At 72.7% G+C, this 111,944-nt stretch carries 112 protein-coding genes and 3 pseudogenes (1 of these 115 cut by a window edge); 27 read left to right on the plus strand and 88 right to left on the minus strand.

Features of this window, described 5'->3' with window-relative positions; all coding sequences use genetic code 11:
- The 3 genes from ABZ321_RS09920 to ABZ321_RS09930 all read right to left on the minus strand — a co-directional run.
- On the minus strand, positions 1 to 2,242 hold a 2,242-nt coding region (locus ABZ321_RS09920; RefSeq protein ID WP_354890668.1), incomplete at its 3' end, for a hypothetical protein.
- Between the two features lie 115 nt (positions 2,243 to 2,357).
- Positions 2,358 to 4,460, minus strand: coding sequence for a 3-hydroxyacyl-CoA dehydrogenase NAD-binding domain-containing protein (locus tag ABZ321_RS09925; RefSeq protein WP_354890670.1), 2,103 nt, complete (start codon positions 4,458 to 4,460; stop codon positions 2,358 to 2,360).
- A 14-nt stretch (positions 4,461 to 4,474) separates the two neighbouring features.
- Positions 4,475 to 5,686, minus strand: coding sequence for an acetyl-CoA C-acetyltransferase (locus ABZ321_RS09930; RefSeq protein ID WP_344504879.1), 1,212 nt, complete (start codon positions 5,684 to 5,686; stop codon positions 4,475 to 4,477).
- Between the two features lie 72 nt (positions 5,687 to 5,758).
- Here ABZ321_RS09930 and ABZ321_RS09935 point away from each other — a divergent pair, with 72 nt between their 5' ends.
- On the plus strand, positions 5,759 to 6,376 hold the full coding sequence (locus tag ABZ321_RS09935; RefSeq protein WP_354890672.1) for a hypothetical protein: 618 nt from the start codon (positions 5,759 to 5,761) through the stop codon (positions 6,374 to 6,376).
- On the opposite strand, the gene ABZ321_RS09940 is transcribed toward ABZ321_RS09935, so the two are convergent.
- Positions 6,364 to 7,464: a CaiB/BaiF CoA-transferase family protein gene (locus ABZ321_RS09940; protein WP_354890674.1), complete on the minus strand. Its 1,101-nt coding sequence runs from the start codon at positions 7,462 to 7,464 to the stop codon at positions 6,364 to 6,366. The genes ABZ321_RS09935 and ABZ321_RS09940 overlap by 13 nt on opposite strands.
- A 60-nt stretch (positions 7,465 to 7,524) precedes the next feature.
- Between ABZ321_RS09940 and ABZ321_RS09945 the strand changes: the two genes are divergently transcribed.
- Positions 7,525 to 8,685 carry a serine hydrolase domain-containing protein gene (locus tag ABZ321_RS09945; protein ID WP_354890676.1) on the plus strand — a complete coding sequence of 387 codons (1,161 nt, stop codon included), beginning with the start codon at positions 7,525 to 7,527 and terminating at the stop codon, positions 8,683 to 8,685.
- A gap of 12 nt (positions 8,686 to 8,697) precedes the next feature.
- On the opposite strand, the gene ABZ321_RS09950 is transcribed toward ABZ321_RS09945, so the two are convergent.
- A complete protein-coding gene (locus tag ABZ321_RS09950) occupies positions 8,698 to 9,237 on the minus strand; it encodes a helix-turn-helix domain-containing protein (RefSeq protein WP_354890678.1) in 540 nt (179 codons plus the stop codon).
- A gap of 69 nt (positions 9,238 to 9,306) precedes the next feature.
- Between ABZ321_RS09950 and ABZ321_RS09955 the strand changes: the two genes are divergently transcribed.
- Complete coding sequence (locus ABZ321_RS09955) at positions 9,307 to 9,744, plus strand: nuclear transport factor 2 family protein (protein ID WP_354890680.1); 438 nt, start codon at positions 9,307 to 9,309, stop codon at positions 9,742 to 9,744.
- A 64-nt stretch (positions 9,745 to 9,808) separates the two neighbouring features.
- Here ABZ321_RS09955 and ABZ321_RS09960 read toward each other — a convergent pair whose 3' ends face one another.
- Positions 9,809 to 10,300: a nuclear transport factor 2 family protein gene (locus ABZ321_RS09960; protein ID WP_354890682.1), complete on the minus strand. Its 492-nt coding sequence runs from the start codon at positions 10,298 to 10,300 to the stop codon at positions 9,809 to 9,811.
- A gap of 106 nt (positions 10,301 to 10,406) precedes the next feature.
- Here ABZ321_RS09960 and ABZ321_RS09965 point away from each other — a divergent pair, with 106 nt between their 5' ends.
- Positions 10,407 to 10,964 carry a hypothetical protein gene (locus ABZ321_RS09965; RefSeq protein WP_354890684.1) on the plus strand — a complete coding sequence of 186 codons (558 nt, stop codon included), beginning with the start codon at positions 10,407 to 10,409 and terminating at the stop codon, positions 10,962 to 10,964.
- 35 nt (positions 10,965 to 10,999) lie between these two features.
- Here the strand turns inward: ABZ321_RS09965 and ABZ321_RS09970 are convergent, their stop codons facing one another.
- From ABZ321_RS09970 to ABZ321_RS09980, 3 genes are read right to left on the minus strand one after another with little or no spacing between them, the layout of a single operon-like run.
- On the minus strand, positions 11,000 to 11,518 hold the full coding sequence (locus ABZ321_RS09970; RefSeq protein WP_354890686.1) for a DUF6882 domain-containing protein: 519 nt from the start codon (positions 11,516 to 11,518) through the stop codon (positions 11,000 to 11,002).
- A 48-nt stretch (positions 11,519 to 11,566) separates the two neighbouring features.
- Entirely contained in the window at positions 11,567 to 12,502 is a 936-nt protein-coding gene (locus tag ABZ321_RS09975) for a 2-dehydropantoate 2-reductase (RefSeq protein ID WP_354890688.1), read from the minus strand.
- A gap of 54 nt (positions 12,503 to 12,556) precedes the next feature.
- Complete coding sequence (locus ABZ321_RS09980; RefSeq protein ID WP_354890690.1) at positions 12,557 to 14,080, minus strand: sodium:proton antiporter; 1,524 nt, start codon at positions 14,078 to 14,080, stop codon at positions 12,557 to 12,559.
- 58 nt (positions 14,081 to 14,138) lie between these two features.
- Here ABZ321_RS09980 and ABZ321_RS09985 point away from each other — a divergent pair, with 58 nt between their 5' ends.
- Positions 14,139 to 14,732 (plus strand): TetR/AcrR family transcriptional regulator, encoded by a 594-nt coding sequence (locus tag ABZ321_RS09985; RefSeq protein WP_344504890.1) that lies wholly within the window; start codon positions 14,139 to 14,141, stop codon positions 14,730 to 14,732.
- On the opposite strand, the gene ABZ321_RS09990 is transcribed toward ABZ321_RS09985, so the two are convergent.
- A complete protein-coding gene (locus ABZ321_RS09990) occupies positions 14,724 to 15,683 on the minus strand; it encodes a hypothetical protein (protein ID WP_354890692.1) in 960 nt (319 codons plus the stop codon). The two genes, ABZ321_RS09985 and ABZ321_RS09990, sit on opposite strands and share 9 nt — an antisense overlap.
- Positions 15,684 to 15,761: 78 nt before the next feature.
- On the opposite strand from ABZ321_RS09990, the gene ABZ321_RS09995 reads away from it, so the two are divergent.
- Both ABZ321_RS09995 and ABZ321_RS10000 read left to right on the plus strand, forming a co-directional pair.
- A complete protein-coding gene (locus ABZ321_RS09995) occupies positions 15,762 to 16,652 on the plus strand; it encodes an aminoglycoside phosphotransferase family protein (protein ID WP_354890694.1) in 891 nt (296 codons plus the stop codon).
- Positions 16,649 to 17,536, plus strand: coding sequence for a hypothetical protein (locus ABZ321_RS10000; protein ID WP_354890696.1), 888 nt, complete (start codon positions 16,649 to 16,651; stop codon positions 17,534 to 17,536). Before ABZ321_RS09995 ends, ABZ321_RS10000 begins: the two co-directional genes overlap by 4 nt.
- Positions 17,537 to 17,615: 79 nt before the next feature.
- On the opposite strand, the gene ABZ321_RS10005 is transcribed toward ABZ321_RS10000, so the two are convergent.
- Genes ABZ321_RS10005 through ABZ321_RS10015 form a run of 3 tightly spaced genes read right to left on the minus strand, consistent with a single transcriptional unit; the run spans position 17,616 to position 20,742 of the window.
- A complete protein-coding gene (locus ABZ321_RS10005) occupies positions 17,616 to 17,948 on the minus strand; it encodes a Rieske (2Fe-2S) protein (RefSeq protein ID WP_354890698.1) in 333 nt (110 codons plus the stop codon).
- Positions 17,945 to 20,395, minus strand: a complete 2,451-nt coding sequence (gene nirB / locus ABZ321_RS10010; RefSeq protein ID WP_354890700.1) for a nitrite reductase large subunit NirB — start codon at positions 20,393 to 20,395, stop codon at positions 17,945 to 17,947. Before nirB ends, ABZ321_RS10005 begins: the two co-directional genes overlap by 4 nt.
- Positions 20,395 to 20,742: a molybdopterin oxidoreductase gene (locus ABZ321_RS10015; protein WP_354890702.1), complete on the minus strand. Its 348-nt coding sequence runs from the start codon at positions 20,740 to 20,742 to the stop codon at positions 20,395 to 20,397. The genes nirB and ABZ321_RS10015 overlap by 1 nt, the downstream gene beginning before the upstream one ends.
- A gap of 176 nt (positions 20,743 to 20,918) precedes the next feature.
- On the opposite strand from ABZ321_RS10015, the gene ABZ321_RS10020 reads away from it, so the two are divergent.
- Complete coding sequence (locus ABZ321_RS10020; RefSeq protein WP_354890704.1) at positions 20,919 to 22,214, plus strand: GNAT family N-acetyltransferase; 1,296 nt, start codon at positions 20,919 to 20,921, stop codon at positions 22,212 to 22,214.
- Positions 22,215 to 22,351: 137 nt separating this feature from the next.
- On the opposite strand, the gene ABZ321_RS10025 is transcribed toward ABZ321_RS10020, so the two are convergent.
- The 6 genes and pseudogenes from ABZ321_RS10025 to ABZ321_RS10050 all read right to left on the minus strand — a co-directional run bounded on the left by ABZ321_RS10025 (position 22,352) and on the right by ABZ321_RS10050 (position 24,549).
- Positions 22,352 to 22,540, minus strand: coding sequence for a hypothetical protein (locus ABZ321_RS10025; RefSeq protein WP_344504898.1), 189 nt, complete (start codon positions 22,538 to 22,540; stop codon positions 22,352 to 22,354).
- Positions 22,515 to 23,246, minus strand: coding sequence for a sulfite exporter TauE/SafE family protein (locus ABZ321_RS10030; RefSeq protein WP_354890794.1), 732 nt, complete (start codon positions 23,244 to 23,246; stop codon positions 22,515 to 22,517). Before ABZ321_RS10030 ends, ABZ321_RS10025 begins: the two co-directional genes overlap by 26 nt.
- 114 nt (positions 23,247 to 23,360) lie before the next feature.
- A pseudogene (locus tag ABZ321_RS10035) lies at positions 23,361 to 23,459 on the minus strand (fluoride efflux transporter CrcB); the annotation flags it as partial.
- Positions 23,456 to 23,704 carry a CrcB family protein gene (locus tag ABZ321_RS10040; RefSeq protein ID WP_344504899.1) on the minus strand — a complete coding sequence of 83 codons (249 nt, stop codon included), beginning with the start codon at positions 23,702 to 23,704 and terminating at the stop codon, positions 23,456 to 23,458. The gene ABZ321_RS10040 and the pseudogene ABZ321_RS10035, both read right to left, overlap by 4 nt.
- Before the next feature lie 49 nt (positions 23,705 to 23,753).
- Entirely contained in the window at positions 23,754 to 23,930 is a 177-nt protein-coding gene (locus ABZ321_RS10045; RefSeq protein ID WP_354890706.1) for a hypothetical protein, read from the minus strand.
- Positions 23,931 to 24,126: 196 nt separating this feature from the next.
- Positions 24,127 to 24,549: a PPOX class F420-dependent oxidoreductase gene (locus ABZ321_RS10050; protein ID WP_354890708.1), complete on the minus strand. Its 423-nt coding sequence runs from the start codon at positions 24,547 to 24,549 to the stop codon at positions 24,127 to 24,129.
- Between the two features lie 49 nt (positions 24,550 to 24,598).
- On the opposite strand from ABZ321_RS10050, the gene ABZ321_RS10055 reads away from it, so the two are divergent.
- From ABZ321_RS10055 to ABZ321_RS10065, 3 genes are all read left to right on the plus strand, one after another.
- Complete coding sequence (locus ABZ321_RS10055) at positions 24,599 to 24,967, plus strand: MerR family transcriptional regulator (protein WP_344504902.1); 369 nt, start codon at positions 24,599 to 24,601, stop codon at positions 24,965 to 24,967.
- Positions 24,968 to 24,972: 5 nt separating this feature from the next.
- The gene (locus tag ABZ321_RS10060; RefSeq protein WP_354890710.1) at positions 24,973 to 25,554 is read left to right on the plus strand and encodes a LysE/ArgO family amino acid transporter; all 582 of its coding nucleotides are present in this window, start codon (positions 24,973 to 24,975) and stop codon (positions 25,552 to 25,554) included.
- 122 nt (positions 25,555 to 25,676) lie between these two features.
- Positions 25,677 to 26,855 (plus strand): hypothetical protein, encoded by a 1,179-nt coding sequence (locus ABZ321_RS10065; protein WP_354890711.1) that lies wholly within the window; start codon positions 25,677 to 25,679, stop codon positions 26,853 to 26,855.
- Between the two features lie 67 nt (positions 26,856 to 26,922).
- On the opposite strand, the gene ABZ321_RS10070 is transcribed toward ABZ321_RS10065, so the two are convergent.
- Complete coding sequence (locus tag ABZ321_RS10070) at positions 26,923 to 27,591, minus strand: SDR family oxidoreductase (RefSeq protein ID WP_354890712.1); 669 nt, start codon at positions 27,589 to 27,591, stop codon at positions 26,923 to 26,925.
- A gap of 66 nt (positions 27,592 to 27,657) precedes the next feature.
- On the opposite strand from ABZ321_RS10070, the gene ABZ321_RS10075 reads away from it, so the two are divergent.
- Both ABZ321_RS10075 and ABZ321_RS10080 read left to right on the plus strand, forming a co-directional pair.
- Entirely contained in the window at positions 27,658 to 28,032 is a 375-nt protein-coding gene (locus tag ABZ321_RS10075) for a MerR family transcriptional regulator (RefSeq protein ID WP_354890713.1), read from the plus strand.
- A gap of 120 nt (positions 28,033 to 28,152) precedes the next feature.
- On the plus strand, positions 28,153 to 28,740 hold the full coding sequence (locus ABZ321_RS10080; protein WP_354890714.1) for a GNAT family N-acetyltransferase: 588 nt from the start codon (positions 28,153 to 28,155) through the stop codon (positions 28,738 to 28,740).
- Here the strand turns inward: ABZ321_RS10080 and ABZ321_RS10085 are convergent.
- The 6 genes from ABZ321_RS10085 to ABZ321_RS10110 form a co-directional block, all read right to left on the minus strand.
- Positions 28,696 to 29,382, minus strand: coding sequence for an alpha/beta hydrolase (locus ABZ321_RS10085; RefSeq protein WP_354890715.1), 687 nt, complete (start codon positions 29,380 to 29,382; stop codon positions 28,696 to 28,698). The genes ABZ321_RS10080 and ABZ321_RS10085 overlap by 45 nt on opposite strands.
- 117 nt (positions 29,383 to 29,499) lie before the next feature.
- A complete protein-coding gene (locus ABZ321_RS10090; RefSeq protein ID WP_354890716.1) occupies positions 29,500 to 30,363 on the minus strand; it encodes a sugar nucleotide-binding protein in 864 nt (287 codons plus the stop codon).
- A gap of 86 nt (positions 30,364 to 30,449) precedes the next feature.
- Positions 30,450 to 31,874 (minus strand): rifampin monooxygenase, encoded by a 1,425-nt coding sequence (gene rox, locus ABZ321_RS10095; protein WP_354890717.1) that lies wholly within the window; start codon positions 31,872 to 31,874, stop codon positions 30,450 to 30,452.
- Between the two features lie 154 nt (positions 31,875 to 32,028).
- Positions 32,029 to 32,328: a nucleotide pyrophosphohydrolase gene (locus ABZ321_RS10100; protein WP_344504912.1), complete on the minus strand. Its 300-nt coding sequence runs from the start codon at positions 32,326 to 32,328 to the stop codon at positions 32,029 to 32,031.
- A gap of 21 nt (positions 32,329 to 32,349) precedes the next feature.
- Positions 32,350 to 32,868 carry a GNAT family N-acetyltransferase gene (locus ABZ321_RS10105; protein ID WP_354890718.1) on the minus strand — a complete coding sequence of 173 codons (519 nt, stop codon included), beginning with the start codon at positions 32,866 to 32,868 and terminating at the stop codon, positions 32,350 to 32,352.
- Between the two features lie 126 nt (positions 32,869 to 32,994).
- Complete coding sequence (locus ABZ321_RS10110) at positions 32,995 to 33,969, minus strand: WYL domain-containing protein (RefSeq protein WP_354890719.1); 975 nt, start codon at positions 33,967 to 33,969, stop codon at positions 32,995 to 32,997.
- A gap of 108 nt (positions 33,970 to 34,077) precedes the next feature.
- On the opposite strand from ABZ321_RS10110, the gene ABZ321_RS10115 reads away from it, so the two are divergent.
- Positions 34,078 to 34,473 carry a RidA family protein gene (locus tag ABZ321_RS10115; protein ID WP_354890795.1) on the plus strand — a complete coding sequence of 132 codons (396 nt, stop codon included), beginning with the start codon at positions 34,078 to 34,080 and terminating at the stop codon, positions 34,471 to 34,473.
- 73 nt (positions 34,474 to 34,546) lie between these two features.
- Here the strand turns inward: ABZ321_RS10115 and ABZ321_RS10120 are convergent, their stop codons facing one another.
- Both ABZ321_RS10120 and ABZ321_RS10125 read right to left on the minus strand, forming a co-directional pair.
- Positions 34,547 to 34,936 (minus strand): hypothetical protein, encoded by a 390-nt coding sequence (locus ABZ321_RS10120; RefSeq protein WP_354890720.1) that lies wholly within the window; start codon positions 34,934 to 34,936, stop codon positions 34,547 to 34,549.
- A gap of 82 nt (positions 34,937 to 35,018) precedes the next feature.
- On the minus strand, positions 35,019 to 35,387 hold the full coding sequence (locus tag ABZ321_RS10125) for an integrase (protein ID WP_354890721.1): 369 nt from the start codon (positions 35,385 to 35,387) through the stop codon (positions 35,019 to 35,021).
- Between the two features lie 205 nt (positions 35,388 to 35,592).
- On the opposite strand from ABZ321_RS10125, the gene ABZ321_RS10130 reads away from it, so the two are divergent.
- The gene (locus ABZ321_RS10130) at positions 35,593 to 36,714 is read left to right on the plus strand and encodes a hypothetical protein (RefSeq protein WP_354890722.1); all 1,122 of its coding nucleotides are present in this window, start codon (positions 35,593 to 35,595) and stop codon (positions 36,712 to 36,714) included.
- Positions 36,715 to 36,717: 3 nt separating this feature from the next.
- Here ABZ321_RS10130 and ABZ321_RS10135 read toward each other — a convergent pair whose 3' ends face one another.
- Together ABZ321_RS10135 and ABZ321_RS10140 are read right to left on the minus strand one after the other, a co-directional pair.
- A complete protein-coding gene (locus tag ABZ321_RS10135; RefSeq protein ID WP_354890723.1) occupies positions 36,718 to 37,455 on the minus strand; it encodes a VOC family protein in 738 nt (245 codons plus the stop codon).
- Between the two features lie 10 nt (positions 37,456 to 37,465).
- A complete protein-coding gene (locus ABZ321_RS10140) occupies positions 37,466 to 39,247 on the minus strand; it encodes an ATP-binding cassette domain-containing protein (protein WP_354890724.1) in 1,782 nt (593 codons plus the stop codon).
- 466 nt (positions 39,248 to 39,713) lie between these two features.
- Here ABZ321_RS10140 and ABZ321_RS10145 point away from each other — a divergent pair, with 466 nt between their 5' ends.
- From ABZ321_RS10145 to ABZ321_RS10155, 3 genes are all read left to right on the plus strand, one after another.
- On the plus strand, positions 39,714 to 40,895 hold the full coding sequence (locus ABZ321_RS10145) for a hypothetical protein (protein ID WP_354890725.1): 1,182 nt from the start codon (positions 39,714 to 39,716) through the stop codon (positions 40,893 to 40,895).
- Between the two features lie 154 nt (positions 40,896 to 41,049).
- Positions 41,050 to 41,394: an RNA polymerase-binding protein RbpA gene (locus ABZ321_RS10150; RefSeq protein WP_033364323.1), complete on the plus strand. Its 345-nt coding sequence runs from the start codon at positions 41,050 to 41,052 to the stop codon at positions 41,392 to 41,394.
- 65 nt (positions 41,395 to 41,459) lie between these two features.
- Complete coding sequence (locus tag ABZ321_RS10155; protein WP_354890796.1) at positions 41,460 to 42,305, plus strand: pentapeptide repeat-containing protein; 846 nt, start codon at positions 41,460 to 41,462, stop codon at positions 42,303 to 42,305.
- Here the strand turns inward: ABZ321_RS10155 and ABZ321_RS10160 are convergent.
- Positions 42,223 to 42,615, minus strand: coding sequence for an STAS domain-containing protein (locus tag ABZ321_RS10160; protein WP_354890726.1), 393 nt, complete (start codon positions 42,613 to 42,615; stop codon positions 42,223 to 42,225). The two genes, ABZ321_RS10155 and ABZ321_RS10160, sit on opposite strands and share 83 nt — an antisense overlap.
- Positions 42,616 to 42,768: 153 nt before the next feature.
- On the opposite strand from ABZ321_RS10160, the gene ABZ321_RS10165 reads away from it, so the two are divergent.
- Positions 42,769 to 44,097, plus strand: coding sequence for an MFS transporter (locus ABZ321_RS10165; protein ID WP_354890727.1), 1,329 nt, complete (start codon positions 42,769 to 42,771; stop codon positions 44,095 to 44,097).
- A gap of 65 nt (positions 44,098 to 44,162) precedes the next feature.
- Here ABZ321_RS10165 and ABZ321_RS10170 read toward each other — a convergent pair whose 3' ends face one another.
- The 20 genes and pseudogenes from ABZ321_RS10170 to ABZ321_RS10265 form a co-directional block, all read right to left on the minus strand.
- A complete protein-coding gene (locus ABZ321_RS10170; protein WP_354890728.1) occupies positions 44,163 to 45,401 on the minus strand; it encodes an amidase in 1,239 nt (412 codons plus the stop codon).
- A 179-nt stretch (positions 45,402 to 45,580) separates the two neighbouring features.
- On the minus strand, positions 45,581 to 46,087 hold the full coding sequence (locus ABZ321_RS10175) for a hypothetical protein (protein ID WP_344504925.1): 507 nt from the start codon (positions 46,085 to 46,087) through the stop codon (positions 45,581 to 45,583).
- Positions 46,088 to 46,271: 184 nt separating this feature from the next.
- Positions 46,272 to 46,748 carry a GNAT family N-acetyltransferase gene (locus ABZ321_RS10180; protein WP_354890729.1) on the minus strand — a complete coding sequence of 159 codons (477 nt, stop codon included), beginning with the start codon at positions 46,746 to 46,748 and terminating at the stop codon, positions 46,272 to 46,274.
- Between the two features lie 44 nt (positions 46,749 to 46,792).
- On the minus strand, positions 46,793 to 47,338 hold the full coding sequence (locus ABZ321_RS10185; protein WP_354890730.1) for a hypothetical protein: 546 nt from the start codon (positions 47,336 to 47,338) through the stop codon (positions 46,793 to 46,795).
- A gap of 49 nt (positions 47,339 to 47,387) precedes the next feature.
- Positions 47,388 to 47,558, minus strand: coding sequence for a hypothetical protein (locus ABZ321_RS10190; RefSeq protein ID WP_344504929.1), 171 nt, complete (start codon positions 47,556 to 47,558; stop codon positions 47,388 to 47,390).
- 145 nt (positions 47,559 to 47,703) lie between these two features.
- The gene (locus ABZ321_RS10195; RefSeq protein ID WP_354890731.1) at positions 47,704 to 48,318 is read right to left on the minus strand and encodes a uridine kinase; all 615 of its coding nucleotides are present in this window, start codon (positions 48,316 to 48,318) and stop codon (positions 47,704 to 47,706) included.
- Positions 48,319 to 48,349: 31 nt separating this feature from the next.
- The gene (locus ABZ321_RS10200) at positions 48,350 to 48,877 is read right to left on the minus strand and encodes an FxsA family protein (RefSeq protein ID WP_354890732.1); all 528 of its coding nucleotides are present in this window, start codon (positions 48,875 to 48,877) and stop codon (positions 48,350 to 48,352) included.
- Between the two features lie 9 nt (positions 48,878 to 48,886).
- Positions 48,887 to 49,681 (minus strand): polyprenol monophosphomannose synthase, encoded by a 795-nt coding sequence (locus ABZ321_RS10205; RefSeq protein WP_354890733.1) that lies wholly within the window; start codon positions 49,679 to 49,681, stop codon positions 48,887 to 48,889.
- Positions 49,678 to 51,276, minus strand: coding sequence for an apolipoprotein N-acyltransferase (gene lnt, locus ABZ321_RS10210; RefSeq protein WP_354890797.1), 1,599 nt, complete (start codon positions 51,274 to 51,276; stop codon positions 49,678 to 49,680). Before lnt ends, ABZ321_RS10205 begins: the two co-directional genes overlap by 4 nt.
- Positions 51,277 to 52,119: 843 nt before the next feature.
- A complete protein-coding gene (locus tag ABZ321_RS10215) occupies positions 52,120 to 53,325 on the minus strand; it encodes a glutamate mutase L (protein ID WP_354890734.1) in 1,206 nt (401 codons plus the stop codon).
- Between the two features lie 11 nt (positions 53,326 to 53,336).
- Positions 53,337 to 53,726, minus strand: a complete 390-nt coding sequence (locus ABZ321_RS10220; RefSeq protein WP_354890798.1) for a hotdog domain-containing protein — start codon at positions 53,724 to 53,726, stop codon at positions 53,337 to 53,339.
- Between the two features lie 8 nt (positions 53,727 to 53,734).
- On the minus strand, positions 53,735 to 54,466 hold the full coding sequence (locus ABZ321_RS10225; protein WP_354890735.1) for an OAM dimerization domain-containing protein: 732 nt from the start codon (positions 54,464 to 54,466) through the stop codon (positions 53,735 to 53,737).
- Positions 54,466 to 56,028: a lysine 5,6-aminomutase subunit alpha gene (locus ABZ321_RS10230; RefSeq protein WP_354890736.1), complete on the minus strand. Its 1,563-nt coding sequence runs from the start codon at positions 56,026 to 56,028 to the stop codon at positions 54,466 to 54,468. The genes ABZ321_RS10225 and ABZ321_RS10230 overlap by 1 nt, the downstream gene beginning before the upstream one ends.
- A 34-nt stretch (positions 56,029 to 56,062) precedes the next feature.
- Positions 56,063 to 57,619, minus strand: coding sequence for an amidohydrolase family protein (locus ABZ321_RS10235; RefSeq protein WP_354890799.1), 1,557 nt, complete (start codon positions 57,617 to 57,619; stop codon positions 56,063 to 56,065).
- Positions 57,616 to 58,035 (minus strand): annotated as a pseudogene (locus ABZ321_RS10240) (zinc-binding alcohol dehydrogenase); the annotation flags it as partial. The gene ABZ321_RS10235 and the pseudogene ABZ321_RS10240, both read right to left, overlap by 4 nt.
- A gap of 261 nt (positions 58,036 to 58,296) precedes the next feature.
- Positions 58,297 to 58,980, minus strand: a pseudogene (locus tag ABZ321_RS10245) (zinc-binding alcohol dehydrogenase); the annotation flags it as partial.
- A 62-nt stretch (positions 58,981 to 59,042) separates the two neighbouring features.
- Positions 59,043 to 59,624, minus strand: coding sequence for an ATP/GTP-binding protein (locus ABZ321_RS10250; RefSeq protein WP_344504939.1), 582 nt, complete (start codon positions 59,622 to 59,624; stop codon positions 59,043 to 59,045).
- Complete coding sequence (locus ABZ321_RS10255) at positions 59,605 to 59,919, minus strand: DUF742 domain-containing protein (RefSeq protein WP_344505253.1); 315 nt, start codon at positions 59,917 to 59,919, stop codon at positions 59,605 to 59,607. The genes ABZ321_RS10250 and ABZ321_RS10255 overlap by 20 nt, the downstream gene beginning before the upstream one ends.
- A 377-nt stretch (positions 59,920 to 60,296) precedes the next feature.
- Positions 60,297 to 60,707 carry a roadblock/LC7 domain-containing protein gene (locus tag ABZ321_RS10260; RefSeq protein ID WP_344504941.1) on the minus strand — a complete coding sequence of 137 codons (411 nt, stop codon included), beginning with the start codon at positions 60,705 to 60,707 and terminating at the stop codon, positions 60,297 to 60,299.
- Positions 60,704 to 63,175, minus strand: coding sequence for a nitrate- and nitrite sensing domain-containing protein (locus ABZ321_RS10265; RefSeq protein ID WP_354890737.1), 2,472 nt, complete (start codon positions 63,173 to 63,175; stop codon positions 60,704 to 60,706). The genes ABZ321_RS10260 and ABZ321_RS10265 overlap by 4 nt, the downstream gene beginning before the upstream one ends.
- 144 nt (positions 63,176 to 63,319) lie before the next feature.
- Here ABZ321_RS10265 and ABZ321_RS10270 point away from each other — a divergent pair, with 144 nt between their 5' ends.
- Together ABZ321_RS10270 and ABZ321_RS10275 are read left to right on the plus strand one after the other, a co-directional pair.
- Positions 63,320 to 64,723 (plus strand): lysine 2,3-aminomutase, encoded by a 1,404-nt coding sequence (locus ABZ321_RS10270; RefSeq protein WP_344505254.1) that lies wholly within the window; start codon positions 63,320 to 63,322, stop codon positions 64,721 to 64,723.
- Entirely contained in the window at positions 64,724 to 65,176 is a 453-nt protein-coding gene (locus tag ABZ321_RS10275; protein WP_354890738.1) for a hypothetical protein, read from the plus strand.
- A 254-nt stretch (positions 65,177 to 65,430) separates the two neighbouring features.
- Here ABZ321_RS10275 and ABZ321_RS10280 read toward each other — a convergent pair whose 3' ends face one another.
- The 12 genes from ABZ321_RS10280 to ABZ321_RS10335 all read right to left on the minus strand — a co-directional run bounded on the left by ABZ321_RS10280 (position 65,431) and on the right by ABZ321_RS10335 (position 77,062).
- A complete protein-coding gene (locus ABZ321_RS10280) occupies positions 65,431 to 66,159 on the minus strand; it encodes an SDR family NAD(P)-dependent oxidoreductase (protein ID WP_344504945.1) in 729 nt (242 codons plus the stop codon).
- 19 nt (positions 66,160 to 66,178) lie between these two features.
- Positions 66,179 to 66,310, minus strand: a complete 132-nt coding sequence (locus ABZ321_RS10285) for a hypothetical protein (protein WP_354890739.1) — start codon at positions 66,308 to 66,310, stop codon at positions 66,179 to 66,181.
- Entirely contained in the window at positions 66,307 to 66,621 is a 315-nt protein-coding gene (locus ABZ321_RS10290; RefSeq protein WP_354890740.1) for a hypothetical protein, read from the minus strand. The genes ABZ321_RS10285 and ABZ321_RS10290 overlap by 4 nt, the downstream gene beginning before the upstream one ends.
- On the minus strand, positions 66,618 to 67,601 hold the full coding sequence (locus tag ABZ321_RS10295) for an LLM class flavin-dependent oxidoreductase (protein WP_354890741.1): 984 nt from the start codon (positions 67,599 to 67,601) through the stop codon (positions 66,618 to 66,620). The genes ABZ321_RS10290 and ABZ321_RS10295 overlap by 4 nt, the downstream gene beginning before the upstream one ends.
- Entirely contained in the window at positions 67,598 to 68,575 is a 978-nt protein-coding gene (locus ABZ321_RS10300) for an enoyl-CoA hydratase/isomerase family protein (RefSeq protein ID WP_344504951.1), read from the minus strand. The genes ABZ321_RS10295 and ABZ321_RS10300 overlap by 4 nt, the downstream gene beginning before the upstream one ends.
- A 10-nt stretch (positions 68,576 to 68,585) precedes the next feature.
- The gene (locus ABZ321_RS10305; RefSeq protein WP_344504952.1) at positions 68,586 to 69,575 is read right to left on the minus strand and encodes an LLM class flavin-dependent oxidoreductase; all 990 of its coding nucleotides are present in this window, start codon (positions 69,573 to 69,575) and stop codon (positions 68,586 to 68,588) included.
- The gene (locus ABZ321_RS10310; RefSeq protein ID WP_354890742.1) at positions 69,572 to 71,104 is read right to left on the minus strand and encodes a class I adenylate-forming enzyme family protein; all 1,533 of its coding nucleotides are present in this window, start codon (positions 71,102 to 71,104) and stop codon (positions 69,572 to 69,574) included. Before ABZ321_RS10310 ends, ABZ321_RS10305 begins: the two co-directional genes overlap by 4 nt.
- An 86-nt stretch (positions 71,105 to 71,190) precedes the next feature.
- Positions 71,191 to 72,189 (minus strand): LLM class flavin-dependent oxidoreductase, encoded by a 999-nt coding sequence (locus ABZ321_RS10315; protein WP_354890743.1) that lies wholly within the window; start codon positions 72,187 to 72,189, stop codon positions 71,191 to 71,193.
- Positions 72,186 to 73,310 (minus strand): LLM class flavin-dependent oxidoreductase, encoded by a 1,125-nt coding sequence (locus ABZ321_RS10320; protein ID WP_354890744.1) that lies wholly within the window; start codon positions 73,308 to 73,310, stop codon positions 72,186 to 72,188. Before ABZ321_RS10320 ends, ABZ321_RS10315 begins: the two co-directional genes overlap by 4 nt.
- 97 nt (positions 73,311 to 73,407) lie before the next feature.
- Positions 73,408 to 74,379, minus strand: coding sequence for an acyl-CoA dehydrogenase (locus ABZ321_RS10325; RefSeq protein WP_354890745.1), 972 nt, complete (start codon positions 74,377 to 74,379; stop codon positions 73,408 to 73,410).
- A 12-nt stretch (positions 74,380 to 74,391) separates the two neighbouring features.
- Positions 74,392 to 75,543, minus strand: coding sequence for an acyl-CoA dehydrogenase family protein (locus tag ABZ321_RS10330; RefSeq protein WP_354890746.1), 1,152 nt, complete (start codon positions 75,541 to 75,543; stop codon positions 74,392 to 74,394).
- Entirely contained in the window at positions 75,530 to 77,062 is a 1,533-nt protein-coding gene (locus ABZ321_RS10335; protein WP_354890747.1) for an AMP-binding protein, read from the minus strand. Before ABZ321_RS10335 ends, ABZ321_RS10330 begins: the two co-directional genes overlap by 14 nt.
- 67 nt (positions 77,063 to 77,129) lie before the next feature.
- Between ABZ321_RS10335 and ABZ321_RS10340 the strand changes: the two genes are divergently transcribed.
- Positions 77,130 to 78,101, plus strand: coding sequence for an MBL fold metallo-hydrolase (locus tag ABZ321_RS10340; protein ID WP_354890748.1), 972 nt, complete (start codon positions 77,130 to 77,132; stop codon positions 78,099 to 78,101).
- 40 nt (positions 78,102 to 78,141) lie between these two features.
- Here ABZ321_RS10340 and ABZ321_RS10345 read toward each other — a convergent pair whose 3' ends face one another.
- From ABZ321_RS10345 to ABZ321_RS10370, 6 genes are all read right to left on the minus strand, one after another.
- On the minus strand, positions 78,142 to 80,634 hold the full coding sequence (locus ABZ321_RS10345; RefSeq protein ID WP_354890749.1) for a trypsin-like serine protease: 2,493 nt from the start codon (positions 80,632 to 80,634) through the stop codon (positions 78,142 to 78,144).
- Between the two features lie 153 nt (positions 80,635 to 80,787).
- Positions 80,788 to 81,684 carry a hypothetical protein gene (locus ABZ321_RS10350; RefSeq protein WP_354890750.1) on the minus strand — a complete coding sequence of 299 codons (897 nt, stop codon included), beginning with the start codon at positions 81,682 to 81,684 and terminating at the stop codon, positions 80,788 to 80,790.
- A gap of 77 nt (positions 81,685 to 81,761) precedes the next feature.
- Complete coding sequence (locus ABZ321_RS10355) at positions 81,762 to 82,424, minus strand: ATP-binding cassette domain-containing protein (RefSeq protein ID WP_354890751.1); 663 nt, start codon at positions 82,422 to 82,424, stop codon at positions 81,762 to 81,764.
- A complete protein-coding gene (locus tag ABZ321_RS10360) occupies positions 82,421 to 83,104 on the minus strand; it encodes an ABC transporter ATP-binding protein (RefSeq protein ID WP_354890752.1) in 684 nt (227 codons plus the stop codon). Before ABZ321_RS10360 ends, ABZ321_RS10355 begins: the two co-directional genes overlap by 4 nt.
- Entirely contained in the window at positions 83,091 to 85,745 is a 2,655-nt protein-coding gene (locus ABZ321_RS10365; protein ID WP_354890753.1) for a hypothetical protein, read from the minus strand. Before ABZ321_RS10365 ends, ABZ321_RS10360 begins: the two co-directional genes overlap by 14 nt.
- A gap of 117 nt (positions 85,746 to 85,862) precedes the next feature.
- Entirely contained in the window at positions 85,863 to 87,065 is a 1,203-nt protein-coding gene (locus ABZ321_RS10370; protein ID WP_354890754.1) for an FAD-dependent monooxygenase, read from the minus strand.
- 216 nt (positions 87,066 to 87,281) lie between these two features.
- Between ABZ321_RS10370 and ABZ321_RS10375 the strand changes: the two genes are divergently transcribed.
- A complete protein-coding gene (locus tag ABZ321_RS10375) occupies positions 87,282 to 88,619 on the plus strand; it encodes a hypothetical protein (RefSeq protein ID WP_354890755.1) in 1,338 nt (445 codons plus the stop codon).
- Between the two features lie 135 nt (positions 88,620 to 88,754).
- On the opposite strand, the gene ABZ321_RS10380 is transcribed toward ABZ321_RS10375, so the two are convergent.
- From ABZ321_RS10380 to ABZ321_RS10440, 13 genes are all read right to left on the minus strand, one after another.
- Complete coding sequence (locus tag ABZ321_RS10380; RefSeq protein ID WP_354890756.1) at positions 88,755 to 89,219, minus strand: hypothetical protein; 465 nt, start codon at positions 89,217 to 89,219, stop codon at positions 88,755 to 88,757.
- A gap of 25 nt (positions 89,220 to 89,244) precedes the next feature.
- Positions 89,245 to 91,896 carry a discoidin domain-containing protein gene (locus ABZ321_RS10385; protein WP_354890757.1) on the minus strand — a complete coding sequence of 884 codons (2,652 nt, stop codon included), beginning with the start codon at positions 91,894 to 91,896 and terminating at the stop codon, positions 89,245 to 89,247.
- A 403-nt stretch (positions 91,897 to 92,299) separates the two neighbouring features.
- Positions 92,300 to 93,844: an AMP-binding protein gene (locus ABZ321_RS10390; protein WP_354890758.1), complete on the minus strand. Its 1,545-nt coding sequence runs from the start codon at positions 93,842 to 93,844 to the stop codon at positions 92,300 to 92,302.
- The gene (locus ABZ321_RS10395; protein WP_354890759.1) at positions 93,841 to 95,352 is read right to left on the minus strand and encodes an AMP-binding protein; all 1,512 of its coding nucleotides are present in this window, start codon (positions 95,350 to 95,352) and stop codon (positions 93,841 to 93,843) included. Before ABZ321_RS10395 ends, ABZ321_RS10390 begins: the two co-directional genes overlap by 4 nt.
- The gene (locus tag ABZ321_RS10400) at positions 95,352 to 95,846 is read right to left on the minus strand and encodes a VOC family protein (RefSeq protein WP_344504976.1); all 495 of its coding nucleotides are present in this window, start codon (positions 95,844 to 95,846) and stop codon (positions 95,352 to 95,354) included. The genes ABZ321_RS10395 and ABZ321_RS10400 overlap by 1 nt, the downstream gene beginning before the upstream one ends.
- 7 nt (positions 95,847 to 95,853) lie before the next feature.
- Positions 95,854 to 96,756: an SDR family NAD(P)-dependent oxidoreductase gene (locus ABZ321_RS10405; RefSeq protein ID WP_354890760.1), complete on the minus strand. Its 903-nt coding sequence runs from the start codon at positions 96,754 to 96,756 to the stop codon at positions 95,854 to 95,856.
- Entirely contained in the window at positions 96,753 to 97,937 is a 1,185-nt protein-coding gene (locus ABZ321_RS10410; RefSeq protein WP_354890761.1) for an acetyl-CoA acetyltransferase, read from the minus strand. Before ABZ321_RS10410 ends, ABZ321_RS10405 begins: the two co-directional genes overlap by 4 nt.
- Positions 97,937 to 99,370, minus strand: a complete 1,434-nt coding sequence (locus ABZ321_RS10415; protein ID WP_354890762.1) for a zinc ribbon domain-containing protein — start codon at positions 99,368 to 99,370, stop codon at positions 97,937 to 97,939. Before ABZ321_RS10415 ends, ABZ321_RS10410 begins: the two co-directional genes overlap by 1 nt.
- Positions 99,371 to 99,402: 32 nt before the next feature.
- Entirely contained in the window at positions 99,403 to 100,194 is a 792-nt protein-coding gene (locus ABZ321_RS10420; protein WP_344504980.1) for an ABC transporter ATP-binding protein, read from the minus strand.
- Positions 100,191 to 101,078 (minus strand): ABC transporter permease, encoded by an 888-nt coding sequence (locus tag ABZ321_RS10425; protein WP_354890763.1) that lies wholly within the window; start codon positions 101,076 to 101,078, stop codon positions 100,191 to 100,193. Before ABZ321_RS10425 ends, ABZ321_RS10420 begins: the two co-directional genes overlap by 4 nt.
- Positions 101,079 to 101,082: 4 nt before the next feature.
- Positions 101,083 to 102,135: an ABC transporter permease gene (locus ABZ321_RS10430; RefSeq protein ID WP_354890764.1), complete on the minus strand. Its 1,053-nt coding sequence runs from the start codon at positions 102,133 to 102,135 to the stop codon at positions 101,083 to 101,085.
- Positions 102,117 to 102,986: an ABC transporter ATP-binding protein gene (locus tag ABZ321_RS10435; RefSeq protein WP_344504983.1), complete on the minus strand. Its 870-nt coding sequence runs from the start codon at positions 102,984 to 102,986 to the stop codon at positions 102,117 to 102,119. Before ABZ321_RS10435 ends, ABZ321_RS10430 begins: the two co-directional genes overlap by 19 nt.
- 2 nt (positions 102,987 to 102,988) lie before the next feature.
- A complete protein-coding gene (locus ABZ321_RS10440; protein ID WP_344504984.1) occupies positions 102,989 to 104,509 on the minus strand; it encodes an ABC transporter substrate-binding protein in 1,521 nt (506 codons plus the stop codon).
- A gap of 198 nt (positions 104,510 to 104,707) precedes the next feature.
- Between ABZ321_RS10440 and ABZ321_RS10445 the strand changes: the two genes are divergently transcribed.
- The 4 genes from ABZ321_RS10445 (at position 104,708) to ABZ321_RS10460 (ending at position 107,126) form a co-directional block, all read left to right on the plus strand.
- The gene (locus tag ABZ321_RS10445) at positions 104,708 to 105,430 is read left to right on the plus strand and encodes an enoyl-CoA hydratase/isomerase family protein (protein WP_354890765.1); all 723 of its coding nucleotides are present in this window, start codon (positions 104,708 to 104,710) and stop codon (positions 105,428 to 105,430) included.
- Entirely contained in the window at positions 105,427 to 106,272 is an 846-nt protein-coding gene (locus tag ABZ321_RS10450; protein ID WP_354890766.1) for a VOC family protein, read from the plus strand. The genes ABZ321_RS10445 and ABZ321_RS10450 overlap by 4 nt, the downstream gene beginning before the upstream one ends.
- The gene (locus tag ABZ321_RS10455; RefSeq protein ID WP_354890767.1) at positions 106,269 to 106,781 is read left to right on the plus strand and encodes a flavin reductase family protein; all 513 of its coding nucleotides are present in this window, start codon (positions 106,269 to 106,271) and stop codon (positions 106,779 to 106,781) included. Before ABZ321_RS10450 ends, ABZ321_RS10455 begins: the two co-directional genes overlap by 4 nt.
- Before the next feature lie 135 nt (positions 106,782 to 106,916).
- Positions 106,917 to 107,126 (plus strand): DUF6289 family protein, encoded by a 210-nt coding sequence (locus ABZ321_RS10460; RefSeq protein ID WP_354890768.1) that lies wholly within the window; start codon positions 106,917 to 106,919, stop codon positions 107,124 to 107,126.
- Between the two features lie 86 nt (positions 107,127 to 107,212).
- Here the strand turns inward: ABZ321_RS10460 and ABZ321_RS10465 are convergent, their stop codons facing one another.
- The 6 genes from ABZ321_RS10465 to ABZ321_RS10490 all read right to left on the minus strand — a co-directional run.
- Positions 107,213 to 108,244, minus strand: a complete 1,032-nt coding sequence (locus ABZ321_RS10465) for a PHB depolymerase family esterase (RefSeq protein WP_354890769.1) — start codon at positions 108,242 to 108,244, stop codon at positions 107,213 to 107,215.
- A gap of 150 nt (positions 108,245 to 108,394) precedes the next feature.
- Positions 108,395 to 108,880, minus strand: a complete 486-nt coding sequence (locus ABZ321_RS10470) for a MaoC family dehydratase (protein ID WP_354890770.1) — start codon at positions 108,878 to 108,880, stop codon at positions 108,395 to 108,397.
- A 2-nt stretch (positions 108,881 to 108,882) separates the two neighbouring features.
- On the minus strand, positions 108,883 to 109,608 hold the full coding sequence (locus ABZ321_RS10475) for an enoyl-CoA hydratase/isomerase family protein (protein WP_354890771.1): 726 nt from the start codon (positions 109,606 to 109,608) through the stop codon (positions 108,883 to 108,885).
- Entirely contained in the window at positions 109,605 to 110,567 is a 963-nt protein-coding gene (locus ABZ321_RS10480; protein ID WP_354890772.1) for a zinc-binding dehydrogenase, read from the minus strand. The genes ABZ321_RS10475 and ABZ321_RS10480 overlap by 4 nt, the downstream gene beginning before the upstream one ends.
- Positions 110,564 to 111,271: a nitroreductase family protein gene (locus ABZ321_RS10485; protein WP_354890773.1), complete on the minus strand. Its 708-nt coding sequence runs from the start codon at positions 111,269 to 111,271 to the stop codon at positions 110,564 to 110,566. Before ABZ321_RS10485 ends, ABZ321_RS10480 begins: the two co-directional genes overlap by 4 nt.
- Positions 111,268 to 111,944, minus strand: partial view of a nitroreductase family protein gene (locus ABZ321_RS10490; RefSeq protein WP_354890774.1) — the 3' portion only. 76 nt of this gene lie beyond the right edge of the window; only the last 677 of its 753 coding nucleotides appear in the window; its start codon lies beyond the right edge, outside the window; it ends in the stop codon at positions 111,268 to 111,270. Before ABZ321_RS10490 ends, ABZ321_RS10485 begins: the two co-directional genes overlap by 4 nt.

Here is a 111,944-nt window from a genome sequence, read left to right on the forward strand (position 1 = left end):
CAGGTGCGCTGCCAGGTGCGCTGCCAGGTGCGCTGCCAGGTGCGCTGCCAGGTGCGCTGCCAGGTGCGCTGCCAGGTGCGCTGCCAGGTGCGCTGCCCGTCACGGCGCCATCCGTGGTGAGACCTGGTGCGCTGCCACGTGTGCTGCCGGGTGCGGCGCTATCCGTGGTGTCGTCTGGTGCGTTGTCAGGTGTGCTGCCTGGTGCGGCGCTATCCGTGGTGTCGTCCGGCGTGTTGTCAGGTGCGTTGTCAGGTGTGCTGCCCGCCGCGGTGTTCCGGACGGAGCCGGTGACGGTGCAGACGTCCGGGGTGCTGCTGGACACCGAGACCGGCAGGTATGACGTTGCGGACGGCGCTACTGTCAGCGGGCCGTCGAGCACGGACCGGGTGTCAGGCTGCGGGAACGTGATGCTCTGCGCGCCACGGGCGACGGTGAACGTGTGGGTCACCGGCGGGGCGGCGGCATGGGTGGCGTCGCCGTGCTGGGTTGCCGTCACCGTGCATCTGCCCGGGGTGCGGAGCGTGACGGCGGTGCCGGCGATGGTGCACACCTGTGGCGTATTGCTGGTAATGGTGACCGGCAATCGGGACGTCGCGGTCGCGGACACGTGGACGGTTTCGTCGGTGAGGGGTGTGGTGGGCGGGGCGGGGAACGTGATCGTCTGCGCGTCGCCGGTGACCGTGAAGGTGGCGTCGACGGCGGGTGCCGGGTCCCAGCGGCCGTCGCCGGGTTGGCCGGCGCGTACCGCGCACGCGCCGGGGACGCGAAGGGCCGCGACGGCGCCGGCGACGGTGCAGACGGCAGGGGTCGACGCGGTGTAGGTGACGGGCAGCCCGGACGATGCGGTCGCCCGCAGCGTGACGGTCGCACCGGCCGCGGTCATGGGTGGCGGCGGGAACGTGATCGTCTGGGTGCCCTTGACGACGGGGAAACTGATCTCGACGGCCGCTGCGGCCGACCAGTCCCCGGTGGCACCCCGGGTGGCGCGCAGCACGCAGGTGCCGACGGTGTGCAGCGTGACGATCGTCCCGCCGGCAGCGCCGCCTGCGGAAGTGCCGCCGGTGGAGGTCCCGGTGGAAGAGTTCCCCGCGGAGGTGCCGCCGCTGGAAGAACCGCTGGTGGAAGCCCCGGCGGCAGGTGCGTCGGCGGCAGTGCCGGGAGCGGATGAGTCACCGACGGACGCATCTTCAGACGAAGAGCCGGCGGAGGAGGAAGGTCCTGGGGAAGAGGCGCCCGCGACGGTGCACACGGCCAGGTTCGCGCTGGTGACGGTGACCGGCAGGCCCGACGACGCCGACGGTGTGACCGTCACCGTGCCGGCAGGCAGTGGCGCCGGGCCCGGCGTGGGGAACTCGATCGTCTGAACGCCCCGGCCGACGGTGAACCGCCGCTCGACCCGGGGTGCGGGCGCGTACCTGCCGTTGCCGGGCTGCGCAGCCCGCAGCACACAGGTGCCGGCGCCGACCAGCGTCACCCGGCGGGCCGACACGGTGCACACCGTGCGGTCGCGGCTGGTGACGGTCACCGTGAGCCCGGACGTCGCGGTGGCGTCGATGTGGACGGTGCCGGTCGTCATCGCCGTGTCGGCGGGGCGGGAAAACCGGATTGTCTGCGCCAGTTTTCCGATAATGAACGAGTCGTCGGCGCGGGGCGCCGGGGCGTACTCGTCGTTGCCGGGCTGGGTGGCGCGCACGGTGCAGGTGCCGCCGGCGACAAGGGTGACGGTGCCGCCCTTGACCTTGCACGTGCGGGGCGTCGCGGTCCGGTAGATGACGGCGAGCCCCGACGACGCGGTCGCCGACACGCGGACCGTCCCAGCGGTGACCGAGACGTCCGGGGTCGGGGTCCACGTGATCTTCTGGGCGCGGCCGAGGACGGCGAAGGACGAGCTCGACGGTTCCGCGGCGGCAAAGGAGGCGTTGCCGGCCTGGGTGGCGCGGATCGTGCAGCGGCCCTGCCGGTGCAGGGTGACGACGTCGCCGTCGGCGGTGCACACATCGCCGCTGGTGCTGGTGTAGGAGACGGGCAGCCCGGACGAGGCGACCGCCGCGACGGAGACGGTGCCGGTGGTCAGCGGTGTGTCCGCGGTGTCCGTCCAGGTGATGTGCTGCTGCGCGAGCTCAGCGGCGGCCGCCGAACCCGGCACCGCGAGGGTCCCGCCGATCGCGGCCAGTACCGACGCCGCCAACGCCGACAGAGTCCGTGCCGGGCCTCGTCGCAGCAGCACCCCGAACGCCGCCATCGCGGTCTCCCCCGTCCGTCCCCCGGTTGGAGGGCGACGACAGGCCCGCCGCCCCGCAACCGAAGACCGTAACGTAGAGTGACCATGCGACTACGTAGAATCGAGAGGACTGCTCCTAGACGAACTGCGAGCCCTCCTCCGCCTTGCGCAGCAGCAGCGCCGGCGGTTCGAAGCGGGCGCCGTAGCGGGCGGCGAGCTCGCGGCTGCGGGCGACGAACCCGGGCAGCCCGCCCGAATACTGGTTGATGTATTGCAGGACGCCGCCGGTCCAGCCGGGGAACCCGATGCCGAGGATCGAGCCGACGTTGGCGTCCGCGACGCTGGTGAGCACGCCCTCGTCGAGGCACTTCACCGACTCGAGCGCCTCGGCGAACAGCATCCGCTCCTGCATGTCGATGAACGGCATCTCAGCGGAGGCGGACGCGAAGTGCTCGCGCAGGCCCGGCCACAGCCGGTCGCGCTTGCCGTCGACGTACTCGTAGAAGCCCGCCCCGCCGGAGCGCCCCGGCCGGCCGAACTCGTCGATCATCCGGTCGATGAGCGCGTCGGCGGGCGTCGGGGTCCACGCGTCGCCGTACGCGAGCCGGATCTTCCGCGGCAGCGTCAGGGTCAGCTCGTCCATCAGCGCGAGCACCGCCGCCGGGTAGCCGGCCTGCAGGCTCGCCTGCTCGATCGACGGCGCCGCCACGCCCTCCGCGAGCATGAGCAGCCCTTCACCGGTGAACGTGCCGATGACCCGGCTGGTGAAGAACCCGCGGCTGTCGTTGACGACGATCGGCGTCTTCTTCAGCTGCCGGACGACACCCAGCGCCCGGTCGACAGCGGCAGCCGACGTGCCGGCGCCGCGGATCACCTCGACGAGCGGCATCTTGTCCACGGGCGAGAAGAAGTGCAGCCCGACGAAGTCCTCGCGCCGCGTCACCCCCTCCGCGAGCGCGGAGATCGGCAGTGTCGAGGTGTTGGAGCACAGCAGCGCGTCCGGCGCCACGACGTCCTGGACCTCCGCGAACACCTTGTGCTTCAGCGCCGGGTCCTCGAACACCGCCTCGATCACCAGGTCACACCCGGCCAGGTCCGCCGGGTCCGCCGTCGGCGTGATCCGGCCGAGGATCTCCTCAGCCGGCAGGAACGGCTTCTTCGCCAGGACCCGGACCGAATACTCCTTGCCGCGGGCGGCGGCCTCGACGGTGACGTCCTTCAGCAGCACCTGCATGCCGGCCTTCGCGCACACGTACGCGATCGCCGCGCCCATCATCCCCGCACCGAGCACGGCGACCTTGCCGAACGGCGCCGCGGAGGCGCCACGGGAGTTCGCCTGCTGCATGTCGAAGAAGAACGCCTTGATCATGTTCTTGGCGATCTGCCCGGTGGCGAGCTCCGTGAAGTACCGGCCCTCGATGGCGAACGCGGTGGCGAGGTCGACCTGGGCGCCTTCGACGGCGGCGGCGAGGATGTTGCGCGGCGCCGGGTAGGGGGCGCCCTTGAGCTCCTTGCGCAGCGTCGCCGGGAACGCGGGCAGGTTCGCCGCGAACGACGCCTGCGCCGGGGTGCCGCCGGGGATGCGGTAGCCCTTCACGTCGTACGGCTGGACCGCGCCGGGGTTCGCGACGATCCACGCCTTGGCCCGGGAGAGCAGCTCGTCGCGGGGTGCGACCTCGTGCACCAGGCCGTGTTCGAGGGCGGCGGAAGGCCGGTGCCGCTGCCCGCGGAGCAGGACGGTGAGCAGCGCCTGCGCGATGCCGAGCAGCCGCACGGTGCGCACGACCCCACCGGCGCCGGGCAGTAGCCCGAGCGTCACCTCGGGGAAGCCGATCTCGATGCGGGCGTCGTCGGCGACGATGCGGTGGTGGCAGGCGAGCGCGATCTCCAGGCCGCCGCCGAGCGCGGAGCCGTTGATCGCGGCGGCGACCGGCCGGCCGAGCGTTTCGAGGCGGCGCAGGAGACCCTTGAGGTGCATGGAGGAGGCGTACACGTCGGCGGCCTGGTCGGGGCCGAGGCTGCCGAGGCGTTGCAGGTCGCCGCCGGCGAAGAACGTCTTCTTCGCCGACGTGATGACGACGCCGGTGATGGTGTCCTTCTCGGCGGTCAGCCGGTCGACGGTCGTGCCGAGGTCGGCGGCGAACGCGTCGTTCATCGTGTTGGCGGAGTGCGCCGGGTCGTCGAGGGTGAGGACCACGACGCCGTCGTCCCCACGGTCCCAGCGGATCGTGTCGGTCATGTGCTGCGCGCCCTTCAGATTCGCTCGACGATGGTGGCGATGCCCATGCCGCCGCCGATGCACAGCGTGGCCAGGCCGTACCGCAGGCTGCGGCGTTCGAGCTCGTCGACGAGCGTGCCGAGCAGCATGCCGCCGGTCGCGCCGAGCGGGTGACCCATCGCGATGGCGCCACCGTTGACGTTGACCTTCTCCAGGTCGAAGTCCATGTCCTTGGCGAAGCGCAGTACAACCGCTGCGAACGCCTCGTTCATCTCCACGAGGTCGATGTCGGCGGCGGTCAGGCCCGCCTTCGCGAGGGCCTTGCGGGTCGCGGGCGCGGGGCCGGTGAGCATGATGGTCGGGTCGGCGCCGCTGACCGCGGCGGCGACGATCCTCGCCCGCGGGGTGAGTCCGGCCCGCGCCCCGGCGGCCTCGCTGCCGACCATGACGAGCGACGCGCCGTCGACGATGCCGGAGGAGTTGCCGGCGGTGTGCACGTGCTCGATCCGCTCGACCCAGTGGTACCGCTGCAACGCCACCGCGTCGAAGCCGCCCATCTCACCGATCATCGCGAACGACGCCGGCAGCTGCCCGAGTCCTTCGAGGGTGGAGGCGCGCAGGTGCTCGTCCCGGTCGAGGACGACGAGGCCGTTGCGGTCCCGGACGGGCACGACGGACCGGTTGAAGTACCCGCCGGCCCACGCCTTCGCCGCGCGGGTCTGCGACTCCAGGGCGTACGCGTCGACGTCCTCGCGACTGAAGCCCTCGATCGTGGCGATCAGGTCGGCGCCGATGCCCTGCGGCACGAACCGCGTCTCGTAGTTCGTCTCCGGGTCCATCGCCCAGGCGCCGCCGTCGGAGCCCATCGGCACCCGCGACATCGACTCGACGCCGCCGGCGAGGACGAGGTCCTCCCAGCCGGAGCGGACCTTCTGCGCGGCGACGTTCACGGCTTCCAGCCCCGACGCGCAGAACCGGTTCAGCTGCACGCCGGCGACGGTGTCCGGCAGGCCGGCGGCGATCGCGGCGGTCTTGGCGATGTCGGACCCCTGGTCCGCGATCGGGGAGACGACGCCGAGGACGACGTCGTCGATGTCGGCCGGGTCGAGCCCGGGATACCGGCGGCGCAGCTCGTCGATCAGCCCGACGACCAGTGACACGGGCTTCACCCCGTGCAGCGAGCCGTTCTGTTTGCCACGCCCGCGCGGGGTGCGGACAGCGTCGTAAACGAAAGCCTCAGTGCTCACCTACCCGAGAGTAACTTGCCCTCGACCGGCACGGTACCCCGCCGTCTCGCATCGTCCTGCGAGAATGTCCACATGGGCCGTAGGACCGCTGTCGTCATGCTCGGCGTCGCCGCCGGAGCCGTCGTGGTCACGGTCGCCGCGGCGGTGGCCGCGCACGCCAGGTACGTCGCGTTCGAGCCGCTCGCGGACCCGTTCCTGGTGGGGTTCGTCGCCGCGATGGTGGCGATCGTCGCGGTGCTCGGGCTCATGCCGGAGAGCACCCGGCGGCTGCTCATCCAGACGGGCATCGGCCTGCTCGGTCTCGCCGTCGGCGCCGCCGGGCTCGTGTCCGTCGCCGCGGAGGAGTACGACCCGCACGCGCCCGCGGTCGTCGCGTCGGGCCCGGACGTGCGGGTCGTCGCGTGGGAGCAGGACGTGATCGTGCGGCAGGAGCGGACGCTGCGGCTGCGGTCGCGTGACGGGCTGCTCAGCCGCGACGGCACCTCGACCGTCGCCTGCTTCGTGCACGATCCGTACGCCGGGCACGGGCTGGACGCGTGGACGTTCGCCTCCGCCGCGGTCGTCGGGAACAGCCTCGTCGCGAAGACCGTCGACGGGCAGGAGTGGCGGGTCGAGTTCGACCCGGCGACGCTGCGGCCGACGACCCCGGTCATCGACCGCTGCACCGGGGCGCCCGGCTACTCGTCCTGAAGGCCCCAGTCCTTCAAGACCTCCGCGGTGTGCTGGCCGGGCAGCGGCGGCGGGCCGGTCAGGGTCGCGGGGGTGGTGGAGAACCGGGGCTGCGGCACCGGCTGCACGACGCCGAGGTGGTCGGCGAACGTGCCCCGCGCCCGCAGGTGCGGGTCCTGCGGCGCCTCGTGCAGCGACAGTACGGGGGTGACGCAGCCGTCGCCGTCGTGGAACAGCGCGGACCACTCGGCGCGGGTCTTCGTCAGGAACGCCGCGGCGAGCCGCTCCCGCAGCACCGGCCACTGCGCGACGTCCAGCTGGTCCGGCAGATCCGTCAGGCCGAGGGTGGCGACGAGCGTGGCATAGAACTGCGGCTCGAACGCGCCCACCGCCACGTGACGGCCGTCGGCGGTCTCGTACACGTCGTAGAACGGCGCCCCCGTGTCGATCATGTTGACGCCGCGGCGGTCCTGCCACAGGCCGACGGCCAGCATGCTGTGCAGCATCGTGGTGATGTGCGCGGCGCCGTCGGTGATCGCCGCGTCGACGACCTGCCCCCGGCCGGTCCGCTCCGCGTCCCGCAGCGCGGCGAGGACGCCGACGACGAGGTACATCGCGCCGGCGCCGAAGTCGCCGAGGAGGTTCACCGGCACCTGCGGCGGCCCACCGGCCCGGCCGATCGCGTGCAGCGCCCCCGACAGCGCCAGGTACGTGATGTCGTGCCCGGCCGTCGTGGCCCGCGGCCCGTCCTGCCCCCAGCCGGTCATCCGCCCGTACACGAGCGCCGGGTTCACGGCGTGGACCTGCTCCGGCCCGACACCGAGCCGCTCCGCGACCCCCGGCCGCCAGCCTTCGACCAGTACATGAGCCCGCTGCGCCAACGCGAGCACGGTCGCGACCCCGTCGGGGTCCTTCAGGTCGACGGCGACGGACCGCTTGCCCCGGTTGAGCAGGTTGGTCGCCGCCGGCGGCGCGATCGGCGAGCCCGACCCGACCCGGTCGACCCGCACCACGTCCGCGCCGAGATCCGCCAGCATCATCCCCGCGAACGGCCCCGGCCCGATCCCGGCCAGCTCGACCACCCGCACACCCCGCAACGGTCCACTCATGACACGTATCTTGCACGCCGCCCCGCTCTCGAAGCGCCGCCGGCGTGTAGCGTGCGGTGCGTGACCGCCAGACTGCGAGCGCTCCTGCAGCACGAGGTCGACACCGGGTTCGTGCCGGGCATGGTGGCGCTCGTCGCGCGTCGGGGGGAGGTCCACGTCGAAGCCGTGGGCAGCCTCGCGTTCGACGGTGCCGGCGCCGGTACGCCGATGGCCGCCGACACGATCTGCCGCATGGGGTCCACGTCGAAACCGGTCGTCGCGGCGTGCGCGATGACGCTCGTCGACGACGGCACCCTCGGCCTCGACGAACCGGTCGACAAGCTGCTGCCGGAGCTGGCGGACATGACCGTCCTCGCCGATCCCGCCGGACCCCTCGACGACGTCGTCGCGGCGGACCGGCCGATCACGCTGCGGCATCTGCTCACGTACACGCTGGGCACCGGCATGGTCCCCGCCGAGCCGGGCACGGTGCCGATCGCCGACGCCCTCGCCGCGGTCGGTGAGCTGCCTCCGGACGCGTGGCTGCGCCGGCTCGGCGCGCTGCCGCTGCCGCACCAGCCGGGTGAGCGGTGGATGTACGACACGGCCGCCAACGTGACCGGGGTCCTCATCGCCCGCGCGACCGGCAGGACCTTCGGGGAGGCGCTCCGCGAACGGATCTGCGACCCGCTCGGGATGCGCGACACCGGCTTCGTCGTCGAGCCGGGCAGCCTCGACCGGCTCGCCACCGCGTACGAACGCGACAACGACACCAACGGCGCACCAATCGTCGAGGACCGCCCCGACGGGCGGTGGAGCCGGCCGCAGGTGTTCGAGAGCGGCGGCGGCGGGCTCGTCTCCACCACCCTCGACTACCTCACGTTCGCCTCGATGCTGCGCGGCGGCGGCACCCTCAACGGCGAGCGGGTGCTGTCGGAGGCGTCGGTGGCGCTGATGACGACCGATCACCTGACGCCGCACCAGAAGGCGACCTCCGGGTTCCGGCCCGGGTACTTCGACGACATGGGCTGGGGGTTCGGGATGGCGGTCGTGACCCGCCGCACCCGGCCCGGCCCGTCGCCCGGCAGCTACGGCTGGCCCGGCTTCTACGGCACCGTCTGGTACACCGACCCCGCCGAGGACACGACGACCGTCGTCATGATGCAGCGCGCCCACTCCGGCGATCAGCGGCTCCCGCTGTGGGTCGGGCTGTGGGCGGCGGCCTACGACGCGACCGGCTGACCGCGCCGCCGATCAGTGCGGCGGGCGCAGGCCGGCGGCGACAACGGCGAGGAGCCGTCCTGCGCGGCCCGGGTCGTCGCTGTCGCGCATACCGGTGAAAAGCCCCTTCAGCAGCGCGAACAGGTCTTCGACGGTGATGTGGGCGCGGACCGCTCCGGCCGCCTGCGCCCGGCGCAGCAGGACCCCGACCGCCTCGTGCAGCTCCGCGACGACCGGGCCGGGGACGGTCATCGCCTCGGACGCGTCCCGCTTGGCGGCGCCCTCACCCCCGAGCCGGGACAGCATCGCGAAGAACGCCGCGCCGGCGTCGGGGTCGCCCGCCCGGTCGCGCGCCTCGGCGACGAGCCCGGCGACCCGGTCGGCGATAACCGCCTGGAACAGCGCCTCCTTGGTCGGGAAGTGCCGGTAGACGGTGCCGGGGCCGACGCCGGCGCGGGCGGCGATCTCGTCGAGGGGCACCGCGAACCCGGCCTCGGCGAACGCGTCGCGGGCCGCGAGCAGGATGCGGTCGCGGTTGCGCCGGGCGTCGGCGCGCAGGGGTTGCTCAGCCATTGCTAACCGGGGCCACCGTTCCGTATCGTCTAACCGGGGTCATCGTTCCGATTCTAGGTGGAGGCAGACATGGTGAGAACGCCACGCGAGGTGGCCGAGGAGGTCCGGCGAATGGTCGCGGGTGAGGGCGGGCCCTTCGCCGACCTGTTCGCCGCCGACGGCGTCCTGGAGTACCCGTTCGCGCTGCCAGGCCAGCCCCGCGAGCTGCGGGGTCGCGACGCGATCCGCGCGTACCACGGCGGCGCCGCGGCGTCCCGCGGCCTGTTCGAGATGGACGGCGTCGACGCGGTCGTGCACGAGACCACCGACCCGGAAGTCGTCGTCGCGCAGATCGAGCACCACGGGCGGTCCGCGGTGACCGGCGGGCCGTACCGGTTCCGCGCCCTCGGTGTCATGCGCGTCCGGGCCGGCGAGATCGTGTTGTACCAGGACTACATGGACCCGATCGCCACCGCCCGCCTCCTCGGCCGGTCCGCCGACCTCGCCGCCGCCCTCACCAGCAGTTAGTACCGTGGAGCCCGGTTTGACGATGCCGACGTCGAGCTCGTCCTCGGCTGGCTCCGGGGCTTGGCTACCCGTTGAAGATCGCGGCGGGGTCGCCGGTGTACCAGACGTTCGCGATCCGCATCCGGTGCACGACCCAGCGGCCGCCGTCGCGGACCAGCTCCACGTCGTAGAGGTTCTTCAGCAGCGCGAACGTCCCGTGGTCGGCGCTCAGCAGGTGCTGCGCCTCGACGATGGCGGTGAGGTCGGCCCGGTCGCCGTCGATCCGCACGCGCGGGTTGGTGACGGTGTGGGTGGTGTCGACCCGCCCGGCAAACAGGGCAAGGATCTGCCCGACGATCGCGTCCCGGCCGGTCATGAGCGGCACGTCGGCGCCCCAGCGGGCCGCCGCCGGGCGGAAGTCCAGCTCGGCGTCCGCGGCGAACGCCGACGCGAACAGATCGCGGTCCTTGAGGTCCTGGCCGAGCCCGAACCGGTACAACGCGTCGACGATCTCGGTGCGGTCCCGCAGCGCTTCGACGCCGGTCGCGGCCAGGGCCTGGATGTCAGTCACATACATGCAGTCCACGCTGCCCTCCGCCCCGCGCGTGATCAACGCCGAACTCCGCCACGACCGTGAAGCCCAGCTTGACGATCATGGGTGGCCGTCGTGTACAACTCCGTCCGTGATCGAGCGGACGACGACCGAGGCCAGGGCAGCCCTGCAGCGCATGGCGCTGCTGGCGGCGTCGGAGGGCCGGCGCGAGATGACGCCGCAGGACCTCGCTGCGGCGCTCGCCGGATCTCCGGGCAACACCGTTGGCCTGTGGCCGCCCGCCCAGGCTGACGCCGGAGCGTCGGCCGCGACCGGCGTGGCGTTCGACCGGGCGGCGAAGCTGGTCATGGAGCAGGCGTTTCACGTCGCGGCGCAGGAGCGGGCCGGGCACGTCGGCACCGAGCACCTGCTCGCCGCCCTGGTGCGCACCGGCCCGCCGGAGGTCGTGGCCTGGCTCGACGCCCGCGGCGCCACCACCGACGCCGTCGACGCGCTGCTGGCAGGGCTCGCCGGCGGGCCGGGCGTCGAGCGGCTCACGGCCGAGCCGTCACGGGCGGACGAGCGCCGGTGGCGGCGGGCCACCGCGCACGCCCGCGGCGAGACGCGGATGCTGCCTGCCCTGATCGTGCCCGTCCTCCTCCTCACCACCGCGATCGTGGTGTTCGCCTGCTGCCTCTGGGGCCCGTGACGCCGCTCATCGGGTTCACGGTGCGGTGGCGCGGGTCAGGACACGTCGACGGTGAAGGTCGAGGTGGTGCCGTCGGCGGCGGTCAGCGTGACCGGGCCGAACGTGATGACCGGCACCGACGCGGTCCCGGAGGCGCGGTAGAAGCCGGTCGCCTTCGTGACCCGGACGGCGACCGCGACGAGGGTCGCTGCGCCCTCCTCGTCGACGTCGACGCGGGCCTGCGTGAACGCGGGCAGTCCCCGCTCGGCGCCCCAGTCGCGGACCTGGGCGGCGGCCACGGACAGTTCCGGCAGGATGCTTCCGTTGCCCCACGCCCACACCCACGACGACGTAGAGGCGTTGAAGCTGCCCAGGATCTGTGCCGGCGCGGACGCGGTCTTGTCCGGAAACGTCCAGGTGATGACGCCGGTGCGCTGGTCGAGGCCCCACCGGTCGGCGGTGCCGAGGCCCCACGTGACGTGTGCCTGCGCCAGCTGCTCGATCATGTCCTCGCCCTGCAACGCGAGGAGCGCCACGTCGTCGGTACCGGCGCGGCGGCGGTTGAAGATCCCCATGACGGACGAGTCTGCCCCGATGCGGTCAGCGGCGGTCGACGTCGTGTGTCACGGCCGCGCAACGGCTCGCAGGTCGGCGACGAGACGGGCGGTGACCGGGGTCGCGACACCGTGGCCGGCGGCGGCGCGCAGCACGGCGCCGCCGATCGCGTCGAGCTCCGTCGGCCGGCCGGCCTCCGCGTCGCGGAGCATCGAGGACTTCATGCCGGGCTGGAGGCGGTCGAACATCGCCCTGATCCCGGCCGGGTCGACGGGTGCTCCGGCGGCGGCCGCGACGGCGGCGACCTCGTCGATGACCGCGTGCAGGTCCGCGCGCCGGTCGGCGAGCACGGTGCCGGCCGGCGCGGAGGCGTGCGTGGTGAGCAGCGCGAGCGGGGCGAGGAACGCGAGCTTGCCCCACAGCAGCGCCGTCTCGTCGTCGCGGACGGTCACGTCGAACCCGGCGTGCCGGAGCTCGGCGGCGAGCGCGTCGAGGCGGCCGCGGGGCGTCGCGTGCCCGGCGACGTCGATGCCGGAGAACGGGCTGGTGTGCGCGATCCGCCCGGGTGCGGTCCTGGTCGACTCGACCCGGATCGCGCCGGCGAGGACCTGCCCGGCCGGGTACCGCTGCCGCAGCACGGCCAGGTGCTCGACGCCGTTGAGCAGCGGCAGGATCAGGGCGTCGCCGAGGCCGCCGGCGGGCAGCGCGTCGAGGGCGGCGGTGAGCGCGGTGGCCTTGACGGCCAGCACGCACAGGTCGACCGGCCCGGTCAGCCGGGTGCCGGCGGTGGCGGGCACGTGGAACGACCCGAACTGCGCGCTGTCGACGGTGACACCGCCGGCGTTGAGCGCGTCCGCGGTGCCGGGCGTCGCGACGTACCGCACCGGGTTTCCGGCCCGGGTGAGCACCGCGCCCAGCAGGCCGCCGACGCCGCCGGGTCCGACGACCGCGACCCTCCACCGTGCGCCGCCAGCCGGGACGTCATCCGGATTCGTGTCGATCATCCGCCCATCATCCGCCTGCCGGCCGGGGTCGCCGTCAACGGGCGCGCTGATCCGTCACTGGGTGTCGTGGGCGGCCTGGCGGAGGTCGACGTCGTGGATGAGGCTGCGGGCGGTGGCGTCGTCGAGCTCCTCCTTGTAGACGGCGGTGGCGAGGGCTTCGCGCTGGGCGTCGAAGTCGGGGCCGGCGGCCTCGATGACGGCGACGCCGCGGGCGTGCAGGTCGGCGTCGCGGGCGTGTTCGGCGGCGGTGTCGATGCGCAGCCGGCGGACCAGCAGCGGGATCGTCATGCCCTGGATGAGCAGGGTGCCGAGGGTGACGAGCAGCGCGATCGCCTGGATCTCGTCGCGGCCGGGGAACGGGGTGCCGTCGTGGAGGCGTTCGGGGACGGCGGCCGCGGCGGCGAGGGTGAGGATGCCGCGCATGCCGGTCCAGCCGACGATGAGCGCCTCCTTCGGGGTGGGTTCGCCGAGGACCTCGCGGGTGCGGCCGCGGCGGGCGCGCCACTGGCGGCGGCGTTCGAAGTGTTCCTGGGCGCGGGGGTCGGTGGCGACGCGGTGCTCGACGCCGCGGCGGCGCAGCCCCCACCACGCGAACGAGCCGGAGACGAACCCGAGCCGGAAGAGAATTACCGTTACCAGCAATACGGCGGCGGTGACGACGGTGCGCAGCAGCGTGTCCGACGAGGCGAGGCTCTGCACGACGAACTTCAGCTGGAGTCCGATGTACGCGAAGACGAACGTCTCGAGCAGGAAGTCGACGACGGGCCAGACGGTCGCCTCCTGCAGCCGGGAACGGTAGGCGCCCGGGTACTGGTGGCGCTTGTCGAGGGCGGTGTTCACCGACACGGAGAACGCGGCGACGACGACGGCGAGGATGCCGGAGGCGTGGACCTGTTCGGCGAGCAGGAACGCGGTGAACGGCAGCAGCAGCGACACCGACGTCTCCAGGACCGGGTCGTGCAGGCGTTTGCGCAGCCACAGGGTCGCGACGGCGAGGGCCGCGCCGACCGCCATGCCGGTGACGGTGTTGTACAGGAACAGCACGAACCCGTTGTCGAACAGGGTGTGCCCGGCGCCGGTCGCGGCGACGGCGAGGCTGAACAGGGTCAGGGCGGTCGCGTCGTTGACGAGGCTCTCGCCGGTGAGGATCGCGGTGACGCGGCGGGGCAGGCCGAGCGCCTCGCCGTGGGTGACGGTGGTGATGGTGTCCGGTGGGGCGAGGACGGCGCCGAGGACCATCGCGGCGGGCAGACCGATCGCGGGCAGCAGCAGCGACCCGGCGTACCCGGCGACGCCGGTGGTGAGCACGACGAGCGTGACGCCGAGGGTGAAGATCGGCCGGAAGTTCGCGGAGAAGCTGGAGGCGGACGCGCCCCTGGTCGCGGAGTAGAGCAGGGGCGGCACGACGACGGCGAGGATGAGCTCACTGTCCAGCTGCAGCCGCGGTACGCCGGGGATGAACGACGCCGCCGCGGCGAGGATGACGACGACGAGGCCGGGCTGGGCGCCGCGCCGGTGCGCGACGGCCGCGACGGTGATCCCGCCGAAGATGATCAGGAGCAGCTGCACACCGTTCACAAAGGATCACGATAGGACACCCTTGACGGAGTGAGTACTCACTCCGCAGGATGGAGGCATGACCGAACCCCGGAAACGCTCCTCGCCGATGACTCCCGACGACCGCCGCGCGATGATCGTCGCCGCCGCGCTGCCCCTCGTCGTCGAGCACGGATCCAGCGTCACCACCGCCCAGGTCGCCCGCGCCGCCGGCATCGGCGAGGGCACGATCTTCCGCGTGTTCGCCGACAAGGACGCCCTGCTCGCCGCCTGCATGGCCGAGGCCCTCCGGCACGACGACACCCTCGCCCACGTCCGCGCCATCGACCTCGACCAGCCGCTCGCCGACCGGCTCATCGAGGCGGTCGAGACACTCCGGGCGTACATGAGCCGCATGGGCGCGGTCGCCGGCGCCGTCCGGCACCTCACCACCGGCCGCCTCGACCCGACCGCCGCCCCGGTCCGCGACCGGCGGCGCGACTCGATGACCGCGACCGTCGACGCCCTCGCGGTCCTCTTCGAACCCGAACAGGACCGGCTGCGCCGCGACCCCGAATACCTCGCCCGCATGTTCCAGCACCTCGTCATGGCCGGCGGCGACCCCGCCGACATCGTCGAGGTGTTCCTGCACGGCGCGGTCCGCGACGAGCCGTCCCCCGTACCGTCAGGCTGAAAGCTGGTCGCGCTTGACCGTCCCGGCCCGCTCCACCAGCAGGAACAGGGCGACGACACTGATCAGGGCGCCGGCGACGCAGGTGAGGAACGTGGCGGTCGCGTACCCGGCGAAGGTCTGCCCGTGCGCCGTCCACCGCTGCCCGGCGAGGATCGTCGGCATGCTCAGGAACCCCCCGGCGACCATCCCGCCGGCCCCGAGCCACGTCGCGACCAGCGGCACCGCGAACCGCCGCCGCGGCCCCCACCGGTGCACCATGACCAGCAGGCCGATCGCCGCGCACAGGAACTGCGCCGCCGTCACCGTGTCCTGCAGCCGCAGCCACGCGTCGCGACCGACGCCCGAGCGGAGCCCGGCCGTGCCGCCGAGCACCCACGACAACCGCAGGACCGCGAGCCCGGCCGCGATGACCGCCGCGACCCACGCCAGCGGCACCTGCGCCGCGTGCGTCAACCCGCGTGGCGCCTGCCCGACGCTCCCGGCGACGACCGGCCTGAACCGGTCCCGGGCGTACAGCAGCAACGCGACCGCCAGGGCGACACCGAGGACGACGAAGCTGCCGTACACGATGACGAACGTCCACGGCCGCAGCGTCGGGTCACCGTCCGGCGGGGGCGGCGGCTCCCACCAACCGGCGGCCTTCAACGCCGCGGCCGCCGGCATCAGCACCACGAACGGCGCGAGCAGGCCCGCCCCGACCCACATCGGCACCGCGACCAGCCACACCGGCACCCGCATCCCCCAGGGCCGGATCGCGGCGAGCGCCACCCCGACCCCGGCGACCGCGAGCCCGCCCGTGACGAGGTTGTCCACGGCCCACTCGCCGCGGGTCAGGTTCCCGAGGTCCTTGACCCCGAACGTGCCGCCGGCGACCCAGCTGCCTTTCAACGCGACGTACACGCCTGCCGCACCGACCGCCGTCCATCCCGCTACCGTCCGCCCCCGTTGCATGCCGACAGTCTCACCATCGGTGACTGTGACTTCCCTGAGGCCAGCTGAGCGGTGTCTCAGCCGCTACTGTCATCCCACATGACCCACGCCACGACCGAGATCACCGCGGACCTGGTCCTGGACCTGGTCCGCGACCAGCACCCGGACCTCGCCGACCGCCCGGTGCGGCTCGGCGCCCGCGGCTGGGACAACCAGCTGTGGCGGCTCGGCGACGACCTCGCCGTCCGGCTGCCGTGGGCGACCGGGTCCGCGGACGACCTGCTCCGCAAGGAGCACACCTGGCTGCCGTCGCTCGCCCCGCGCCTGCCGCTGCCGGTGCCCGTCCCGCAGCGGCTCGGCGAGCCGTCGTCGCTGTTCCCGCGCCCGTGGCTGATCACCACGTGGGTGCCGGGCACACCGGCCGACCTGGCGCCCGTCACCGGTTCGGCGCCGGTGCTGGCGGAGTTCCTGACGGCGCTGCACCAGCCGGCGCCGCCCGACGCACCCGCCGGCCGGGACCGCGGCGGCCCGCTCGCCGAACGCGCGCCCGGGTTCGCGAGGGGACTCGCGTACGTCACCGAGCAGGGACTTGTCGACAATCCGGAAGCCGTACAGGCGGTGTGGGACGACGCCGTCGCGGCACCGGACTGGTCGGGCCCGCCGGTGTGGCTGCACGCCGACCTGCATCCGGCGAACGTCCTCACCGAAGGCGGCGCCCTCTGCGGCGTCGTCGACTTCGGCGACCTGTGCGCCGGCGACCCCGCGTACGACCTCGCCGCCGCCTGGCTGCTGCTGCCCGACGGCGCCGCCGACCGCTGCCTCGACGCCTACCGGCCCGACGCCGCGACCCTGCGCCGCGCCCGCGGCTGCGCTGTCCTGCGCGTCCTGTCCGGCATCATCATCGGCGACAACGGCGTCCACGGCCGTCCCGGCGGCAAACCCACCTGGGGCCCGCCCGCGTACGCCGCCCTGCGCCGCCTCACCGCATGAGCGACCTCATCCCCGACCTGATCGCCACCGACCCGGCCCGCCGACACCAGTGGCTCCTGGCCCGCCGTTCCGCCGATGTCCCGCCGGTGTACCGATGGCTGTCGCTGATCGAGTCGGCCGTCGCCGACGTCCACTTCGACCAGCTGGGGCTGCCCCGGAACCGGCCACGCGCCGACGTCGCCCTGGCCGCGGCGGTGATCAGCTGGGCCCTCGAGGACGGTTACCCGGTCGAGTTCGCGGTCCGGGAGCTCGTGCACCTGCGGTCCCTCGCACCCGCGACTGCATTGCCGGCAATCCTGCACCCGGACGAGGTGGCCCGGCGGGCACTCGACGCCTTCGGGTTCAGCAGAGCCGACGCGGTCGCCGCCGCCGCGCGCCTGCGTGCCCTGCCGGTCACCGACGACGACTTCATTCAGCCGGGTGAGTCTGCGTCGGAGATGAGCCGGCGGTTCGAGGAGCTGTGCGGTACCGACGACTATCGCGACCATCACCAGCTCGTCGCCATCGAGAGGATGCTCGGCGACCTGCGCCCGATCGTCTCCGACATCACCGACACCACCCTCGCCGCGGAGGTCGCCGCGTGGCTGGACGTGCTGCCCGACCTCGACCTCACCCCGGATGCCGTCCGCGTCGCAGACCAGCTCCTCGACGAGCTCGTCGCCCTGCTGGACGCCGGCCGGCCCACCGGCGACCTGGTGGATCGGCTGCGGACCCCGGCGGCCGTGTACCAGCAGTCCCGCCTGGTCGAACTGCTCACCCGCTACACCGCCGCAGGCGACACCACCGCCCGCGACCAGATCGCCCACGTCCTGACCGCGTGCGGCCCGGCCGCTCTTCCGGCGGTGCCGCACGCACTCGACACGGGCAACGACGACCGACAATGACACGTCCGGCTGCGACTCCGTCGGTGCCCGAGCCGGACAACCCGGCTCGGGCACCGGTGTGTTCAGGGGCGACCCGGCGTCACACGGTGAGGATCAGGGTGCCGTCGTCCTCGTGGATGGCGTACACCCGCAGCGGGGGCTGGCCGTTGGTGGAGCAGCCCGTCGCCAGGTCGTACACGTGCTGATGCAGCGGGCAGATGACGACCTTCGCGTCGATGAGGCCGTCGGCGAGGGGACCGCCGGCGTGGGGGCAGACGGCGGACACGGCCCGCAGGCCGCCGCGCCGTAGCCGGAACACCGCGACCTGGTGGCCGTCGACGGCGTACGCGCGGCCCTCACCGACCGGGATGTCCGTGACCGGTCCGAGGCGGTAGCTGGTGGCGGCCGTTTCGGGATCGGCGGTCGCGGTCATCGGACCGGAACCTGGGGCAGCGCGACCAGCGGCAGCGACGTGCGGAACTGGCCGGGGACGGCCGGGTCGAGGTCGTCCTTCCACGGGTCGCGGTACGCGGCCACGGCCGCCTCCATCCGTTCGTCGAGGCCGGCGCCGATCCCTTCGCTGTCCTCGACGATCAGCGCGCGCAGACGGTCGATGCCCAGCCGCGGGACGAACGCGTAGGTGCGTTCGAGCCAGTTCGCATTTTCGCGGTAGTACTGCAGGAAACGGCCCGTCAGCCGCATCACCTCGGCGGGGGTGCCGACGGTGGCGAGGAGGTCGCCCTTGCGGATGTGGGCGCCGGCGGCGCCGCCGACGTAGATCTCCCAGCGGCCGCCGTCGATCGCGACGACGCCGAGGTCCTTCACGTACGCCTCGGCGCAGTTGCGGGGGCAGCCGGTGACGGCGAGCTTCATCTTGCCGGGGCTCTCCAGGCCCTGGAAGCGGGACTCGATCGCGATGCCGAGCGCGGTGGAGTCGCCGAGGCCGAACCGGCAGTAGTCGGACCCGACGCACGTCTTCACGGTGCGCATGCTCTTGCCGTACGCGTACCCGGACGGCATGTCGAGGTCGGCCCACACCTTCGGCAGGTCCTCCTTGCGGATGCCGAGCAGGTCGATGCGCTGCCCGCCGGTGAGCTTGACCAGCGGCACCGCGTACTTGTCGGCGACGTCGGCGATGCGGCGCAGCTGGTCCGGGGTGGTGACGCCGCCCTTCATCTGCGGCACGACGGAGAACGTGCCGTCGCGCTGGATGTTGGCGTGGACGCGGTCGTTGATGAACCTGGCGTCGCGTTCGTCGACGTAGTCGTCGCCCCACAGCATCCGCAGCAGCGACACGAGCCCCATCTTGCTCTTCGCGTCCTCCTCGCCGCCGGCGAGCGCGTCGAACACGGCGGAGACGCTGCGCAGGTTCTGCGCGCGGATCGCCGCGACGAGGTCCGGTTTCCGCATCGGTACGCCCGGCACGTACCAGTCGGCGGACGGGTCCTGCTCGGCGGCGCCACCCGCGGCCCAGTCGACGATCTGCGCCACCAGCGACTTGCAGGAGCCGCAGCCCTTCCCGGCCCTGGTGCGTTCCATGACCCCGGACAGCGTCTTCGTGGCCTGTACCGCCTCGGTGATCGCATTCTTGGTGACGCCGTTGCAGTTGCACACCTGCGCGTCGCCGGCCAGCTCCGCGGCGCTTTCCGAGGCGGTGGGCCCGCCGAGGTCGAACAGCAGCCGGACCCGTTCCTCCGGCAGCGGCAGCCCCCGCTCGTACGCCTGCATCAGGAACCCGACCTTCGACACGTCGCCGAGGAGGGTGGCGCCGACGAGCCGGTCGTCGCGGATGATGACGCTCTTGTACACGCCGCGGCCCGGCTCGGCGAACACCACGAACTCGTCGCCGGGCGCCGGCGTGCTGATCCCCATCGCGGCGACGTCGACGCCGGCGACCTTCAGCTTCGTCGCGGTCCGCGACCCGTGGTAGGCGGCGTGCACGTCGCGCCCGGTCACGTGGTCGGCGAGGACCCGCGCCTGCTCCCACAGCGGCGCCACCAGGCCGTACGTCTCGCCGCGGTGCTGCACGCACTCCCCCACCGCGTAGATGTCGGGTTCGTCGAGGCAGCGCAGCTGGTCGTCCACGACGATGCCACGCTCGACGGTCAGGCCGCTGACCTCGGCGAGGGTCGTGTCGGGGCGGATGCCGGCGGCGACGACGACCATGTCGCACGGGATCACCCGGCCGCCGGAGAGCCGGACACCCTGCACCTTCTCCTTGCCTTCGACCGCTTCGGTACGGGCGGTGAGCTCGACGGTGATGCCGAGCCGCTCGACGCCTGCCCGCAGGATCGCGCCGCCCTGCGCGTCCAGCTGCGCGTTCATCAGGTGCCCGGCGGCGTGCACGAGCGTCACCGCGACCCCGTGCGCCTGCAGGCCGCGGGCGGCCTCCAGGCCGAGCAGCCCGCCGCCGATGACGACGGCGCGTTCGTGGTCCCGCGCGTACCGGATCATGCCGCGGGTGTCGTCGATCGTCCGGAACGTGAAGACACCCTGGTGGTAGCCGCGTTTCGGGTGGTGCATGTTGTCGATCGGCGGGATGAACGGCCGGCTGCCCGTGGCGATGATCAGCTTGTCGTAGCGCAGCTCGTCGCCGTTGTCGTCGAGGACTACCTTCGCGAACCGGTCGATGCGTTCGACCCGTACGCCGGCGCGCAGGTCGATGCCGTTCGCCTCGTACCACGGCAGGCTGTTGAGGAAGATGCCGTCCTCGTCCTCCGCGCCGGACAGCACGTTCGACAGCATGATCCGGTTGTAGTTGCCGTACGGCTCCGCCCCGTACATCGTGATCGTGAACCGGTCCCGCCCGCCGCGCTCCAGGATCTCCTCCACCGCCCGCGCGCCGGCCATCCCGTTGCCGATGACGACGAGTCGCTGCATCAGACCTCCACGAGCCCGAGGTCCACGACGATCGCCCCGCTGACGCCTTCCGGGGCGCCGACGAGCAGCTCCACGACCGTCCCGGCGTCGAGGTCCTCGACGACCCGCAGCGGCACGTGCACGTCGCTCTTCGCCCCGATCGGGAAGTACCGCATCGGCGTGCCGTCCCTGGTCAGCACCACGTACACCAGCTCGTCGGTGGTGTTGCCGCCGCGGAAGTACACCGTCTGCGTCACCACCCCGACCGGCACGGTGTAGCTGAGCGCCGTGTCGACCGCCACCGGCGCGTCGATCCCTTTCCCGACGAACGGGTACACACCCTGCAGAAACCGTGGCGTCGACCGCACCTGACCCGTCCTCTCCACCGACCCGCACCGGACTTCCCGCGATCGTGTCCGCCGGCCGTTACACCCCCATACCGCTGTTGTTTCGCGCCGTCGCCGCCTTCCTCTTCGACCCGCACCGCAGGCTGTGAGCCGTTTTTGCGTTGCGGCGGCCGGAGCGGCTCCGCAGGATCGGATCTATGACGATCGAGATCAGGCCCGTCACGCGGGACGAGGCGCCCGAGTACCTGCGCGTGCTGCCGTACGTCAACGGGCTGCCGCACTGGGAGCCGGCGCCGGCGGCGTGGCACGGCGGGCCCGAGGCGTGGCCGCCGCCGAACCGGCCGGCGACACCGGAACAGGTGGCCCGCTGGGTCGAGGAGGTCGTCACGGCCGGGCACTTCCACCCGCAGGCCGCGTTCGACGGCGGCAAGGTCGTGGGCGGCTCGGCGATGCTGTCGCTGGCGATCACCGTCCCCGGCCTGCGCGAGGTGCCGTTCGGCGGGGTGACCGCGACCGCGGTGATCGCGACCCACCGGCGGCGGGGCCTGCTGCGCGGCATGATGCAGGCGATGTTCGACGAGGCCCTCGACCGGGGCGAGCCGCTCGCCGCGTTGAGCGCCAGCGAGGGCGGCATCTACGGCCGGTACGGGTTCGCGCCCGCGACCCGGCGGACCCGCTGGGACCTGGACCGCGCCGAGGCCGCGTTCGCCGACGCGGACCCGCCCGTGGGGTCACTGGAGCTCGTCGACGCCGCGACCGCCCGGCAGGCGTGGCCCCGCGTCCACGAGGAGGCCCGCCGCCGGCAGGTCGGCGAGCTGCGACCGGTGCCCGGCAAGTGGAACGGGCTCAGCGACGACGCCACCGGCCCGGACGGCCCCACCCGGTACCTCATCCACCGCTGCCCACAGGGAGACGTCGACGGCGTCGCGAACTTCCGGCTGCCGTGGACGCCGCTCGTCGAGCACACCGGCACCCTCGTCGTCGACGCGCTGCAGGCGGCTTCCGTGGACGCGTACCGGGCGATGTGGATGCTGCTGACCGACTTCGACCTCACCCGGCGCGTCACCGCCCCGACCCGGCCCGCCGACGAGCCGCTGCGGTGGATGCTGCGCAACCCGCGCGCCCTGCGGGTCACCCGCCAGTCCGACAACCTGTGGCTGCGCGTCCTCGACCTGCCGGCGGCGCTCACCGCACGGTCGTACGACACCACCGCCGACCTCACGATCGCCGTCGACGCCGACCCGATGTGCCCCCGCAACACCGGCACGTGGCGGCTGTCGGCGACCCCCGACGGCGCGACCTGCACCCCCACCCGGACCCGGCCCGACCTGACGCTGACCGTCCAGGCGCTCGGTTCCCTGTACCTCGGCGGCATGTCCGCGGCGCTGCTGGCCGCCGCCGGCCACATCCGTCCCCACCACGACGGCGCCGTCCCCGCCCTCGGCCGGCTCTTCCGCACCGACCCGGAGCCGTTCAACTCCTTCGCCTTCTGACCCCGCCCGCCGCATGACCGGTCAACATGCAGACGCCCTCGCCGGGCCGGTGCAGCGGACGACCGCTGCCGCGAACACGGGTGGTGTGACCTGCCGGGAATTTTCGGATTACGGTTTCCGGTAATCCGCAAAGGCCGTCAGGCGAGGTCGGCGCCGTACACGTGGTCGACGGTCATCGACATCAGCACCCGGCGGTCGGAGACCATCACCGTACGGTACTCGTCCCAGTCGGGGTTGTTCGCGAGCGGCGCGGCCGTGGCGGTCGACGAGGGCCTCGGGGGCGTGCGGGGATCGGCGGCGTCACAGACCGAGCAGGAACAGCACACCGGCAGCGACCAGACCGGCCTCGACCAGGACGACGAACACGCGGTCGCTGGTCCGCCCGACGATCTTCCTGCCGACCCAGGCGCCGGCCAGGGTGGCCGGTGTGAGCGCCGCCCCGAACAGCAGCACCCGGCTCGTGATCAGATCACCGGTGCCGTACGCGGCGATCTTCGACAGGTGCATCGTCAGCGCGCTGACGGCCTCGGTGCCGATGTACGCCGCGCGGGTCAGCCCGTAGGCGAGGAAGAGCGGGGCGGTCAGCGGCCCGACGGAGCCGAGCAGCGCCGAGCCCAGGCCGGAGGCCGCCCCGACCACGGCGAAGCTTTGCTCGGCGGGCTTGCGCGGCCGCGGGTTGCGGCGCCGCCAGACAACGACGCCGATGAGAAACACGCCCAGCAGCCGTTTCAGCGGGCCGAGCGGCGCGTGCGCCAGCAGCAGCCCGCCGGCGACCGCCAGTGGCACCGCACCCAGAGCGAACCAGCCGATCAGCCGCCAGTGCAGCTCCCGGCGGTTCAGCCACCCTCGGAAGGCGTTGCTCGACACCTGCGTCAACGTCAGCATCGGAACCGCGACGCGGAGTCCGAACAGTGCCGTGAACACGGGCAGCAGCAGGACTCCGCCGCCGAACCCGGCCACCGCCGACAGCAGCGCCAGACCGAACGCGGCCGCCGATGCCACCGCCAACGTCGGCAGGTCGTCGAGGTTCACCCCACCCAGCCTGCCAGGTCGCGGCGGATCAGGTCCACGTCCGGCGCCGGTACGTGGGTGTGGCTCACGAGAACGCGGCGGCGAGCGCGCCGAGATAGGCGGCGCCGAGGCCTGCGGGAAGATGGAGTCGTTGCGGGACTGCACGGTCCGGTCGGTGAGATAGCGCAGCGGCGCGCCGACCGCGGCGCCGAGCAGGACCAGCAGCAGCGTCACCGGACCGCACCCGTGGCCCGCCGGACGAGCCAGCTGATGGTGGCGGTGGCGGCACATTCGGCAAGGAGCGCCCCGAGCACGGTGACCGCGAGGTACAGCAGGCCGATGCCGGGCCGCGCGGCGACCGCGGCCCGGTGGATGTCCACGACGTAGGTGGAGAAGGTCGTGTACCCGCCGAGCACCCCGACGCCAAGGAACGCCCGCAGCAGCCGTTGCCGGGTGGCGACCTCGGTGACGATGACCATGAGTACGCCGATGAGCAGAGCACCCGGACACGTTGATCACGAAGATGGCTCACGGGAACCCGTCCGAGCGGTGCGGCCAGGCGGCGCTGAGGCCGAAGCGGGCGGCGGAGCCGAGCGTTCCCCCGGTGCTGATCGCGGCGAGGACCGGCAGCGCGTGCGGGCGTAGCTCGGCGGGCACGTGGAGGTCGACGTCGGGGTCGACGGGGCTGGTTGTGGGGTCTTGCATCGCGGCGGCCCTCCCTGCAGGCATGCGTCAGCTGTCTGCAGGGACCGTTGGCGTCGTCGCGATTCACCCGGTTCGGGGTCGGCGGGCCCCACCGCCGGTTCGACCGGCCCGACCCGGTCACGCACGGTCACGCTACCGCGGTCCGGCTGCCGACACCGGCAGGCACGGGGGCTGCGGGTGTGACAGCGGCGTCGGGTCAGGCGAGGTCGGCGCCGTACACGTGGTCGACGGTCATCGACATCAGCACCCGGCGGTCGGAGACCATCACCGTACGGTACTCGTCCCAGTCGGGGTGTTCGCCGGCGGCGCGGCGGTAGTAGTCGACGAGGGCCTCGACCTCGGGGCCGTGCGGGTCGGTGCCGGGGCCGGTGAGGGTGGCGATGCCCTCGGCGGTCGCCCACGACCTGCCGTCGGCGCCGGTGACCTCCAGCGTCGCCCGTGGGTCGCGGCGCAGGTTCGCGGTCTTCGCCCGGCCCTGTGTCATCGACACGAGGATGACCCCGGCGGCGCGGTCGTAGAACGGCATGACCGGGGACAGTTGCGGGCGGCCGTCGGCCTTGATGGTGGCCAGGACCCCGAGCCGGCTGGCGGCGAGCAGGTCGTGCGGGTCGAACGTCATGACAGAATCGTCAACGTTCACACCGGTCGAAGGTCAAGCGGGGGCGCTCATGCTGATCGGGGAGCTGAGCCGGCGCACCGGCGTGCACGCGCACCAGCTGCGCTACTACGAGGCGCAGGGCCTCCTGGAGCCGGGCCGGGCCGCGAGCGGCTACCGCGACTACGCCGACGACGCGGTGGTGACCGTCGCGCAGATCCGTCACCTGCTGGAGGCCGGGCTGTCGACGCAGGAGATCCGGGCGCTGCTGCCGTGCGCTTCCGGTGCCGTGCCCGAGCTCGAACCGTGCCCGGAGCTGCTGGACACGCTCCGCGCCAGGCTGCACGGGCTCGACGGGCACATCGACGCGCTGTCCCGGTCGCGGGACGCGCTGCGCGGCTACATCACCGCCACCGAGCGGCGGGCGGCGCGCATCCGTTGACCGGCGTGGGTTCCGCGCTGGCCGGGTTCGGTTTCTCGCTCGGGCTGATCGTCGCCATCGGCGCGCAGAACGCGTTCGTGCTGCGGCAGGGGCTGCGCCGCGAGCACGTCGGCCCGGTCGTGGCGATCTGCGCGGCCGCCGACGCGACCCTGATGAGCGCCGGGATCGCGGGTCTCGGCGTCGTCGTGGCCGGCGCGCCGGCCGTCCTGACGGTCGTGCGGTGGGCGGGTGCCGCGTTCCTGCTCGGTTACGCGGTCCTCGCCGCCCGCCGGGCGCTGCGACCGGCCGCGTTGACCCCGCTGGACCATCCGCCGGCGACGCTGCTGGCGTGCCTGGCGTTCACGTTTCTCAATCCGCACGTGTACCTCGACACGGTGGTCCTGCTCGGCACCGTCGCGCACCAGCATCAGGACCGGTGGGCGTTCGGCGCTGGTGCGGCGGCCGCGAGCCTGCTGTGGTTCACCGCACTCGGTTTCGGTGCCCGCCGGCTGGCGCCGCTGCTGGCCCGCCCGGCGGCGTGGCGGGTCGTCGACGCCGCGATCGCCGTCGTCATGGCGGCGCTGGCCGTCTCGCTGGTGAGCGCCTGACCAGGAGCGCCGGCGCCCCACGTACACCGGCGGCACGAGACGACTGGACAAGCGGTGGCCAACACGTCGGCGGTGCCGTGGCGGGGACACGGGACAGTGGCCGGTGCCGATATGTTGCCGGGATGGACGTGCATGCGCGGTTCATCCGTGACCGGCGGGTCCCTGTCGGCATCGCGCGGCGGCTCGCCGGGCTCGGGCACGCCGGGATCCTCCGGGTCCGGGCCGCCGCGGGCGACGAGGGCTGCGCGCAGGTGCTCGCCGAGCACGACCCGGACGACGCCGCGCTGGACCGGTTCACCGACGCGGGATGGTTGCCGGTGCTGCGGGCCCGCGCCGCCGCCCTGCACGGGCGGGGGCGGACCGGTGAGGCGTTGGCGCTGCTCACCCCCTGGGTGGACGATCACCGGGTGGCGCGGGAGGTCGCGGCGCTGCTCGGTGCGCAGGGCCGCGTCGAGGAGGTGTTCGCGCTGTTGGTACCGCGGCTGGGCGAGGCGGGGGTGGCCGCCGCTCTGTTCGAGGTGGCGGCCGCGGCGGGTCGCGGCGGCGAGGCGTTCGCGGTCCTGGAGCCGCTGGCCGGCGGTTCGGCGCACGTGGCGGGGGTGGTCGCGGCGGAGCTGGAGCGGCGGGACGCGGTGGATGAGGCGGTCGCGGTGCTGCGGCCGCACGCCCCGTACGTGCTGGATCAGGCGGGGCGGCTGCTGCACCGGCACGGCCGGGCCGGTGACCTGCGGGACTGGGCGGCCGACGTCGCCTGCCGCGGCTACCGCGACGGCCGCCTCACGATGTGGCTGGCCGAGGTGCTGGAGCGGCAGGGTGACGTCGAGGGGGCCGCTGACGTGCTCAAACCGTTCGACGGGGTGCCGCTGGCTCAGCTGTACAGCCGCAACGGCCGGATCGAGGAGGCGGTCGCGATCCTGACCGAGCTCGCCACCCGCGGCGACGATCCCGAGTGCGCCCTGCACGCCCTTGGCGGGATCGCCCCGGACGCGGCCCTGGCGTTGCTGGAGGACACGCACGACGTGGATCTGCTCATGATCCGGGTGGAGCTGCTCGTCGAGCGTGGCCGGGTGCCCGAGGCGGTCGCCGCCCTGCGGGCCTGCCCCGACCATGACCTGCCGTCGGTGCGGGCGCGGCTCGGTGAGCTGCTCGCCGGGCAGGGCCGTGAGGACGAGGCGATCGCGGCGCTGTCGGACCCGTCCGGGCTTGCGCCGGCGACGTTGCTGGCGGAGCTGCTGCTGCGGCGCGGGCAGGTCCAGGACGCCCTCGACGTCCTGGACCGCTACCACAACCGCAGGCGGTGACCGGGGCCTGCGCCGCGTAGGTCACGTCTTCTCGCGTCCTGAGGTGGTGAGCGCGTCGCTCGCGCCGTCAGGTGGTGAGTGCGGCCTTCGCCGCGCGGCTCGCGTCGTCCACCAGCACCTCGGTCCAGCCTCTGGCGACGCCGTCGAGGGCGGTCGCGGCGACGAACGCGGGGTCGAGCTTCGGCACGTCCCAGCCGGCCATCATGTCGGTGTCGGCGGCGCCCAGGTGCACGCCGGTGACGTGGGTGCCCTGCTTCGCCAGCTCGAGCCGCACCCCGTTGGTCAGGCTCCACTGGGCGGCCTTCGCGGCGCTGTAGGAATTCGCGCCGTCGTAATTCGCCCATGACAGCAGCGACAGGACGTTGAGGATCGCGCCGCCGCCGTTCGCCGCGAGGACCGGCGCGAACGCCCGGATCACCTGCAGCGTCCCGAAGTAGTGCGTCTCCATCTCCAGGCGGACGGCGTCGAGCGGGCTGCCGAGGAGGTTGGTGTACGTCGCGACGCCCGCGTTGTTCACCAGAAGTGTCACGTCCTTCGCGACGCCGGCGGCTTCCTCGATGCTGCCGGGGTCCGTGACGTCCAGCCGCAGCACCCGCACGCCGGGGAGGTCGACGGTGCGTGGGTCGCGTGCGGTGGCGTACACGGTCGCGCCGCGGTTGAGCAGCTCCTGGGCGAAGTGCCGGCCGAGGCCGCGGTTGGCGCCCGTGACGAGCGCGACCGATCCGTTGATGTCCATGCCGGTTACGCTAGAACCTGACGTTGACGTCAGAGGCAAGTGTGCTGGGCGTGAGGAGGGTCGCAGGTGCGGATCGGGGAGCTCGCGACGAGGGCGGGCGTCAGCGTGCGGGCGCTGCGCTACTACGAGGAGCAGGGCCTGCTGGGCGCGGACCGCAGCCCGTCCGGGCAGCGCCACTACCCGGACGGCGCCGTCGACCGGGTGATGCTGGTGCAGCAGCTGTACGCGGCGGGCCTGTCCAGCCGCCGCATCCTGGACCTGCTGCCGTGCGTGTACACCGGCCACGCGACCCCGGAAACCCTGCGGCTGCTGGCGGAGGAGCGGAGCCGGATCGACGCGCAGGTCGCCGGTCTCACCGCCACCCGGGACCGTCTCGACGCGGTGATCGCCGCCGCCGAGGCCAGCGTCACCGACGGCTGCGTCCCCCCAGGGACCGCCTGACGACGCCGCTCTGTCCGACGACGTCACCGGCCCCGCGACGGCGCTACGCTGATGGATGCCGCCGGGCGGCGTCGTTACCGATTTTCGATTTCCGTATTGCCGTCAATTACCGTCGGCGGCATGCCGTCGCTCGTGACACCGGCACTGCCGGTAGGGACCCTCGCCGCATCCGTTCAGCCGGTGCTGGACGGCGACGGCCTGCGGTTGCGGCCGTGGCTGCCCGCCGACGTGGACGCGGTGGTCGAAGCCTACTCCGATCCTGACATCCAGCGCTGGCACTGCCGGTCGATGAATGCCGCGGAGGCCCGCGACTGGATCGCCCGCTGGCCGGCGCGCTGGCGGGCGGAGACCGGCGCCGGCTGGGCCGTCACCGCCGGCGGCCGGGTCGCCGGGCAGATCAGTCTCCGCACGATCGACCTCGCCGAAGGGCTGGCGGAGGTGTCGTACTGGGTGCTGCCGTCCGCCTGTGGCCGGGGCGTCGCGGGGCGGGCCCTGGCGGCGCTGACCGGGTGGTCGTTCGGGACGCTCGGCCTGCACCGGGTCGAGGTCTGCCACTCGACGGCGAACGTGCCGTCGTGCCGGGTCGCGGGCCGCGCCGGGTACGCGCTTGAGGGCACGAAACGCGGCGAGGCCCGCCACACCGACGGCTGGCACGACATGCACCTACACGCGCGGGTCGCCGAGGTGCCGGGCGAAGAACCGCACTGAGCTGTCGTGCTCGAACGCCGGGACGTCTCCGTGCCCGCCGGGGTTCGCGTGCAGCGTCTTGTCCGCGGACCCGAGCGCGTCGAACAACGCGAGCGCCTGCTCGCGGGGCACGAGCTCGTCGTGCCACTGCAGCAGGAACTCCACCGGCACCGTCACCTCCGCCGCCGCGTCGAGCGGGCCGGCGGCGAGACCGAGGACGGCGGCGCCGATGCGGGGTTCGGCCGCGGCCAGCGGGATGCCGATCCCGGCGCCGAGGGACGTTCCCCAGTACCCGACGGGCCCGTCCGGCAGCGCGTCGATGACGGCCTGCCAGTCGGGCACGGCGAGCGCCGCGAGCGCCGAGTTGAACGCGACGACCTCCGGCAGGCTCGGCCGGCGGCCGTGCCACGGTGGGGTGATCGGGGGCCGGTCGCCGTGCCCGGGCGCGTCGATCGCGGCGACGGTCGCGCCGAGCCCAGTCACGAACCGGCGCGCGCCGGCGACGACGGCGGGTGCGGCCTTGTGCTGGCGTCCGCCGTGCCCGATGAGGATCAGCGGGCCGCCGCCCCCGCCGGCCGGGGTCCACAGGGTGCCGGGGATGTCGCCGAGGACGAACTGCCTGCCGCAGATGCCGTCGGCGGTCGTGCTGGAGATGTACCGCACAGGTGTGCTGCCTTCCGGGATGCCGTGTCGCGGGCGCCCCGGCCGGTCACCTGGGTCAGGTGAGCCGTTCGACCATCGGGGAAGGGAGCACCCGTCCTGTCACCACGTGCACGGGTCTCACCTCCTCGGGTCGGGTCGGTCACCGGCGACGGTAGCAGGCCCGGCCATGAACTCGCCGGCCGGTCGCAGCCTGACCCGCAGCATCGACTCGGCGAGAGCGCTGGTGAGCCGCACGTCCAGCGGCCGGTTCGGGAACAGGTCCCTGCTGCGGGCGGCCGGTATCGTCGCGGGGTCCAGGCCGTCGCGGGCGGCGACGAGCAGGCCGAGCTCGTGCCGGCTGATCGGCTGCGGACCGGCGATGTTGAGCACGCCGCAGTGGCTGCCGGCGGCGACCTCGAGCAGCGCGGCGGCGAGGTCGTCGACGTGGACCGGCATCCGGATCTCGTCGGTGAACAGCGCCCCCTGCACCCGCCCGGACGCCAGGTCGTGGGTGAGGACCTCGTGCGCGCCGCGGCCGTCGCCGAGGATCGTCGAGGTCCGGACCAGCACCGCGTCCGGGTGGATCGCGGCGACGGCGGTCTCGGCGGCGGCCTTCGCCGCGCCGTACCGGTATGTCGGGTCCGGTAATGCGGTTTCGTCGTAGTGGATCTCCCGGCCGGAGAACACGGCGTCGCTGGACATGTGCACGAGCCGGATGCCGGCGCCGGCGGCGGCGACCGCGACGTTGGCGGCGCCGTCGGCGATGGACGCCCAGTCACCGCGGTCCCGTCCCGCGGCCGTGTGGATGATGACGTCGGGGCGGGTGTCGCGCAGCAGCGCGCCGATCGCCGGCCGGTCGCGGATGTCGAGGCGCACGTCGCCGCCGCGGGCCCGGTTCGCGAACCAGGTGCCGGTGACGGTCCATCCGCCGGCGGTGGCCTGCTCGTACACGCGCCGCCCGAGCGAACCGGTCGCGCCTGTCACCAGGAGTGTCCCCGTCATGGGCATGGATCTTATGCGGTGCTGCGCCGATCCTGGCGCGGTCCTGCACGGCAGCGCGGGTGGACGCCGAGGTGGGATCCTGCTGGTCAGGTGGCCGCCCCGAACCACGTCCCGAGGCGGATGTCGAGGTCCGTCTGGCCGTCGCCGGCCCACGCGACGTACCCGTCGGGGCGCAGCAGCACCGCCGGCACGTCGAGGTCGTCGCTGACGTCGACGACGCGGTCGACGCGGTCCGCCCAGCCCCCGGCCGACAGCCGGCCCGCCTGGTCGAGCAGCAGTCCCCTGCCGGCATGCATCAGCTGGTACAGGCGGCCCTGCTTGAGCGGGACGTCCCGCAGCCGCCGGCCGACGAGATCGTGGCCGCCGCCCAGGTCGTACCGGACGGAGATCGCGGTGATCTTCTCGATGAGGTGCCGGTTGACCTCCTCGAAGCTCATCAGCTCCGCCAGCAGCCGGCGCACCGCCTGCGGGCCCGGCTCCGTGCGCAGCAGCTCCGTCTGCGCCCGGACGTTGTCCAGCACGTCCTCGGCGACCGGGTGCCGCTCCGCGTGGTACGTGTCGAGCAGCCCGTCCGGCGCCCACCCGCCGACGGCCGCGGCGAGTTTCCAGCCGAGGTTGACCGCGTCCTGGATGCCGAGGTTCAGCCCCTGCCCGCCGAGCGGCGGGTGGACGTGCGCGGCGTCGCCGGCGAGGAACACCCGCCCGGCCCGGTACTGCTCGGCGTGCCGGGTGCCGTCACCGAACCGCGACAGCCACCGCGGCGAGTGCACCCCGAAGTCGGTGCCGGCGAATACCTGCAACTGTTTCCGGAAATCCTCCAATGTCGGCGGCACGCCGCGGTCCTCGGCGACCCCGTCCGCGGGCACCACGACCCGGTACGGGCCGCTGTCACCGGACCGTCCGAGCCCGAACCGCAGCTGCGTCTTACGGATCTCGGCGACGATGCTGGTCACCGTCTCCGGCGCCGCGGTCACCTCCATCTCGCCGAGCAGCGTGTCGGCGCGGCTCGGCTCGCCGGGGAACGCGATACCTGACAACCTGCGGACGGTGCTGCGCCCGCCGTCGCATCCGACCAGGAACCGTGCCGTGTGCCGGGTGCCGTCGGCGAGGTCGACGGTCACCCCGTCCGGGTCCTGCGCGAGCCCGACGACCTCACGGCCGCGTCTGATGTCGGCGCCGAGGTCCGTGGCGTGCTCGGCGAGGAGCCGTTCGGTCACCGGCTGCGGGATGCCGAGGACGTACCCGTGGGCGGTGTCCAACGCCGGCGCCGGTTTCGTGATCCCGGCGAAGAACCCGCCGACCGGGGACCGCCGCCCGTTGTCGAGAAACCGTTCCAGCAGTCCCCGCTGCTCCATGAGCTCGATGCTGCGCACGTGCAGCCCGAGCGCTTTCACGTACGCGGCGGGCTGCGGCTCCTTCTCCAGCACCATCACGTCGACGCCGTGCAGCCGCAGCTCGGCGGCGAGCATCAGCCCCGTCGGCCCACCCCCGGCGATGATCACGTCACGCATGAAATCCCCCATTCGCCACGAATGGAGCATTCTGCCGCACGCCCGTGGTCTTGCCGCAAGCCCCGGGGTGCGATATACGTTAGAAGTGGCAGGGAGCGTTTCTCCTTGCCTTTCTTTGTTTCCGCGCCCGGATCGTTTGCCGCCCGCCGGGTGGTCAGGTCAGGTGCCGCTCGATCCCGTCGGTCATCCGCCCGAACTCCGCGACCAGGTCGACGCCGTACCGGTCGGCGAGCACGAGCACCGACCACAGGCAGTCCGCCAGCTCATGCCCGAGCCGGTCCCGGGCGTCCGGGATCTCCCGCCGCCCGTCCACCGCCATGACCAGTTTGGCGAGGTCCCCGACATCCCCGACGAACCCCAGCGCCAGGTCACCTGTCGTCCACGCACCCCGCCCCGCGGCGGTGTTGTGCTCGTCGTACATGGCGGCGATCTCAGCGGCCCGTGCCTGCAACATCGAAAGATCCATTGCCGGAATCTACATTCGGGTCCGCGGTGCCGGGTCCAGGACGTAGCGGCGCAGTCTGACCGGGCTGCCGTCGTCGGCGACCCAGTCCGCGTCCGTCGTGGTGAGGTGCCGCCAGCCGGTCGCCTCGTAGAAGGCCGTGGCCGCGGACCGCCGTTCCTCGGTGACGTCGAGCGTCAGCACGTGGCCGTGCCGGGCCGCCCACGACACCACGCAGGCAACCAGCGCCCCGGCGACGCCGCGGCGGCGTGCCCCTGGGGCGACGTACAGCCGGGACAGGTCCGCCCGTCCGGTGTGCGCGGCAACGTCACCGCCGCCGTCGTGCAGGTACCGGACGGCGACGTGGCCGACGATGGCACCGGTGGGGTCTTCGGCGAGCCAGGCCTGGAGCAGGTGCGGCGGGTTGAGCCAGCGGCGCGGGTCCGCCGGCCAGCGCAGCGGGTATCCGTCGGTCTCGTGCACGGCCCTGAGCATCTCGATGCAGGTGTCGAGGTCGTCCGGTTGCCGGAGCCGCATTGTCGGGTGCCGCATTCGACAATTCTCGGCCGGGACGCCTTGGCGTGGGTCTCAGCGTCCACGGAAGCGACCTCTGGTGGCGTGGCGCAGGGACGACGAGACCGGGCCTGCCCGGCGGCGGGGCGCGGCGTCGCGTCCCGGTCAGGCTGGTTCCGCGTAGCGGGCGGCGATGGCGGCGGCGCGGTCGCGCAGGGACGTGCGCAGCCATCGCGGGGTCAGGGCTTCGGCGTTCGTGGCGAGTTGCCACAGCGCCCATTCGGCGTGCCGGCCGTCCTGGAACGTGACCTCCATCCGCAGCCAGCCGTCCTCGTCGGTGGTTTCGGCGAGGACGGCCAGGACGGTGCCGGCCAGGTCCTCCCGGCGGGCGGGGTGCAGCCGGACCAGGACGGTGACCTGGTCGCCGCCGGTCCGGAACCGGGTGCTGCGTTCCTGCCAGGCACGGTCCAGGTCGATGCGGTCGGGCCGCTCGGCAGGCTCGTCGAGCTCCTCGGCGGCCACGATCCGGGACAGCCGGTAGGTGCGGTCCTCGCCGGATCTCGTGGCCAGCAGGTATCCCTGGTCGCGGACCGTGACGAGGCCGACCGGGTCGACGGTGCGCCACGTCGGGCTCTGGCGGACCGGCGCGTAGTGGATGCGCAGCTTGTGGCCGGCGAGGACCGCTCGGCGCACCTCGGCCATGACCGCGTCGGGGACCTCCTCGCCGACCTGCCGGCGCGCGAGGAGGTCGGTCTCCGGGTCGATCAGCAGCCGCTGGACCGCGCCCGCCGCGGTGGTCCGGTAGCTCTCCGGCAGCGCGTCCACGACCTTGCGCATCGCGGAGGCGAGCGCCGACCCGAGCCCGAACGCCTGCGCGCCGCTGCGGGAACCGGCGACCAGCAGGGCGAGCGCCTCGTCGTGGTTCAGGCCGGTCAGCTCCGTCTGGAAACCGGGCAGCAGCATGAACCCGCCGTGCCGGCCGCGTTCGGCGTACACGGGGACACCGGCCGCGGACAGCGCCTCGATGTCGCGCAGGACGGTGCGGGTCGACACCTCCAGCTCACGGGCGAGGGTCGCGGCGGACAGCCGCCCGCGCTGGCGGAGCAGCAGCACCAGCGAAACCAGCCGGTCGGCGCGCATCCGGGAACCTTCCTGCAATACACGACACAGGATGTCGTGATTCGTTGGCAGGCTCATCACCACGGACGGCCCGCCCGTCCACCCGATCCGAATGGAGCAGATGTGGCATTGCAACGAACGGCGGTCAACCCGGTCGCCTGGTCGCTCGACATGGGATTCAACCAGGGTGAGCTCGTCTCCGGGGAGACCCGCACCCTGTACTGCTCCGGGCAGACCGCGATGAGCGCCGACGGCCGTCCCATGCACGACGGTGACATGGCCGCGCAGCTGGCGTTGAGCCTCGACAACCTGGAGGCCGTCCTCGCCGAGGCCGGCATGTCCCTGGAGAACCTGGTCCGGCTGAACGTGTACACGACCGACGTCGACCTGCTGTTCCCGCACTACGGCGTCCTCGCGTCCCGGCTCGGCGCCGCGAAGGTCGCGCCTGCCACGACGATGCTCGGCGTGACCCGGCTCGCGATCCCGGGTCAGCTCGTCGAACTGGAGGGGACCGCCGTCGCGTGACGCGACCCGCTGTGCTCGTGCCCGGCGGCTCGGCACGAGCACAGCGGCAGGCATCCGGCGGGGCGTGCACGCGCTACCCGCCGCTGATCACCTTGCCGCCGAGACCCGACCGGGACGTGGGCTGGCCGACGAGTTCGACCAGCACCTCGTCGCGGCAGTCGTCGCCGAACACGGCGGTGACGGCATCGGTGAACGCCGAGACGAGCCGCGCGACGACACCGGCGGCGTCCGGCCGGGCGAACACCTCCTCACGCATGCCGAAGGTGACCGACGGCGCGGCAGAGGCGACCGGCACTCCGCCGCGGGCCCACCGCCCGGCCGGGATGCCGATGAGCCTGACGTCGACCGACGGCCGGGCCCATTCGCCGTACACGGACACGACGGCGTCGGTGAGTTCCCTGATGAGGCCGGCCTCTCGCCCGGCGAGGTCGGTTTCGAGAGCGTGGAGCGTCACGTGGGGCATCGGCGGCTCCTCGATGTCAGACGGCGGCGATGGACGAGCATAGGTCGCCCGGCCGGCCACCGGCACCGCGTTTCCCGGCAGGTCACCGGTGTCGTTCGCCGGCCCACGCCACGTCGGTGACGACGAACCCGGGCAGCGCCACGTCAGCGGCCGACGTGACCTGGAAGGTGCCCCCGCGGGATTGCGGTTTCCAGCCTGCACGCAATCCGTATTCGATGAGGGTCCGGACGTCGGCCGCGGCAGGGTACGGGTACGCGTCCTCGTCGGCGGCGACCGGTTGACGTCGAACGGCCAGGTCGGCCTGCAGCGCGCAGCCGGTCCGGCCGGCGCCCCACACGCGGATGCGGATGCACCGGTGCTGCCGGCCGTCCGGGCCGGACGCGGCGCGGATCTGCGCCGTCCACGTGTACTCCCGGTCGTCGATGTGCAGTTTCCGCAGCCTCGACCTCATCCGCGCATGATCCCACCGGCCCGCGCAGGCCGCCGCCGGTTATCCCGTTGGCTTCGGTTTGTGATGGCAGAATCCCGCCGTGCTCTGTCATGCGTGTGATCGGGAGATGGTGCGGTGGGATCTCCCGCCGTCGCGGTGGTTCCGCGAGACGTGGGTGTGCACGTGGTGCCACGCGGACACCCGACTCGGACACGTGGATGGCGAGGTGTCGCGGGCGATCTACCAGCGGTGGGATCTGCGGTGGGAGGCGGCGTGCACGGACATGCTGGCCGACCCGCGCCGGCATGCGTACGGGTTGTTCCGCGCCACGCTGTGCGGGATCGAACGGCCGGACATGACGGGTTCCCAGTTCGGCATGTGGGGCGGCCGCCCCGGCGAGTGCCCGGCGTGTACGGCGGCGGCTCGCGCCATCGACGCGCGGTGGCCGGTGCAGCGGCGCGACGTCGGTGACGTCTTCGTCGACATCACTCCCCTGCCGCTCCCCCGGGACGTGCCGGGCCACGTCAGCCCGCCCGATGAGCTCGGCCTTCCGGACCTGCGGTTGCCGGAGCTGCCGCAGCGGACCGGGCGGGTCGTTCCCCGCCCCATCCGCGCCGCGGACGACACCGGACAGCCGGCCGGCGACGTGGACGACGGGTTCCGTCAGGTCGGCGCCGGGGCGGCCGCGGTGCGTCTTGAGGCGTTCTGGCCGGGGGTCGGTCTCGGCCCGTACCGACCGTACGACAGGCGAGAGCGGATCTTCGCCCATTTCCAGGCGTACCCGCTGCACACGCTGCCGCGGGTGGACGAGGCGTCGTTCACCGGCGACTTCTCCTGGTTCGGCGACCCCGGCGACCCGCTGGATTACCGCACCGCGGTGACCGACCCGATCGCGGCGGACCTGGCCACGGACGGGCTGACGCTGCCGGCGGACTTCGTCGCGCTCATCACCCGCGCGAACCTGCACCGCCTCCTGGACCGCGAAGGGCACCACGCCTGCTGGACCGACGTGACCGGGCCGCTGCCAAGCCCCGTGCATCCGGATGACCGGATGGTCCTGTTCTTCCGTGACCAGCAGAGCTGCATCGTGTGGTACCTGTACCTGCACCGCGACGGCGGCAGCTGCGTGGTGTGCTCCGCCGACGACTTCACCTATGAACCAGGGCCGCACTACGGACGCGACACCGTGTACTGGTGCGCGCCGACAGTGGAGCTGTTCGCCTACCGGTTCCTGATCGAGGCGCGGCTCGCTACCGCGATCGATGAGCAGCGCCGCGCCGGTGACCTCGACCCGGAGCTGCTCGCGTACCTCGCCCACTACGTCCCCGGGGCCACGGGTGTGAGCTGAACGTCACGCGGGGGCGAGGACGCAGAACTCGTTGCCTTCCGGGTCGGTGAGAACGACCCACGAGACATCGCGCTGCCCGACGTCCGCGGGAGAGGCGCCCAGGCCCAGCAGGCGGGCCACCTCCGCCTGCTGGGTGTCGCCGCGGTTCGGCACGACGTCGAGGTGCGCCCGGTGCCGTGCGCCTGGCAGGTGGGGTGTGCGAGCGAACTCCAGGAACGGTCCGGTGCCGTTCGCCGATCGCAGCAGCGCACGGTCGCTGGTCGTCTCGTGCACGGTCCAGCCCGTCGCCTCGCCCCAGAAGCGAGCCATGATCTGCGGGTCGGCGCAGTCGACGGCGACCGCGCCGATCGGCCCGGTGCCCCGGTACAGCTCCCGAGGCTCCAGGACGCAGAACTCGTTGCCTTCCGGGTCCGCCAGCACCGTCCGCCGGCCGTCGCCCTGCCCCACGTCGGCGAGCGTCGCACCGATTTCCTGCAGGCGTGCGACCAGTTGCAGGTAATGGGCACCGGAGGTGGTGGCGAGTTCGAGGTGCGCGCGGTAGTGCACCGTCGAGGGGTCCGGGACGGCGATGGCGTCGACGCACACGGGCGCGTCGGGGTCGGTCCAGTCGAACCCTTTGGGTGCGGCGCTGGTCGCGCCGTGCCCGCCGCGGGCCACCCAGCCGAGTGCCGCCGCCCAGAACCGGCCGAGCGCCGCGTCGTCGCGGGCTTTGAGGTTCACCTGGACAAGTCGCAGCGCCACGCCGCCCACCCTATGCGGGCGGGGGGCCGGCCGGTCCGACCAGGCCGCCGGGTGCGACGTGGATCTGTCGTGTCGTGGCCGAGGTCCCTGCCCGTTCGCGCCACCGCCGGTCGTGGGTGACGGTGAGCACGGCGCCGGGGTAGTCACGCAATGCGTCCTCCAACTGTTCGAGGAGTTCGGGGGCGAGGTGGTTGGTGGGTTCGTCGAGCAGGAGCACGTCGCTGGGGCGGGTGACGGCGACCGCGACCTCGAGGCGTCGGCGCTGTCCGACCGACAGGTGCGCCACCTGCCGGTGCAGGTCGTCGGGGTGGAACAGGCCGAGCCGCAGCAGTGTGTCGGCGGCGTCGTCCCGGTAGGCGCCGGTGGCGGCGGCGAACGCGTCGAGGAGCGTCGCCGGTGTACCGGTTGTGACGTCCTGCCGCAGCCAGGCGACGCGGATGCCGGTTCGCCGCCAGACGGTCCCCCACTGTGGTGTGAGCTCGCCCGCCAGGACGTTCAGCAGCGTGGTCTTCCCGGCGCCGTTGGGTCCGGAGATCAGCAGCCGGTCGCCGGGCGCCACCGCGAGCGCGTCCAGCCGCAGCCTCGGCCCGCCGTCGTCCAGGCGGACACCGTCCGCCCGGATCAGCACGGCCTTCTCCTCGGCGGCACCGGCGGACGCGGCGGCCGGTCCGTTGAAGGCCGCGGTGGAGGTCAAGGTGGAGGTCGGAATGGAGGTGAAGGCGGGTGTGAACCGGAGCGGGTCGGCGGGCCGTGGTGCGGGGTCGCCGCGCAGCCGCGCGAGCCGCTCCTTCGCCATCCGGATCCGTCCCATCGCGCCGTGGTCCCGGCCGCGGGCCCGGAACGCGCCGTGGCCGAAGACCGCACGTTCCGCCTTCCGCGGTATCGCGTCGAGCCGGAACGCGTTGGCGGCGACGATTGCCTGCTGACGGGCGAGGTCCTGCCGCCATGCCTCGTACTCGTCGAGGAGCCGGCGTCGTTCGCTCGCACGTGCGGTGAGGTATCCGGCGTAGCCGTCGCCGTATCGGCGCAGCGCACCGTCCTCGACGTGCACGATGTCGGTCGCGAGCCGGTCCAGCAGCGCGCGATCGTGGGTGACGACCACCAGCGCGCCGCGGTGCGCGTCCAGGCGGTCCTCCAGCCAGGCGATGCCGGCGTCGTCGAGGTCGTTGGTCGGCTCGTCGAGCAGCAGCAGCTCCGCCTCGGACGCCAGCGCGGCGGCGAGCGCGAGCCGGGCCCGTTCGCCGCCGGAGAGCGTGTGCACGGGCCGGGACCGGTCGAGGCCGCCGAGCCCCAGCCGGTCAAGGCCCGCGTCCACCCGCTGGTCGAGCTGGTACCCGTCGCGGGCCTCGAACCGGTCGACGGCGGCGCTGAGCTGCTCGAGCAGTTCGTCCCGCTCGCCGGGGCCGGCCGCTGCCAGCCGTTCGGCGGCCCGCTGGGTCTCGGCCTCGAGTGCACGGATGTCGGCGAGCAGGTCGTCGAGTGCGTGCGTGACGGTCGCGTCCGGCCGGAACCGGGGTTGTTGTTCGGCGAACGCGGCACCGCCGGGCAGTTCGACTGCCCGCTCGCCGGCGGTCAGCTCCACGGTCCCGGCGAGCACGCGCAGCAGCGTCGACTTGCCAGCGCCGTTGTCACCGATCACGGCGATCCGCTCGGCCGGACCGACCACGAGGTCGATCCCGGCCAGGACGACCCGTTCGGCGAACCGGACGGTCCCGCCGCGGATCGCGCACACCCGGTGCGGCCGCGATGCCGCCGGCTGCACCTGGGACAGGGAACTCGGGGAATGGGTCACGGGAACTCCTCCCCGCGACACGCAGGTGATCAGGACCTGCCGTCGCGGAACACGTGCCGCTGTCGGGCACATGGATGGACGGGGACCTCGCGCGGCCGGCGCAGTGGCCGGCGAGCGCGCAAGGGACTCACCGCGGAGAAAGCCTCAACGCGGTGTCCCGTACTAGAGGAACAGCGAACCCACGACGACGAGGCTACCCAGCGAGCCCGAGCCACGCCCGCGAATTACGGGCAGGCGCCGCCCCAGTGGCGCGCAAGCCAACCGGCGCGACAACCACTGCCCGCGCCCGCCCATCGACCGCTGTCGCGCACATAACGGTGATTATGGTGTACGCCTCCAGCGGCTAATTATCGAATTATCGGTAACAACAATTCGGTAATCCGGCGTGTTGCGAGCGGGGAAGTTCTGGACTACCCCTACGCTCATCGGTGTACGAACGCAGCGCGGTGAGACCGGGGAGGGTCGCGTGAGCAGAGCGGTGCAGGAACCAGCCGGCGACACGGGGAACGTAACGCTGGACGAGCAGGCGCTCGACGCCGAAGAACGGCCCTGCGCGCACTGTCACCGGCCGGTGCCGCAACGCAACTCGGTCGGCCGGCCGTTCCGGTACTGCCGCGACAACGACAACGCATGCCAGAAAGCGGCACGCAACGCCCGGCTGCGGCACCGCTCCTCCCCCGGCCTGAGCGGGCAGGTCGCGCGGGCGTTCGAGGTCGCCGAACGCCTCGACCAGGTGGTGGAGGCGCTCGTGGACGCCCTGCACGCCGAGGTGTCCCCGACCGGCGTGGAACGGCAGATCGCCCAGGCCAGAGCCGACGCCGCCGCGACGGTCCTGACCGCGCACGCCGAACGCGACGACGCCCGCGCCGCCGCGCAGCACGCCCAGGCGGCCGCCACCACCGCCGGACAGCACGCGAAGACGGTCCAGGACCAGGCCGACGCCGCCGTCAGCGCCGCGCACGCCGAGCGTGACGCCGCCCGTACCGACGCCGAAAACGCCAGACGGGAGACCGCCGCCGCCAGGAGCGACGCCGAACAGGCCGCGGCAGCGGCCCGCGCCGCCGCCGAGGAGGCCAGGGTGCAGGTCGCGGAGGCCAACGCCGCCGCGGCGCGGCAGGTCGAGGCCGCGGAACAGGTCGCCCGCGACGCCGACGCCGCGGCCAGGGTCGCCGCCGTCGAACGTGACACCGCCCGCCGGGAAGCGGCGACCGAGGCGGCGCTGCGCGCGGAGGCGTACCGGGAACGGGACACGGCCCGCGCCGCCGCCGCGACCGCCGTCCGGGACCGGGAGGCCCTCGAACGGACCCTCGACAGCCGCGCCGAGGAAACGACCCGGCTACGGCGGCGCCTCGACTCGGCACACGAACGCGCCGAGCGGCTGCAGGAGGAAACCATCGTCTCGCAGGGTGAGATCCGCCGGCTCGAGGGTGAACTGGACCGGGCGAGGGACCGCGCCGAAGACCTCCGCGGGCAGCTCGCCCGGGCCGTGGAACGCGAGGTCACCGCCCAGAAGCAGCTGGAGGCGCAGCTGGCGACGCTCAGCGGCGCGCTGGCGCAACTGACCGGTTCCCGTCAACCGGTGACGTCACCTGCCGAAACTACGGGTGGTGAGACGCGCCACGGTGACGCCAAACTGGTCGATCATTGAAACCCAACGTAAAATAACCGTACCGACCCGGCGACTGGACTACCGCCAGACCCGGAAGGTCGTGTAATCTGCCCGCCCGCAGTGGGAATCGTCAGACCACCTGGTGTCGTTGGTTACAACGAAGCGCAACACGATTCGAAGGGGAAGACCGACCATGGGCGAGCGCATGCTGCGCGGCAGCCGTCTCGGAGCCGTCAGCTACGAGTCCGACCGCAACACCGAGCTGGCTCCGCGTCAGACCCGAGAATACCTGTGCGCCAAGGGGCACCAGTTCGAGGTGCCGTTCGCCGTCGACGCTGAGGTCCCGATGACCTGGGAGTGCAAGTTCGACGGTAGTGTCGCCCGGCTCGTCGACGGCAACGAGCCGGAGGCGAAGAAGGCGAAGCCGCCGCGGACCCACTGGGACATGCTGCTGGAGCGGCGCTCGATCGCGGAGCTCGAGGACATCCTCAACGAGCGCCTCGAAGAGGTCCGCCACCGCCGCGGCCGTTCCGCGTAAGCGACAGCCGCATCAGCACACCGGATAGCACGCACGCCCCGGCGGTCGACGACCGCCGGGGCGCTCTGCGTGCGGACTGCGCGAACTGTTTCGGGCTGTGCTGCGTCGCGCCGGCGTTCGCCAGGTCCGTGGACTTCGCGATCGACAAACCCGCCGGGCACGCCTGCCCCAACCTCGGTGCCACGTTCGGCTGCGGCATCCACACCGACCTGCGGCAGCGCGGGTTCGCCGGCTGCACCGTCTACGACTGCTTCGGCGCCGGGCAGAAGGTCGCGCAGGTGACGTTCGCCGGCCGTGACTGGCGGCAGGACCCGGGGTCCGCGCCGCTCATGTTCGACGTGTTCGCGACCATGCGCCATTTGCATGAGCTGCTGTGGTACCTGTCGGAGGCGCGGGACCTGCCCGCCGCGGCGCCCGTGCACGCCGACCTCGACGCCGCCCTCACCACGATCCGCCAGCTCACGGACCTGCCGGCCGCCGACCTCGCCGCCGTCGACGTCGACGCCCACCGGACCCGGGTCGTGCCGTTGCTGCGCCGGGCCGGCGAGCTCGCCAGGGCCGAGCATCAGCGTGGCCGACAGCCGTTCCAGGGCCGGCACCTCGTCGGCAAGGACCTGCGCCGCACCGACCTGCGCGGCGCTGACCTGCGTGGTGCCGTCGCCGTCGGCGCCGACCTCCGCGGGTCGGATCTGAGCGGTGCGGACGTGACCGGCGCGGATCTGCGTGGCGCCGACCTGCGCGGCGCGGACCTGCGGCGGGCGCTGTTCCTGATCCAGTCGCAGCTGGACGCCGCCCGCGGTGACGCCACGACCCGGCTCCCGGCGGCCCTCACCCGTCCGGGGCACTGGACGGAGCCGCCCCCGCGTCCCCGGCCGGGCCGGCAGGCAGGTCCGCGGTCAGGGCGTCGCTGACCGTTGCGTGGACCGGGATCCGGCCGGTGAGGCCGACCGTGTCCAGCAACCGCGCCAGGAACGGCGACGGCGCCGCCAGCCGCAGGTGACCACCCTCGGCGACGCACCGGTTGTGGCTGTACGCGAACGTGCCGAGCCCGACCGAGTCGCAGAAGTCGACGTCGCCGAGGTCCACCACGATCCGGAACCTGCCGCGGTCCAGCGCCCCGTGCATCGCCTCACGCAGCTGCGGGGCGGAGTCGATGTCCAGGGCCCCGCGCAGCGTGAGGAGTACGACACCACCGGCACAGTCCGTCACTGCAACATCCATGATTCGATCCTGCACCGGAACGCCCCGGCGCGCAGGACAGCGAGTGCGTCGCCCGTCACACCCCGGCTACCACCTGGCCCGTCGTCTCGCCACTGTCTCGCCACTGTCCGGCCTGGTACTGCCGCCGTATGCCTGGGCGGGTACCGTCACCCGGTGCTCGCCCGGCTCCTCACCGCCGCGGTCCTGGCGCGGACCGCCGAGGCGGGCGCCACGGTCGTGCTGCTCCTCGCGTCCGTCCAGCACTTCGGCGGCCCGGCGACCGGCGCGTCGGTCCTCGCGGCGCTGCTGGTCCCGCACGTCGTCGCCGGCCCGGTCGTCGGTCTCGTCACCGACCGGGCCCGCCGCCCGCGGCTCGTCCACGCGGGGTTCGCGGCGGTGTTCGGCCTGGCCCTCGGCGGTGTGCTGCTGCTCACGGGCGTGGCGCCGCTGCCGGTCGTCCTCGCGTTGGCCGTCGTCGCCGGCACCTGCGGTCCGATGATCTTCGGCGGGCTGTCGAGTCGTGTCGATGATGTGGTACCGGCACCGCGCCGCTCGCACGCCCGTGGCCTGGACGCGGCGACGTACAACGTGGCGGAGATCGCGGGCCCGGCGGCGGGCGCGTTGCTGGTGGCGGCGTTCGGTGTCCCGGTCGCCGCGGTGACCCTGTCGGCGGCGTGCCTGCTCGCGGCGGGCGCGCTGCTGACCGTCACCCCAACCGCCGCGCCCACCGTGCCCGAACCGACGGAGCTCGCAGCCACGGCGTCTGTACTGACGGAGCCCGCGTCCACAGTGCACGCGGCACCGGTCGGTGCGGATGCGGACGGTCCCAAGGCGAGCGACGCCGGCCCTCACCGCGTGCGTTCCGGTGAGGAGAAGCCGGGGCTCCGGGACGGGTTGGCGGCGATGGTACGCAGCCGCCCGCTGCTCGCGGTGACGGCGGCGACCGCGGTCGCCTCCTACGCGGCGGGGATGATCACGCCGGTGGCGGTGGTGCTCGGGGTGGCGGCCGGGCGTCCGGCCGGTGGTGGATTGCTGGTAACAGCATTAGGTGTGGGGGCGTTGTGCGGGTCGCTGCTGGTGGCGCGGTTCCCGGCGTGGGTGCCGGCGCACCGGGTGGTGCTGGCGTGCCTCGTCGCGGTCGGGTTGGCGCTCGCCTGCGCGGCGGCCGGCGTGGCGGCCGGGGCGCCGTGGGCGGTGCTGGTCGGACTGTTCGCGGTGACGGGTGTGCTCGACGGGCCGCTGCTGTCGTCGGTGTTGGAGGTCCGGTCGCGGGAGGCACCGCCGGGGACCCGGACGCAGGTGTTCACGCTGGGAGCGGGGATCAAGCTGACGGCGGCGTCGGCGGGCGCGGGGACGTTCACGCTGCTGGCCGGCGCACCGCCGGCGGTGCTGGTCGGGGTGCTGTCCGCGGGGCACGTGGCGGCCGCGGCGCTCGGCGTGGTGCTGCTGCGGACCCGTCGTGCCGCCGCTGTTGGACCGGCGACAGCCCCTGATGGCCCTTGAGACGCCGCCATGGCCCGCGATGGAAGAGCTGCCGGTCCCGCTCGTCGAGCACCACCGATCGGCTGTCAGCAGTCCGCCGGGCCGAACAGCGCTTCGATGGCCTGTGACCAGTCCAGCAGCCGCTCGTCGCTTCCTGCGACGCTGACACACTGCAACCCGAGCGGCAGACCGTTCCCGGCCCGCCCAACGGGGATGGAGAGGGAAGGCCAGCCGGCGTAGCTCCATGGCAGGCACATGACAGAGCCGCCCGTGCTGGCCAGACCGTGCGGTGCGGGACCGGTGGCGGCGGGACTGATCCACACATCGACGTCTGCCTCATCGGTCGTCTGTGCCAGGCTGGTCCGGAAGGCTTCCCGTCGTCGCAGCCCGCGCTCGTACTGCTCCCGTGAGATCGCCTGTCCTTGACGGACCGTGGCCACGGATTGCTGCCGGTAGAGGGCCCCGTACCGGGGGAACCACGCAGCGTGGCTCTGCGCGGCCTCATAGCGGTTCACCGTGTGCAGGTCTTCAGCGTCATGTGCGAGGTCCGCGAACATGGGGACGCAGTGCACGGGGAACCCGGCGTTCGACAGGGCCGCCACCTGCGCTTCGAATGCCGCACGGGCCTCCGTTCCGGCCTGCTCCAGGTAGGGCCCGTCGGGCACGCCGAGCACTGGGCGCTTCACCTCGGCGTCCCGCACCGGTTGCCAGCCATCGCACAGCACGGCTGCCGCGATCGCCGCCGCGGCGGTCGTCGCGGCGAAGACCCCGATGGTGTCGAGGGTCGGCGCGTTGGCGATCACGCCGTCGATCGGGATCCGGTGGGCGGTCGGTTTGAACCCCACGACGCCGCAGTACGCCGCGGGACGGATCATCGACCCGACCGTCTGGGTGCCGATGGCCAGCGGCACCATGCTCGCTGCGACAGCTGCTGCCGACCCGCTGCTGGAGCCACCGGGCGTGTGGTCGTGGGCGTGTGGATTGCGTGTCGGGCCCGGCGCGGTCATGGCGAACTCCGCCGTCACGGTCTTTCCCGCGATCAGGGCTCCGGCGTTCCGGAGCCGGTCCACGGCTCCTGCCTGTCTGCCCTCGAACACCTCCGGGGGCAGCGCGGAGCCACCTCGCGTGGGCAGTCCGTCCACGCGCACGATGTCCTTCACCGCTACCGGGACGCCGAACAGCGGCGGTCGCGACGCGGCGACCGGCCAGCGCTCGTGGATCGAGCGGAGCTCCCGGCGAAGGCGTTCCCGCCGGGCGGCGCTTGTCTCTGACTCGGCGACGAAGGCGTGGATGGGACGGTCTGTCTCGTCGATCCGGTCGCACAACATGTCGACGGTCGCGGACGGCGAACCGCTCGCCTCGTACGTTGTCGTTTGCACGCGGCCCAGATTGCCAGAGCCGGGGTCGCACGCCGCCTGAGCGGCGGGGCGGAAACGCCGGCGGGCGGCGCCCCGGGTGATGGGGTGCCGCCCGCCGTGTTGTGCCGCCGTGTTGTGCCGCCTGGTCAGCGGTGGTGGTGCCGGCCGCCGTAGACGTGGGCGACGAGCAGGTACTTGCCGTTGGAGCCGACCCGGTAGCAGTCGCTGTCGTCCCAGCGGTCGCGGACCTCGCCGATCCAGCCCGCGAAGTTGCAGGCCTTCTTGTTCGGGTAGGTCTTCACGGCCCAGGAGCGGACCCACCGGTTGTCGCGGCGGTGGCCGTCCCAGTTGCCGTTCCAGCTGCCGTTGTTGTTGCCGTTGCCCCAGCCGCCGGGCCCGTGGTGGTTGCCGTTGTTGTTCCCGCCGGGGCCGTTGTTGCCGCCCGGGTTGTTGTTCCCGCCCTGGTTGTTGCCGCCGCCGTTGTTCCCGCCGGGTCCACCGCCGGGTCCGCCGCCGGGGCCGGGCTGGACGGCGGTGGTGTTGCTGTCGGCGGACGGTGCGGCCGAAGCGGCGGTGGCGCCCATGCCGAGGACCGCACCGGCGGCCAACGTCATGCCCGCCAGGGCCAGGAACCGTTGTGTGGTGTTGCGCATCTCTGACTCCCCCTCATGTCGTGATGACGCGGTAACACTATGTAGTTGAAAGCCCCAAAATGCGCAAAACGCGTCAGCCTTTCAGCCAAAGGCTGGACGACTTTAGGGCAGCCCGTGACGCCCGCCGGCGTGCCTCGTTAACCGGACGAACCAGTACAAGAGCGACACGCGGGAAGCGGAAGTCCTACGCGAGTGGGAGCTCCAGGACGGCCCCGCCGGCGGTGAACGGGTCCCGGCCGGCGATGGTGAACCCGGCCCGCGCATACGTGCGCAGCGCCGCGGTGTTCCCGCCGGCGACCTCCAGCTCGACCCGGCAGGTGCCCTGCCCGCGCGCCCATCCGGTGACGGCGGCGACGAGCCGCCCGGCGGCCCCACGACCCCGCGCGGCGGGGCACACCCACATGCTGATCAGGTGCGCGACGTCCGGCGCGCCGGGCGTGATCCACCCGCACGCGATCCCGACGGGGTCGGGGCCGTCGAACGCCGCGAAGTAGCTGCCGTGCCGTGGCCAGTCCCGCCATTCGGCCTCGGACCGGGCCGCTTCCCGCAGGTGGCTGCTGGCGAACGCGTCCGGGCTGTCCAGCAGCGCCGCGAGCCGCAGTTGCCGCTTCAGCTGCCAGTCGTCGCCGGTGAGCTGCCGGGTGTCGAAGCGGCGGGGCATCACTGGACCATGCCGATTCGCCCGCCGGGACACAACTGGGATTTTTAGCGTGCCGCGCGGTCGGTGTCGAGTTGTTCGACGACGGGCCGGACGACGTCGTCGAGGTGCCGGACGAGGACGGCGACGGCCCGTTCGGCGGCGGCGTCGATGTGCCGGTTCTCCGTCGGGACCGGCAGCCCGTCCAGTGGGAGCGGCGTTTCCAGCAGCAGGGTGCCGCGTAGGTGCGGGTGCCGGGACAGGTCCTGCGCGGACGGCTGCACGAACTGCCCGAACAGTTCCGGCCAGCCGCGCCACCCGCGGTCCCGCCACCACGTCCGGGACACGGTCAGCGGCGCCGGCAGCGGCGACACCAGCTCGACGCGGGCGGTGAGCCCACCGTCGAACGGGTTCCGCACGCACATCGCGGACAGGACCCGCCGGTGCCATCGCACGTACCCGGGGTCCAGCAGCGGCGGGGTGGCGACGGCCCAGGCGGCGCACGCGAACCCGACGGGGGCGATGTCGCCGATGGTGTCGGCGAAGTCGGCGGCCCGGTCCCGGACGGCGGTGAGGTACCGGTCCCGGTCGCGGTCGAGCCAGAACGTCTTCACGTAGCCGACGGTAGCCCGTCCGCGTCCGGCCCGTGCCCCGACCGGACGTTCAGCGGGACCCGAGGACGGCGGCGGCGACGGCCCGGCGCAGCGCCGGCGTGCACAGCAGGTCGGTGTTGTCGACGTACTGGTCGATCCCGCCGACGGGTGGCAGCTTCCGCAGCGCCGGGTCGCTGATCGCGTCGTGGAGCGCCGCCGCGTACCGTCCGGCGTCGATCACGTCGTACGGCCGGTCGTGGTACTTCCGATCCTCGCCGCGGCGTGCGGCGGCCCCGGGTAGTGCGCGTCCAGCAGCGGCCGGACCGCGTCGGTGTAGAACACCTCGCACAACCGCACCCCAGGCAGGAACGCAGGAGTCCCGGGGGTCACAGGACGACGGCCGGGTGCCGGGGGTCGTCGGCGCGGACGACGACGTCGGCGTACTCGTGCGGCATCGCCTCGTCGTGGTACCGCTGGAACGCCGGCAGCGTCCACTGCAGCTCGGGTGGGGTGCGGCGGGCGATCGCGGCCGCGGTCTGCGTGAGGTGGACGGTGACGTCGAAGTCGAGGCCGGCGCCGAGCAGCATCGTGCCGGACACGACGACGACCGTCCCGGCGGGCAGGTCCAGGTAGGGGGCGCGGGTCGCCCGGTCGGTGACGGGGTCCCACAGTGACGGCAGCACCCGCCCGGTCCCGCCGGGGGCGGCGGGGGTGAGGACTTCCCGGGTGATGGCGCGCAGGTCGAGCCAGTCCTCGTAGTACGCGTCGGGGTTCGTCCGGCCCCGTTCGAGGCGCAGCGACGCCTGCCGCAGGAACCCGCCGGCGGGGATGTGGACGGCGTGCCCGCCGTCGCCGTGGACGGCGTCGACGATCCGCCCGGCGAGTGTCTCCGGGGCGGCGGTGGGCGCACCGTCGACCGCGACCCGGGTCGCACCCACCTTGACGATCCGCGCGGCGATGTCGGACGCGAGCCCTCCGAGGGTGACCGGCCGCGCCTTCACCGAACCGGCCCGGGGAACCAGCGGACGGCGGTCACGGCGTGGGGTGGCGGTGCTGCGGGTCGATCACGTCACCTTCGATGACCTCGCCCTGCAGCACCTCCCCGCTACCCGGCTGGGTCGGGACGGTGCCGTTGTCGGCGCGGGTCGCTTTCACGATCCTGGGCCCGAACAGGTCACCGGCCGCGGCGGCGGAGATCCGTGACTCGGTCGCCTGCCGGATCCGCCGGCCGGTGAACGTCCGGACCGGCGGGATCAGCAGCAGCAGCCCGACGGTGTCGGTGATGAACCCGGGGGCGAGCAGCAGCAGCGCCGCGGCGAGCCCGGCGACGCCGGTCCCGGCGTCACCGCCGGGTGGCCGGCCCTCGTTCACCGCGGTCCGCAGCCGCTGCCACGCCCGGACCCCTTCCCGTTTCAGCAGCACCCCACCGAGGATCGTGGTGGCGACCCCGGCGAGGACCGCGACCCACCAGCCGATGGCGTGCGCGACCAGCACGAACACGACGATCTCGGCGATCACCAGCAGGAACGCTCCGGCGGCGGCGAACCCCAGTTTCCGCATGGACGCTCCTCAGCCGCCTTGCCGGGCGTCGGCGCGGGCGTCGCGGGGTCCGCCGCCGGCGACGCCGCGGCGCAGCGCCGCCCACCGGTGCGACGCCCCCCACACGGTGACCCGCCACAACGCTTCCCGGACGATGTTGGAGCTCATCTTCGAGTGGCCGCGCTGCCGTTCCGCGAACGTGATCGGGACCTCCTGGACGCGGAACCCGTTGCGGTGGGACCGCCACGCGAGGTCGACCTGGAAGCAGTACCCCTGCGACGCGATCGACCCGATGTCGATCTTGTCGAGGACGGGGACACGGTAGGCGCGGTATCCGCCGGTCGCGTCCCGCAACGCCATCCCCAACGCCATCCGCACGTACAGGTTGCCGCTGCGGGAGATCAGGTGCCGGTGCCACGGCCACCCGACCGTCTTGCCGCCTTTCACGTACCGGGACCCGAGGACGACGTCCGCGTCCCGGAGCGCGTCCAGCAGCCGCGGCAGCTCCTCCGGCGCGTGGGAGCCGTCGGCGTCCATCTCCACGACAGCGTCATACCCGTGGTCGGTGCCCCACGCGAACCCCGCCAGGTACGCGGCGCCGAGCCCCTGCTTCCCCGGCCGGTGCAGCACGTGCACGCCCGGGTCGGCGGCGGCGAGCTCGTCGGCGATCCGGCCGGTCCCGTCGGGGCTGTTGTCGTCGGCGATCAGCACGTCGACGGCGGGGTTGGCGGTCCGGACCCGGTCCACGATCGGCCGGATGTTGTCGGCCTCGTTGTAGGTGGGGATGATGACGAGGACCCTACCGACCCCAGGGTATTCGTTCACGCGTCCTCCTCGGTCGGTGCTGCCGGGTGCTGACGGGTGCGTCTGCGGACGGCGGCGGCGGCCACCAACGCCCCGATACCCAGCATCACGATCACATATTCGGGTCCGGCGCCGACCGTGGTCGCGACGGTCCTGCCCGACCCGAGGTGCAGCTCCCGCAGGATGACGGCACCTTCGTTGAACCGGGTCTCGTCGCTGGTCCCGCCGGACGGGTCCGCGAACGCGGAGATCCCGACGGTTGACGCCATCAACGCGTCCCGGCCGTGCTCCACCGCCCGCAACCGGACCATCGCCAGCTGCTGCCGGGCCTCGGCCTCGTCGAACGTCGCGTTGTTCGTCTGCACGGCGAGCAGCTGCGCGCCGCCGGTGACGGTGTCACGGACGAGCCCGTCGTAGGCGACCTCGAAGCAGATGACGTCACCGACGACGGCGGGCCCGACCCGCAGGACGCCTGGCGTGTCGCCGGGGGTCATGTCGGAGACCCGGTCGACCTCTTTGCTCACCATCCGGGCGATGTCCCGCAGCGGCATCGTCTCCGCGAACGGCACCGGGTGCCGTTTCGTGTACCGGGCGGACACGCCGCCCTGCCGCGGGTTCCCGGCCGCGTCGACGTCCGGCTCCCACACGAGCCCCGCGTTCTCGACCCCGACGGCCGGGTCGGTGAGGACGGCTCCGACGAGGATCGGCACCCCGACGGCCCGGGCGGCGGTCGCGATCGCGGCGGCGGCGTCGGCGTTGCGCAGCGGGTCGATGTCGGATGAGTTCTCCGGCCACACGACCAGGTCGGGCCGCCGTGCCCCGCCTTCGGTGACCTTCCGGCCGAGCTCGACGGTGGCCCGGACGTGGTTGTCGAGGACGGCGCGGCGTTGCTCGTTGAAGTCGAGGCCGAGCCGCGGCACGTTGCCCTGCACGACCGCCACGTACACGCCGGCGCCCGTGGCCCGGTGGACGGGCACGAGCAGCGCCCCGGCGACGACGACCACGGCGGCGACCGGCCCGGCGGCTGGTTTCACCCGCTCGAACCACCCGCGGGTGACAGTGTCCTCACCGGCGGTGCGGGATGTACTGACGGTCTTGACGAACGGGACGGCGAGGAGGGCTCCGGTGACCGCGACCGCGAACGTGACCAGCGGCGCCCCGCCGACCGCGGCGAGCCGCAGCAGCGGCGACGTGTCCTGCGAGAACGCGAGCCGCCCCCACGGGAACCCACCGAACGGTGCCCGGTCCCGCAACGCTTCCTGCGCCGTCCACAACGTCGCGACCGCTGCCGCCCACACCCACGGCCGGGCCCGCAGCCCGCTGACCCATGCGGTCGCCGCGCCGAGCAGCCCGATGAACAGCGCCTGCAGCGTCGACAGCAGCAGCCACGGGACCATCCCGGTGTGCAGGTTCGTCCATTCCAGCAGCGGCGTGAAGAACAACGCGCCGGTGAGGGTCCCGAGCCCGAACCCGGCCCGCAGCCGACGGCCGTGGACGGACACGGCGGCGAGCGCGACCGCGACCGGCGCCGCCCACCACCACCCGTACGGCGGGAACGCGACGAGCATCACAGGCCCGGCGACCGCGGCGAGGAGCACCGCGGCCCACAACGGCAGGGGCCGGGCGGTGCGGGTGGGGTCCGGGTCCGCGGGGACACGCGCGGCGGGCGCCTCGTCGGAACCGTCCGCTGCGCTGCTGGTGCTGACCAACGTCACCTGCGCCAACTCTCCTGGCCGTCGTCACCCGCGCCCGCCGCCGGTGCGCGGGCGTGCAGGGCCGTCGCGGCCTGCGGCGCCAATTATGCGGCCACCTGCCCCCGGACACGGCATCGCAGCGGCGCGGGCGGCTGTGAATGTGCTGGGATGTGGCTGGACTGTGTCCGGACCGAAACCGAACCGGCCGTCACCACACCCTCGCGACCGTTGCCGGTGACCGCCGGCCCTGACCCACCCCGTACGGGGCGCTGTCGGCGCCCTGACGGGCGTCGTGCCGGGCTGCGCGGCAGGGGCTGAATCGGGGCGCGACCGGAGTCGCGCCCCGCGCTCCCAGGCCCTTTGTCCGGCCGGTGGGCAGGTCGGGAACGGCGCGGCCTTCGTTCCGGCGCGGCGCGGGCTGGCTGCCCGGGCCGTGTCGTTGTCTACTGGTCGCGTGACCCCCCTGCCCTGACACCGGTGGATGCCCGGCCCGCGGCCCCCGCCGACCCCCGCCCGCTGGATCAGGTGGCGTCCCGCCGGTTGGCGGGGACGTCCGATCAGTGGGCGTTGGGGAGTAGCGAACCGTGGTCACCCGCGCCGAAGTAGGACGCAAAGACGTTACGCGCTGTCCCGGGGGGACTGTCAACCGTCGCACGCGATGTAATTCATCGCGGTCGGCGTGTCGGGTGTGTCGGTCGCGGTGTGTCGGACGGCGCCCGCCGAAGTTCACCCGCTGCGGATGAAGGACCGCCGACCGGCTCTTCGTCACCCATTGTGTATGTGCTCGCGGAGCAGCGACGCCGCCGCGCCGGGGTGGTCGGCGGCGAGGAGCCCGGCGGCGGCGAGGACGTACCGGTCGTCGACGGTCACCGTCGGGTGCCGTGGCAGCGCCCACCCGCCGGCGTGGTCGGTCAGCACCGGCCGCAGCGCCGCGACCGCCGCCGCCCGTGCCGCGTGCCGGAACACGCCGCCGGACGCGACGACCGACACGACGTCACGCAGGTCCCGTCCGCTGCGCGCGTGCCGCCGCACCGCGATCACGGTCGCGGCGGCGGCGACGCCGAGCGGCCCGTCACCGACGGCGACGTGTTCCCGGGCGGCGGCGGTGTGGACACCGTCGACGTTCCACCGCACCCCCAGGTCCCCTTCGACGGTCCTGGCCCGCCACAGGGTGCCGGCGACCGCGGTCCCGGCACCGTCGGGGACGAGCGCCGAGTACACGTCCGTCGTCGCCCCGCCGACGTCGACGACGAGCAGGTCCCCGCCGGTGGTGTCGGCGTGCAGCGACACCCCGGTGAGGACCGCGTCCGGGGTCGCCATCCGCACCAGCCGCCCGAACCGGGGGCCGCGGGACAGGTGTTTGCCGCCGATGACGTGCCGCAGGAACACGTCCCGGATCGCGGCGCGGGCCGGGACCGGGTCGACGACACCGATGCGCGGCAGGACGTTCCCGGCGCCGACCGCCGGCACCCTGCGCGCCGTGAGCAGCTCGACGGCGGTGTCGCGGACGTCGGCGTTCCCGGCGACGACGACCGGCACCCGCCATCTGGCGGCGGCGAGCCGGCGCGTGTTGTGCAGCAGCACGTCGCTGTCGCCGCCGTCGGTGCCGCCGACGACCAGCACCACGTCCGGTGCCGCCGCCCGCACCTGCCGGATCCCGGCCGGGGTCTGCGGCCCGGCGGCGACGTGCACGACCCGCGCCCCGGCGGACAACGCGACCCGGTGCGCGGCGTCGGCGGACACGAGGTGCTCGTAGCCGACGACGGCGAGCCGCAACCCACCACCCGCCGACGAGCAGCAGTACACGTCCTGCACGGGTCCGGCGTCGGCGAGGAGCGCGTCGACGCCGTCGAGGACGTCACCACGGGTCGTCGGGTGCGTCCCGGTCCGTACCAGGGTCCCGTCGGTGACGTCGACGACGGCGAGTTTCGTGTCCGTCGACCCCACGTCCAGGCAAGCGACGAGCGTCATGTCGGGGGTCTTCAGCTGCCGGGGACGACCACGGTGCCGGTCGCCGACACCGCCAGCAGCGGCGGGTCGACGACGGCCGCTGTCGACGCGCCGGCTTCCGGGGTACCGCGGCAGACGACGTGACACGTGAAGTCGACGGTCCGGGACCGGGTCCCGACCCTGACGACCGTCGCGGTCACCTCGAGGACGTCACCGGCTCGGACCGGCGCGTGGAACGCGACCGTGCTGTACCCGGCGAACAACCCCTCGTCGCCGTCGGTGCGGATGCACAGTTCGGTGGCGACGTCACCGAACAACGCGAGGCTGTACGCGCCGTCGACGAGGTTCCCCGCGTAGTGCGCGTGCGAGTACGGCACGTACCGGCGGTGCAGCACCGTCACCCCGACCGCCGCGCCGGTCACCGGGCCAGTCACCGGGCACCGACCGCGTGGACGAGATACGACGCGACCTCCCGCGGGGTCGTGCCCCGCCCGAAGATCCGGTCGACGCCGAGGTCCGCGGTCTGCAGCTCGTCGAACCTGGGCCCGCCGACGACCAGCAGCGGCCGCCGCGCCGCGGGGAACGCCTCACGGAACGCCGCCGACATCTCCCGCGTGTTGTGCAGGTGCGCGTCGCGTTGCGTGACGACCTGACTGACGAGGACCGCGTCGGCCTTCTCCGCCCGCGCCTGCTCCACCAGGGCGGGGACGGCGACCTGCGCGCCGAGGTTCACCACCCGGCACTCCCGGTAGTACTCGAGGCCCTTCTCACCGGCGATCCCTTTCACGTTGAGGATGGCGTCGATCCCGACGGTGTGCGCGTCCGTGCCGATGCACGCACCGACGACGACGAGTTTCCGGCGCAGCTTCGCCCGGATCCCGGCGTTGACCTCCTTCGCCGACAGCAGCGGATAGTCCCGTTCGGCGACGACGACCTTCCCGGGTTCGACGAGGTGGTTGACCCGCCCGTACACGACGAAGAACGTGTGCCCGTCACCGATCTGCTTCGCGTGCACGACCATCGCCGGGTCGATCCCCATCTTCCCCGCCAGCTGCAGCGCCGCGCCCTCGCCGCGCTTGTCCGCGATCAGCGGCAGCGTGAAACTGACCTGCACCATCCCGTCGCCGGTCGTGTCGCCGTACGGGCGGATCACCGCACTCATCACACACCCCCGTCCAGCAGGTCGATCGCCGGGTTCCAGTACCCGGCCTCCCGGACCGCGACCCCGTCGAGGCCTTTCCCGCGGTCGGCGGGCCGCCGCATGATCCCGAACGTGCCGGCACCGATCGCGGCCAGGAGCCCCTGTTCCCCGATCTGCCGCAGCAACGTCACCGCCTCATCGAGGACCGTGTGCGCGCGGCCGCGGATGAACGCGCCCGGCGTGAAGTCCTCGTGCAGGTTCCCGGCGGCGTTCAGCACGTACCGCACGTTCTGCAACGCGATGTCCCGGTCCGACAGCCACGGCGTCACCACCGCCTCCGTCATCATCCCGACGAGGAGGATCCCCTGCCCGGTGAGCGCACCGGCGAGGTTGAAGAACCCGTCGAGGAGGTTCCCGCGGAACACGTCCCCGGTCATGTGTTTCGTCGGCGGCATCCACTTCAGCGGCGCGTCCGGGAACAGCTCCCGCGCCAGCAGCGCGTGCGCGAGCTCCAGCCGGAACGACTCCGGCACCTCCGGGTTGATCTCGAACGCGTGCCCGAGCCCCAGCTGCCAGTCCTGCAGCCCCGCCTCGTGCGCGAAGTACTCGTTCAGCAGCTGCGACACCGTCACCGTGTGCGCGGCGTCGACCGCGTCCGCGGTCGTCAGGTAGTTGTCCTCACCGGTGTTGATGATGATCCCGGCCCGGGCGTGGATCTGCCGGGAGAACCGCTGGTCGACGAACGTCCGGATCGGGTTGATGTCCCGGAACAGGATCCCGTACATGGAGTCGTTCAGCATCATGTCGAGCCGCTCCAGGCCGGCGAGCGCCGCGATCTCCGGCATGCACAGCCCGGACGCGTAGTTCGTCAGCCGCACGTACCGCCCGACCTGCTTCGACGTCTCGTCGAGCGCCGCCCGCATCAGCTTGAAGTTCTCCTGCGTCGCGTACGTCCCGGCGAACCCTTCCCGGGTCGCGCCTTCCGGCACGTAGTCCAGCAGCGACTGCCCGGTGGACCGGATGACGGCGATGACGTCCGCGCCGGCCCGCGCCGCCGCCTGCGCCTGCGGGATGTCCTCGTAGATGTCACCGGTCGCGACGATCAGGTAGATCCACGGCCGCTGCTTCGGGTCCCCGTGCCGCCGGATGAGCCGTTCCCGTTCCGCCCGCCGCCGGTCGATCCGCGTCAGCCCGGTCTTCACCGCTTTCACCGCTGCCCGTTTCGCCACCGTACCGGCGGGCCCCGCCCGGAACGTGCCCCGGAACGTGACGCTGCCGGCGGCGGCTTTCTGCGCGAGCAGCGTCAGGTCCTGGTGCCCGTCGTCGGTCAGCGCCTGGAACACCGGGCCCGTCACGCCACCGCCGAGCCCGACCTGGTCCCGGACGACGTCGACGAGACGGTTCACCCACGGGATCCCGTCTGGGTCCGCGCCGGTGATCCCCGCCAACCTGAGCGTGGCCCGTTCCACGGACACGGTCGTGTGGCTGCGCGCCAGGTCCACGACCGGCCGGCCCGCGGCCGCCGCCAGCCGGCGCGCCGTCTTCACGGTTCGCTGGTCGAGCTTCAGTTTCCCGCCGCTCATCGCTGCGCGCTCACCTTCCTGCTGCTCATCCTGCTCATCGCGGCTCCTGCCGGGAGTGGATCGGCCGGCCCCGCAGCACCGTCACCCGCGCCTGCGGGTTGCTGTCGGTGTGCAGCACCTCACTGATGTCGTCGGCTGTGTCCCACACCGCGAACGTCGCCGACCAGCCGGGGTTCAGGACCCCTTCGTCGTCGATGCCGACGGCCCGCCACCCGCCGCGGGTGTGCGCCGCGAACGCCGCCTTCGCCCCGATCCGCTGCACCGGGTTGTGGTGCCGCATCGCCGCCCGGCACGACCCCCACGGGTCCAGGTCCGTCACCGGCGAGTCCGACCCGAACGCCAGCAGCACCCCCACCCCGGCGAGCGCACCGATCGGGTTCGAAGCAAGCGACCGCGCCTTCCCGAGCCGCTGCGCGTACATGCCGCGTTCCCCACCCCACAACCGGTCGAACGCCGGCTGGACGCTCGCCACGATCCCGAAGTCCACCAGCCGCGCGATCGCCTGCTTGTCCAGCAGCTCCACGTGCTCGATCCGGTGCCGGCCGGCCCGGATCCGCTCCACCCCGACCTGCTTCGCCGCACCCGCGAACCCGTCCAGGACCGTCACGATCGCCTGGTCGCCGATCGCGTGGAACCCGCCCTGCATCCCGTGCCGCACACAGTCCACGACGTGCTCCGTCACCTGCCCCGCCGTCAGGTACCCGTGCCCGTGCTCATCCACCCGCTGCCCGTGCTCGTCCCGCCCGTCCAGGTACGCACTGCTCAGATGCGCCGTCCGGGCGCCGAGCGCACCGTCGGCGTACAGGTCACCGGCGGCGCCGACCGCACCCAGCTCCTTCGCCTTCGCCGCCGCGTTCGGCTCACCCCACAGCCCGTACACCTCCGGCAGCCACAACCCGTGCGACATCGCGGCGACGAAGTCGTCCTCACCGGACGTCCCGGGCCCGCCGCACTCGTGCACCGACGCGATCCCCAGCGACGCCGCGTGCGTGAGCGCCGCCCGCTGCGCGTCCACGATCTGCGCCCGGCTCACCGACCCGTACGCGACCTCCCGCACGAGGTGGTGGGCGTCGCGGCGCAGCCACCCGGAACTGTCATACCCCGCTGTCACCTTCACGTCGTCGGTGAGCAGCTTCGACGAGACGAGGGCAGCGTGCACACACGTCCGGGACAGGTAGACGGCCCGGCCTCCGCCGGCCCGGTCGAGCTCCGCCGCCGACGGCGTCGTCTGGTCCGCCCACCCTGACTCGTCCCACCCGTGCCCGATCACGATCGCGTCGGCGGGGAGGGTCGCGGCGTGCGCGGCGACCGCGTCGAGGACCTGCTGCCTGGACCTGGTCCGGGCGAGGTTCAGGCCGCGCAGGGTGAGCCCGGTCGCGGTGGTGTGCACGTGCGCGTCGACGAACGCCGGGGTGACGAGCGCACCGTCGAGGTCCACGACCCGGTCCACGCTGCCCCCGGCCCGGGTCGGCGCGTCCGCGTCGGGGCCGAGCCAGGCGATCGTGGCACCGTCGACGAGCAACGCGGTCGCGGACGGGTCGGCGGGGGTGTGGACGCGGCCGCCACGGAAGAGGGTTCGCATGCGGCTCAGTCTGCCAACCCGGGCGGTGCTTCGGCCCGCAACCGCGCCTGGAACAGGTTCCGGACACCGCTGTCGGATCGCAGCAGCCGCAGTGCGTAGTCGGCATGTCCCGGGACGTAACCGTTGCCGATGAGCATCGTCACGTCCGCGGCGAGACCTTCCGCGCCGAGCGCCGCCGCGGGGAACGACGTCGCCATGGAGAAGAACACGACGGTCCCGCCGGCCGCGGTGGCGAGGACCGCGGCGTGCTCACACCCGGGGACGTCGACACACACGACGGTGACGTCCGCCGCGCCACCGGCTCCGTCGAGGGCCGCGGCGAGCCCGACGGCGTCGCGGGCGTCGGCGATGACGATGGCGTCGGCGAGTCCTGTGCCGGCGAGCCGGTCCCGTTCCGCCGCGTCCCGGACCACCCCGACGGTCCGCACCAGCGCCGCGGGTTGTCCGCCGCCGCCGGTGTACGACCTGCCGCCGTTGCCGGCCACCGTGGTGTGACCGCCTGCCGGGGAGTGTGCGCCGGTTTCGCTCGCCGCAACGCCGGCAGCGTCGGAGGTTGTCGCGGTGGCCGTCGCGCTCGCGGCGTCCGACGGTCCGGTGGGGGCGGCTCCGCCGCTGACGGCGGGCAGGACGGAGGGGGTGGCCTGTCGGGTCGTGTTCGTCGCGCCGGCGGTGGGGTTGTGGGTGAAGGTGCGGGCGGCGTCGTGGGCGGCGGCGAGGGACAGGGAGCCGCTCTTGCCGGCGGCGCCGAGGACCGCGACCGTCAACGGCCGCGCGGCGAGCCCCCCGGCAGCAGGCCCGGCAGTGGACCCGGTGCGGGCGTGCAGGGCCTGGGTGACGACGCGGGCGACGAGGGCGGGGGCGCCGCACACGTCGAGGACGGCGAGGGACAGCTGCGGGTCCAGGTCGGCGGGCAGGACGGCGGCGATCGAACGGGCGAACAGGATGGCGTGGCCGTCGCAGGGGACCTGCTCCGACAGGCCGTCCCACCGGGTGAGGTCGTCGGCGATGTGCAGCGGGGTCAGGGTCAGCGACACGAGCGTCGCGACCCGGTCACCCGGTCGCAGCCCGAGCGGCGACGCGGGGCCGGCGGCGTCGACGGTGCCGATGAGCATGCCGCCGGAGCCGGTGACCGGGTTGTGCATCTTGCCGCGGCTACGGACGATGTCCAGGACCGCGGCGCGGACCTTGCCGCCGTCGCCGCCGTGCTCGGAGCGCAGCTGGTGAAACGAGGCGGCGTCGAGGTTGAGACGTTCGACGCGGATGCGGACCTCGTCGGCGCCGATGACCGGGTCCGGGTCGAGACGGTCGGCGGCCTGCGGCAGCACCCCGGCCGGTGCCAGAACCCGATGCAACCCGATAGGCGAAGTCATTTCCCGCACTGCCACAAGTTAGCCGAAGATTTTCCGGCGCACCAGCCGCAGTGCGGGAAATACTACCGTGAACGGGCTGTGGACAGGGTCAGGACATGCTCCACCAGACCGATCAGGACCGCCTTGCTCGACTCCCGGTCCCGCGCATCACACAACAGCAACGGCACATGCCCGTCCAGATCCAGCGCCTCCCGCACCTCCGCCTCCGTGTACGACGACGCGTCGTCGAAACAGTTCACCGCCACCACGAACGGCGTCCCCCGCCGCTCGAAGTAGTCGATCGACGGGAAGCAGTCCGCCAACCGGCGCGTGTCCGCGAGCACCACCGCACCCAACGCACCCAACGCCAGCTCGTCCCACAGGAACCAGAACCGGTCCTGACCCGGCGTCCCGAACAGGTACAGCACCACGTCCTGCCCGATCGTGATCCGCCCGAAGTCCATCGCGACCGTCGTCGTCGACTTGCGTTCCACCCCGGTCAGGTCATCGGTGCCGACCCCGGCCGCCGTCAGCGACTCCTCCGTCTGCAACGGCCGGATCTCGCTCACCGCACCCACGAGGGTCGTCTTCCCGGCCCCGAACCCACCCGCGACCAGAATCTTGATCGCCGTCGGAACCGGCCGGCTAGAGCGCCCGTAGTCCATTGATCACCGCCTTGAGGATGCTCTCGCTCGGCAACTCGCCCGCCGCCGGAGGGTGGTACATCTCGATCAGGCCCTGCCCCAGCAGGTCACCCAGCAGCACCCGCACGACACCCAACGCCAGATCCAGGTGCGACGCCAGCTCCGCCACCGCCAGGGGGTCCCGCGCGTACGCGAGGATCGCCCGGTGCTCCGGCTGCAGCCCGTACCCGACGTCGGCGAGCGCGGCCCGGTTCGCCACGACCATCGCGACCACGTCGAACGACCCCGACACCGGCGTCACCCGCCCACCGGTCATCGCGTACGGGCGGACCACCGGACCCGCGTCCCGGTCCACCCACGTGTGGTCCGTCCACGGCTCCGCCGACAGGTCACCGCGCCGCTGCTCCGGCCACGTGTGCTCCCCCGACCCGCCGCCGTGCTCGAACTGCCCGTCCGGCCCACCCTGCGCGCCCTGCGCGGACCAGGTCGCCCGGTACTGGTCGGCGCGCTGCTGCTCCGCCCACTGCTGCTCGACCCACTGCTGCTCGGCCCGCCCCGGCACCTCCCGGCCCACCTCAAGACCCAGCTCCCGGCCCGGGTCACGACCGGGGTCACGGCCGGGATCACGGCCGGGATCACGGGCAGGATCACCACGGTCCGGCTGACCGGCCGCATGCCGGCCCGGCGGCGTCGTCATCCGCCGGCCGCCGGACGCACCGACGTCGACAGGTTCTGCCCCACCCGCTGCACCAGCATCGCCATCTCATACGCGATCAGACCGATGTCCGCGTCCGCCTCCGCGAGCACCGCCAGACACGCACCACGACCAGCCGCCGTCACGAACAGGAACGCCGACTCCATCTCGATGATCGTCTGCCGGACCGGGCCACCACCGAAATGCCGCCCCGCACCCCGCGCCAGACTCTGGAACCCCGCCGCGACCGCCGACAGATGCTCCGCATCCTCCTGCGACAGGCCCTTCGACGCGCCCATCATCAACCCGTCCACCGACAACACCACCGACCGCTGCACCGACGGCACCCGATCCACCAGGTCGTCAAGCAGCCAGTTCAGCCCGATGTTGCTTCCCTGCGCCGCCGTCATCCCGCCACCCCGTCACGGCCCGTGCTGCTCTGGTCATCGCTGTCACCGGCACTCGCATGCCGGCCCCGCGCCGTCCCCGCCTGGAACGACGACATCATCCGCCGCAACTGCTCCGGCGACCGGCCCGCCTCCGGCGCCTCCACGTCCTCGACGTCAGCCGCCGCCGTCGAGTCCTGCTGCAACTGCGGCGCCAGGCTCTGCTGCCGCACCCGCTTCGGCAACCCCCGCGGACCCCCCGGCCGCGGCCCGTCGGACGCCTCACCCGCGGCCGCCGCCGCCCGCGGACCCGGCGCACCCGCACCACCGTCCCGGCCGGCCGGCCGCTGCCGCGGCAACGGCCCCGGACCAGACCGCCGCCCATCCGGTACACCACCCGCCGCCGACTGCACCACCGACTGCACCACCGACAAGGCGGGCCGCTGCCCGATCGACGACGCCGGCAGCACCTGCGTGTGCTCCCCACCCTCACCGGCACCGTCGTGCGGCAACCACGAGAACGGCTCCCGCGCCACCACCCGCGACTCATGCGTGTTCGACAGGTCCGCCGGCGCACCCGGCGGCAACGGCGACGGCACCTTCGACGGCTGCGCCACCACGAGGTCCGTCGGCAGCAACGCCACCGCCGTCACCCCACCGAACGGCGAGGACCGCAGCACCACCCGCACCCCGTGCCGCACCGCCAGCTGCGCCACCACGAACAACCCCAGCCGGGCACTGTTCGCCGGGTCGAACTCCGGCGGCTCCACCAGACGCCGGTTCGCCTCCGCGATCGCCTCCACCGACATCCCCAGCCCACGGTCCTCGATCTCGATCACGAAACCGTTCGGGACCAGCTGACCCGTCACGTTCACCCGCGTGTGCGGCGGCGAGTACGCCGTCGCGTTCTCGATCAGCTCAGCCAGCAGGTGGATCACGTCACCGACCGCCCGGCCGACGACCGCACCCTCACCGATCTGCTGCACCTGCACCCGCGCGTAGTCCTCGACCTCCGACACCGCGCCACGCACCACGTCGATCACCGACACCGGGTTCCGCCAACCCCGGCCGGGCGCCGCACCCGCCAGGATCACCAGGTCCTCCGCGTGCCGCCGCATCCGCGTCGCCAGATGGTCGACCCGGAACAGGTCCGCCAGGTCATCCGGCTCCGACGTCCGCCGCTCCATCCCGTCCAGCAGCGACAACTGCCGGTGCAACAGCGTCTGCGACCTGCGGGCGATGTTCAGGAACACCTCGTTCATCCCCTGCCGCACCGACGACTCCTCGACCGCCGACGCGACCGCCGTGCGCTGCACCGAGTTGAACGCCTCACCCACCTGACCGATCTCATCCGTGCCCAGCCGCAACGGCGGCGCCTCCACCGCCACGTCCACCTGCACACCCCGCCGCAACCGCGACACCACCGACGGCAGCCGCTCGTCCGCCAGCTCCAGCGCCGCGACCCGCAGCCCGTCCAGACGCCTCGCCAGGGACCGGCCGATCCGCACCGACAGCAGCAGCGACAGCACCACCGCCAGCAGACCCAGCACACCGGCGACACCCAGCCGCCAGAAGATCGCGTCGGCCGCGTCCTGCGCCGCCTGCACGTTGTGCCGCTGCACCTGCGCCCGGAAGTTCTTCAGCTCCACGTTCACCGGGTCGAACGCCGACCGCCACGCCTGCAGGTCGATCCCCGCCGACTCCGCCGACCCCGGCGCCGTCCCCAGCAGCTGGTTCTCCAGCTGTGTCAGCTTCGACATCGCCTGACCACCGGAGATCGCACCGAACCGCTCCTGCGTCGCCGCCGGCAGCAGCGTCACACCGTACGGCAGGATCAGCCGCTTCTGACCGATCAACGCCACCAGCTCCGTGTGCGCCTGCGCCGTGTACGCGCCGCTCACCGCCGCCTCCGTGACCAGCGCGTCCTCCTGCGAGAACAGGTCACGGGACAGGCCGAGCACGAACACACCCGTCGCCTCCTCCGTCACCTCGGAGTCCTGGTGGTTCGTCACCGACTCCGCGATGCCGTACGTGCCGGTGATGATCTGCGAGTACGCCTGCCGCACCTGACTCGACTGCCCCGAGGTGTCCGCGAGCTGCCGCAGCGCCGCAAGGCCGTCCACGGCCTTCACCGACGTCGCGATCGCCTCCTTCGCCTCCTCGCTCGCCACCGCCAGGAAGTCCTTGTCGGAGCTCAGGTCACGGAACTCCGCGACCTCCACGTCCGTCTTCGCCCGCTGCTCCCGCAGCGCCACGCTGTTCTTGCGGCCGCCGGCGATGAACACCGTCGTCAGCTGCCGCTCGACCTGCAGCTCCTCGACCATCGCCTCGGCCGGCTCCGTGACCTTGTCACTGACCAGCTTCGAGTTCCGCAGGTCGAGTGCCGGCTGCAGGGTGAAACTCACCGCGAACAACCAGATCGCGATGAGCATGACGATCGGGATCGCCAGCATCGCCGTGATCTTCGCGCGGATGGACCAACGGTTAGTCATCAAGGACCTCGGGTGCGGTTCGGTTGCGGACCGCCACCGTAAGCGGGTCGCGACGTGACCGACCGTCATGTCCGCGGGTCCCGTTTTCCGACCAGCCGGATGACAGACAGAAGATCCTCCCGCCCAGACTCGAAGAGCCGGAGAATTTTCGCTACTGTGACAGTTCTAGCGCAGGATTTCTGGAGGTGTGTCGTGCAGCCGTACGCGTATCAACGCCACGAGCTCGTCGAGCCGGACTGGCGACGCCTCCCCGGCTGGCGAGACGTCACCCGCGACGAATGGGAATCCGCCCAATGGCAGCGGGCCCACTGCGTCAAGAACATCAACCAGCTCCGCACCGTCTACGGCGACCTCATCACCGCCGACTTCTACGACGACCTCGCACTCGACCAGGCCACCCAGGCCACCATGTCGATGCTCGTCCCACCCCACATGATCAACACCATGGTCCCCACCGGCGAGATCACCGACAAAACCCTGCGCGCAGACCCCGTCCGCCGCTACATGCTCCCCGTCGCCTCCGACCGGCTCACCGACTTCCCCTCCCACCCCCACGCCACCCGCGACTCACTCCACGAACACGACATGTGGGTCGCCGAAGGCCTCACCCACCGCTACCCCACCAAAGTCCTCGCCGAACTGCTGTCCACCTGCCCCCAGTACTGCGGCCACTGCACCCGCATGGACCTCGTCGGCAACAGCACCCCATCAGTCGCGAAACTCAAACTCACCCTCAAACCCGTCGACCGCTACGACGCGATGATCAACTACCTCAAGGGGCAACCCGGCGTCCGCGACGTCGTCGTCTCCGGCGGCGACGTCGCCAACGTCCCCTGGCCCCAGCTCGAAACCTTCCTCATGCGACTGCTCAACATCGACACCATCCGCGACATCCGCCTCGCCACCAAAGCCCTCGCCGGCCTCCCCCAGCACTGGCTGCAACCCACCGTCGTCGAAGGCCTCGAACGCGTCGCCCGCACCGCCGCCCGCCGCGGCGTCAACCTCGCCATCCACACCCACGTCAACCACGCCCAATCCCTCACCCCACTCGTCGCCCGCGCCGCCCACACCGCCCTCGAGGTCGGCGTCCGCGACGTCCGCAACCAGGGCGTCCTCATGCGCGGCGTCAACGCCACCGCCGCCGACCTGCTCGACCTCTGCTTCGCCCTCCAAGGCGAAGCCGGCATCCTGCCCTACTACTTCTACATGTGCGACATGATCCCCAACGCCGAACACTGGCGCGTCGCCGTCTGGCAGGCCCAGCAGCTCCAGCACGACATCATGGGCTACCTCCCCGGCTACGCCACCCCCCGCATCGTCTGCGACGTCCCCTTCGTCGGCAAACGCTGGGTCCACATGGTCACCGACTACGACCGCGAACGCGGCATCACCTACTGGACCAAGAACTACCGCACCAGCATCGAGGACTCCTCCATGGACCTCGACCGCACCTACCCGTACTACGACCCCATCGACACCCTCCCCGCCTCCGGCATCGCCAAATGGCGAGCCGAAGCACAACTCCCCCTCGTCGCCTACGCTGGGTGAGTGCGCCGTAACCTCCTGCGCCTGCTCGGAGTAAGCCTCGCCGCGGCCGCCGTCATCCTGTTCATCAACTCGATCGATGGCGGCTCCGGCGACACCGGCCCCGACCCCGCGGGCCGCCTCCAGTGCGCATCCGGCACCCACGTCGCCGCCGCCTACGCGACCGCCGCCCCCACCAGCCGCGAAACCCGCACCCCCGAACAACTCGCGACCGCCTGGGCCACCGTCCGCTCCAAGGCCCTCCTCGCCGGCCTCCACACGGTGTACGAACAGCCCGACCGCATCGACATCGCGTTCGACGCCAAGGCCCACACCGTCGCCGTGCTCACGTTCCGCTCCCACGAGCCCCTCGGCTGGCACCTCGAAGCGGTCGTCGCCTGCCAGTCCCCGCTCACGCAACGCTCCGGCCCACAGAGCCCTCAGAGCCCACAGACGGCGCCGAGCAGCGGTCCCTGAGCAAGGAAAAACGGAAGTCTGCCGCGCAGCGGCATGTTTGGTTCTGGCGTGGCGACAGCCACGTCGCCTAAGGCATCCTAGGACGCTAGGACTTGAGTGTTGAGCTGGGTGTACCCGATGAGTAGGACGACGGTGGTCCGGCCAGGCGCGCAACCCGACCGGACCACGATCGACGGCCGTGAAGGGTGCGGCGGTCGAACCGCACCCGACCCGGCCAGGTTGCCGCGGCGCGATCCCAGCGCCGCGGCAACCTGTCAGCGGGGCGCCATCCGCAGGGCGCCGTCCAGGCGGATGACCTCACCGTTGAGGTAGTCGTTGGCGACGATGGACAGGGCCAGCGCCGCGTACTCGGCCGGGGTGCCGAGCCGGGCAGGGAAGGGCACGCCGGCGGCGAGACCGGCCCGGTACTCCTCCGACACGGTCTCCAGCATCGGGGTGAACATGATCCCCGGCGCGATCGTCATGACCCGGATGCCGTGCTGGGCAAGGTCGCGGGCGGCGGGCAGGGTGAGACCGACGATGCCGCCCTTCGACGACGAGTACGCCGCCTGCCCGATCTGCCCCTCATACGCGGCGACCGACGCCGTGTTCACGATGACACCCCGCTGGCCGTGCGCGTCCGGCTCGGTCGCCGCGATCCGCTCCGCCGCGAGGGCCATGACGTTGAACGTGCCGATCAGGTTGACCTGCACCACCTTGGCGTACATCGCGAGGTCGTGCACCCCGCCGCGGCCGAGGATCCGGGCCGACGGGGCGATCCCGGCGCAGTTGACGACGACCCGCAGCGGTTCGGGGCCGCCCGCGGCGACCGCGACCGCCTCCCGGACCGCGTCCGGGTCCGTCACGTCGACCTGGATGCCGTCGAAGTCGGCCAGGTCGAAGCCGTGCACGGTCGCGCCCGCCGCGGTCAGCGCGGCGGCGGTGGCCGCGCCGAGGCCGGACGCGGCGCCGGTGACGATGGCGGCGGTGTTGGTGAGATCCACCAAGGCTCCTGTCGTGAGTTCAGATGTCGGTGATACGCAGGCCCGCGTGGGCCTTGTACGGTCGGTTGACCGAGCTGAGGTCGGCGGTGACCGCCTCGACCTGATGATCATCGCCCAGCCGGCCGGCGCGCCCGCCGCGGACCCCGGTCACGGCAGCCGCTCGTACAGCACGACCGGGTTGCCGCCCGGATCCGTGACCAGCACGCGCCGCTCGTGCGGCCCGGTCACCACGTCGTCGCCGGAGTAGCCCAGCGCGGCGAGGTCGTCGACCTGGATGCTCAGCACCGTCCGGCCGGGCACCGGCTGCTGCGACGCGTCGGCGAGGCCGATGGTGACCGCGCCGTCGGTGACCGCGGCGTACCGGTCGCCGTCGCGGAACCGGGTCGTCAGCCCGAGCGCGGTGTAGAACGCCAGCTGCGCGTCGAGCGCGTCGGCGGGGACGATGACGTGACCGATCTTCATGGGCGGAACCTCGGCATGACCTCGCGGGCGAAGCGTTCGACGATCTCGATCGAGCGGGCGATCGGCAGCCCGAGCCACTGGGCCCGGAACACGAAGTGGTTGAAGCCGGCGTCGGCGAAGTCCCGGACCTTCGCGGCGATGTCGTCGGGCGAGCCGAAGAACAGCGCCTTCTCCTTGATGCCTTCCCACTGGGTCTCGAAGTAGTCCATGCCGTACTGGACGTACTCGCCGTAGGAGCGCTGGACGGCGTCGCCGGCGATGGCGTAGGCGTCGTCGAACGAGTCCGCGACGCACAGGTCCCGGTGGATGGGGAAGACCGCGCCGTCCTCGGTGAACCCGGCCTCCAGGCGCGCGGCGCGGTAGTCGGCGAGGTTGCCGACGGCCCAGTTGCGCCGCACGTTGGACGGGGCGAGCCACGGCAGCCCCTGCCGGGCTATCCGGGCGATGCCGATCGGCCCGTTGGCGCCGACCCACACCGGCGGGTGTGGCCGCTGCACCGGCAGCACGCTGCACCGCACGCCGTCCAACGAGAAGTGCTGCCCTTTGTGGTGCACCGGCGAACCGGTCCACAGCTGCCGCATCACGTCGAGGGACTCGTTCATCCGGGACACCCGGGTGCGGCGTTCGATGCCGAACGAGGCGAACTCGTCGTCGCGGTAGCCGGAGCCGATGCCGAGGACGAACCGGCCGCCGGACATCTGGTCGATGGTGGCGATCTCCTCGGCCCAGTGCACGGGGTGCCCGAGCGGCAGGATGAGGATGCCGGTGCCGAGCTCCATCGTCCCGGAGTGGTCGATGAGCCGGGACAGCAGCGGCAGCGGCTGCGGCGTCGACAGCGACGACAGGTAGTGGTGGATGCCGAAGACCGAGTCGTAGCCGAGGTCGCGGACGTGCTGGACGTACTCGACGATCTCGCCGGTCCGCCGGTGCAGGTCGTCGCCGGGCTCGTACTGGTGGTCGAGCAGGATGCCGAACTTCACGCGGGTTCCTCTTGCGAACGGGACTCGCTGAGCCGGAAGTACGGCGCGACCATCCGGTCCCGGTCCTCGAGCGCCTGCCGGATGCCCTTCTCGCGGCGCTCCTTGAGGAAGTTCCAGTCGCCGTCTTCGAAGCTGACGTTGGTGGCCCAGCCGTGCCCGACCCAGCCGGTCATCGCGCCGAGACCCTTGCCGCGGGCCTCCATGACGACCTGCATCATCGACTTGCCCATCATCAGCGAGTCCAGCGGCATGACGGCGATCGCGTCGGCGTAGTCGTCGGTCCAGCGCTGCAGGTCTTCGAGGGGCACGACCTTCGTGACGAGGCCCTTGCGCTCACCCTCCTCGGCGCCGATGGCGCGCATGGTGAGCATGACGTCCTTCATCGTGGTCAGGCCGACCTTCTCGATCCAGTGGTACATGTCCTGCGGGGCCGGGCCGAGGTAGCGGAACGCCGGGTGGGTGAAGCGGGCGTTGGGGGCGGCGATGACGATGTCGGCGGACAGCGCGATCTGGAAGTGGCCGCCGTAGCAGTACCCCTGGACCTGGCAGATGGTGGCCTTCAGCGACTCGATGATGGGCCGGGTGAAGCCGGAGCTGAGCACGTTGCGGTCCGGCAGGATCCGCTGCCGCTGCGCCGGGCGGCGCCGCGAGGCCTTGTCGGTGCCGGACTTGTAGCCGATGTAGTGGCCGAGCTCGGCCGCGTCGGCGCCGGTGCCGAAGTGCTCACCCTCGCCCTTGAACACGATCACCTTGACCCGGTCGTCGGCCTCGGCCTCCCGGACCAGGTCGCCGACCCGTTCGAACGCGGCGACCGGGATCGCGTTGAGCCGGTCCGGGCGGTCGAAGGTGATGGTGGCGACGGATCGCGCCTCGTCGACGTCGTAGCGGACGTACTTGGCGAGGACCTCCGGGTCGACCTCCATGTTCTCGACGTCCCACTGGTTTTCCAGCAGCTCGGCTTCGGTCTTCTTCACGGCGGATTCCTTACTGACGGAAGGCGGGGAACACTTCGGAGGCGAACAGGCGCAGGGAGGCACGGACCTGCTCGGTGGGCATGCCGAGCCAGCCGGGCCGGAAGATGAGATGGTCGAAGCCCAGGTCGCGCAGCGCGCTGATGCGTTCGATGAGGAACTCGGGCGAGCCGAGCAGCAGGGTGTTGCGGACCAGCTCGTCGAAGCGGTCGCGCTGCCAGCGCAGCGCCGGGTACTCCGCGTAGGTGGAGTACTCGACCCGGGCGTGCGGCAGCGCCTCCTCGACGGCCCGTTCGGTGGTCGGGGCGCAGTACAGCTCGACGCCGACGGGCCGGGAGATCCGGGACGTGTCGCGGCCGTACTCGGTGAGGGCGTCGTTGTAGACGGCGAGGTGCTCGGGCAGGAACCGGCGGCTCGGCGAGTTGCCGGGCGCGTACCAGGCGTCGCCGAGCCGGGCGGCCCGCCGGACCGCCTTCTTGCCGCCGGCGCCGATCCAGATCGGCGGCCCGCCCGGGGTCAGCGGCCGGATGCCGATGGTCGCGTCCTTCTGAGGGTAGAACTCGCCGTCGGTGGTGACCGGTTCGCCGCCCCACAGCGCCCGGATGAGCCGCAGGCTCTCGTCGAGGCGGCGGAAGCGGGTCTCGGGGTCGATGCCGAACGCGGCGAACTCGTTCTCGCGGTAGCCGGCGCCGACACCGAGGATCACCCGGCCGCCGGACAGGTGGTCGAGGGTGGCGAACTCCTCGGCGATGTGCACCGGGTGGAACATCGGCAGCAGCAGGATGCCGGTGCCGATGAGCATGTTCCCGGAGCGCGGGATGAGGCTCGCCGTCATCGAGATCGGCTGCGGGGTGTTGAGGTTGGACTGGAAGTGGTTGATCGTCCAGACCGAGTCGTAGCCGAGCTCGGCGGCCAGTTCGACGGTGCCGAACAGGTCGCTGAGGTGTTTGCCGAGGTCGTCGCCGTGCGGGTACTGGTGCGACGCCATGATCCCGAACTTCATCGGTGCCCCTCTCCGGCGGCCCGGCTGATCTTGCCGGTGCTGCTGCGTTCCAGCTCGGGCACGAACTCGATCCGCCGCGGTGTCTTGAAGTGCGCGAGCCGGTCCCGGGCGAACGCGACGATCCGGTCGGCGAGCTCGCCGTCGGGGACGGTGTCGTCGGCGGCGCGCACGACGAGCGCCACCGGGATCTCGCCGAGCCGGTCGTCGGGCCGGCCGAGCACCCGCACGTCGTGGACGAGCGGGTGCTCGCGCAGCTCGTCCTCGATCTCCTCGGGCCACACCTGGAACCCGCCGCACTTGATCATGTCGCGCTTGCGTCCGACGAGGAACAGCACGCCGTCCGCGTCGACGTACCCCATGTCTCCGGTGTGGACCCAGCCGTCCTGGACCAGTTCGCGGGACGCCTCGGCGTCGTCGACGTAGCCCTTGGTCAGCTCGGACCGCACGACGACCTCGCCCTCGGCGCCGGTCGGCAGGGCCGTGCCGTCGCCGTCGCGGATCTCCAGCTCCACGCCGGGGTAGACCCGGCCGGCGGAGCCGGGTTTCCACCGGCCGGCCTTCATGTCGCGGCCGTTCCAGCCGGCGATGTGGCCGGCCTCGGTCGAGCCGTAGTTGACCAGGATCGGCACGTGGTAGCGCTCCTCGAAGGCGCGCCGGACCGGCCACGAGATCGCCTGCCCGGCGACCAGGACGGACTTGACCCCTGCGAAGGGCAGGTCCCGGTCCGAGTGCACGATGTCGAAGACCATGGTGGGCAGGAAGAAGAAGTTGTCGAACGCGAACCGGTCCATCAGCTCGGCGAGCCGGTCGACGCCGAACCGCTCCCAGACGACCGCGGGCCGGCCGACGAAGAACGCGAAGAGCAGCGAGTGCTGGCCCCCGCTGTGGAACAGCGGCAGCGCGATGAGGTTGGCCTTGGCGTCGGTGGCGGCGGTGCCTTCGGCGTCGCTGCCGGTGGAGACCCGGGCGAGGCGTTCGAGGGAGGCGCGGGTGCCGCCGTGGGTGACGCTGACCGACTTCGGCCGGCCGGTGGTGCCGCCGGTGGACAGGATGCAGGCCTCGGCGTCGCCGGCGACGTCCACGGCGGGCACGCTCACCTGCTGCCGCCAGGCCAGGTTGGGCACCCCGGCGACCGTCCCGCCGACGGACCGGACCTCGATGTCCGGGCCGCCGGCGAGCAGCCCCGCGATGACGTCCGGGCGCCGGTCGTCCACGACCAGCAGCCGGGGCGCGGTCTTGGTGAGGGACTCGGCGAGTTCGGCGGCGTTGTACAGGCTGCTGACGGTGACCGGGACGGCGCCGATCTTCCAGGCGCCGAACAGGAAGAACACGATCTCGGGGCCGTTGGTGAGGTAGCAGGCGACCCGGTCGCCCGCGCCGATCCCCTCGGCGCGCAGGGCCGTGGCGACGCCCCCGGCGAGCCGGTCGACCTCCTCGAACGTCCAGGACCGGCCGTCGTCGCCGTACAGTGCGGGCACCCGCGGCCGGTCGGCGGCGCGGTGCTCCAGGATGCGGGCAAGGTTGCTCACGTCGTCACCTCCGCTGCGCTCCGGCGTCGACCTGAGGCCAGCCCTGCGATCCTGGTTCGCGGCTCCTCCGCTGCGCTCCGGGCCGCTCACGTCGTCACCTCGGCAGGGGTGGTGACCCGCGGGATGATCTCGGCGCCGAAGCGGGCGAGCTGCTCCATGGCCTCGTCCTGGCCGGCGCCGACGAACTGGTGCCGCAGCGACACCTCGGTGATGCCGAGCTCGGTCTCCCAGCGGCGCAGCTTCGCCACGATCTCGTCCGCGGACCCGACCAGGCAGTCCTCGGCGAGGTACCGGTCGACGTCGATGGCCTGGGCGTCGTCCCACGACTTGTAGCCGGCGTACTGGCGCTGCAGGTGCGGCCGGACGGCCGCGACGGCCGTCGCGTAGGTGTCGCCGACGCACGCCTCACGGCTCATCGGGTACTCCCGGTCCAGGCTGTGGCCATGTTCGGCGAGGACGTCGCGGTAGACGCCGAGCAGCCGGGCGAGCTCCGTGTCGTCGCCCTTCGGGCCGATCAGCCACGGGGCGTCGAGGCGGGCGGCGCGGCGCACGGCGGCCTCGGCGAACGCGCCGATCCACAGCGGCGGCCCGCCGGGCTGCACGGGCCGCAGCGCCAGCGACGCGCCGGGGACCTCGCCCCAGCTGCCGTGCGCGTCGACGGTGGCGCCGCTCCACAGGGCCCGCAGCAGCGGGACGTAGTCGCTGAGCCGGCGCAGCCGGTCGTCCCACGCGACACCGAAGGCGGCGGTCTCGCGCTTACGGTAGCCGGCGCCGAGGCCGACGGTGAGCCGGCCGCGGGACAGCACGTCCAGCGACGCGAGGTCCTCGGCGAGCGCGATCGGGTTGAGCAGCGGGGCGAGCAGGACGCCGAAGCCGATCCGGACCCGGGTGGTGGCGCTGGCGAGATAGCCGGCGAGCGGGACCGGCTGGACGAACGCGGACTTGGCCAGGTAGTGGTGGCCGAGGTAGACGGCGTGGAACCCGGCCGCCTCGGCCGCGGCCGCCTGGGCGAGCACGTCGTCGATGCCGTCGGCGGCGGACGCCGACGGGTCGAACTGGGCGCTGAGGAAGCAGCTGATCCTCACCCGACGACCGCCGCGGCCTTGTCCTGAGACTGGGACGGGGACGGGGCCTGCTGCTGGGCCTGGCGCTGGGCCTGGGCCTGAGCACGGAAGTGCGGGATCACCTTGCCGGCGAACTCCTCCATGGAACGCAGCGCGGCCGCGCGGTCCAGCGTCGGGATCCGCAGCCAGCCGATGTAGTGGTTGATCCCGAGCTGCTCGCGGAGCATCTCGATGGTGTCGATGACCTGCTGCGCCGAGCCGAAGTTGCCGCCGTGGGTCAGCGTCTGCTCCAGGGTCAGCAGCTCGATGTTCTTGGCGACGGCCGCGTAGTAGGAGCGCTCCTTCTCGATCGCCTCCTCCGAGCCGGGGATGACCTTGCCGACCGACTTGTAGTACTGCATCGCGGCCTGCGCGGCCTGGCGCAGCCCGGCCTCGCCGTCGCCGCACCAGACCTGCTGCATGAACGGCAGGTCGTAGGTGGTGATGTCGAAGCCATTGTCGCGCATGGCCTGCTGGTACAGGCTGAAGTTCTTCTGCATGATGCCCAGCGGCGTGAAGTTGGGCGAGGTGATGATCGACTCGCCGACGGCGCCGCGTTCGCGGAAGCTGTCCGGGGAGACGGTGCCCTGCAGGATCGGCGGCCCGCCCGGGGTGAACGGCCGCGGGTAGGTGGTGACGTTGTCGTAGTGGAAGATCTCGCCGTGGTAGGAGAAGTTCTCCTGCGACAGGGCGAGCCGCAGGATCTCCAGGGTCTCCTGGTAGCGCTGCTTCGACTCCTCCAGCGGCACGCCGAACCCGGCGAACTCCGACGGCTGGTAGCCGCGGCCGACGCCGATCGACACCCGTCCGCCGCTGAGCACGTCGAGGGCGGCGATGTCCTCGGCCAGGCGCAGCGGGTGGTGCAGCGGCAGGACGAGGACGGCGGTGCCGATGGTGATGCGCTTGGTCCGCTCCGCGACGGCCATGCCGAAGTTGATCGGGCTGCCGAGGATGCCGTACTTGGAGAAGTGATGCTCGGCCAGCCAGATCGAGTCGAAGCCGAGCTCGTCGGCCAGCTGGATCTCGTCGAGCGTCTCCCGCAGCACCTGGTGGTCCGATGTGCCTTCGTTCACCGGGAACAGGTTCATGATGCCGAACTTCACGATCTCTCCTCGTTTATTCCGACCAGCCGGTATGTTACTGGTACCGCGCCGGCATTCGCAAGATGTTCGCAGGCCAGCGCCTATGTCAGGACTGCTGTCAGGACTGCGCCTGACGGGCCCGCACCCGCAGGGTTCCAACGCGGCGGCGGTGCCAGGAGCCGGCGCCGAGCACCGCGTCGAGCACGAGCGCGCGGCGCAGGAACAGGTGCGGATCGGCCTCCATGGTGATGCCCATGCCGCCGTGCACCTGGATGCAGCGTTCGGCGGCGAAGACCGCGGCCCGGCCCGCCGCGGCCTTCGCGGCGTGCACCTGGATCTCCGCGTCGGGCCGGCCGTTGTCGACCGCCCACGCGGCGTACAGCGTGAGGTCCCAGGCGGCCTTGCGGACCGTCGCGGCGTCGGCGAGCTGGAACGCGACCCCCTGGTAGGAGCCGATCACCCGGCCGAACTGCTCGCGGGTGCGGGCCTGCTCGGCGGCGAGGTCGATGGCGCCCTGCGCGACCCCGCACAGCTCGGCGGCGACGACCAGGGTGGCCCGCCACGGCCCGGTGCCGGCCGGGGTGACCTTCACCGGTTCGGTGAGGGTGACGTCGGACAGCGGCACCGACGGGTCGAGGGACTGCCGCGCGACGACCCCCTCGACCGGGGCGATCCCGACCCGGCCCGGCAACAGCACGGCGAGGCCGTCGGCCTGTGCCGCGTACCGGACCAGACCCGCGCCGTCCATCGCCGGCGTGAGGACCCGCTCCCCCGCGAGGACGTCCTCGGGCAGCGGGCCGCCGGCACCGCTGAGCAGCTGCACCGCGGCGGCGTGCGCCGGGAACCGGCTCGGCACCAGGTGCTCGCCGAGGACCTCGACGGCGACGAGCAGGTCGACGAGGTCCGAGCCGATGCCACCGGCCTGCTCCGACACCCCGAGGAGACCGAAGTCGTCCAGCAACGGGCCGTCACACGCCGGGGCCTGCCAGCCGCACTCGAGGGCGTCCCTGGCGGTGACCCCCTCCCCCTCCGCGAGGGACCGGACGGTCTTGGCGATCTCCAGCTGTTCCTGGGTGAATGTCGCGCGCATGCCGGGCTCCGCTCAGCGTGAACGGGGCAGGTGCAGGACCCGCTCCGCGAGGATCGACTTCTGGACTTCTTCGGTGCCGCCCTCGATGGTGTGCGCGCGGGCGCGCAGGTAGCGGCGCATCCGGGCGGCGGCGCCCGCGCCGTCCAGCAGCACCCCGCCGCCGTCGTCGAGCTGCACCGCGAGCCGGTTGGCGGTCTGCACGACCCCGGCCCACAGGCTCTTGAGCGCCGAGGTCTCGGGTCCAGGCACCCCACCGGCCTGGGTCTCGCCGAGCATCCGCATCGAGCCGATCCGGACCGCCTCGGCGTCGCACTGCAGCTGGCCGACCGCGTCGAGGAACGCGCTGTCGCCGGCGACGCCGCGCTCGACCGCGACGTCGATGACCCGGTCGACGGCCTGCCGGGCCCACACCCACAGGTTCAGGGCCATGCTGCCGCGTTCGAACGCGAGGGTGGTGAGGGCGACCTTCCACCCGTTACCGACCCCGCCGAGCACGTCCTCGTCGGGCACGAACACGTCGTCGAGGAACATCTCGTTGAACTCGGTGTCCCCGTTGATCATCACCAGGGACCGGACCGTGAACCGGTCCATCGGGGCCAGCAGGTAGCTGATGCCCTGATGTTTCGGTGCGGCGGCGTCGGTACGGGCGAGCAGCAGGCACTTGGAGGCGTTGTGCGCGTTGGACGTCCAGATCTTCGACCCGTTGACCAGCCAGCCGCCGTCCACCTTCGTCGCGGCGGTGCGCAGGCTGGCCAGGTCCGAGCCGGAGCCGGGCTCGCTGAAGCCCTGGCACCAGTACTCGTCGCCGCGCAGGATGCCGGGCAGGTGCCGGGCCTGCTGCTCGCGGGTGCCGTGGGCGATGATCGTCGGCCCGGCCAGCATCATGCCGACGCCGTTGAGCGGGTAGGGGGCGCCGCGGACGGCCGCCTCCTCGTTGAAGATCGCCTGGGCGAGGGAGTCCATGCCGCGGCCGCCGTGCTCGGCCGGCCACGACAGCCCGGCCCAGTTGCCGGCGCACAGCCGGTCCTGCCAGACCCGGGACCAGTGCTCGCGCTGCTCCTGGGTCAGCTCCTCCTGGTCGGGCACGTCCCGCAGCGCCTCGTCGAGCCAGGCGCCGGCCTCCCGGCGGAACGCCAGGTCGGTGTCGCTGTCATCGAAGTCCATGGGCGGTGACCTCCCCTACCGGCCTGAGCCGCTGCTTGTACAACTTCCCGTTCGGGTCCCGCGGCAGCGCGTCGTGCACGACGTAGTCGCGCGGGCGTTTCGGCTTCGCCAGCAGGGTCTCCAGGTGCGCCCGCAGCGCCGCGACGACCGTGTCCCCGTCGGGGGCGCCGTCGCGCAGGACAAGGTGCGCCTGCGGGACCTCGCCGAACTCGGGGTCGGGCGCGCCGATGACGGCGGCGTCGGCGACCCACTCGTGGGTGAGCAGCGCCGCCTCGATCTCGGCCGGGTAGACGTTGACCCCGCCGACCAGGATCAGCTCGGCTGCCCGGCCCGTGATGTACAGGAAGCCGTCCTCGTCGACGTGCCCGACGTCCCAGACCGTCATGAGGCCGTCGCGGCGGGCGCCGTCGGTCTTGCCCGGGTCGTTGTGGTATTCGACCTTGTCGTTGCCCTGGCGCATGTACACGATGCCGGTCTGCCCGACGGGGACCTCGGCGCCCTGCTCGTCGAGGATCTTCAGGGTGGAGATCGAGGCGGGCCGGCCGACGGTGCCGGGGTGGGCGAGCCACTCGTGCGGCCGGGCGACGGTGGTGCCGACCTCCGTCGAGCCGTAGTACTCGTACACCACCGGGCCGAACCAGTCGAGGATCCGCTGCTTCACCTCCCGCGGGCACGGCGCCGCGCCGTGCAGCACGTAGGCGAGGGAGGAGACGTCGTAGCCGTCGCGCACCTCGCGGGGCAGCTGCAGCAGCCGGTAGAAGTGCGTCGGCACCATGCTGGTGCCGGTGACCCGCTGCTCCTGGACCCGGCGCAGGAACCCCTCCGGGGTCCAGCCGTCCATCAGGACCAGGGTGCCGCCGGCGTGCAGCGCGCCCATCGCCGGGGTGATGTTGGCGGAGTGGTAGAGCGGCGCCGACACCAGCCACGACCCGAACGCGGCGCGCTGCATCCCGAACTCGGCGAACAGCCACACGTAGGTGCGCGCGCCGGTGTCCGCGTCGATGCCGCTGAGCGGGCGCTTCACCCCCTTGGAGCGGCCGGTGGTGCCGGAGGTGTACATCATCAGCGAGCCGGCCGGGGTGTCCTGCGGGCTGGTGTCCGGCATCCCGTCGGTGAGCTCGTGCATCGTCGTGCCGTCGATGTAGACCTTGGTGTCGTCCGGAGCGGCGGCTCGCACCACCGTCTCGACCCGCTCGGAGGCGACGACGACCTTGGCCCCGCTGTCGGCGAGGATGTGGGCGACCTCGGGCTCGGTCAGGTGGTAGTTGAGGGTCACCAGGTACAGCCCGGACTGCATCGCCGCGAGGTACAGCGCGACCATGCCGGGACTGTTGGTCATCACCGCCGCGACGGTGTCGCCGACCCGCAGCCCCGCGCGGGTGCGCAGGCCGTGCGAGATCCGGTTGACCTCGGCGAACAGCGCACCGTAGGAGATCCGCCGGTCGTCGGCGGTCACGATCGCGCACAAGTCCGGTTCGGCGGCTGCCCACAGCCGGAAACCGGTCCGCTCCTCGGTCATCGGACTCCTTGAACTAAATTCCGACCATCCGGTATGTTCTTGCCAACAGTAAGGGAGGGCCCCCGCGATGTCCATACCCGTGAGCGAGGCGCACGCCGCCAGCTACCGCGCCCGTGAGGTCCCCACTCCCGCCCAGGTCATCGACGGTGTGTGGGCCGTCCCGGTGCCCCTGCACGGCAGCGCGCTGCGGGCCGTCACCGTGTTCCTCATCGAGACCCGGGCGGGGCTGGTCCTCATCGACGCCGGCTACGACCACCCGTCCTGCTGGGCGTCGTTCCGGCGGTCCCTGACCGCGATCGGGCACTCCGTCGAGGCGATCTGCACCGTCCTCATCACCCACAACCACCCCGACCACGTCGGGTTCGCCGACCAGGTCCGCGCCGTGTCCGGTGCCCGGGTGATGATGGGCGCCGCCGACGACTTCGCCGCGATGCACGGCGTCCGCGGCGGCTTCCTCGAGCAGCTGCGCACCGCCCTGGACCTGACCGGCGCGCCGCGCGACGTCGTCGACGGCATGTACGCCGACGCGGTGAAGGTCGCCGAGCACCACGAGTCGCTGCGCCTGGACACCGCGCTGACCGGCGACACCGAGCTCGGCTTCGGCGACGTGACGATCCGCGCCCTGCACGCCCCCGGCCACACGTACGGGCACACCGTGTACTTCGACACCCGCGGGCTGGTCTTCACCGGCGACACGATGATGGCCGAGGGCCCGACCCAGCTCGCCATCGTGAACCGCCCCGGCGACGACCCCGCCGGGGACCTGTTCCGCTCCCTGGACCGCATCCGGGACCTCGGCGCCGCGATCGCCTGCCCGGCCCACCAGTTCCCGTACCGTGAGGTCGCCGGACGCGCCGAGGAGCTCAAGGCCTTCCACCAGGCCGAGGTCGACCAGGCCCGGACCATCGCCGGCCCCGGCGACACCGCCTGGGACGTGGCCCGCCGCATGCCGTGGAAGAAGCCGTGGGACGAGCTCGGCGGCGGCACCCGCCGCTTCTCCCTCGTGCACACCCTGGCCCTGCTCCGCAACGCCCGCTGACCGCCGGCGCGCCCGGGGTGACCGGGCGCGCCAGCGTGGTTCAGAAGGGCATGACGAACCAGAAGAAGGTCGCCCGCGCGGTGCGGCCGGCCGCGTCGGTCACCGTGACGGTGACGTTCGCGGTCTGGAACGTCGTCGGGGTGCCGCTGACGACACCGGTGGACGGGTTCAGGGTGAGGCCGGTCGGCAGCCCGGACGCTGTGAAGCGGTAGGGGGTGGTGCCGCCCTGCGCCCGCAGGGTCAGCGCGGCCGGCCTGCCCACGACGGAGTTCTGCGTGCCCGGGTTGGTCAGCGCGAGCGGGCCGGGGGTGCCGCCGCCCTGCACGGTGAGGGTGAAGGTGGCCTGCGCGGTGGTGGCGCCCTTCGTCCCGGTGACCGTGATCGGGTAGGTGCCGGCCGGCGTGCCGGCGGACGTGGTGACGGTCAGCGTGGCCGTGCCGCCGGTGCTGATGCTCCCGGGGCTGAACGACGCGGTCGCGCCGCTGGGCAGGCCGGTCGCCGACAGGGTGATGTCGCCGCCCGGCGGCGGGTTGCCGCCCGGCAGCTGCGCCGCGATCTCGGCGGCGTAGGTCGACACCCTGGTGTAGACGGCGTACCAGTCGCAGGCGGTCGACATCCACGAGAACACGCCGACCACGGTGTTGCCGACCAGGTAGGGGCCGCCGGAGTCGCCGACGCAGGCCCCCGCGTGGCCGTCGGCGTAGCCGGTGCACAGCATCGCCGGCGTCTTGTACTGGCCGGTGTAGCGGCCCTGGCAGCCGGAGTCCGGCGCGACCGGCACGTCGGCCTTGCGCAGCACCTCCGAGTAGGTGTCGGCGCCGGTCTTGCCCCAGCCGATCGCCATGCCCATCGTGCCGGGGGTGTTGTTGGACGTGGAGGTGTTCAGCGTCGGGTAGGTCATGCCGGCCGGCACCGGCACGTCCCGGTCGAGGGTCACGACGGCGACGTCATAGCCCTGCTGCCATCCGGTGTACTGCGGATGCACCCAGGACGACGCGATCTCCGCGACGAACCCGGGGTCGTTGACGTTGGTCGCGCCGTACACGTACCACTTGCGGCCCGGGTTCTCCATCAGGCAGTGCGCCGCGGTGAGGACTGTGTGCGGCCCCATGAGCGTCGACGAGCACGACTGCTGGCCGGGGAAGCTGCTGCCCTCGCGGCGCTGCGAGATCATGTAGGGGTGCTGCTCGACCGTGGTGGGCTGCCCGCCGACCACGGAGGGGACGGCGGTGCCGGTCGCGGTCGCGGCGATGGTACTGGTGGCCGAGCCGCCGGCCTGCACCGTCGCCGACGCCGGGCTCGCCGACAGCGTGTAGTCGCCGGTCGGCGGCGGGCCGCCGGCGGCCGGGACGTACAGCAGCTTGTTCGGCGTGCCCGCCGGCAGCCCGGACATCTTGCCGGTGCTGGCGTTGTCCGTCACCCACGCGTGGACCTGCGCCGGCGTGGCGGACGGGTGACCGGTCAGGTAGGTCGCGACCGCGCCGGCGACGTGCGGCGCCGCCATCGACGTGCCCGACATCGTGGTGCTGGCGGTGTCGGACGTGTGGTACGCGGACAGCACGTTGCTGCCGGGCGCGAACAGGTCCATGCAGGTGCCGTAGTTGGAGTCGCCGGCCTTCGTGTCGCTGGAGGTGGCGTTGCCGACCTGGACCCCTTCCGGGATCTGCCCGCCCGGCCCGTAGTTGCACGCGTTGCCGCCGTTGTTGCCGGTGATCAGCGACCACTGGACGCCGGAGGCGATCGAGGCGCGGATGCCGTCCGCGGCGATGTCGGGGTCGTCGGTGTAGACGGACAGGTTCACCACGGCGGGCTTGACCGCGTTCGCGGTGATCCACTCGGCGGCGCGGGTGACGTCGATGTCCTGGCCCGTGCCCTGGCAGCCGAGGATCCGCACCGAGACCAGGTTCGCCTTCTTCGCCACGCCGTAGGTCTTGCCGGCCGCGATGCCGGAGACGTGCGTGCCGTGACCGTGGCAGTCGCCGCCGTTGGTGGACGGGGACACGAAGTCCACGCCGAGCTTCGCGCGGCCCTCGAACTCGCTGTGGCTGAAGCGGATGCCGGTGTCCACGACGTAGATGGTCACGCCCTGGCCGGCGGCCGCGTCGTCGTACGTGTAGGAGCGGCTCAGCGGCAGGTCGCGCTGGTCGATGCGGTCCACGCCCCAGTTCGGCGGGTTCTGCTGGGTCGCGCCGATCCCGGCGGTGCCGGACTGGGTGACCCGGGCGACCTCGGGCCGGGCCGCGATCCGGCGGGCCGCCTGCTCGGACAGCCCTTCCACGGCGTAGCCGGACATCGTCCTGCGGTAGACGGAGTGCAGCCGGCCGCCGTACCGGGCGACGGCCGCCTCGGCGACGGCCTGCGTGTCGGCGGCCGCGACGGCCCCGGTCTTCAACGAGATCAGATAGGCGCCGGGGACCGGTCTGCTGGCGTTGTGCCGCACGGTCCCTTCGGGTTCGGCCCAGGCGGTGCCGGGTGTCAGTGCCAGGCTCAGCACTGTCACGACGGCCGCCGTGAGCAGGCGACGGGTTCGCATGGTGATCGTCACGTCCTTCGGGTGGCTCGGATGGTGCCGACACCCTAAGAACGGCGCACGTCGATGGAGAAGGTCTTTGTCCCGCGTAAGTTACGCCGCCTTGACACGGCGCGGACCAGGCTTTTCCGGTGTTACGCGCAACTGTTACGACTGTTACGTGCGCCAGTACAAGCCGACGATGCCGGGCCGGACGTCCTCGACCACCGTCACCGCGGTGCGGTCGTCGCCGGTCCACAGCTCCGTCACGTCGGCCGGGTCGTCGCCGAGGTGGCGCTGCCGGTAGCCGAGGACCCGCGCCGGCAGGGCACCGGTGAAGACCACCTGGCAGGCCCACAGCCGGCACGGCCGGGTGAACGTGCGGTAGTACCGGTCGGTGGCCTCGGGCCCGACCGCGAACCGGAGCTCGTACTTCAGCACGGCGTGCTCGCCGACGTGCAGCCGGTGCCCGAGGATCAGCTCGGCCACGCTGACCCGGCCTTCGGTGCGGACCCGGCCGGGCCGGCAGTGCGAGAAGCCGGTCCACTGCGGTGGCGGCCCGTCGTGGTCCGCCTCGTAGAACACGACGGCCCGGGTCACGTTGTCGCGCATGGCCCGGACCACCAGCCGCACCTGTAGCAGGCGCGTCGCGCCGCTCTCGACGACGAACAGGTCGTCGATGGCGAGGAACTCCAGTTGCCCGTCCGGCGGCGCGTCGATGTCCACCAGCAGCGCCGGCCGCCCCGGCCACAACCGCCGCCGCGACACCGACCCCCGCGGCCGGTGCGCCCAGCGGGGCTCACTCCCCCGCGCCCGCAGCAGCGCCGTCAGCGACCCGGCCGGCACCGCGAGGATGTCCTCGAGCACCGGCAACGCGGCGAGCGACCCGGCGCGTTCGGGCCGCGACCGGCCGGACCGCCAGTACGACAGCGTGGCCCGCGACAGCCCGACACCACGCTCCCCCAGCAACACGGCGAGCCGCTCCAGGGTCAGCCCGCTCGCCTCGACCGCCACGTCCAACGCCACGGCGAAGGGCCCGGTCCGCAGCGCCTGCGAGACATCCGGCTCGACCATCCCCCGATCGTTGCGCCGCCCGGCGGGCCTGTCCAGCCCGGGACTTCTGCCCCGGACCGCCCTTGGCGAAGCCGCCGTCAGCCGCGCGGGGCAGGACTCTCGGCGGCGGGGCGGGTGTCCGCGGCGAGCCGGCCGTCGCGCAGGGTCAGGACTCGGTCGGCACCGGCGATCACCTGCTCGTCGTGGCTGGCGACGACCACGGCGTTGCCCGCGTGGGCGTGTGCCCGCAGCACGTCCAGGAGCAGCTGGACGCGGGCGGGATCCTGGTGTCCGGTCGGCTCGTCGGCCAGCAGTAGCGCGGGCGACAGGCGCAGGGCCCGGGCGAGGGACGCGCGCTGCTGCTCCCCGCCGGACACCTGCGCGGGCAGCCGGTCCGCGAGGTGCGCGAGGTCCAGCGTCCGCAGCAGCTCGTCGGTGTCGGACCCGGTGCGGTCCGACAGCAGCGCGGGCAGCTCGACGTTCTCCCGGATGCTCAGCTCCGGCAGGAGGGCGAGCGACTGCGGCACGAAGCTCGTCTCGTGCCACCGGCTGCCGAGCCGCGTCCGCACCGTGCCGGCGTCCGGCCGCTCGTGCCCGGCCAGGACGCTGATGAGGGTGGTCTTGCCCGAGCCGGACGGGCCCGCCACGACGGTCAGCTCGCCGGCGTGGATCTCCACCGAGACCCCGTCGAGCGCGGTGACCCTTCCCGCGCCCGGGTAGCGGCGCGTGACCGAGTGGGTCGTCACCACCGGCGTCGTCACAGCATCCCCCGTACGACCCGGCCGGCCTGCAGCCGGACCACCCGGTCGGCGCGCTGCCAGACGGCGGGGTCGTGGGTGGCCGCGATGACCGCCACGCCGGCGTCGGCGATGACCCGCAGGGCGGTGACGACCGCGTCGACGTTGCCGTGGTCGAGCTGGCCGGTCGGCTCGTCCGCCACCAGCACCGACGGCGGGCCGACGGCGGCGAACGCGATCGCGACCCGTTGCCGCTCTCCGCCGGACAACTGGTGCGGCAGGTGGTCCGCCCTGCCGGCGATGCCGAGCGGCTCCAGCAGCGCCTCGCCGGTCGCCTCGGGCACGCCGCGGATCTGCGCGGCGAGCCGGACATGCTGGCGGACCGTCAGGTAGGCGAGGAGGTTGTCGCCGGGGTCCTGGCGCACCAGCCCCAGCCGTTCGCGGCGCAGCCGGGCGCGGCCGGCCGCCGGCAGCGTGCCGAGGTCCTGCCCGGCGATCGTGACCGTGCCCTCGTCGGGGCTGTCCATGCCGGTCAGCAGGCGCAGCAGGGTCGACTTGCCGGAGCCCGACGGGCCGATCACCGCGGTGATCATGCCGGCGGGGGCGCTGACGTCCACGTCCACCAGGGCGGGCACCAGGTGGCCGTCGACGCGGTACGAGCGGGAGACCCCGACGCAGCCGGCGCCCTGTTCAGTCGATGTCACCCAGCACCTCCGAGGTCCGGCTGCGGGTGAGCCGCCAGTGGGTCACCGCCGCCACCAGGACGGCGAAGCAGCTGACCGCCGTGAGCAGGCCGGCCAACACCGACCAGGGGAAGGACAGCACGGTGCCCGGCGCCGCGGCCGGGTCGACGTTGAGCTGGTCGCGGACCGTCACGGCGGCGGTGACCGCCAGGCCGAGCCCGGCCGCGCACCCGGCGACGAGGGAGCCCGCGAACTCCGCCAGCAGCAGCCACCCCTGCACCGCGGAGCGCAGCCCCATCAGCCGGAGCATCACGTAGCCGCGCCGCAGCACCCGCAGCCGCGACTCCAGGTACAGCAGGAACCCCACCATCGCCACCGTCGCGGTGAGCAGCGACAGCGCGGACAGGTAGGCGAACGTGTACGTCACCGGCTGGTAGAACGTGCTCGCGTGGCGGTCGTCGGCGACGGAGAACACCGCGACCCGCAGGCCCGCCGCGTCGACGGCCGCGCGGATCGGGGCCGGGTCGCCGCGCACCCACAGCTGCGGCACGGCCCGAGCGAGCGCCTCCTCGCCGAGCGCCGCCCGGTCGACGAGCAGGACCGGATACCCGCCGCGCGGGGCGGGCAGCGCCGCCAGGGACGTGACGTCCAGCTCGACGGGCGCGTCGCCGCCGAACGTCATCGTGGCCGCGCCGTCCGGCACCGGCGCGGACGCGACCGCCGCGAGACCGCCGCCGGGTGGCGCGCGCAGGGCGCGGGTCGCCTCGGCGAGGGTGGTGTCGTCGAGGCGGTCGTCCCAGTACGCATCGCGGGCGAACGTCGCAGGGTCGACCGCCAGCAGCGACACCTGCTGGTCGTCGAGCTGCACGTAGTCCAGGCGCAGCACCGGCGTGGCCCGGCCGGCGAGGGCCGCGGGGACCACACCCGGCTCGGCGAGGGTGATCACCACGTCGCTGCCGGCGCCGAGCCTGGCCTGCGCGGCGAGCGTGGCGCTGACGGTCCCGGTCGCCGTCGCGCCGTAGACGGCCACCGCGACGGGCACCGCGGTGATGAGGGCGAGGGTCACCGCCGCCGCGGCGGAGTGTCGCAGCCGCCGCCGGTACAGCAGCCGCACCGCCGACCGCGCCGCCGTCGTCGTGCGGGTCCGGCGCCTGACGGCCGCCGTCGCCAGGCGCGCGCCGAGGACGCAGAGGCACAGGATCGCCAGCATCGGCACGACGAGCAGCTTCGCCGGGATCTGCACCATGGTCCCGTACTGGCTGCCGAGCCGCACCATGGAGCGGTCGCCGCCGGTCGACCAGTACCCGGCCGCGGCGGCGAGCAGCAGCAGCTCCCACGGCGCCGCGGCCAGCCGGCGCCGGGCACGTGCTTCGGGGCTGGGCACGCCGGTCAGGGGCCGGCAGGCGACGCCCGCGGTCACGCCCAGCACCGCCGTCGCGACGAGGAACCCGGACACCGCGGCGATCAGCGACTGCGCCAGCGCCGCGCCCGACACGTCGCTGCTCGGCCCCACCTGCGTGACCAGGAGCCGGGCCAGGGCCCAGCCGCCCGCGGCGCCGGCGGCGAGGGCGGGCAACGCCTCCAGGGCGGCCTTGACCCCCAGCCAGCGCGCGGTCGCGCCGAACGTGGCGAGGACGACGAGCTCCCGTTCGCGGCGGCGGACCCAGAACGCGCCCGCCGCCATCACGACCGACAGGCCGACCAGCAGGCCGCCGGCGCTGATCGGCAGCACCGTCCCGCGCAGCTCCCGCTCGACCAGCGCCGCCCGGCCCGCCAGCGGCGGCAGGGCGGTGCGGTACAGGATCCGGCCGTCGTACGCGGTGGTGCGCAGGCGGTCGTGCATGGCGGTGATGCCGGCGGCGAGCCGGGTCGCCTCGGACGCGGTCAGGTCGATCGTCGCCGGGGCCCGCTCGATGCGCTGGGCGGTCTGGATGTGCGCGCCGCTCGCGACCGCCAGCATGGTCGCCCGGTCGGCGAGGAGCAGGTCGAGCACCGGCACGTCGCTGCCGAGGCCGCCCGCCTGCTGGGCCGGGTCGCCGCGGTACAGCGTCGCGATGCCGCACCAGAACGGGTCGTCGCCGGACCGGTCGCGCAGGTCCCGGTAGATCGCCACGACCGGCACCGCCGTCGGCTGCCAGACCTGCCGCCGGCCGTCGGCGGTCCACGCCTCGACGTTCGGGGAGATCGTGAGGGTGTCCCCGGGCCGCAGCCCGTGCTCGGCCGCGAACCGGTCAGGCAGCCACAGTCCGTGGCCGGGACCGCCGGCGATCCGCTGGACGTGCCCCTCGAAGCCGCTCCGCCCGGCGATGTTGACCCTGTTGTCGCCGACCGCCACCTGCGCGCTGACCAGGGTCACGGCGGGGTCGCCGAGCCCGTCCGCCGCAGCCTGCGCCTCCTGCGTCACCGCCGCCGCCAGCACGGCGGGGTCGACGGCCCGCTCCGGCGCGATCACCTGCGATCCCAGGGCCGCCGGGCACACCGCGGCGCTCCTCGCCCGCAGCGTCGCGCTGCCGGCCGACGACAGGAACAGCGGACCGGCCGCCGCCGGCAGGACCGCCACCGCCGTCGCGACCGCGATCGCGACGGCCACACTGGGCCGCCGCAGCAGCAACAACGGCGCCCGCCGCCACGGCGCCAGCGACAGCCACCCGCCACGAGCCATCCCGCGCATCCATCCTCCGGCCCGCAACGTACATGACCATCGGAGAGATAGACCCGCACCACCCGCTCAAGGTTGCCCCGCCCCACCGTCCGTGCGGCGCCGCGCGGAGACGGCCGCTCAGCCTTCGATGAGCGTCGCGATCCGGCGCGCGGTGGCGCGGTCCTGCATCAGCCCGCCGAGCACGTCGCGCAGTGCCTCGCCGGTCTCGTCGCCGGCTTCGAGCGCGACCTGCAGGCGCGTGAGCGCGAGGGTGCGTCGCGCGGCGGGGTGCCGCTCCGACTGGTAGGCATCGAGCTGGGTCTGCGGCGCTGCGCCGCGCAGTACCGCGGCGAGGGTCTTGCCGAGGGCGACGGCGTCGAGCAGGCCGGCGTTGATGGCGGAGCCGCCGGCGCTGAAGATGTGCGCGGCGTCGCCGGCGAGGAAGACCCTGCCGTCGCGGTACCGTTCCGCGTGCCGGCTGTTCGCGACGACGCTCCTCGCGGCAGAGGCCGTCGTGTACGGCAGATCGGCACCCAGGACGCGGCGAAGGCTCGCCCGCAGCTCGTCGTCGCTCAGCTCATTGGTCGGCTCGCTGTCACCGCGCGGTTCGTGCGTGCTGACGATGTACAGGTCATCCGGGGCAGCGCGGTCGAGCACATCGGCGGGGGCAATGGTGATCGACCCGTGTGCGGTCCGGTTGGGCTGGAAGGGCACGAGCCGGCCGATGCCGCGCAGGTGGATGCGATCGCCGACCCGGGCCACGGCTCCCGCCGGGATGGTGACCCGGGCCAGCCGGGAGATGTTGGTGCTCGTGCTGCCGGGGAAGCCGATGCCGAGGCTCTTGCGCACAAAGCTGTGTGCGCCGTCGCAACCTACGAGGTACCGGGCGCGCAGCTCGACGGACGAGCCTTCGGCGGTGGCCTGGACGGTCACCCCGTTGCCGTCCTGCTCGAACCCGGTGACCTCGTGCCCACGCAATACTGTGGCACCGAGGCGCACGGCGCGCTCCGCCAGCAGGCTCTCCAGGCGGTGCTGTGGCACCGGGAGCACGTGCAGCGGACCGCGCAGCAGGCCGAGCTCGAGGGTGAGCGGGCCGAAGCGAAACCGCGGTGGCCGCACCACCCGCAGCCCGGTGCCCCGCAGGAGCTTGCGCCGCCGCAACTCCAGCGCGGCCCGACCGACAACGCCGTTCCCTTTCGGGATCTGGACCGGCTCGGCGATGCGGTCGAGAACGACCGCACGGACGCCTGCACCGGCAAGGTCACCGGCGAGCAGCAGCCCCGTCGGCCCGGCCCCGACAACGACCACGTCAAGCACCGATGCGTCAGCCAGGATCGACATGCCTGTCAACCTAACTTGACACACGAGCCTCTGTCAACCTTGGTTGACAGGACTGGGCGGCCACGCGGTCGACGTCAATCGTCGACCAGCCACTCGATCGTTCCGCCGGGACTGCCAGCCGGACTGATCGGCTTCGCTCGGCCGCGGCACGGTCCCCGTTCCACGCCACGGCACCGCTGCATCCTTGACGGAAGGCGCGAGGTTAGGGTGCCTCCCATGGACGCTGCCAGGTCCCCATGGGATGGGCTGCCGCAATCGGTCGTGCGGCTGCTCGCGGAGCACGGACATCTGGACCTGCTGCGCCGCGAGGCTGACGACGGCGACTACGAATGCGCCGAAATGCTGGCACGGCTGCTGCGGGCCCGCGGCGAGCCGCCGGCGGCAGCCCTGACGTTGCTGCGGCCCTTCGTCGGTACGGACTGGGCAGCGCGGGTCGTGGACGACTACGCCGGGTACCTCGCGGAGTCCGGCGACGTCGACGCGGCGATGGTGATGCTGCGCCCGTACGCCGACGAGGGCCATCCCGAGGCCGTGGAACGCCTCGGGACGCTGCTGATCCAACAGGGCCGTGCCGACGACGTGCTCGCCATGCTGCGGCAGGGCCTCGTTGACTACATGTACCCGATCGACGTGCCGGTCGAACTGACCCGCGGCCTGGGCCGCGACGACGAGGTGATCGAGCTGCTGCGGTCGCGGATCGACGCCGGGCGGCTCGGCCTGGAGAGCCTGCTGGCGTCCGTGCTGGAACGCGGCGGCCGGCTGGAGGAGGCGATTGCCGCGCTGTCCGACGGCCTTCGCCGCGAAGGGCCGTACAACATCGCGGACGCCGAACACCTGGCCGATCTGCTCGCCCGTCACGACCCCGCGGCGCTCGCGCAGTTCGCCGCCGGTGACGACCGCAGCGGACGTAGGTACGGCGCGCATCGACTCGCTCGCTGGCACGAGGAACAGGGCCGCATCGACAACGCGGTGGCGGTGCTGGCGCCCCGCGCCGCACGGGTGCGCCGCACTCACGAGCAGCACGGCCTGCCCCACTACGCCGCGGCGGCGGAACTGGGGCGGGTTGTCCGCCAGGACGAGCCGTGCCTTCTCGCCGACCTGCTGGCCCGGCACGGTCGGGTCGACGAGGCGGTCACCGTGCTGCGGACGGCGGCCGTCGCGAAGCCGGCCGTGCTGCGCCCGCTGTGCGTGCTGCTGATCGAGCACGACCGCCTGGACGAGGCACGGGCCGCTGTGGCCGAGGTCGTCGCCGAGGTCTGGCCGGACCCGGTCAGACTGCGCCTGGAATGGATCGAGGCGTTGGTCGAATGCGGCCGCTACGAGCAGGCGATCGCCGAGCTGCGAGCGGATCCCGAGGCGGGCAGCGGGTACGCCCGCGAACGCCTGGCCGCCCTGCTGACCGACCACGGTCCACCGGACGAGGCCATCGCCATGCTCAGCCCGGCCACCGAAAGATGGTCCCGCATGCTGTTGGCGAAGGCGTTGATCCGCGCGGGCCGAGCCGAGGAGGCGATCGCGGCGACCCGCGCCAGACCGGCGACAGAGCAGGCCTGAGCGCGACTGGGTCCGTGCGGCCTGCGGCGAGCGACGGCTGTTCCGGCCGCTGACGTGTTGATCGACGGCACAGCGCGGAACGTGATCAAGCATCTCGCCATCTTTGCGTGCGCGGCGGGTCGGTGCGTGGGGCGATCAGGTCGGTATCGGGAGTTGTGCTCGTTCGTGGCGGAGTTCTTCGACGGTGGCGGTGTCGTCAGCGGCCAGGATCGGCGCCTGTTGCCCGCCACCCGAAGCCAGGCAGAGCACCCGAGCCCCGGCGAGTGGTTCAAGCCAGTGTCTCGGCACTGGCCGCTGCTCGCTGACGGTCAGTGACCAGTCGCCTCGTCGAGCCGCGGCCACGCGCGCGGAGGAGACGATGTGGGTGTACGGATTGTCGCCACGGTCGACGGCATGGTCCCACGCCTGCCGGTTGAGGTCCTGGACGCGGTCTTGGGCTGTCACCGGGCTCTCCTTCGCAGCGATGACGTCGGGCAAGGGTGGCACGGAAGGCGGCCGGGCCACACCCGATTTCACGTGTACCGAAGGCAGCCGGTTCAACATCGACACCATGGCCGAGCGGCCACCGGTGCGGGTTGCACCGGTGGCCGCCTGGGTCACGTCAGTGTTGCGTTGGGTTGGGGGGTTAGGGGTAGTTCACGACCTGGCGCGGGGTGGTGTTGCCGGCCGGGTTGGGGACGGCGCCGCCGGTGTCGTTGACGACGTTGGCGATGGTGCCGACGTCACCGAGGGAGACCGTGATGACGCTGTGCAGCCGGACGCCGGTCCGGTTGGGCACCTCGAAGCCTCGGTCCACGCGGACGGCGGGGCTGACGTTGAAGTAGCAGTACACGCCGCCGCCCCACAGTTCGTGGTCGGTGACGGTGTCGGCGACCTTGTAGGCGGCGTAACCGTTGCCGCGAGGGCCGATCCAGGCTGCCTGGTTGGGCACGTCGTACGGCTTCTCGTTCTGGAAGAAGATCGTCTTGCCGCGGTTGCCGTTCCAGATCACTTCGTACTTCTGGTAATGCTCGACGAACAGGCCGGTGGCGAGGACGTCGTCGCCGTTCACGAGGAGGCCGGTGTCGCCGGTGTTCACCGTCCAGCCGGTGGGTGCGCCGCCATGGTCGGCCCGCCAGGCCCAGATGTGGTCGATGATCGTGTCATCGCTGTGCACGGCGAGGGTGGTGGTGGCCTTGCCCTGGACGCTGCTGCCGATGCGGAAGAACACGTCCTGGATGCTGATCGGGTTCGCCGCGTGGTCGGTGTGCGCACCGGCCGTGCCGACCGTCATCAGCGTGGGGCTGTTGGTCGTGCCGGCGTCGAAGGTCAGGCCGCTGACCTTGACCCCGTTGACGTCGGCGACGTTCAGCGCCTCGACGCCGCCGACCGGGATCAGGGTCGGGTAGCCGATGCCGGTGACCACCGTGTCGGCCCGGGTGACCCGAATCGTCTGGTCGAGGGAGTAGGTGCCCGGGGTGAAGAACAGGTTCAGGCCCTGGGCGAGGGCGGTGTTGATCCGGGCGGCGCTGTCACCGGGCTTGGCGACGTAGAAGTTCCGCATCGGGATCGAGGTGCCGGGCGTGTTCGGCCAGGTGGCGCCCGCGGAGTTGCGCCGGATGTTCGGCACGAAGACGCGGTACAGGCCGGCACTGTCGACGTACAGGTACGGCTTCTCGCGGGTGACCGGGGTGGTCGCGAGGGTGGTGTGCGGCGGGTTCGGGAACGCGTTGGGCGGGGCGCCCTGCACGCCGGAGTAGACCATGTTCCAGACGCCGCCGTCCCAGCGCTGGATCCGGCTGTCGCGGGTGTACCACTGCTGCTGCGAGCCAGAGGTCACGTAGCCGTCGACGACGGAGTCGGCCAGGTAGCCACCGCTGGAGTAGCCCTGCCCGTTGTCCTGGTTGGACGGGGCCAGGGTCAGGTTGCCCTTGATGTGCACGCGGCGCATCGGGGCGGCCTGGGAGACGGCCCACCGGTTGATGCCGCCCTCCGGCACGATCGACAGGTTCTCCATGCTGCGCCAGAAGTTCTGCGTCGCGTTGGACTCGTCGCCGTAGTTCCAGCCGGAGTCGACGTTGACCGCGCCGTTGATCGTCACGTCGTCGGGGTTGATGCCGAGACCGGCGACCGTGGTGTAGAAGCCGACGTTGGCCCAGACCCGCCCGTACGTGCCGGGCTTGAACAGGAACACGTGGCGCTGGGTGCCGAACTGCGCGGTCGGGCTGCGCAGCTGCGCGTTGAAGGCCGCGTCGACGGCCGCCTGGATGGTCGCCGCCGACGAGGACCCGTCGAAGATCCGCACGTTCGGGCCGAAGTCCGGCGTGTCGGAGGTCGGCAGCGTCGGTCCGCTGGACGACGTCGAGGGCGAGGGCGACGTCGGGTTCGACGGGCCGGAACCGGTGAAGACCTGGAACTCCCACAGCGAGTAGCCGTAGACCGTGGCCCGGGCGGTGCCGTTCACGCGCACGTAGCGACCGGTCGTCGTGGTGACGGCCGGGGTCTGCACGCCACCGGTGCCGGCGGTCGTGCTGTAGATGTTCGTCCAGCTCGTGCCGTTGGTGGACACCTGGATCTGGTAGGCGGTCGCGTACGCGGCCTCCCAGTTCAGCGAGACGCCACAGACGGACACGGCCGAGCCCAGGTCGACCTGGAGCCACTGCGGGTCAGCGGCCGCGCTGGACCAGCGGGTGCCGGTGTTGCCGTCGAACGCGGCCGAGGCCGGGGTACCGGCGTTCTCCGTCGACGACGCGGTGGCCGGCTTGCCCTGGGCCGCGTTGGTGGTGCCGCAGGTGCCGGGGTTGTCAGGGGTACCGCCGAAGACCTGGAACTCCCACAGCGACACGCCCCACTGGGTGGCCTTCGCGGTCGCGTTGACCCGCACGTAGCGGCCGGTGCCGGTGACCGGCAGGCTCTGCTGGCCGCCGGTGCTGGTCGTAGTGGTGTAGACGTTCGTCCAGGTGTTGCCGTCAGCGGAGGTCTGGATCTGGTACGCGGTGGCGTACGCGCCCTCCCAGTTCAGCGCGACCCGGGTGATCGACTGGGAGGAGCCGAGGTCGACCTGGATCCACTGCGGGACGCTGAAGGCGCTGGACCAGCGGGTGCCGGTGTTGCCGTCGGTCGCGGCACTGGCGGGGGTGCCGGCGTTCTCGGTCGACGAGGCGGTCGTCGGCTTGCCCTGCGACAGCAGGGTCTCGGCGGCGTCGGCGTTACGGGTCGTGACGACGGTGATGTAGGTGACCAGGATGGCCGCCACCGCGATCACGATGGCGGCCATGCGCAGGGTGCGCCGGCTCATCGGTGATCGGGATGGGCGTCGATGGCCGGGGGCGGGTTCCGACCACTCCATAGGGGACTCCTTCGTGACGCTCGGGTGTCGGCGGTGTGTCAGGGGTGTGAGAGAGCGCTCTCGCAGACGTCACTTTGAACCAACCCTGGATGGGTGTCAATGCCTCGCGAGGAACGAACGACCCCTGAACACTGCTGCCCCACGCGCAGGCCAGGGCGCCGTAAGGAACGCTGACCAGCGACACCCGCCGCCCGCCCGGCACCTGGGAGCGCTCTCTGAAGCGCTTAGCCAACGACCGGACGCGTCCGGGTTCAATGCGAGCCGAACTGGTCCGCACACCCCCAGGCCGAAGCGCCGGCAGGCCCAGGATCTCCGCCTTCTGCCGGCGAGTCGCCGCGGGAGCTGATGGCTGTCAGTCGTGCGGCAGCGGCTCGTAGGTCCAGTCGGGACGCAGCGTGGGGCGCTGGTCGCGCAGGGTTCGCTTCAGTACCTTGCCGGACGGGTTGGTCGGGAACTCGTCGACGAGGTAGAGCTCCTTCGGGACCTTGAACTTGCCAAGGCGCTGCCGGGCGTGTTCGATGAGCGACTCCGCGGTCAGGCCGGGCCGGCCGATGACGAACGCGACCGGGACCTCCTGCCACTTCGGGTGCGGCGCGCCGATCACCGAGACGGCGAGGACGAGCGGGTGGTCGGCGAGGACGTTCTCGATCTCGGCGCTTGCCATGTTCTCGCCGCCGCTGCGGATCATGTCCTTGAGGCGGTCGCGGATGTACAGGTAGCCGTCGGCGTCGAAGCAGCCGACGTCGCCGGTGTGGAACCAGCCGCCGCGGAACGCGTGCGCGGTGGCCTCCGGGTCGTCGAGGTAGCCGGGGCTCACCTTCGGGCCGCGGGCGACGACCTCGCCGTTCTCCCCCACCGGCACGTCGTTGTCGTCGGCGTCCACGACCCGGACCTGGACCCAAGGCACCGGGATGCCGACGGAGCCCTGCTTGGACTCCATGTGGGCGTGGTCGAGGTACGTGAGGCCGCTGCACGTCTCGGTCAGGCCGTAGCCCTCGATCAGCCGGGCGTTGGGGAACAGTTCCCGCGCCACCGCGTACAGCGCCGAGGTCACCTGCGAGTAGATGAGCCACCGCACCGACGAAAGGTCCGCGGGCGTGTCCGAGCGGCGCACCATGTCGAGCATCGTGGCGGCCATGACCATGCCGGTGATGCGCTCGGCCTCGATGGCCTGCCGCACCGCGGCGGGGTCGAAGCGGCGTTGCAGCACCATGCAGCCGCCGACGTGCCAGATGCCGTAGCCGGGCAGGTCGGTGCCGCCGACGTGGTACAGCGGCGCGAAGTTGAGGATCCGGTCGGTCGGGCGAAGGCCGAGCTCGACGATCTGGGCGTGCATGTTCATGTTCACGTTGCCGTGGGTGAGCATGACACCCTTGGGCAGGCTCGTCGTGCCGGACGTGTAGATGATGCGCTGCAGGGCATCGTCGGCCAGCTCGGCGTCGGCGACCCGTGCGCCGCGGTGCGCCTCGACGAGTGCCCGCAGGTCGACCCACCCGTCGATCGGCTCCAGCGCGAGCTTCCGCACGCCGGGCAGGTCGGTGATCGCGGCGGCGGTCAGCTCGGCGAACTCCGGCACGGTCGCGACCGACTGCACCCGGGCGTGGCCGAGCAGCTGGGCGAGCTCGCCCGCGGTGAGCCGGTAGTTGAGCGGGACGAACACGGCGCCGAGCTTCGACAGGGCGAGGGACAGGATGAGGAACTCGGGCACGTTGTTGGCCACGATCGCGACCCGGCTGCCGTGCCCGACGCCCTCGGCGGTCAGGCCCGCGGCGAGGGCGTTGACGTCCTCGTTCAGCTGCCGGTGGGTCCACCGCCGGCCCTCGAAGACGAGCGCGTCGGCGTCGCCGAACCGCAGCGCGTTGCCGCCCAGCATCGCGGCGATGTTCGCGGTCGTCACGCCGACCTCAGCTCGCGCTTGAGGACCTTGCCGGAGTCGTTGCGCGGCAGCGACTCCACCACGTCGACGTACTTGGGCACCTTGAACCCGGCGAGGTTGGCGCGGCAGTGCTCGCGGATGTCGGCGCCGGTGGCCGCGGCGCCGTCGCGGAGGATGACGAACGCCTTCGGCACCTCGTCCCACTGCGGGTCGGGGACGCCGATGACGGCGACCTCGGCGACGTCCGGGTGCTGCGCGATGACCCGCTCGATCTCGGCGCCGGCGACGTTCTCCCCGCCGGACTTGATGAGGTCGGTGCGCCGGTCGACGAACCACAGGTAGCCGTCCTCGTCGATCCGGCCGACGTCGCCGGTCAGGAACCAGCCGTCGCGGCGGGTGCGCCGGTTGGTCTCCTCATCGTTCCAGTACCCGGGTGAGATCTTCGCGCCACGGATGATGATCTCCCCTTCGGTGCCGGGCGGGACCTGCCGGAACTGCTCGTCGACGATCCTGATGTGCACGCCGGGGAACGGGGCGCCGAGCGCGCCCATCTTGCTCTCCTCGTGCGCGGCGTCCATGTAGCAGACGCCGTTGCACAGTTCGGTCATCCCGAACGTGTCGATGAGCCGGACGTGCGGCAGGCGCCGCTTCACGTCCCGCCGCACGGTGGGCGCGACCCCGGCGAACAGCAGGTACCGCAGCGCCGACAGGTCCGGCGGCTCCGGCAGGTCGAGCAGGCCGAACAGGATCTGCGCGGCGAGGACCATGCCGGTGATGCGTTCCCCGGTCGCGATCCGGGCGATGTCGGCGGCCTTGAACGTCGGCGTGAGCACCATCGTCGCGCCGGCGGTGAAGATCGCCAGCCCGGGTGCTTCCAGCCCGCTGACGTGGAAGAGCGGCGCCGAGATCAGGATCCGGTCGTGCTGGGTCAGCTCCAGTTCGAGGACCTGGGCGAGGTGGTTGGCGGTGAGGTTCCCGCAGGTGTGGATGACGCCCTTCGGGTGTGCGGTGGTGCCGGAGGTGTACAGCAGCCGGTGGATGTCCTCGGGTGCCTTCTCCGCGTCGGGGACCCGGACCCCGGCCGGCTGCCGGTCGAGGAGCGCGGACAGCGGCTGCGCGTCGCCGACCACCTGCGCGCCGTTGGCGACCGCGGTCGCGATCCCGGTCTTGGCGCAGAGCTCCGCGGCGGTGTCGGCGAAGTCGTCGTCGTAGAGCAGGCAGGTGATGCCGGCCTGGTTGATGACGTAGGCCTGCTCGGTGACGTGCAGCCGCCAGTTCAGCGGCACCGAGATCGCACCGATCCGGGCGAGGGCGAGCAGCTCCAGGACGTAGGTGGCGGTGTTGCGGCCGAGCACCCCGACCAGGTCCGAAGCACCGATGCCGGCGGACAGCAGGGCCGCGGCGTGCCGGTCGACGTCGGCGTCGAGCTGGGCGTAGGTCCAGCGGTCGGCGCCGTCGACGAGGGCTTCCCGGTCCGCGCGCCGCAGCGCCTGCAGCCGTAGGGTCTCGGCGAAGTTCGCGGCGCCCATCAGTTCGCGGTGCCGTTCCGGTACGCCAGGATCTCCTCCCGGCTGGGCAGCGACACGAACTCGAGGAGGTTGCCGTCGAGGTCGCGGGCCGCGAACGCGGTGATGTAGCCGTAGTTCTCCAGCAGCACCCGGTTGGGTTCGCCGAGGCATTCCGCGCCGAGCTCCGTCATCTTCCGGTGCAGGTCGCCGATCTCCTCGACGGGCACCTCGAAGCTGAGCAGGAACGTGCCGAGCTCCAGGTGCCCGCCGGTCGCGGTCCGGGTCTTGGTGCCGTTCCACTCGATGAGCTCGAGCTGCCCGATCTTGCTGGGGCCCTGCATGTACTGCACCTTGCCGGTGGTGCCGGGCGGCAGGCCGAGGGACACCTCGATCCCCGGCCCGCCGACGTCGCTGCGCAGGGTCCTGCGGTAGCCGAGGGCCTTCTCGTAGAAGTCGGCGGCCCGGTCCACGTCGGACACGGTCATGGCCACGTGATGCACTTCGCTGACCGGCATCAATCGCTCACTTTCCGGAAAGTACCTGCTGGATCAGTTCGACCTCGTCGGCGCCGCTGTCCGGGACGATGAAGCCGTCCAGGGAGCAGATCTCGTCGAGGGCGCCGAGGATGTCGTCGGGGGTCGCCGGGGTTTCGCCGCCGTACCAGCCGGGGGTGACGCCCAGGAAGATCCGGCCGACGCGGCCGCCGCCGACGGTGAGGATGTGCCGGGTCAGGGTGCACTGCTCCGAGGCGAGGAACGTGCCGACGGCGGCGACGTGCCGCGGGTCGAACCGGTCGGCGAGCTCGCCGAGCAGGCCGTCGGTCATCCGGGTCGCGGCGGTCGGGGCGATGGTGTTGACCAGGATGCCCCGGCGGGCGCCTTCCAGGGACAGCACCTGCATCAGCCCGGCGAGGCCGGCCTTCGCGGCGCCGTAGTTGGACTGGCCGAAGTTGCCGAGCAGCCCGGAGGACGAGCTGGTGAGCACGACCCGGCCGTACCCTTGCGCCGCCATGATCGGCCAGGCGGGGCGCAGCACGTTGAACGCGCCGGTGAGGTGCACGTCGAGGACGGCCTGCACGTCGTCGTCGGTGAGCTTCGCCAGGGTCCGGTCGCGCAGGATGCCGGCGTTGTGGATGACGGCGTCGACCGTGCCGTACGCGTCGACGGCGGTCCGCACCAGGGCCGCGCCGCCCGCCGGTGTCGCGACGGAGTCCGTGGACGCGGTCGCGGTGCCGCCCGCCGCGCGGATCTCCTCGACGACCTTGTCCGCCGCGCCGCCGGTGCCCGTACCGTCGACGCCGCCGCCAAGGTCGTTGACGACGACGGACGCGCCGTGCGCCGCGAGGGACAGGGCGTGCGCCCGGCCGATGCCGTTGCCCGCGCCGGTGACGATCACGACCCGCCCGTCCAGCTTCACGGCGCTCATCGCTCACTGCCCAGGACGGCGACGAACGCGACGCAGGAGCCGGGCTGGCCGCCGAGGTTCTGGGCGACGGCGAGCTTCGCGCCGGGGACCTGCCGGGCCCCGGCCTCGCCCCGCAGCTGGGTGAAGCACTCGAACATCATCCGCAGGCCGGTCGCGCCGATCGGGTGGCCGAAGGACTTGAGGCCGCCGTCGGTGTTGACCGGCAGCGCGCCGCCGAGGTCGTAGCGGCCGTCGAGCAGGTCCCGCCACGCCTTGCCACGCTCGGAGAACCCGAGGTCCTCCATGAGCACCACCTCCGTCGGGGTGAAGCAGTCGTGCACCTCCGCCAGGGAGATCTGCGCGGCCGGGTCGGTGACGCCCGCCTGCTCGTAGGCCTGGCGGGCGGCGGCGACGACCTCGGGGAAGCTGGTGAAGTCGTAGCCGTCCGACGCCAGGCCCGCACCGGACCCGGCGACGAAGCTCATCCCCTTGAGGTAGATGGGTTTGCTGGTGTACCGGTGTGCGTCCTCGGCCCGCACGATGATGGCGGCGGCGGCACCGTCGGACACGCCGGAGCAGTCCATGACCCCGAGCGGCCCGGCGATGCGCGGGGAGCGCTCGACGGTCTCCGCGGTGACGGCCTTGCGGAACTGGGCGCGTTCGTTGAGGGCGCCGTTCGCGTGGTTCTTCATCGCGACCTTCGTCAGGGCGCTGCGCATGTCGCGGGCGTCGACGCCGTACGCCTCCTGGTAGGCCGGGGCCAGCAGGGAGAACCCGGCGGGTGCGGTCCAGTCGACGTCGGTGCCGTCCGCGGGCGGGTACACCGCCGACAGCCCGGAGTACGAGGAGTCCTTGAGCTTCTCCACGCCGGTCGCCATGACCATGTCGTAGGCGCCGGACGCGACCGCGAACACCGCGTTGCGGAACGCCTCCGACCCGGTGGCGCAGTAGTTCTCGACCCGGGTGACGGGTTTGCCGGTCAGCCGCAGCGGCCGGGCCAGGGTCTGCCCGGACATGCCGGAGCCCTGGGTGCCGACCCAGAACGCGTCGACGTCGTCGAGGGTGACCGACGGCAGCGACCCGACGCACTCCTGCACGGCGTCGACGAGCAGGTCGTCGGCGGAGGAGTGCCAGTGGTCGCGGAACGGGGTGCAGCCCATCGCGACGATCGCGACGTCATGGGTGGTGCGCCTGCTGCCCATCAGTGCGTTCCTTCCGTGTCCTGAGTCGGGTCCTGAGTCGGGTCCGGGGTCGGGGCCGGGCGGAGCTTCCAGAAGTAGTTGTGGATCGCGTCGGTGGTCCACAGCCGGCGGAACGTCGGTGTCATCGCCATGCCGACGGTGACGTCGCCGGGCGGGACGTCGGTGGCGTAGGCGCTGAGCCGGCCGCCGCCGTCGACGTCGGCGATGACGACGGCGACCTCCGGCTCCGGCATCGTGGTCAGGTGGTCGCGGGTCACGGAGACGACCCGGGCGGTCCGGTCCCGCAGCGACACCTTCGCCTCGCCGGCCCCGGCGATGCCGCAGGCGGCGCAGACCCGGCCCGGCGGGGTGGTGACCCGGCCGCAGGCGCCGCACTGGCTGCCCTCGAGGCGGTACTTCCAGCCGGCCCGGCGGTGCATCGGCGGCGCCGCCGGGGCCGGTGCCGCGGGGCGGGCCGGGCCCTGCACGTCCAGCAGCCCGCGCCAGCGCAGGTACCGGCCGTAGCCGAGGATCTGCCGGGCGGCGAGCTGGTCGCGCACCGACGGGCCGCTGCGGGCGTCGCGGACCCCGTCGCCGGCGCGGAACACGAACGCGTCGGCGCCCTCGGTCGCGGACAGCAGCAGGATCGTCTGTCCCGGCTCGGCGTCGTCGAGCGCGGCGGCGAGCAGCAGCCCCGGGTGGGCGGCGCCGGTGAACCCGGTGGCCCGTTCCAGGGCGGCGTCCTGCTGGGAGGGCACCGTGCCGCGCAGCGCCCGGCGCAGGGCGGCCGCCGCCCGCGGGTTGGAGGAGGAGACGACGACGTGGTCGACGGCGTCCAGGGCCGCCTCGGCGAGGGCGCGGCGGGCCGCGTCGAGGCCGGCGGCGGCGAGGATCTCGGCGGTGAACCGCTCGTCCCAGACCCGGTCGTGGCGTTCGCCGGGCAGCCGCCACCGTTCGAGGATCTCGGTGGTGTGCCCGGCGCGGGCCAGCAGCACCGCGGCGTGCCCGGCGCCGCCGGCGAACGCGGCCGCGGCGTCGCCCTGGGCGAGCTCGTCGGGAGCGCCGGGGCGGGTGGTGCGCAGGTCGGCGGCGGCGGCGACGGCACCGGCCCGGACCACCAGGTCGAGGGCGGCCGCGCCGGAGCGGTGCCCGCGCAGGTCGACGGCGCTGACGCCGGGGTCGAGCCCGAGCGCCTCGTGCACGATCCCGGCGGAGGTCTTCGCCTCGTAGGGTGCGCTGGTGGTGGCGAGCAGCAGGTGCCGGCCGGCCGGGGTGGCGGCCGCGAGGTGCCGCAGCGCCTCGACGGCCATCGTGATCACGTCCTCGTCGTAGCCGGCGACGCTGCGGGCCGGGCCCTTGGCCGGGGCGGGCCCGCCGGCCGGGTCGAGGCGGTTGTCGGTGAGCACGTAGGCGGGCAGGTAGGCCGCGTACGCGTCGATACCCTGGTCAGTCAAGGAACGCTCCACAGAGGTCGGGTCCACAGCGGTCAGGTCCACGAGGGGATGGCGGCGAGCAGCCGGCGGGTGTAGTCCTGCCGCGGCCGGTCCAGCACGTCCTCGACGCCGCCCTGCTCGACCACCTGGCCGCGGCTCATCACCGCGATCCGGTCGCAGAGGTCGCTGGCGAGCATCAGGTCGTGGGTGACGAACAGCAGGCCGATGCCGAGCTCGTCGACCAGGGTCCGGAACAGCGCGACGACCTTGGTCTGGGTGGTGACGTCGAGCGCGGTGGTGCACTCGTCGGCGATGACGAGCGCCGGGCGGGTGACGACGGCGAGGCCGATCGCGACCCGCTGGCGCAGCCCGCCGGACAGCTGGTGGGGGTAGCTGTCCAGGACCCGGGCCGGGTCGCTGATCCGCATCTGTTCGAGGACCTCGACGGAGCGCCGCTCGACGTCGGCCTTGCCGATGTCGCGGACGTGCCGGCGCAGCACCTCGCCGAGGTGGGTGCGGACCTTCATCAGCGGGTTCAGCGACCGGGACGCATCCTGGAAGACCATGCCGACGGCGGTGCCGCGGATCCGGTCCGTGCGGTCGACGCCGGGGGCGACCACCACGTCGCCGGCCAGTTCGACGGTGCCGGCCTCGACGGTGACGTTGCGTTCGAGCAGGCCGACGACGGACCGGGCGAGGGTGGTCTTGCCGCTGCCGGACTCGCCGACGACGCCGACGATCTGGCCGCGGCCCACGTCGAGGTCGACGCCGTCGAGCAGCCTGAGGTGCCCGGCGGTGAGGCGGGCCGAGATGGACAGGCCGGACACGTGCAGCAGGCTGGTCATCGGCGCCTCTTGCGGGGGTCGTAGTGGGTGAGCAGGGCGTCGCCGAGCAGGTTGACCAGCAGCACGAGGACGGTGACCGCGAAGCCGGGGAAGAACGCGATCCACCAGGCCGTGCTCAGCTCGTCCTGGCCGGCCGCCAGCAGCGAGCCCCAGCTGTTCATCGGGGGCACCACGCCGAGGCCGAGGAAGCTGAGCGCGCTCTCGATCAGGATGGCGGTGCCGACCTGGAGGGTGCCGAGCGCGACGATCGTGCCGCCGAGGTTGGGCAGGATGTGCCGGAACACGATGCGCAGCTCCGACGCGCCGGCGGCGCGCAGCCCGAGCACGAACTGGCGTTCCCGGATCGCGAGGGTCGCCGAGCGGGTGACCCGGGCGCAGACGGCCCAGCCGGTGAGCGCCAGGACCAGGAACAGCACCGGCAGGGAGCTGCCCCGGTTCGCGATGATCGCCAGGGCGACGAGGATGAACGGCAGCGCGAGCTGGGCGTCGATGAGCACGGAGATGACCCGGTCGACCCAGCCGCGGAAGTACCCGGCGAGCAGGCCCAGCAGGGTGCCGGGGCCGATCGCGACGACCGCGCCGACCAGGCCGATCATGATGGTCAGCCGGCCCGCCTCGACGAACTGGGTGAGCAGGTCCTGGCCGAGCTTGTCGGTGCCGAGCGGGTGCGACCAGGAGCCGCCGGACAGGAAGCCGGGCGGCTGCCGGGTCGCGTTCAGGTCTTGGCCGGCGGCGGGGAGCAGGCCGGTCAGCGGCAGGACGAACACGGCGACGGCGACCACGGCGATCGGCACCGCCAGCCAGAACGCCGACGTCCGCTTGGACCGGCGGGGCTGCGCAACCGCGCCGTCATTCGTCTTGATCTCCAGCTCAAGCTGGCTCATGCCGTCACCTCACCCTCGGGTCGACGATCGAGTGGATGACGTCGACGAGCAGATTGAGCAGGACGAAGACCAGCGCGCCGAACACGACGATCGCCTGGACGAGCGGGAAGTCGCGGAACTGGATGGCCTGCAGGGCGAGCTGCCCGAGGCCGGGCCAGGAGTACACGTACTCGACGGCGACCGCGCCGGACAGCAGGATGCCGGTCTGCAGCACGACGATGGTGAGGATCGGCATCATGGCGTTCTTGAACGCGTGCCGCCACACCACCCGGCGGCCGAGGATGCCGCGGGCCTTGGCGGCGTCGATGTACGGCTCCGCGAGGGCCTCGCTCATCGAGGCGCGGGTGAGGCGGGCGATCTGCGCCATCGGGTACACCGACATCGTCAGCGCCGGCAGCACCAGGTGTGCGGGGGTGCCGGACTGCCCGGCCGGCAGCCAGCCGAGGTTCACGGCGAACAGCACCACCAGCATCATCCCGAACCAGAAGACCGGCACGGACTGGCCGAGCAGCGCGACGGTCGACGCGGCCCGGTCCCACCAGGTGCCTTCGCGCCTGGCGGCGAGCACGCCGAGGGGCACGCCGATGAGGATGGCGAGGGCCATGCCGGCCGCGACGAGCTGCAGCGTGAACGGCAACCGGTCCATGATCATCGAGGTGTTCGACTGGTAGAACTGCAGCGACTGGCCGAGGTCACCGGTGAAGACGCCCTTGAGGTAGTCGAGGTACTGGACCAGCAGCGGCCGGTCGAGGCCGAGCTCGTGGCGCAGGGCCTCGCGCTGCTCGGGTGTCGCCATCGGGCCGAGGATGGTCGTGGTCGGGTCGCCGGACAGCCGGCCGAGCATGAACGCCATGCTCAGCGCGATCAGCAGCGACGCCAGCAGGGCGGCGATCCGGGCGGCGGCGCGGCGCAGCGCACCGGCCCGCCTGGACCGGCCGTTCTTCGCCGCCGCCGGGGTCGCCCCACCGGGCGCCGCCGGCATGCCGGCCTTGGTCAGCGGGGGTGCGACGTTGTTCGCCGCCGGGACCGGGCTGGTCTTCATTGCCGTGACCTCCATCGCGCTCCTGGCATCGCGGCGAGCAGCTCGCGGGTGTAGTCGTTCTGGGGCCGGGCGAAGACGGTCTCGCAGGGCCCGGACTCGACGACCCGGCCGTGGTACATGACGTGCACGACGTCGCAGACCGAGCGGACCACGGCCAGGTCGTGGCTGATCATGAGCAGGGCCGCGCCGGTGGTCGCGCGGATCTCCTTGAGCAGGGCCAGCACGTCGGCCTGCACGGAGACGTCGAGCCCGGACGTCGGCTCGTCGGCGACGATGAGCCGGGGCCGCATCAGCAGTGCCCGGGCGATGCAGACCCGTTGCGCCTGCCCTCCGGAGAGCTGGTGCGGGTAGCGGTCGAGGATCGACGGCTCGAGCCGGACCCGTTCGAGCAGGGCGGTGTCCTCGATCCAGGAGGTGCGCTCCGGTTGCAGCGAGCGCAGCTCCCGCAGCCCGGACCGCACGGACTGGCGGGGGTCGAGCGAGCCGTGCGGGTCCTGGAAGACCACCTGCGCCTCGGGCCGCAGCCGGCGCAGCTGCTTGCGGCCGACCGAGGACAGCGAGTGCCCGAGGAGCCGGATGTCGCCCTCGCCGCGGGTGCCGAGCCCGGTCGCGGCCATGGCGAGGGTGGTCTTGCCCGAGCCGGACTCGCCGACGACCGCGACGCTCTCGCCGGCGCCGATGCGCAGCGACACGTGGTCGACGGCCCGGAACACCTCGCCGGTGCGCCGGTTGCGGTGCTCGACGACCAGGTCGTCGACCTCCAGCACCGGCGCACCCCGATCCGGGGTCCTGGCTGGGGTCTTTTCCAGGGCGTGGGGGTGCCGGGCGTCGCCGCCCGGCATCCCGTTCTGCACGACGTCGGACATTGTCAGTGGGTCGTCTGGGTGAAGTCGACGGTGTTCAGCGGACCGAACACCAGACCCTTGACGCCGCCGGCGGTGGCGTAGTTGAACACCTGCCGGTACAGCGGCACGTAGCAGTGCTTCTCGACCACGCCGATCGTGTTGAGCTCCTCGTACATCGGGGCGGCCGCGGCGGCGTCGGTCTGCTCCAGGGCCTTCTGGGCCAGGTCGTCGATCTTCGGGTCCGGGCAGTTGCCGGTGATCGACTTGGTCTTCATGAAGCCGCTGGCGAAGAAGTCCGGGACGGCGACGTTGGGCACGCCGGCGAAGATCGAGATGCCGGGGACCTGACGGCCGACGACCCGCTTCACGAGGGTGCCGTAGTCGATCGGCACGTACGTGACCTTGAAGCCGGCCTTCTCGAGGGCACCGCCGACGGCCTGCGAGACCTCTTCGATGTTGGTGTACTGCGCCGCCGGGTAGTGGATCTGCACCGCCGGGGCGGCGGCACCGACGAGCTCCTTGGCCTTGGCCGGGTCGGCGGTCACGCTCTGCGCCGGCTTCTGGCCGGGGCTGACGTTGAGCAGGCCGGCGTCAGCGACGGCCTGGCCGTCGAAGATGCCCTTGACGATCGCGTCCCGGTCGATGGCCAGGGCGGCCGCCTCGCGCAGCTTCGGGTCGTCGAACGGCGGCTTCGTCGAGTCGAGGAACGCGATGATCTTGATCGCGGTCTCGGTGCTCGTCACCGTGATGCCCGCCTTCTTGGCCGTGGTGGCCTGGGCCGGCGGGAGGTCGAACGAGACGTCCACACTCTTACTCTGGATCAGCGCGAGCCGCTGCGCGGCCTCGTTGGCCCAGGTGAAGGTGATGCCGTCGTTGATCGCCTTCTTCGGGCCCCAGTAGTCGGGGTTCTTCTTGACCGACATGTCGCGGCCCGCGTTCGAGCCGGCCCACACGTAGGGGCCGGTGCCGATTGGGGCCGCGGCGAAGCCCGCCGAGCCCTTCTCCTGGTAGTACTTCGGCGGCACCAGGTAGACGGTGGTGAGCAGGTCCGCGAGGTTGTACTGGGAGGTCTTGGTCTTCACCACGACCGTGGTGGCGTCCGGCGCCGCGATGTCGGCGACGTTGGTGAAGTACGACTTGAGCTGCGACGCCGCGGTGTCACGGGTGAGCGTGAGGGTGTTGGCGACCGCCGCGGCGTCGGCCTTCTCGCCGTTGCTGAAGCTGATGTCGGGCCGGACCTTGAACGTCCAGGTGGTCGCGTCGGTGCGGGTCCAGCTCGTGATGAGGCCGGTGTCGACGGCCTTGAGGCCGGCGTCGGTGTTGATCAGCGGTTCGAGCATGGTGGCCCAGACGATCTGGGCCGACCGCGCACCGACGATCGGGTCGAGGGTCGCGGGCTGGGCCGCGAGCAGCGCCCGGACGGTGAACGGGCCGGCCGACTGGGCGGTGCCGGGCTTCGAGTCACCACAGGCGGCGAGGCCGGCGCCGGCGAGGGCAAGGGAGGCGACCAGCGCCAGAGGCCGCCGGGATCGCAAGGAGCTCATGAGCATGTATGGACGTCCTTCACAACGATTGACCCGTCATGTCGCCGCGAGCCGCGGCCGTGACGCTGGCCACAAAGTACCGACCAGCCGGTATCAAGTCAACAGGTCCAACTGGTGTCAGGTCCGTAACGACCGCGTGACACACCCCCGTCTGCCAGCATCGTTGTCTTCATACCGACTGGTATGTATGATCCGGCGGTGGCCATCACCCTCACCCGCGAACACGACGGTCGCGTCGCCCGCGTCCGCTACGACAACGCGGCCCGCGGCAACTGCTTCGACGACGGCGCCCTCGCCGGGCTCGTCGCCACGATGGAGACCGCCGCCGCGGACGGCACCTGCGCCGTGATCCGACTGGACATGGCGGGCCGGCACTTCTGCGGCGGCTGGGACACCACGTCGTTCGCCGCGCTCGCCGGCACCACCCCGGAGGCGGTCGCCGCCGGGCTGCGCGACAGCGACGCCGCGCTGCACCGCATCAGACGGCTGCCGGTGCCCGTGGTCAGCGCGGTCCGCGGGCACGTCATCGGCTTCGGCGCCGGTCTGCTCAGCGCCGTCCACCTGCCGGTCGCCGCCGCCGGCGCCCGGCTGTCGCTGCCCGAGGCCCGCTTCGGCTTCGCCCCCGCCGGCGTCGGCCACACCATCGCCCAGGCCCTCCCCCGCCCGCACGCGTACGCGCTGGCGACCGGCGCGAGCACCGCGACCGCCGACCAGCTGCTCGGCTGGGGCCTGGTCGCCCGGGTGGTCGCCGACGACGACCTCGACAGCGAGGTCGACGCCCTCGTCGAGGCGCTCGCCGCCGTGCCGCCGCACACCCTGCGCGCAGTCGTCGAGGTGGTCGAGTCGAGCCTCGCCACCGGCTCCCCGGAGCACGCCTACGAGGTCTCCGCCCGCACGATCGTCGCGAGCGTGACCGCGTGAACCCGCCGTTCCAGGCAGAGTTTCAGGCAGGGTTCCAGCCCGGTGAGGCCGTCTGGGTGGAGCTGTGCACCACCGACCCGCAGCAGGCCGAGGACTTCTACCGCGCGCTGCTCGGCTGGACCGTGCGGCACGAGCAGCTCGGCGCGACCACGTACCGGATGTGCAGCGTCGACGGGCACGACGTCGCCGGCATCTCCGACGCCACGGGCCTGCACGGCGGCCGGCCCCGCGGCTGGATCGCCTACTTCGCCGTCGACGACGTCGCACGCTCCGCGGACCAGGCCGTCACGCTCGGCGGGGAGCTCGTCACCCCGCCGCGCTACCTGCCGGCGGCCGGCACCGGCGCCGTGGTCGTCGACCCGTTCGGCGCGGCGTTCGGCCTGTACCAGGGTGAGTCCCGGGCGGGGGTGCAGACGCTCAACACCGTCGGCGCCCTGTGCTGGAACGAGCTGGACACCGGCGAGCCGCAACGCTCGGTCGCCTACTACCAGGACCTGTTCGGCTACGCCACCCAGCAGCGCGACGACTCGCCGACCGCCCGCCCGTACACGGTCCTCATGCTCGGCGACGTGCCCGTCGCCGGCGTCCTGGAACTGGACAACGAGTGGCCGAACATCATCCCGTCGAAGTGGATCACGTACTTCAACGTCGGCCCCCTCGACGACGCGCTGGCGCGGGTGTCCGACCTGGGCGGCACGCCGACCGTCGGCCCCGTCGACAGCCCGCACGGGCGGCTCCACCTGGTGAAGGACCCCGGTGGGCACACCCTGTGCCTGGTGCAGCTCGAAGGCGGCCTGCGCCCCGACGCTCCCAACTCCTCTCCCCCGGCGGTGGACCGATGACGACCGAGCCCCTGTTCGACTCCGCCGAGTTCCGCCAGGTCTGCGGGCACTTCCCCACCGGGGTGACCGCCGTGACCGCGACGGCGGCCGGCGGTGCCGTGGCGGCGCTGACCGTCAACTCGTTCACGTCGGTCTCGCTGACCCCGGCGAAGGTGCTGTTCTGCGTGGCGACGTCGTCGTCGAGCTTCAAGGTGCTCGTCGCGGCGGACCGGATCGCGATCCACATCCTCGGCCAGGACCAGGAGGACATCGCCCGGCGGTTCGCGACCTCGGGGCTGTCCGGCGCGGAGAAGCTCAGCGGCGTGTCCTGGGCGCCCGGCCCGGACGGCGTGCCGCTGCTGCCCGGCACCCCGGCGATCCTGGCCGGGGTCCGCGACGAGGTGATCACCAGCGGCGACCACGTCATCGTGCTGGTGGACGTCGACCACGTGCACCTGAAGCCGACGAAGGTCCCGGCCCTGTCGTTCTACCGCGGCCGGTTCGTCGCCCCCACCGGCCCCACCGAGTAGGTCCGCGCAGCCGCCCGCCGGATTGAGCGTCCACCTGGAGCTCTTGCGCTTCGACAGTACATTGGCGAACATCACTTTATGAATTCGTTGTTGCGTCGCTTCGCGCTGGCATCCGCAGTGGTCGCAGGTTCGCTTGTGCTGGCGCCGGTCACGCCGGCCGCCGCGTACAGCGCGTGTCCGGCCGACACGATGTGCGGCTGGCTCTTCTACTCCGACGCCGCGCGCACCCACCAGCAGGGCGGGCACACCACGAACTGTCAGGGCGTCGTCCTCGACTGGGGCATCAAAGCCGGCTACTCGACCTACATCGTGCAGGGCTGCGGGGGCGGCCCCGGCCCGGTGTGACGCCCGGCCCGGCCGGGTCGCCCTTCACGGCGCGTCCAGGAAGTCGACCGTGGACGCGCCGTGAGCCCGGCGCGGCAGAGCACCGCTCAGCCGTCCAGGCGGCGCACCATGTTCATGATGGTCTCCAGCTGCGCCCCGCCCTTGATCGGGTAGTTGGTCGCGCCCAGGTAGCCCCACCAGTCCCAGCAGCCGTTGGGGTTGACCGCAGTGGCGAGCGCCTGGGGATACAGCACGATCATGCTGTTCGTGTCGGCGTACTGGTTGAGGTTGGCCCGGTCGACGAAGGCCGTGCCGACCTCGGCGTAGGCCTGCTTGCAGCCGTGCAGCGCGACGAGCAGGCGGCACGACTGGCCTGCGGTGCACGCCGACGGGACGTACGCGAAACCGGTCGCGCCCATGCTGATCCCGTTGGCATAGCCGTTGACGGCGAAGGTGTTCTGGCTGAAGCTGATCAGCCGGCCACCGAGCGCGCCGGTGTTGGGCCCGTTGACCGAGCCGAACAGCTTGCGCAGGAACGCGTTCTGTGGGTCGGTGCCGCAGTCGTTGAGGAACGGTGACGCGGTGGCCGAGCAGCTGACCGTCCCGTACGGACCGACCCAGGCGTGCCCGGCGGACGAGCCGCTGTCGTACTGCACGCTCGCGCCGAAATGCTGGTAGTAGCGGACCAGGTCGTCGTTGACGGACTTCTTGACCGTGGTGTCGCCGTTGCCGTGGAACACGTAGACGGGCCGGCCGGAGAGGTTGCCGACCGGGTCGATCCAGCCGTATGCCGCCCAGGTGCGCGTGTACGTCTGCAGGTTCGTCAGGTACGTCGGCCACACGTTGTCCATGCAGCCGTACAGCGCCTGGCCGGCGTTGTTCTGGGCGCAGTAGTACGGCCCGGACGCGAAGATCGCCGCCCCCTGGATCCGTGACGAGTACGCGACGTGCAGCTGCGTGGCCATCGCGCCGCCGGACGAGACGCCGGCGACGTACACGGACGAGACGTTGTAGGTGCCGAGCGATCCGGCGACGGGCGGCTTGGTGGGCGGGTTCGCGGCCCGCGCCGGCACGGCGCCGGCCAGCACGAGCAGGGCGGTCACGGCGGCGGCCGTGACGGAGCGGACGAGGAATCTCATGGATCCTCCCGTGGCGGCGGGGTGTGTCCGCCGAGGCTAGGGGGACCAGGCGCCGGCGAACCATCGACGCCAGGCACATAGTTCGATGTCCGCGGGTGTGGCCGGCATGTCCGGCTCTGGCCGTGCGCCGCCTGACCTGTCCGCTGTGGTTCAGCTGTAGTAGCGGAACAGGATCTCCGCGGCGCAGCAGGTCTCGCCGGTCTCGGCGAACTCCACGACCACCGACGCCTTCGCCTGTACGCCGGCGGGCTGGCCGGCGGCGGCGTCGATCGGCTTCGCCGACAGCAGGGTCGCCGCGCCCTGGATCTGCACGCCGGGCGGAAGCGGCTTGACGAACCGGACCCGGTCCAGGCCGTAGTTGACCCCCATCGAGTACGTCCGCACCTCGAGGATGTCGGCGAGCAGCCGCGGCACCAGCGCCAGGGTCAGGAAGCCGTGCACGATCGTGGTGCCGAACGGCCCGGAGCGGGCCCGGTCCACGTCGACGTGGATCCACTGGTGGTCCTTGGTGACGTCGGCGAACTGGTCCACCTGGTCCTGGGTGAGCACCTGCGGCTCGCTGGCGCCGAGCTCGTGGCCGACCAGGCCGAGCAGGTCGTCGGGGGCGGGCACGGTGGTGAGACGGACGGGTCGCATGGTCACTCCGGTTCGGTGGCGAGGGCGGTGACGTGTTCGGTGAGGGTGGTCCATTCGCGGTCCCACGCGTCGGCGGCGACGACCGGCCGGGCGACCCGCAGCATGCGCCGCACCGCCGCCTCGTCCAGGGCGGCGATCCGCTCGGCGAGGGCCTCGACGTGCCGGTCGAGGTCCGCGGCGGGGACCGCCTCGCTGACGAGCCCGCGGCGCGCGGCGTCCTCGCCGGTCCAGGTCTCGCCCGCGATGAGCAGCCGCCGGGCGGCCGCCGGCCCGACGGCGAGCGGCAGCAGCACGCTGGAGCCCCAGCCGGGGACCTGGCCGACGGCGATGTGCCGGTCACCGATCCGGGCGGTGTCCGCGGCGACGGCGACGTCGCAGGCGAGCAGCAGTTCGAGGCCGCCGCCGAACGCGGCACCGTTGACGGCGGCGATCGTCGGTACACCGGCGGCCATGACCGCACGGACCAGCCTCCGGCCCCGGTCCAGGAACTTCCGCAGCGCGGTCAGGTCCCGGAGCAGTGCCGTGGCCTCGGCGAGGTCGGCGCCGGCGCAGAAGCTGCGGCCGGTGCCGGTGAGCACGAGGACGCGGATGCCGGGTTCGTCGGCCGCTGCGAGCCATTCCTCCAGGCCGGCCATGACCGCGGAGCTGCACGCGTTGCCGGCGCCGGGCCGGTCGATCCGCGCCCACAGCGCCGCCCCTCGGCGGGTCACCACCACCGGCGCGGTCATGCGACACCCACGCAGAGCTTGCCGAAGGCGGCGCCGGACAGCATCCGCGTGGCCTGGGTGGAGATGTCGGCGAGGTCGACGGTGCTGTCGACGACCGGACGGAGCCGGTGCTCGGCGACGAAGTCGAGCAGCGCCCGGAACTCCGCCAGGGATCCCGTCGTCGACCCGTGGACGGTGATCTCCCGGGCGAACAGCCGGGTCAGGTCGAGGCTCGCGGTGAAGCCGCTGGTGCCGCCGCAGACCACGATCGTGCCGCCGACGCGGGTGGAGCGGGTCGAGTGCTCGAACGTCGCTGCGCCGACGGTCTCGACGACGACGTCGGCGGGCTCCGGGATCCGAGCGCCGGTGTCGAACGCCGCGGCGGCGCCGAGCTCGAGGGCCCGCTCCCGTTTCCGCTCGGACCGGGAGGTGACGACGACGGTGGCGCCGGCCGCGACGGCCAGGCTGACCGCGGCGGTCGCCACGCCGCCGCCGGCGCCCTGCACCAGCACCACCTGCCCGGGGGCGAGGGCGGCCTTGGTGAACAGCATCCGGTACGCGGTCAGCCACGCCGTCGGCAGGCTCGCCGCCTCCGCCCAGTCCAGGTGCGCCGGGCGCGGCAGGACGTGTGCGGCGGGGACGGCGATGTGCTCGGCGAGCACGCCGTGACCGGCGTCGGGCAGCAGGGTCGCGTGCGCGACGGCCCGCCCGCCGTTTCCGCCGTTCGCGGGCAGCACCGGGTAGACCACGACGTCCTGTCCGCCGGCCACCCCGGCGGCGTCGCTGCCGAGCACGTGCGGGCCGGTGCCCGGGTGCCGGGTGGCGCCGCGCAGCGTCCACAGGTCGTGCATGTTGAGCGCGCCGGCCCGCACGTCGACGCGGACCCAGCCGTCGGGGACCGCGGGGGTGTCGAGGTCACCGACCCGGATCGCGGCGACCGGGTCGGCCGGGGACGGCTCGGTGACGTAGGCGGCCCTCACGCGGACCCGGCCCGCTCGGTGGGACCGTTCCAGAACGTCACGTCGCCGAGGTCGGCGCGGGCTGCGGGCCGGAAGTCGAGGCCCTTGGTGTAGGCGACCGGCAGCAGCGTGATCGGCCGCCAGTCGTCGGGCAGGCCGAGCACCTCCCGCACCTGCGTCGCCTTGTGCGCCAGCGCGGTCGCCATCACCGACCCCAGGCCGCGGGAGCGCAGCGCCAGCTGGAACGACCAGGCGAACGGGAAGATCGAGCCGTAGTAGCCGGACGCGGTGCCGCCGACCGGGCGCTGCGGGACCGGTTTGGTGCTGCACAGCACGACCAGGACCGGCACCTCCTCGAGGTGGTCGACCAGGTACTTGACCGCGGTCAGGATCCGCGCCTGCCGGGCCTGCGACGCCGGGTCGGGCCGCACCGACGGTGACAGCCGGGTGGTCGTCGCCGCCTCACCGCCCGCGAGGGGCCCCTCGACGGTCTGGTGCCACACCTCGGTGTACAGCGCGCCGATGCGGCGTTTCAGCGCCGGGTCGTCGACGGCGACGATCCGCCAGTCCTCGAGGTTGGAGCCCATCGGCGCCTGCTGGGCCAGCCGCAGGCAGTGTTCGACGACGGCACGGTCGACGGGCCGGGTGAAGTCCATGCGGTGCCGCACCGCGCGGGTGGTGGTCAGGACCTCGTCGATGTCGGTGATCACGGCGGGGACGGTCATGCGGTGTCCTCTCCCGTCAGGCGGTCGACGGGCTTGTCCTCGTAGGGCAGCGGGTCGCCCCACCGGTCGAGGAAGGCGACGTCGCTGACGGGCTTGCGGGCGGCGACCTTGAAGTCGGTGCCCTGGGTGTACGCGATCGGGAGCATGGTGATCTGCAGGGCGTCGTCGGGGATGCCTAGCAGCTCGGCCGCGGCGGCGGCGTGGTGCAGGTGCAGGGTGGTGATGACGGTGCCGAGCCCGCGGGCCCGCAGCGCGAGGTTGAACTGCCAGATCGCCGGATACAGCGACCCGTACACGGCCGAGTGCGTGCCGGCGCCGCCCTTGGCCGGGTTGGGCCGGGTCGCGCACGGGATGACCAGGAACGGCGCCCGGCCGATGTGGTGCGCGAGGTGCTCGGCGCCGCCGAGGATCCGCGCGGTCCGGGCGCTGACCGCGCCGTGCTCGTCGACCCCGCCGAGGCGGCCGCGCACGATCCGGCTTTCGGCGCCCTCGGCGCTGTGCAGCGGCTTGTGCACGTATTCCAGGTAGGCGTCCAGGTACAGGCGGGCCAGTTCGGCCTTGCGGTCCGGGTCGCCGACGACGACCCAGCGCCAGTCCTCGGCGGCGCCACCGGTCGGGGCCTGCACCGCCAGCTGGAGGCACTCGCCGATCACGTCGAGGGGCACCGGCCGGT

The organism is Dactylosporangium sp. NPDC006015 (assembly GCF_040614215.1).
Classification (GTDB): Bacteria; Actinomycetota; Actinomycetes; order Mycobacteriales; family Micromonosporaceae; genus Dactylosporangium; species Dactylosporangium maewongense.

Excerpts from the sequence above, each read along its gene's own strand:
- ABZ321_RS10470 (WP_354890770.1), bottom strand. The coding sequence starts at position 108,880 with ATGCGACCCGTCCGTCTCACCACCGTGCCCGCCCCCGACGACCTGCTC.
- ABZ321_RS10365 (WP_354890753.1), bottom strand. The coding sequence starts at position 85,745 with ATGGCTCGTGGCGGGTGGCTGTCGCTGGCGCCGTGGCGGCGGGCGCCG.
- ABZ321_RS10230 (WP_354890736.1), bottom strand. The coding sequence starts at position 56,028 with ATGAGCGGCGGGAAACTGAAGCTCGACCAGCGAACCGTGAAGACGGCG.
- ABZ321_RS09975 (WP_354890688.1), bottom strand. The coding sequence starts at position 12,502 with ATGATCGACACGAATCCGGATGACGTCCCGGCTGGCGGCGCACGGTGG.
- ABZ321_RS10200 (WP_354890732.1), bottom strand. The coding sequence starts at position 48,877 with ATGCGGAAACTGGGGTTCGCCGCCGCCGGAGCGTTCCTGCTGGTGATC.
- ABZ321_RS10175 (WP_344504925.1), bottom strand. The coding sequence starts at position 46,087 with ATGCGCAACACCACACAACGGTTCCTGGCCCTGGCGGGCATGACGTTG.
- ABZ321_RS10350 (WP_354890750.1), bottom strand. The coding sequence starts at position 81,684 with ATGGTCGAGCCGGATGTCTCGCAGGCGCTGCGGACCGGGCCCTTCGCC.
- ABZ321_RS10090 (WP_354890716.1), bottom strand. The coding sequence starts at position 30,363 with ATGACGGGGACACTCCTGGTGACAGGCGCGACCGGTTCGCTCGGGCGG.
- ABZ321_RS10395 (WP_354890759.1), bottom strand. The coding sequence starts at position 95,352 with ATGGGCGCCGCGAACTTCGCCGAGACCCTACGGCTGCAGGCGCTGCGG.
- ABZ321_RS10405 (WP_354890760.1), bottom strand. The coding sequence starts at position 96,756 with ATGAGCGCCGTGAAGCTGGACGGGCGGGTCGTGATCGTCACCGGCGCG.
- ABZ321_RS10005 (WP_354890698.1), bottom strand. The coding sequence starts at position 17,948 with ATGACCGCGACCGCCGATCCCGAAACGGCCGCCACCAGCTACCGCCTC.
- ABZ321_RS10340 (WP_354890748.1), top strand. The coding sequence starts at position 77,130 with ATGTCCATACCCGTGAGCGAGGCGCACGCCGCCAGCTACCGCGCCCGT.
- ABZ321_RS10425 (WP_354890763.1), bottom strand. The coding sequence starts at position 101,078 with ATGAGCCAGCTTGAGCTGGAGATCAAGACGAATGACGGCGCGGTTGCG.
- ABZ321_RS10040 (WP_344504899.1), bottom strand. The coding sequence starts at position 23,704 with ATGGTCATCGTCACCGAGGTCGCCACCCGGCAACGGCTGCTGCGGGCG.
- ABZ321_RS10150 (WP_033364323.1), top strand. The coding sequence starts at position 41,050 with ATGGGCGAGCGCATGCTGCGCGGCAGCCGTCTCGGAGCCGTCAGCTAC.
- ABZ321_RS09955 (WP_354890680.1), top strand. The coding sequence starts at position 9,307 with ATGGTGAGAACGCCACGCGAGGTGGCCGAGGAGGTCCGGCGAATGGTC.
- ABZ321_RS09985 (WP_344504890.1), top strand. The coding sequence starts at position 14,139 with ATGACCGAACCCCGGAAACGCTCCTCGCCGATGACTCCCGACGACCGC.
- ABZ321_RS10465 (WP_354890769.1), bottom strand. The coding sequence starts at position 108,244 with ATGAGATTCCTCGTCCGCTCCGTCACGGCCGCCGCCGTGACCGCCCTG.
- ABZ321_RS10110 (WP_354890719.1), bottom strand. The coding sequence starts at position 33,969 with ATGCGCGCCGACCGGCTGGTTTCGCTGGTGCTGCTGCTCCGCCAGCGC.
- ABZ321_RS10065 (WP_354890711.1), top strand. The coding sequence starts at position 25,677 with ATGGACGTGCATGCGCGGTTCATCCGTGACCGGCGGGTCCCTGTCGGC.
- ABZ321_RS10305 (WP_344504952.1), bottom strand. The coding sequence starts at position 69,575 with ATGAAGTTCGGGATCATGGCGTCGCACCAGTACCCGCACGGCGACGAC.
- ABZ321_RS10225 (WP_354890735.1), bottom strand. The coding sequence starts at position 54,466 with ATGAGTGCGGTGATCCGCCCGTACGGCGACACGACCGGCGACGGGATG.
- ABZ321_RS10370 (WP_354890754.1), bottom strand. The coding sequence starts at position 87,065 with ATGTCGATCCTGGCTGACGCATCGGTGCTTGACGTGGTCGTTGTCGGG.
- ABZ321_RS09950 (WP_354890678.1), bottom strand. The coding sequence starts at position 9,237 with ATGGCTGAGCAACCCCTGCGCGCCGACGCCCGGCGCAACCGCGACCGC.
- ABZ321_RS10160 (WP_354890726.1), bottom strand. The coding sequence starts at position 42,615 with ATGGATGTTGCAGTGACGGACTGTGCCGGTGGTGTCGTACTCCTCACG.
- ABZ321_RS10020 (WP_354890704.1), top strand. The coding sequence starts at position 20,919 with ATGACGATCGAGATCAGGCCCGTCACGCGGGACGAGGCGCCCGAGTAC.
- ABZ321_RS10260 (WP_344504941.1), bottom strand. The coding sequence starts at position 60,707 with ATGACGGCGGCGCAGGGAAGCAACATCGGGCTGAACTGGCTGCTTGAC.
- ABZ321_RS10080 (WP_354890714.1), top strand. The coding sequence starts at position 28,153 with ATGCCGTCGCTCGTGACACCGGCACTGCCGGTAGGGACCCTCGCCGCA.
- ABZ321_RS10180 (WP_354890729.1), bottom strand. The coding sequence starts at position 46,748 with ATGCCCCGCCGCTTCGACACCCGGCAGCTCACCGGCGACGACTGGCAG.
- ABZ321_RS10105 (WP_354890718.1), bottom strand. The coding sequence starts at position 32,868 with ATGCGGCACCCGACAATGCGGCTCCGGCAACCGGACGACCTCGACACC.
- ABZ321_RS10345 (WP_354890749.1), bottom strand. The coding sequence starts at position 80,634 with ATGCGAACCCGTCGCCTGCTCACGGCGGCCGTCGTGACAGTGCTGAGC.
- ABZ321_RS09940 (WP_354890674.1), bottom strand. The coding sequence starts at position 7,464 with ATGAGTGGACCGTTGCGGGGTGTGCGGGTGGTCGAGCTGGCCGGGATC.
- ABZ321_RS10055 (WP_344504902.1), top strand. The coding sequence starts at position 24,599 with ATGCTGATCGGGGAGCTGAGCCGGCGCACCGGCGTGCACGCGCACCAG.
- ABZ321_RS10125 (WP_354890721.1), bottom strand. The coding sequence starts at position 35,387 with ATGAGGTCGAGGCTGCGGAAACTGCACATCGACGACCGGGAGTACACG.
- ABZ321_RS09970 (WP_354890686.1), bottom strand. The coding sequence starts at position 11,518 with ATGGGGATCTTCAACCGCCGCCGCGCCGGTACCGACGACGTGGCGCTC.
- ABZ321_RS10100 (WP_344504912.1), bottom strand. The coding sequence starts at position 32,328 with ATGTTGCAGGCACGGGCCGCTGAGATCGCCGCCATGTACGACGAGCAC.
- ABZ321_RS09960 (WP_354890682.1), bottom strand. The coding sequence starts at position 10,300 with ATGTATGTGACTGACATCCAGGCCCTGGCCGCGACCGGCGTCGAAGCG.
- ABZ321_RS10050 (WP_354890708.1), bottom strand. The coding sequence starts at position 24,549 with ATGACGTTCGACCCGCACGACCTGCTCGCCGCCAGCCGGCTCGGGGTC.
- ABZ321_RS10400 (WP_344504976.1), bottom strand. The coding sequence starts at position 95,846 with ATGCCGGTCAGCGAAGTGCATCACGTGGCCATGACCGTGTCCGACGTG.
- ABZ321_RS09995 (WP_354890694.1), top strand. The coding sequence starts at position 15,762 with ATGACCCACGCCACGACCGAGATCACCGCGGACCTGGTCCTGGACCTG.
- ABZ321_RS10250 (WP_344504939.1), bottom strand. The coding sequence starts at position 59,624 with ATGGACTACGGGCGCTCTAGCCGGCCGGTTCCGACGGCGATCAAGATT.
- ABZ321_RS10120 (WP_354890720.1), bottom strand. The coding sequence starts at position 34,936 with ATGCCCCACGTGACGCTCCACGCTCTCGAAACCGACCTCGCCGGGCGA.
- rox (WP_354890717.1), bottom strand. The coding sequence starts at position 31,874 with ATGCGTGACGTGATCATCGCCGGGGGTGGGCCGACGGGGCTGATGCTC.
- ABZ321_RS10265 (WP_354890737.1), bottom strand. The coding sequence starts at position 63,175 with ATGACTAACCGTTGGTCCATCCGCGCGAAGATCACGGCGATGCTGGCG.
- ABZ321_RS10410 (WP_354890761.1), bottom strand. The coding sequence starts at position 97,937 with ATGGGCAGCAGGCGCACCACCCATGACGTCGCGATCGTCGCGATGGGC.
- ABZ321_RS10330 (WP_354890746.1), bottom strand. The coding sequence starts at position 75,543 with ATGGACTTCGATGACAGCGACACCGACCTGGCGTTCCGCCGGGAGGCC.
- ABZ321_RS10045 (WP_354890706.1), bottom strand. The coding sequence starts at position 23,930 with ATGCAAGACCCCACAACCAGCCCCGTCGACCCCGACGTCGACCTCCAC.
- ABZ321_RS09925 (WP_354890670.1), bottom strand. The coding sequence starts at position 4,460 with ATGACCGACACGATCCGCTGGGACCGTGGGGACGACGGCGTCGTGGTC.
- ABZ321_RS10385 (WP_354890757.1), bottom strand. The coding sequence starts at position 91,896 with ATGAGCCGGCGCACCCTGCGCATGGCCGCCATCGTGATCGCGGTGGCG.
- ABZ321_RS10440 (WP_344504984.1), bottom strand. The coding sequence starts at position 104,509 with ATGAGCTCCTTGCGATCCCGGCGGCCTCTGGCGCTGGTCGCCTCCCTT.
- ABZ321_RS10290 (WP_354890740.1), bottom strand. The coding sequence starts at position 66,621 with ATGAAGATCGGTCACGTCATCGTCCCCGCCGACGCGCTCGACGCGCAG.
- ABZ321_RS10485 (WP_354890773.1), bottom strand. The coding sequence starts at position 111,271 with ATGACCGTCCCCGCCGTGATCACCGACATCGACGAGGTCCTGACCACC.
- ABZ321_RS10335 (WP_354890747.1), bottom strand. The coding sequence starts at position 77,062 with ATGACCGAGGAGCGGACCGGTTTCCGGCTGTGGGCAGCCGCCGAACCG.
- ABZ321_RS10455 (WP_354890767.1), top strand. The coding sequence starts at position 106,269 with ATGACGACCGAGCCCCTGTTCGACTCCGCCGAGTTCCGCCAGGTCTGC.
- ABZ321_RS10420 (WP_344504980.1), bottom strand. The coding sequence starts at position 100,194 with ATGACCAGCCTGCTGCACGTGTCCGGCCTGTCCATCTCGGCCCGCCTC.
- ABZ321_RS10215 (WP_354890734.1), bottom strand. The coding sequence starts at position 53,325 with ATGACGCTCGTCGCTTGCCTGGACGTGGGGTCGACGGACACGAAACTC.
- nirB (WP_354890700.1), bottom strand. The coding sequence starts at position 20,395 with ATGCAGCGACTCGTCGTCATCGGCAACGGGATGGCCGGCGCGCGGGCG.
- ABZ321_RS09935 (WP_354890672.1), top strand. The coding sequence starts at position 5,759 with ATGGGCCGTAGGACCGCTGTCGTCATGCTCGGCGTCGCCGCCGGAGCC.
- ABZ321_RS10325 (WP_354890745.1), bottom strand. The coding sequence starts at position 74,379 with ATGCGCGCGACATTCACCCAGGAACAGCTGGAGATCGCCAAGACCGTC.
- ABZ321_RS10375 (WP_354890755.1), top strand. The coding sequence starts at position 87,282 with ATGGACGCTGCCAGGTCCCCATGGGATGGGCTGCCGCAATCGGTCGTG.
- ABZ321_RS10475 (WP_354890771.1), bottom strand. The coding sequence starts at position 109,608 with ATGACCGCGCCGGTGGTGGTGACCCGCCGAGGGGCGGCGCTGTGGGCG.
- ABZ321_RS10000 (WP_354890696.1), top strand. The coding sequence starts at position 16,649 with ATGAGCGACCTCATCCCCGACCTGATCGCCACCGACCCGGCCCGCCGA.
- ABZ321_RS10255 (WP_344505253.1), bottom strand. The coding sequence starts at position 59,919 with ATGACCGGTGGGCGGGTGACGCCGGTGTCGGGGTCGTTCGACGTGGTC.
- ABZ321_RS10070 (WP_354890712.1), bottom strand. The coding sequence starts at position 27,591 with ATGGACATCAACGGATCGGTCGCGCTCGTCACGGGCGCCAACCGCGGC.
- ABZ321_RS10435 (WP_344504983.1), bottom strand. The coding sequence starts at position 102,986 with ATGTCCGACGTCGTGCAGAACGGGATGCCGGGCGGCGACGCCCGGCAC.
- ABZ321_RS10430 (WP_354890764.1), bottom strand. The coding sequence starts at position 102,135 with ATGGAGGTCACGGCAATGAAGACCAGCCCGGTCCCGGCGGCGAACAAC.
- ABZ321_RS09990 (WP_354890692.1), bottom strand. The coding sequence starts at position 15,683 with ATGCAACGGGGGCGGACGGTAGCGGGATGGACGGCGGTCGGTGCGGCA.